This window comes from Streptomyces sp. NPDC018019, from assembly GCF_044327805.1.
Lineage (GTDB): Bacteria > Actinomycetota > Actinomycetes > Streptomycetales > Streptomycetaceae > Streptomyces.
Map to the genome: position 1 here is coordinate 1 of NZ_JBIRGD010000022.1, position 114,721 is coordinate 114,721.

A 114,721-nucleotide genomic window follows, 5' to 3' on the forward strand; every position below is an offset into this window, starting at 1 on the left:
GGAGACCCGCGACGACATCCACGAGGCATTCCTGAAACTCGCCTGCTCACTCATCTGCTGGCGACGCCTGCGCCCCACGTTGCGTTAGGAGCTCTTAGGCACCCACGCAGCCCCGCCGGAGTTCCGGCGGGGCTGCGTGGGTGCGGTGGTCCGGCGCGCCGTTGACGACGGGGGGCGCGCCGGAGACCGGCGTCGGGTGCCGCTTATTTCACGTTGATCGCGGTCCAGGCGGCCGCGACCGTCTTGTACTCGGTGCTGTTGGCGCCGTACAGGTCGGCGGCGGCCTTCAGCGTGCCGGTGCGGGCGCCCGCGTACTTCGTGGTGGAGGTGAAGTACGTGGTCAGCGCGCGGTACCAGATCTTCTCGGCCTTGCCGCGGCCGATGCCGGTGACCTTCGAGTTGTCGTAGGTCGGGCTGTTGTAGGTCACGCCGTTGATCGTCTTGGTGCCGCTGCCCTCGGACAGCAGGTAGAACCAGTGGTTGGCCGGGCCCGAGGAGTAGTGCACGTCGACGCCGCCCAGCGAGGAGGACCAGTAGTCCTTGGACGCGCCGTCCTTGGAGGGCTTGTCCATGTAGCGCAGCGGCGTGCCGTCACCGTTGATGTCGATCTTCTCGCCGATGAGGTAGTCGCCCTTGTCGGCCGCGTTGTTGGCGTAGAACTCGGCCGCCGTGCCGAAGATGTCGGACGTCGCCTCGTTCAGACCGCCGGACTCGCCGCTGTAGTTGAGCTTGGCGGTGGCCGCGGTCACACCGTGGCTCATCTCGTGGGCGGCCACGTCCAGCGAGGTCAGCGGGTTGCTGTTGTTCTCGCCGTCGCCGTACGTCATGCAGAAGCAGGAGTCCTGCCAGAACGCGTTGACGTAGCTGTTGCCGTAGTGGACGCGGGAGTAGGCGCCCTTGCCGTCGTTGCGGATGCCGTTGCGGCCGAGCACGTTCTTGTAGTAGTCCCAGGTCACCGCCGCGCCGTAGTGCGCGTCGACGGCCGCGGTCTGCCGGCCGCCGCCCCACTTGTCGTCGGCGTCGGTGAAGAGCGTGCCGGTGCCGGACGTGCCCTGGCGCAGGTCGTAGGTCTTGTGGCCGCCGCGGGCGCCGTCGGTGAGGTTGTAGGTGCTGCCGCTCTTGGTGGTGGTGAGCGGGACGGTGCCGCTGTACGTGCTGGTGCCCGTACCGGTCTCGATCGTCTCGTCCTGGAAGAGCTTGGCCCCGGTCTTCGCGTCGGTGACGACGTGCAGCTCGCTCGGCGTGCCGTCCTTCTGGACGCCGGTGACCACGGTCTCGTACGCCAGCACCGGCTTGCCGGAGGCGGCCCAGATCACCTTGCGCGGCGCGGCCTTGGCTTCGGCCTTGGTGTTCTTCTCGGCGGCGGAGGCGGACAGCGCGCTCTTCTTGGCGGCCGTCGCCGGCTGCGCGGCGTCCGTGGTGGGCACGGCTATCTCGGCCTGGGTCGCCTTGTCGACCGTGCGGGCGCCGCTCTTCTTCTCGTGGACGACCAGGTCCCCGCCGAGGACCGGCAGGCCCTCGTACGTGCGCTCGTAGCGCGTGTGCACCGTGCCGTCCGCGTCCTTGATGACATCGCGGGCGATCAGCTTCTCCTGGCCGCCGAGGCCGATCTTCCGCGCGGTGTCGGCGGCTTCCGCCTGGGCGCTCTTGATCGCGGTCACCCGCTGCTGGGCGGAGAGCGCGACGGCGGTGGCGCCGGTCGCGGCGTCCGGCTGGGCGGTCGCGGATCCGGTCTGGACGGCGACCGCGACCATGGCGGCGGAGGCGACCAGGGCGGCGGCACGGAGGGAGTGCTTGCGGGGGGTGGAGGTCATGCGTCTCAACTCAGTCTCCTAGCGCGGGCCGTGTGGGTGCGGCCCGGATGAGGGGGAGGGCGGACCCTGTCGGGCCGCCCGGTGGTGCAGGAGTGAATCGAGAGGAGAGTGCCATTACCCGACCGTTCTTGTCAGGTCTTCAACAAGGATTTCACATGGGGTTTGACGAAATGCGGTTGTTTGTCACCTATTTATGGCCGGTGTGCGACCAGTTTTGTGAACAGCCTTGTGAACGAGGGGCGGACGCCAGGGGGCGGGCGACGCCCGAGACGCCGACCGGCCGGTCCGGAGCGCGGACCGCATGCCGGAGGCCCGGCACCGCGAACGGGTGCCGGGCCTCCGAGCCCGTACGGTCGGCTGCCTCAGGCAGCGGGCAGCTTCGCGGACCAAGCGGTCACGGACAGCGTGCCGTTGTCCACCTCCTGATCGAACGGGACGACATTGTGCGCGTTGCTGCCCGTTGGGGAGATCTGGAGGAACTTGGCGGGCGCGGTGTCCGCGCCGGTGTGCGTCCACACCAGGTCGGCGTAGGCGCTCCGGCCCGGCTTCAGAGTCACCCGGTGCACGCCCGGGTCCTTGGCGAAGTACGTATCACCGTGCCGCACCTCGGTCTTCAGCGCCGTGTGCCCGGCCCCCTCCAGCGCCAGACCCGGGTAACCGGATATCGCGCAGGTGGTCCCGCCGGTGTTCTGCACCCGCAGGTACGTGCCCGCGTGGTTCATCCCGGCCTGGCTCCCGCCCGCGTCGGTGGTGGTGGCTTTCAGCGTCCCCGGCTGGCACTCCCCGGCACCCGCGGGCCCGGCGCCGGCGGCGGAGGCGACGCCCGCCCCCGCCCCGGCGGTGAGCGCGACGGCGGCGGCGACAGCGGCAGCGGTACGCAGACCACGCATGGTCGATCAACTCCTCTCTCCCCGGTGTCCGGGGAGACCGATCTGTGATGCACCCACCCGCCTGCCCCCTCCGCGCGGCTCGATACGTACCGGATCGGGGCATCGGCCACATCCGGCCGGAACCGTGCGTCAGCGGACGGGAGCGTGCATCCCGTACTTCCTTGCTCGCGCCCCACTCTGGGCGGCGGCACTGTTGATCGGCTAACGGGCCGCTAACGGCCCGGCAGGGCGCCGCGTACCCGGTACGTCACAGCGCTTCCGGGCACACCCCGCGGACGGTGTCGAGGAACGCGGCGAGCTCGCCGCGCTGCGCCGCGTGCGCCACTTCCGCACCGTCGTGCTCGTGGCGCACAGCGCGGGCGGCGGACCCGCGTCGCTGGCGGCCGAGCGCGCTCCCTAACTCGTGGACCGGAACGTCTACCTCTCCGCGTTCGTGCCCGCCGGCCGCCCGCGCTTCGCCGCCTTCATCGCGGCGCCCGAGAACGCCACTGCGCTCGGCCGCGGCCTGCCGCTCGGCGACCCGGACGCGCTGGGCGCCAACCGTATCAACCCGCTCTCCGCCGACCCGGAATACGTCGGGGAACTGCGGCAGACCCACTACCAGGACACCTCCGCGGACCGGTTCGCCCGCTGGCGCCTGGCGCTGAGCCCGGACCTGCCCCTGGCGATCCTTGCGGACCCGGTCGAGGTGACCGCCGAGCGGTGGGGCCGGATACCGCGGGTGTTCCTGCGCTGCGCCGACGACCGGGCCCTGCCGCCCGCCACCCAGGACCTGATGATCGCTGAAGCGGACCGTGCCGTGCCCGGCCGTCCCTTCACCGTCCGCACCCTGCCCGGCAGTCACACCCCGTTCGCCGCCCGGCCGCGTGAGCTGGCGGCGGCGCGGGCCGCGAGCCGGTAGAAGCGCGGGCGCGCCCCGGCACCGGGGCGCGCCCGCGTCCACCGCGCCGGATCAGCTCATGGTCGACCCGATGGGCGCGCCGGTCGTCAGGAAGGTGGTCACCGGGAGCGAGCCGTCCGCCCGGCGCGGGCCGTACGCGGTCCGGGCGTCCGTGGACCGGAACGCGGGCGTGGTCACCCCGCGGTCCCAGGTGTTCCCGGCCGACACGGCGGCGGAGCCCACCTTCGCCGGCCGGTCACCGTTGGCGACGGCCAGGTTCTTCGCCAGGCGGGCCTTGCCCGTGGCGAAGTAGAAGCCCGCCTCCTTGTTGGCGTACGCGGTGTTGCGTTGCAGCACGGTGGCGCCGGGGTTGCTGTTCTCGGTGAAGCCGTGGAGCGTGTTGTCCCAGGCCGCGTTGTCGTTCACGACGTGCGCGGCGACGGTACCGCCGCCGCCCAGCTTGAAGCCGTTCCCGTTGCCCTCGAACGCCGGATCGTTCCAGCGGTTCTTGCCGTTGCCGTACGCCCAGGTGTGCTCGATGGTGACCGGACCGGCGAACTTCCACAGGTCCAGCCCGTCGTCCGCGTTGTTGAACAGCCGGGCCCCGGTGATCCGGTTGCCCTTGCCCGAACCGAACTTGACAGCGATGCCGTCGGCGTTCTGACCGTGCGTGGCGGGGTCGAAATTGCCGTGACTGTCCAGGTTCTGCACGAGGTTGTCGTTGGTGCCGTCGCCGCGCAGCGTGAAACCGGAGTTGCCGTTGTCGGCGGTGACCAGGTTCTTGAAGACACCGCCGGTGGAGGAGGTGGCGACGAAACCGTGCGCGGGCGACTTCTGGAAGGTGAGGTTCTGGACGGTCCAGTAATCACCGGATATTCCGGCCAGCCAGGACCCGGCGGGCAGCTTCGACCCGTCGATCCGCACCTTCTCGTTGCCGTACGCGGCCAGGGTGACGCGTGCCGTCGGCGTGCCGTCCGCGGCGCTCTTGAGGCTGCTGGTCGGGTAGTACGTACCGCCGCGCACCTGGATGGTGGTGCCGGCCTTGGCGTGCGCGACGGCGTCCTGCAGGGCCGCGGCGGTCGACACGACCACGGTCTGCGAGGCCGCGCCGGCCGTGCCCGGGGCCAGACCCAGCCAGGCGCCGCCCGCACCGGCGGCCACGGCGACGGCGGCGGCGAGGGTCAGGGTGCGGTTCCGGCGGTGACGACCGGTGCTGCTCACGGCAGTTGTTCCTTTCGTGGGGGACGAAGCGGTGCGGTCCCGGGCCGGAGCCCGCGGACCGCGCACCCCCTTGTGGTCACCGGAGGCGGGAAGGTTGCCCCGGGGATGGATACTGATCTTCATGCGTATCGACTTCGATCCTGAACAGTTCGACCGGCAAGGCTTCTACCGGCTGCTCACGGCGTCCGTGGTCCCGCGGCCCATCGCCTGGGTGTCCACCATCTCCGCCGAGGGCGTGGCCAATCTCGCTCCGCATTCGTTCTTCAACATCGCCTGTGTCGCGCCGCCCGTCCTGCAGTTCTCGGCCGTCGGGCGGAAGGACTCCCTCCGCAACATCGAGGAGACCGGGCAGTTCGTGGTGAATTTCGCGCCGGAACAGCTCGCCGAGCAGATCAACGAGACGGCGACCGACTTCCCGCGCGGGGTCAGCGAGTTCGACGAGGTGGGGGTGACCGCCGAGCCGAGCCTGCGGGTGAAGCCGCCGCGGGTCGCGGACTCGCCGGTGGCGTTCGAGTGCGAGCTGCACAGCACGGTGCGGTTCGGCGACTCCACCGTCGTCTTCGGCCGGGTCGTGCACGCGGTCGTCTCCGAGGAGGTCATGACCGACGGCCACCCGGAGATCACCGCCCTGCGACCGCTGTCCCGCCTGGGCAAGGACGAGTGGGGCACGCTCGGCGGCGTACGGGAGATCTCCCGTATCCGGTACGCGGACTGGCAAGGACCGGCCGCGGGCGCCTGACCGGAGCGCGGTGCGACGAGGGAGCCGGAGTACGGGACGTCCGGCTCCCGTGGACCGGGCCGGGCCGCGGTCCGGTACCGGATGCCGCGCGAACGGGAGGGGGGAAGGGCGGGCAGCGCGTTTCGTCCCCCTCTCCCTGCCGTCCACTTCCGCATCACCCTCGTCTCCGAGACTCTGCAATGACCCGGCCCGCAGGCGTAGCGGGCCACCGGCCACTGGAGATGCGATGACGAGATCGACGGGCTCCGCCGCCGCGCCGGACCTCCCGCTGGACGCGCCACCGGCCCCGGCGGGGAGACGGGCTCCGGGCGCACCGGCGGCCACGGGCGCCGCCCGCGCCTCCGTGAGCCCCTTCAGCCGCCGTACCGCGCTGCGGGTGGTCGCGGCGACGGCCGTCGGCACGCCTGCCCTGGCGTACGGCGGCGGCGCCGCGCACGCCGCCCAGGGCGACCGGCGGCTGCGCACCATGACGTTCAACCTCCGGTACGCGTCGAACGAGCGCCCCAACTCATGGCCCGAACGCCGCCCGGTCATGCGCGCACTGCTGGAGCGGGCAGCGCCGCACCTGCTCGGTACGCAGGAGGGCCTCTACCACCAGCTCCAGGACATCGCGGAGGACCTCGGCGACGACTACGCCTGGCTCGGCACCGGGCGTGCCGGCGGCAGCCGCGACGAGTTCGCCGCGATCTTCTACGACGTCCACCGGCTGGTCCCGGTCGAGTACGACCACTTCTGGCTGTCCGACACTCCGTATCTGATCGGTTCGGCGACGTGGGGCAACACCATCGTCCGCATGGCGACCTGGGCGCGCTTCCGGGACCGGCGGACCGGTGGTGAGTTCTACGCCCTCAACACCCACCTCGACCACCTGAACCAGTACTCGCGAGAGCGCTCCGCGACCCTGATCACCGACCGGCTGCGCCCGCTGGACCCGGCGCTGCCGCGCGTCGTCACCGGCGACTTCAACGTCCCCGCGCACCGGAACCCCGTCTACGACACCATGCTCGGCCGCGGCCCCCTCGTGGACACCTGGGACACCGCCGAGTCGCGCAGCACCCTGTACGCCACGTACCACGGCTACAAACCCCTGGTACGGGACGGCGAACGGATCGACTGGATCCTCACCTCGCCGTCGGTACGCACCCACCGCGCCGTGATCGACACGTTCTCCCAGGACGGGCAGTTCCCCAGCGACCACCTGCCGGTACGGGCCGTGCTGGAGCTGCCCGAAGCGCGCGGGAAGTGAGCCCGCGGAGCCAGAGGGGACGGCGGAACCGCCAGGATCAGCCGGTCTGAGCGCTTCGGTTCTCCCGGCTCCCGTCACCGGCGGCTGCGGCGCCGCTCCTGCCGCGTACCCGGAGCCCGGCCAGCAGGTCGTGCGTCGCGGCCGCCACCGCGTCCACGGCCTGCTCGAACACCTCCCGGTTGTGCGCGGCCGGCGCCCGGAAGCCGGAGATCTTGCGTACGTACTGGAGGGCCGCCGCCCGGATGTCGTCCTCGGTCACCTCGGGGGTGGCAGGCGGTCGGAGCGTCTTGATGCTGCGGCACATACCTCCAGTGTGCCTCGCGGGCGCCCGGCCGGGCCGGACGGCCGGAAACCGGTGCCCCGCCGCCGGCCCCTCTGGTGGAATGGCGCGATGGATGATCTTCGCCCACAGGAGCCCCGGCGCCGCCGGCCGCCGCAGGACCTCGAACCCGCCGTCCGGGCCCGCCTGGCCACCGAGCGGATCGCCTGGCTGTGCACCCTGCGGCCGGACGGCTCGCCGCACGTCACACCGGTCTGGTTCGTCTTCGTACGCGGCACCTGGTGGATCGGCGCGGACGGCGCCTCCGTCAAGGCGCGCAACGCCGGGAAGGACCCGCGGGTCTCGCTGGCCCTGGAGGGCGGGGAGGCGCCGGTCGTGGCGGAGGGGCGCGCCCGGGTGTGGCACGCGCCCATGGAAGGCGGCACCCCGTCCGCCGCCGGTTCCGAGCCGCCCTTCCCGCCCGATGTGGTGGCCGCCTTCCTGGCGAAGTACGACTGGGACGTGACCGTTCCGGAGCGGCCGGGCGCGGACCGGGTGCTCTTCGAGGTCCCGGTCGGCCGGTGGCTGCTGGCGGGCACGGCACAGTAGCGGCGGGCCGCCCGCGTACCCCGGAAGGACCGTCACTCCAGACCGGTGACCCGCAGCGTGATGTTGAGGCGTCCGCTCGTCAGCCCCGTCGCCGGGTCACCGGTCCCCGGCAGCACCTTGGTCACCCCGTGGTACGCGAACCGCGACGGCCCGCCGAAGACGAACAGGTCGCCGGAGGCCAGCTCGATGTCGGTGTGGGGCCGGCCGCGGGACTCGGTGTTGCCGAAGCGGAAGATGCAGGTGTCGCCGATGCTGAGCGACACGACCGGGGCGCTGGACCGTTCGTCCTTGTCCTGGTGCATGCCCATCGTGGCCTGGCCGTCGTAGAAATTGACCAGAGCGGTGTCCGGTGTGTAGCCGTCGCCCGCCGTGGGGTCCTCGTACGCGTCCGCCAGGGCCGCCCGCCCCAGCTCGACCAGCCAGTCGGGGAACTCCGCCACCCGGGCGCCGTTGACGTCGTCGGCGGTGCGCCGGTACGTGTACGGCTGCCAGTGCCAGCCGAGGCACACCGTCTGTACGGACATGACACCACCGCGCGGCAGCCGGGTGTGCCGGATCGGCACCGGCCCCCGTGCCCAGCCGCGGCAGGCGGCCACCAGCTCCCGCTGCCGCTCCAGGGGCAGCCAGCCGGGTACGTGCACGGCGCCCGGCGCGGGCCGGGACCGTACGGGCTCCGGACCGCCGAAGCCGGGCAGGGGCATGTTCACGGCGATCTCACTCCCGGTCCGGTGCCCGTGGGCGGCACCGCGTACGGTCCTTCCCGCCCATTCTCCTCCAGCACCTGCCCGGCCCGCCTGCCGCCCCTGGGAGGGCGGCCCGCGCTACGCGCCCGGCTCCGCGATCAGCGCGGTGGCGACGCGCCGGAACCCGAGCCGTTCGTAGATGCGCGCGACGTCGTCGCTGCCGGCCGACAGGAACACGGTACGGACACCCCGCGCACGGGCGTCGGCCACCAGGGCGGCGGTGACCGCGAGCCCCAGGCCGCGGCGGCGGGCGCTCGGCAGCGTGCCCACGCCGACGACCTCGCTGACCTCGCCGACCGGCTGGTGCTGCCCGGCACAGAGCGCCGCGCCGTCCTCCTCGGCCACCGCCACGGCGGTGAAACCGTTCCGTATGCGCTCCGCCACGCCGGCCACCGAGCCGTCCTCGACGAGCAGCCGGGCCGTCTCCGCCAGTTCCCGGGCGCCTGCCACACCGACCCGGGTGTCCGGCTGTCCGAAGGCGACATGGGGAACGGCGACGGCGTGCGCCAACGCGGGATCACCGTCCGCCAGCACGCGGACGCACACCTGCGCTCCGCCTCCGGGACCGCTCCCGCTTCCGTCGTCCCCGTCGTCCCCCTGCTCCGCATCCGGCTCCGTCTCCAGCTCCAGCGCCAGCAACGGGTGCGGCTGCACCACCAGCCCCGATTCCTCCACCGCGGCGCGCAGCTCCGGCGCGTTCTCCGCGACCCATTCGAAGCTCTCGGGCACGCCCAGCTCCCGCTGCCGGGCCCGGACCCGCGTCACGTCGGCGGCGCTCGCCGGGTCACCCGGCCAGTCCAGCGTCGGCCGCGCGTAGTACGGCCAGCCCCGGCCGTCGCGTACGAAGAGCGTCAGCGCCCCGAAGTCCTCTGCCCGGGCGGCGCTGCGCGGGACCGCGTCGTAATACGCCTCGATACGGCTGAGCAACTGCTTCAGCAGGTCGTCGGCGCAAGCGTTCTCGTCAATTCCGGCAGTACTCACGGCCGCATACAAGCAGCAGGACGACGCCCACCGCCAACGGTTTACCAGCACCGCCCACGGTCCCGACCGCCGCCTCCACCGCGCCTCCGGAGCGGATTCCACCCGTCTCCGCCGCGGCTTCGGTCACCGGCTCGACCGGCCGGCTCAGACGGCCTCGGCGACGGTCCGCTGCACCGCGTGCGTCCAGATCTCCAGCAGCCGCGCGTACTCCGTACGGTCCTCGGCCGTCCACGACCGGCCGCGGCGGGCGCGCACGAACTGCCGGATCGCCTCGTTCGCGTCGGCGGCGGTCAGCGGCGCACCCATGCAGGGGGAAGGAGTTGGGGGCATGCCGTCCATGCTAGGGGCGGGCACTGACAACGCCCCCTCGCCGAACGCCCCTCGGCGGTGGTACGGCTCCCCGGCGCCGTCGTGCGCACCGTGCGCACGCGGCTGACCTGCCCTGACCGGTACGTGTCCGGTGCAGGGGATTCTCCATATGTGTCCAGCCCCACACCCTCTGTCCCCGCGGGACCACTTCCCCGTCATCACGGCAGCCCCGACAGCTTCGGCAGTCCCGGCTTCCACCGTCGCCCGCCCTCTGCCCTCCCGACTTTCCCCGCCGCACGCCCACCGGCTCCATAGGCCAACCGGGTATATCGGGAGAAAAGTAGCGTTTCTCCTTTCATATGACCGGGCGCCGGAGGTTGAATCGGCACTGTCAGTCACTCTCAGCACGCCTCAAAGGAGGATGTTGGTATGCGTTCTGTCATGCGTCCGCTCTTCGTCGGCCTCGCGGTGGTGGGCCTGTCCGCCGCCGGTGTCGTCGCGGCCCAGGCCCACGGCCACGACGACGACGAGGTGAACATCAGCAAGTACACCAATGCGCCGAGTCACGCCTCGCACAACTGGGGCAGCGGCAACTGGAACTCGGCCGCCCGTTTCGGGGACCTGGAGCAGGACTGATTGCCCCAGCGCCTTGATGGTGGGCACATCCGGCACCCACCGGGTGTGCCTGCCGGCACGCGAACGGACCGGGCGGGGCGCCTCTCCCGCCTCGCCCGTCGGTCCGCGGCCGAGGGCGCCGGCACCGTCGGATCCGCGCTCGGGTACGCGGCGGGCAAGGCGGGCGGCGGGGCCGAACCCGGCCCGCCCGCCGCCGAATTCGCCCGGTGATTTCTTCCGTACGCCCTTTCAACGGCTCCGAATCGGGTATCACACAGAAAACCTCCCCCCTTCACGTGTGTGCCCGGAGCCGCATATGCAGCATGCCCTGCCCATGCCCGGAGACATAGGTCTCACCCAAATCAGCGGCAATGTCGGTCGCTTGATCCGCATCGGACAATGGCTGAACGGAAATGGCTTCGGTGATTACCAGCATGCCTTCCTCGTGCTCCCGGACGGCATGCTCGTCGAAGCCGAACCCGGCGGCGCGACGGTCCGCACCCTGGCGGCGTACGACGGTGCGAACGTCCTGTACGTGTGCCCCGAAGGGCTCACGGACCGGCAACGCGACGCGATATGCGCCGCCGGCCGCCGCTACGAGGGCGTCCCGTACAGCTTCCTCGACTTCCTGGCGATCGCCGTCCACCGCCTCCGCCTGCCCTTCCCCGGCCTGCGCCGCTACGTCGCCGCCACCGGCCACATGATCTGCTCCCAACTGGTCGACCAGAGCTACCGCGACGCCGGAGTCCACCTCTTCGCCGACGGCCGCTGGCCGGGTTATGTGACGCCCATGGCCTTGTACGACCGCTTGGCCGATCGAGTCCCGGCAGCCCGTCCCCGATCGCACCGCTCCCCGCGCCGCCCTCACGGCGCGAAGTAGGCCCTCGGCGGCACCCCCACCACGCGTCGGAACGCCGCGACGAACGCGCTCGGTGACGCGTAGCCGACCCGGGCGGCCACCGCCGCCACCGGCGATCCCGCGGCCAGCAGCGGCATCGCGGCCTGGAGGCGTACTCGGGTGCGCCACTGCCCGAACGGCATCCCCGTCTCCGCGGCGAACGCGCGGGCCAGCGTCCGCGCGCTCGCGCCCACCTCCGCGCCCCACGCCGCCAGGGTCCGGTCGTCCGCCGGACGCGCCCGCAGGGCACGGGCGACGTGGCGCGCCCGCGCGTCGCGGGGCAGCGGCGCCAGCACCGTCGTGACCGACACCGGCACCAACTGATCGAGCGCGACCGCTTCCGCCCGCTCCCTGGCGTCCGCGGCCAGCCCGTCGTCCGCCAGGTACATGATCAGCTCGCGCAGCAGCGGCGGGACACCCACGACGGTGGGCACGGTCCAGTCCACCGGACAGCGGTCGGGGCGGCACCACAGGCTCCGGCCCAGCACCGGGCCGGACGCGCCCGTCGCGTGCTCGATGCCCGCCGGTATCCAGAGCGCCATCGTGGGCGGCAGCACCCAGGTGTTCCCCTGGGCGCGTACGGCGATGACGCCGCGCTCCGCCCAGGCCAGTTGATGGGTGGTGTGCCAGTGCCGCCCGTACCACTGGCCGTCGCCGACCGCGAAGCTGCCGACGACGACGGCGGCTTCCGGATACCCGCCACGAGGGGCCAGCTGTCCGTATCGCGACAAGACGTGTCCCCCTACCTCGTGGTGGACACCGTCCTCGCTTCCTAGCATCGCCACATGGCCTCCATGAATCGCTTGCACCAGTGGATATGCAGCTCCGACAAGTGGGCCCGGGGAGTCGAGCAGAACCTGCTCCCCTGGGCCCTCGAAGGAGTGCGACTCGGCGCCGACACCCTGGAGATCGGTCCCGGTTACGGCGCCACCACACGCGTGCTGGAACGGCGCGCGCCGGGCAGACTCAGTGTCCTGGAAGTCGACGCGGAGTTCGCCGAGGACCTCCGGAAGACGTACGGGGACCGGGTCGAGGTGGTGCACGGCGACGGGACGGCGATGCCGTTCCCCGACGGCGGCTTCGACGCCGTCGTCTGCTTCACGATGCTGCACCACGTGCCCTCCCCGGAACAGCAGGACCGCCTCTTCGCGGAGGCCAGGCGCGTACTGCGCCCCGGCGGCGTGTTCGCCGGCTGCGACGGCTGCGCGAGTCCCGGCTTCCGCCTGCTGCACCTGGGCGACACGTATGTGCCCGTACCGCCGGAGACCTTGCCGCAGCGCCTGCGCGGCGCCGGCTTCGGCCCGGCCGACGTCACCCGCGCGAAGGGAAGGTTCCGCTTCCGGGCCGTGCGGGCTTGAGAGAGGGCTGACCCGTCACAGCGGCACACCCCCGCCTCGTACGCGCAGCCGGGACGCCGCCCGCAACTTCGTGGCTTCTGCCAGTACGACGGGCTGCTGCGGCCCAGGAAGACTGCCCGCCAGTGGCTGCGGCGTATCCCCTGGACGGGGAGAGCCGAGCCGAAGGCGTGGAGCAGCCAAGGAAAGGAGCCTGCGGTGAGCGTGCAGCAGTATGACGAGATCGGTGAGGCGTTCGAGGGTTTCAAGGGGTTGACGCTGGCGCACTACGCGGAGGTGCCCGGCTTCCTGGCCCTGGTCGGGGACGTACGCGGGAAGTCGGTCCTCGACCTGGCCTCCGGTACCGGCTTCTACAGCAGGGAATTCAAGCGGCGCGGCGCCACGGAGGTGCTCGGCGTCGACATCTCCGGTGAAATGGTCGCCGCGGCGCGGAAGTTCGAGGACGGTGCTCCGCTGGGCGTGCGCTACGAGGTGGGCGACGTGGCCGAGCTGGCGCCCCTCGGACGGCGTTTCGACATCGCCACGGGGGTCCAGCTGCTCAACTACGCGGAAGACATCGCCACCATGGAGCGGATGTGCCGCAACGTGCACCGGAACCTGGTGCCCGGCGCCGGGTTCTTCCTGCTCAACCAGTCACCCGACTACCGCTTCGACGGACCGTCCCTGGGCAAGTACGGCTTTCTCAGCGAGCCGACCGGGGAGGAGGCCGAGGTCGGGCCGCGAGTCCGGACCACGGCGCTGCTCGACCCGCCGATCTCGTTCGTCTCCACCCGCCCGCGCCGCGAGGTCTACGAACACTGTCTGCGGGCGGCCGGCTTCGGGGAGCTGACCTGGGTACCGCTGAAGGTGTCCGACGCCGGCATGCGCGAGTTCGGTGCCGACTTCTGGGCGGACTTCAACGCCAACCCGCCACTGGAAATGCTGCGTTGCCGCGCCTGACGACCGAACGCACCGGTCGGCGGCCGGCCTTCCGGAACGCGCGCCGAAGCCGCGTGGGCGACCGGCGGTCCGGGTTACGGCCGGCCGGTGCCGGGGCCGCCGTTGAGGTGCAGGCGGTAGGCGAGGACCTCGCGCGCGGCCTGGAGCAGCGAGATGTTGTGGCTGAAGGCGTGGGCGCGCAGCAGGAGCAGGGTGTGGCTGGGGGGAAGGCCGAGCTGGGAGGTGAGCATGCCGGCGGCCTGGTGGACTTCGGCGAAGCGCAGGCCGTCGGCGAGGAGGGCGGGGCCAGGCCCGGCCAGCGGTCGCCGCTCTCGCTGCTCAGGTCCGGGACCAGGACGGGGTGGCCGGTGCGGGCGGTGTCCCAGGTGGGGCCGTGGCCCTGGACCAGTTGCAGGTCTTCGATGGCCTCGGCGTGCGGGCCGAAGCTCTGCAACAGCTCGGGGCTGTGGCCGCCGGGCGCCAGGACCAGGGCCTCCAGGGCCGGACCCTGGCCCAGCGTGTACTGCATGTCGTCCAGACGGGCACCGGTCTCGGTACTCCACCACACCGTCACCGGCCACGGGCGCCCACGGCTCTCCGCCCGGCTTCGGGCGGCCGGCCGCTCACTGCTGCCGGGACCCCCAAGTGGTCCGTGGCAGGGAGGCGAGGTGGCGGAACATGGCCAGGAGGGCGTTTGTGACGGAGTCCTCGGAGAGAGCGGGCGGGCCCCCGGGGATGGTGCCGAGTGAGGTGGGGAAGGGATCGAAACCGTTGAAGGAGGCCATGAGGCCGGTCAGGTGCCGGAACACGCTCGGCGGGTGGCCGGTGCCGGCGGCGGCGCAGACGCTGGAGACGATGGCGTCGAACGTTTGCGGTGCGACCAGATGCGGTTTGAGCAGGGAGAGGTCCAGGGCGGGCAGGTCGCGGTCCGCACGCACCCGGGCGGCGGCGATCTCGTACCCCAGGTCGATGATCCGCCGCATCGGCAGCGCCGCGGGACCCGCCGTCAGCCAGTAGTCACCGCGGGCCTCCTCGTCGCGCGCGAGGGCGGCCAGCGCTGCGGCGACCACGTCCACCGGGACGATGTCGACACGGGTTCCCGTTTCGCACGGCAGGAAGGGGAGCTGGCCCCACATCGCCATGCCCACCACGTGGTGGAACGCCTGCAGCCGGGCGATTTCACCGGTGCGGGTGTCCCCGATGACCGCGGAGATCCGCGCGACGGCGGCCGGCAGGCCCGACGCGCGGACCAGGGTTTCCCCCGCCGCCTTCGAGTCGGCGTACGAGGCCAGGGCGGTGTCCGGCCCGTTGCGAGCGACGAAGGCGGTGGAACTGTGCACCAGCCGGGCGCCGGCGTCCTCGACGAACCGCAGGACGTGGCCGACACCGCGCACATTGACGTGGTGCAGGCTGTGGGCCGCCGCGCCGAAGCTCACCCGGGCCGCGCAGTGGAGCACCACGTCGACCGTGGCGGCCAGTTCGCGGTAGTCGGCCGGCGGCAGCCCCAGCCAGGGCCGGGTGATGTCCCCGCCGACGGTGGTGCCTGCGGCCGGCTTGTGGTGGGTGAGGGCGATCACCGGTGTGCCTTCGCGGCTCAGCGTCCGCAGGAGCGCGGAGCCGACCACGCCCGACGCTCCGGTCAGCAGGACCACCGGTGCCGTCATGGCCGCTCCGTTCGAGACCGGTGCCGGGAGCCGTCGGGGCGGTCACGTACCCGGACGGCCGTACCGTCCGCGGTCACCTCCAGCGCGTGGCGGGTGCCCGGCACGTCCACCAGCCAGGCGGTGAGCAGTTCCCCGTCGGCGGCGACGCGGCTCGGATGGGCCGCTGTCCTGCGCGCGACGTGCTCTTTCACGGCGATCAGCGGCGCACTGTCCCGTACCCGCGCGCCCGGGGGCAGGCCGTAGACCGCGGCCACCGTCCCCGGGACGTGGTCGAGCCGGGCCACTGCCGAGCGGCGCAGCACGGTGACCTCGCCGTCCCGGTCCGACAGCAGCAACTCCGGCACGTACCGGCGGTCCCTGATGAAGGCGCGGCGCAACCGCCCTGACACCTTCAGCAAGCCGCCCGCCGGGACGAGGACGAGGACGAGGCGCATGGCGACGAGGACCCGTTCTCCCTCGCACAGTTGGAGATCGACGGCGGGAAGGCGCGGGGAGTCCGGCAGCGGTGGGGCGCTGGAGCCGAACCCGGCGAAGCGCGCCTCGACGTCGATCAGTCCGGTGTCGGGCAACGGCGCGTAGCGGACGAGTGAGGCGATGCGGTGGGGGAAGGTCACGCTGTCCCGGTCGATGTCCGCCGACCACTGCCCCAGGCAGGTGTGCGGGATGACGTGCGTCGCCGCGTCGAGCAGTCCGTGGTGGAGGAGGCCGGGCGGGACCCGGCCCCGGGCGGCGTCCAGCACGCCCGAGGCGCCGCCGCTGCCGATGCGTGCCGAGCGGAGGTACTGGAAGCTGGGGCCGTGGAAGCACGCGCCGGATTCATATGGATCGGGGACCGCGCGCGTACGCGGGAGCGGGGCGAACCGGAGCGGTGGCGACTGGGGTGTGAACAGGGCGGTGCCCGTGGCCACCGGCGCGAAGCGCGCAAGAGCGGGATCGCCGTTTCCGGCCTCCAGCCAGGTGAACAGCGTCAAGGCCGGTTGACCGGGCGGCCCATCGCAGGTGATGCGGACCCTGGTGGGGCCGGGGAGGGGCAGCCAGCGCCGCACCTGTACGTCGCGGAGCGCCGAGACGGTGCGGCCGTCGAGGTCCGTGGCCACCTGCGCGCACAGATCCGCCATGGACATCAGCGGCAAGGCCGGCACGGTCCAGGTGGGGCAATGGTCGGCCAGCCAGCTGTCGACGGCCGGATCGAGCACGAACTCCACCGGAGCACGCCGGTCCTTGGCGGGAGGCCGCCGGTCCTCGACAGGGCGCGGAGGCGGCGGACCCGCGGGCAGCGAGCGGGGCGTTCTCCCGGGGCCGGACAGGTATGCGTCGACCGAGCCCTGCAACCGAAGGAACTGTCGGTGCAGCGCAGTCGCCCGGCCGTGCTGCTCGGCGACGAGTGCGAGCACGTCGGAAGACCTGGCGGCATGCGGCCTGCGGATTCCCTGCGCGCGGTGGTACGGGCTCGCCGGGGCGTCCTCCGCCGGGCCGCCCGTCCCGTACCGCGGCGGCCGGGGCATCACTTCCTCGGCCGGTTCGGCGTCAGGCGGTACGGGCGGTGTGGGCCGCATGGGAAGCCTCCCCGAAGAGCACCTCGGCCGGCCCGGCAGAGATGATCACCTGTGGTTGTGGTGCGCTGATGGCGAGTTCGGCGGCGAAGGCACGGGCCCCGTCCTCCATGGACAGCAGAGGAACGCCGCCCAGCCGGAAGAGGCCGGCCAGTCGGGGCGTGACCATGCCGCCTTGCCACGGGCCCCAGGCCAGGGAGCGGAGCAACGCCTCGGGGCGGCCGGTCCGTTCCGCGGCGAGCACATGGTTCAGGGTCTCGTTGGCCATCGCGTAGTCGCACTGGCCGGCGTTGCCGAAGGACGCGACGACCGAGGAGAACACGCACAGCAGGCGCAGCGGATCCGCCGCCGTCTCCTGGAGCAGTGCCGCCAGCCCTTCGGCCTTCACGCCGAACACCTCGTCGAAGTCCGCGGCCGTCTTGTCCTTGATACGCCGGTCGGCCAGGACACCGGCCGCGTGCACCAGCCCGGTGACCGGCCCCCACTCGGCCCGGATGCCGGCGAGCACGGTGTGCAGGCGCTCGCGGTCACGGACGTCCGCCCTCACGTACCGGGCCTGGGAACCGGCCTCCCGCAGCGCGGTCAGCGCCGCGCGGATCCGGTTCGCCTGCGGACCGTCCGGCTTCGTGCGGCCGATCAGGACGAACCTGGCCGGGCGGGTCCGCGCCAGTTCGGTCAGCGCCCTGGCGGTGACACCGCCGGTGCCGCCCGTGGCGACGATGACGGGGAGCGGACCGAGGGCGGGCGCAGGCTGCGCGTCCCCCGGGACCTCCTCGTCGCGCACGGCCCAGGTCCGCCGTACACCGTCGGCCGGGAGACCGACGTTGAGCGACGGGCCTCCGGCCAGCAGTTCCCCGACGACCGCCGCGGCGACCTCGCCGTCGGTGCGGGCCCCGCGGGCACAGTCGATGGCCTTGACCGACGCCCGCGGCCATTCGGCTCCCGCGGTACGGGCGAGAGCGGCGAGGCCGCCGAGCCACGCCCGGCGCGGTCCACCGGAGCGCAGCCCGAACCACCCGCCCGTGTCCTGCACGGTGACGAAGACGCCACCGTGCCGCTCCATCCGCGGTGCGACGGCGCGGGCCGCCCGGAACGCTTCCCGCTGACGTGCGAGGGCGTCGGTCACCGACGCCGGTTCGGCCATGCCGCCGAGGAAGACGACACCGTCCGCGCCGGCCGGGGCGGCCGTGTGGCGCTCGGCGGCGACGCCGTGCGTTCCGAGCAGGCGGACCACCTCGTCGGCGAGGCCGGAGCCGCCCCCGACCACGGCCAAGGGGCCCTCGCCCAGTCCCGGCAGCGGTGTGCCGGCGGCGGGCTCGGCCACCATCGTCGGGATCTGCCGGTGCACCCGGCCCTCCGGCGGGGCGGATTCGGCCGCGGGGAGGGCGGCGGCCGGGTGCGGTGCCGCCGTCTCCGCGGGTGAGGCACCGTCGGCGGGCGCTCTCGCCGCGACCAGTTCGCGCAGCGCACCGGCCACTTCCCCTACGGTCCGCAAGGCCGCCAGCTGTGCGACATCCGCGCGGTCGACGGCCTCCAGGTGCGGAAACGCCGCGCGCAACGCTGCCAGCACCTGCACCCGGGTGATCGAATCGAGGCCCAGGTCGGCTTCGAGTTCCATGTGCGGGGCCAGGACGTCGACGGGATAGCCGGTCTCCTCCGCCACCGTCCTCAGCACCAGGGCCTCCATGCCGGCGATGTCCGGGGCCGGTGACGGCAGCGCCTCCTGGGGCGAGGACCGGTCCGTCTCAGTGGTGGCCGGGGCCGGGAGTCCGCCCGCGTCGGCTCGGACAGCAGGGGTGGAGAGCACTGCGGGATCAGCCCGGTCACCGCTCCAGCCGCTCCAGTCCCTCCACCCGATCCCGGCCGAGTCGGTCCCCTCCGGCTCCTGCCCGGTGCTCCCCTCGCTCCCGGCCCCGACGAGGGCCTCGACTGCCTTGGCCGCCAGACCGAGATAGGTGGCGTGGGCTTCCGCGGTCTGCCGCTGCACCTCCAGGAGGGCTCGTACGACCTCGGTGTCGGCCTGGTGCGTCGCCGGGGTGGGAAGAGGGGCCGGGGCGGTTGCAGGAGCCACGGGCCCGGGGCCCACCTGCGCCTCACCCGCCTGCGGCGGGTAACGCCGCCCGTGGTTACCGCCGTTGATCGACATGCGTACCTGGGACGTGGGGCGCGGCTCCGGTGCGGACCGGGCGGTCGCGTGGTGTTCCCACAGCCCGGCAGGCAGCAGAGGAACGCCCAGGGCGGCCAGCCGCGCCAGGGCGCTGTGGAAGCCGGTCACCCCATGGGTTCCGGACGGGGCGGTGGGGATGGCGTGATGGGGGAGGCCGTGGAGGATCTCACCGATCAGACCGGTGAGTACGCTGCCCGGCCCCACCTCCACGAAGGTCCGTACGCCGTCGCGGTACATGGCTTTGATCATGTCGACGAACCGGACGGGTGCGGCCAGATGCCCGGCAACCACCTGCCGCACCAGGCCGGGTTGTACGGGATACACGGCCGCGTCCGTATTGCCGTACACGTCCAGCAGCGGGGCCCGGATCGTCTGTGCGGCGAGGAACTCCGTCCACGGCTCCGTGGCGCGAGCCACCAGCGGGCTGTGGAAGGCCGTGGCCACGTCCAGGCGGCGGGTGGTGAGGCCGGCTGCGGCACAGCGTTCCGCTGCCTGCGCCACTCCCGTCTGTGTGCCCGCCAGCACCACTTGGGCGGGCGCGTTGTCGTTGACGAGCCAGATGTCCTCGGAAAGGCCGTCGGCGACGAGGCCGGTGACGCGCTCGGCGCAGGCGTCGACGGCGAGCATGGCACCGCCGTCGGGGCCGGAACCGGTGTCCCGCAGGAGTTCGCCGCGCCTGCGGGCCAGCCGCAGCAGGGTGTCCGCGTCGAACGCCCGGGCGGCGTGCAGCGCGGTCAGTTCGCCGAAGCTGTGGCCCGCGACGCAATCCGGCCGTACTCCGGTCGCGTCCAGCAGCGCGAGCAGGGCGAGAGCGTGCGCGGCGAGGGCCGGCTGTGCCCACTCGGTACGCGTCAGACCGGCCCGGTGGCGCCTCCGCTCGTCCTCGGTGGTCCCGGGCCGGGGGAACACCACGTCGGTCAGCGGCTGTTCGCCGAGGTCCAGTTCGGCCGCGTGCTGCCACACCGCCAGCGCGCGAGGGAAATGCAGGGCCAGGTCCGTACCCATGTGGGGGTGCTGGGCGCCCTGCCCGGGGAAGACGAAAGCGATCCGGCCGACGCCCATGTCACCGGTGCCGTAGTGCAGCCCGGCAGGCCCCGGGAAAGCCTCACCCGGGCGCCGTTCGATCACCGTGGCGGCCTGCTTCAGCTTGGCGGCCAGTTCCGTCGGGCCGTCCGCGACGAGCGCCAGACGGAATTCCGCGTCGGCATCGAAGGCGTCCTGCGCCCGCCGGGCGGTCTCGGGCAGACGATCGCGCTCGTCGAGCCTCTCCACGAGGTCGCGGCACCGGGTGAGCAGCCCCTCGGAGGTCGCGGCGGACAGCGGCACCAACTCCGTCGGCCGGGACGCGCACGACGGCGCCGGGCGGCGCGGGCCAGGGCCCCCGGCCACCGGAACGTACTCCTCCAGCGCCACGTGGAAGTTGGAGCCGCCGAACCCGAAACTCGACACCGATGCCCGCCGCGGATGGTCCGCGAGATGCACCCACGGCCTGGCCGAGGTGTTGAGGTAGAACGGGCTGCGGTCGAGTTCCAGCGCCGGGTTGGGCGGCTCGGCCTTGATCGTCGGGGGGAGCACCTTGTGGTGCAGCGCCAGCACGGCCTTCAGCAGGCCGGCGGCACCGGCGGCGGCCTTGGCGTGACCGATCTGGGACTTCACCGAGCCCAGTGCGCACCACGGACGCCCGGGGCGGCCGGGCCCCTCGAACACCGCACGCAGCGCGGTCACTTCCGTGGTGTCGCCCGCGACGGTCCCGGTACCGTGCGCCTCCACCAGACCGACCGTGCCGGGACCGTGACCCGCTGCCGCGTAGGCCCGGCGCATGGCCCGGACCTGCCCGGCCGCCAGCGGCGCGTAGATGGACGTACCGCTGCCGTCCGATGCCGATCCGATGCCGCGCACCACGGCGAAGATCCGGTCACCGTCCCGCTCGGCGTCCGCGAGCCGCTTGAGCGCGAACAGGGCGACACCTTCGCCCAGCACGGTGCCGTCCGCGGTCTCCGCGAACGGCCGGCAGTCACCGGTGGGGGAGAGGGCCGGCGTCTTGCTGAAGCAGGTGAACGTCATCGGATCGTTGAGGGTGTCCACGCCGCCGGTGACGACGAGATCCGCCCGGCCCAGTACGAGATCGTCGACGGCGACGGACAGCGCGGCCAGGGAACTCGCACACGCCGCGTCCACGGTGAAGTTCGTCCCGTGCAGATCGAAGGTGTTGGCGATCCGCCCGGCGACGACGTTGCTCAACAGGCCGGGGAAGGTGGCCGTCTGCCACGGTGCGCAGTGCTCGGCGATCCGGTCGCAGATCGCCTCCGCCCGCTCCCGCGTGATCCCTTCTTCCCGTAGGGCCTTGTGCCAGACAGGGCGCCCCGTGCGTGCGCTCATCTCGCCCATCAGTTGCAGCGCAGCACAACCCACGTACACACCGACCCGATCGCCGGGCACAGCCCCTGGCCCCGGGCCCAGGTCCGCCAGCAGCCGGCCGGCCACGATCAGGGCGAGCAGCTGGGCCGTGTCGGTGGCGGCGACGGTCCGGGGCGACAGGCCGAAGGCCATCGGCTCGAATTCCACCGTCGGCAGGAAGGAACCGCGTGTGCAGTACGTCTTGTCCGGGGCCTGTGGGTCGGGGTCGTAATGGTCCGCCGCCAGCCACCGGTCGGCCGGCACTTCGGTCACCAGGTCCCGGCCCTCGACGACGGCCCGCCAGAAGGCGTCGAGCTCCGGGGCGCCCGGCATGATCGCATCCATCCCCACGACGGCGATCGGCCCCGGTACGGTCGGCCCCGGTACGGTCGGCAGGCTGTCGGGCATGAGGCTGCTCCCCTCGGAAGACACGTGGAAAACGCGGCGGGCGACATGTGCGGAACACGGCGGGCAGCGGCCGGCCGCCGCCGTCAGCGCAGCAGGCGCGGCCGGAAGCGGAACGCCCGTGGCGGCAGGGCGACCCCAGAGGTCCGCAGCTGATGGGCCCGCGTCACCACGGCGGCTCCCTGCAACAGGTTCAACGCGATCTGCACGACCGTCCGGCGCCCCGGTACCGCCAGGAAGGAACCCGCGCTCCACCGGTTGAACGCCCCGGCCGCCGGGCCGCACCACAGCTGGTAGTCGGCCCGCCGCCGCGGGTCCCCGGTGACGGCCCACCGGTTCGACCGGCTGAGGTACCACCGGAACACCAGCGCCATCCGGTGCTTCGGGTCCGCCTCGGCCCGTGCCAGCTCCGCCGGGTCGCGCCGCGTCCAGTAGTCGTACGTCCAGGTCCACACGGCATCGATCGAAGCGCCCAGCACGTCCCGCTCCAGCGACCGCCGCTCGGCCGCGGGCACCGCGTCCAGCGACGGATACTGCCGGTAGACGCGCTCCAGCCGCGCCGCCCGCCCGGCGAAGAGCGTGCCCCGTCGCAACACCTGCACCTGCGCCCCCATCTCGAACATGTCCGCGGCGGGAGCCATGGCCGTATCGGCGACACCGGCCTCGGCGAGCATCGCCTTGGCCTCGGCGCAGACCCCGGCCTCGACGGACATCTGGTTCACCGACCCGGTGACGACGTACGCCGCACCCAGCGCGAACGCGGCGGCGACCGCCGCCGGCTCCCCGAGGCCGCCGGCCGCCCCCACGCGCACCGGGCGGGCGAGGCGGTGCCGGGCCGCCAGTTCGTCCCGCAGCGCGACGACGCCGGGCAGCAGCGCGGCCAGGGGACGGCGGTCGGTGTGGCCGCCGCTGTCCGCCTCGACGGTGATGTCCTCGGCCACCGGTACGTGCGCGGCCAGCCCCGCCTCGTACTCGGTGAGCCGGCCGTGTGCCACCAGATGGCGCAGCAGCGCGCCGGGCGCGGGCAGCATGAACGCCCGCGCCAGCTCCGGACGGCTGACCTTGGCGAACACCGCCACCGGACGGATGATCCGGCCCGCTCGGTCCTGCCGCAGCCCCACGGCGGCGCACCGTACCACCGCAGGTGTCAGCTCCATGAAGGCCGACGCCGAGACGCACGGGACGGCCGCGCCCACCAGCCGGTCGGCGACCTGCTCCTCCCAGGACGCGTCGGCCGGCGTGTGGATCAGGTTCACACCCCAGTTCCGGCGGTCCGCCAGCCCGGTACGGAGCTCGTGCGCCGCCCGCTCCACCTCGACCGGAGGCAGGCCCCCGGCGCCGAAGAAGGCCAGCATGTCGGCGCGTGCCATGGCGGCCACCAGCGATGTGGTCGAGATGCCGCGGGCCATCTCGCCCGCGACGTAAGGGAAGCGGACACCGTGGGCCCGGCCGAACGCCCGCTCACCCAGCCACTCCGGATACAGCGCGGGCAGCGTCCCGACCGGGACCAGGCCGTGGCCGAGGCCGTGGACCGCCGACCGGCCGTCCGCCAGCCCCAGCTGCCCGTCGGAAACCCGGGCGACCAGATGCACCGGCGCCGTCACACGCTGGGCCAGTTCCGTCATGCCGTCGCCGTCGAACACGGCGCCGCGCGCGTCCCCGCCCCCGGGCCCGGCCGGCAGGAGTTCGCCCCTCGCAACCCCGCCCATCAGAAATGACCGAATACCCAGTTCCCGGATGCCTGCGGGTCCTCACTCACCACGTACTCCGTGAAGGCTTTGAGGCAGGTCGCATAGGTCAGGTGGCCCTGACCCGTCGCATCGAATCTCTCCCAGGTCGTTGTCGCTTCCTCCTCGGAGATGCCGAGGAAGCGCACTGCCAGGGGAATCGTGTCGTCCTTGCGGATCCTGCCGTCGCCGTCCCGGTCCAGCATCCCGAACAGGACGTTGGTCAGCGAGCCGATCAGGCGGATCACCTTGTCGGGGTCCCGCACCAGATCGATGGCGATCTCCTGCGCGAAGCGCTCCTGGTCGAGCTGGCGTACTCCGGTGGCGTCCGGGGACGGATCGTACTCCCGCCAGATTTCCCGGGCGGTGGCCGCGAGCTGGTCCTGGCGCCGCGCGTCGGCCCCGCTTCCGGCCGCCTCGGCGAAGGCCCGCCCCAGACGCAGCGACCCCTCTTCGGTGATGAGGCCGGCGTGGTCGGAGTCGAGAACCTCGAACATCCGGTTCAGTTTGCGACGGCGGATATCTGACATCGGTGCGGGGGCGGTGGCTTCGAAGAGGGGCATGCCGCTGAACACCTCCGGGAGGTGGGGGATCGGTCGGCCCGCATGACGGCGGGCCGGGTTCCGCTCCGGCGCGTGGAAGAGGCCCGGCCGGGCGCGGAACCCGCGCGCCTGGCCGGCATCAGGGCGCCGGCCAGGGCAGTCGTAGCGAAGTGGGGGACGGACGGCGTACGTCATGTGCTCCCCGGAGCATCTGTGCCGTCTCCTGAAGAGAGCATCGGCCGATGTCGGCACCCTCAACCCGGGTGCCCGCCCGCTTCGCTCGACTTGGGGACGTACCGAACAAGGTGGCGTGCTCGGGCGCGTCGGTGGCGGGCTGGGCAGCGCCCACGGGCACGTTCCCGTCGTCGGGCTATCTGGCTGTGCCGGTGAACGCCATGGTCAGCGTGAACGCGTAACCGGGCAGGCACCAGTTCTTCTCGCGCGGCTTCTTCTTGTGCCTGCCGTGGCGCCGCTTGCGTGGCACGAGAGAGGGTTGGCGCAGCCCGTCATCGGCTCGATCCAGGGAATGTACAACCCTGTGCATTCGCGGAGGCCGGCGGTGAGCCCGGCCGGCCTCCGCGAATGCGCTAACCGCTCAGGAAGCTGGGCGTGCGGAGGCCGGCTCCTGGCGGGCGAGGAGTCCGCTGGCGGTCACCTCTACCGTGTGGCGTACCAGGTCGGTGAAGTCCATCCGCAGGGCGGCCAGTGCCGGGTCGGAGTCGTAGGCGGCCCGCAGTGCCTCCGAGGGGTGGCTGCACGGCCAGGCTGCCATGGCCGTGAGCACGGTCGTCTCCGCCAGCCTGGACGCGCCCTCGGCGCCGAGTTCGGGAAGGTGCCGCCGGACCAGCTCGATCAGGGCCTGCGTGTTCTGCCAGGCCGCGTGCTTGTGCCGGACGGCGACCTCGGTGGAGATGTTGTGTTCCAGTACCGCGGACTGCGCGGCGAGCAGGTCACAGAGCACCGGTCGCCCGGCCAGGGAGGCGGCCAGGGTCTCTGCCAGCCCGTCCCCGCGTTCTCGCGGGGTGCCCGCGGCTCCTCCGGTCGCGTGCTCCAGTTCGGCGACCCAGTCGTGCATCTCGGCCTGCAAAAGCTCCAGCAGGACCGCTTCGCGTGACTCGAAATAGCGCAGCACATTGGATTTGGCCAGCCCTATTCGGCGGCTCAGCTCGTTGAGGCTGAGCTTGGCGACCGGCATCTCGGTCAGCATCGCGGCCGCGGTCGCCAGGACCTGCCGGCGCCGTTCGAGTCGCTGCTCATCGCTGCGTGCGCGCTGGAACTCCACCCGCCCATCGTAGCTACCGCCGGTCTCTTAATAAAAGACCGGTGGTCTGTTACGGTGGAAGATGTTAAGAGACCAGTAGTCTTTTAGGAGGCGGTCGTGTACCAGGTCCCTGATCAGCGCGGAAAACTCGCCGTTGTGACCGGCGCGAACAGCGGCACCGGCAAAGAGGCCGCCAAGCGCCTGGCCGCAGCCGGAGCGCACGTGGTGCTCGCCGTGCGCACCCCGGCCAAAGGCGAGCAAGCACAAGCGGAGATCCGCGCCGCACACCCCGCCGCCCAGGTCGAGGTCCGCCGGCTCGACCTGGCCGACCTGACTTCGGTCCGCGAATTCACCGACGCTCTGATCGCCGAGGGCAGGCCGCTGGACCTGCTGCTCAACAACGCCGGAGTGGCGAACGTGCCCACCCGGCACGAGACGGCGGACGGATTCGAGCTGCAACTGGGCAGCAACTTCCTGGGCCCGTTCGCGCTCACCGTCAGACTGCTGCCGCTGCTGTTGTCGGCCCCCGCGCCACGCGTGGCCACGATGAGCAGCCTCGGCGCCGCCACCGGCCGGATCGACTTCGACGACCTCCAGTCCACCGGCCACTACAGCCCCGCCAAGGCGTACGCCCAGTCCAAACTGGCCGATCTGATGATGACCCTGCACCTGGCGGACCTCGCAGCCCGGCACCAGTGGCCGCTGTCGTCGGTCGGCGCGCACCCCGGCACCACCCGCACCAACCTGATGGTCTCGGGGCCGACCCTGGGCGGTGGCCGGCCCGGCCGGTTCACCTCGCTGGCCGCCAAAATCGTGCCCTCCCAAGGCCCGGAACAAGGCGCGGAACCGTTGCTGTACGCGGCAACCAGCCCCGACGCCGCGCCCGGTGGCTACTTCGGCCCCCGGTGGGTCATGACCGGCCCCCCGAAACCTGTCCGCCCGCCGCGCCGCGCACAGGACAAGACCGTCGCGGCACGCCTGTGGGCCCAAGCCGAACACCTCACCGGCGTCACCGTCGCCGCCCAGCTCTGATCAACCGCCCAGGCCGGCGCCTTGGGCACCCCGAGCGCATCCACATCGGGCTCGGCCCGCCCGGTGGCCTGCGCATCGATGCTGGGGAGGTACCGGCCCTCGCGTCCCGTCCAGGGGCCGTACGGCAAAACGCCCAGTCGGCGTCGGGTGGTGCATCGCCCCACGCTCAGCGCGGGGCAGGCGGCTCGCCCCACGGGCCCTCCAGTGCCGTGCGCAGGGCATCGGCCTTCTCCCGGCCGATCCGCTCGGCGAGCTGCTCTTCCAGCCGTTCGAGGATGAGCTCGGCCTGCCGGTGTGCACGTTCCCCTTCCTCGGTGCGTCGGATCAGCCGCTGCCGGGCTGAGGTGGGGTCCGGGGATTGTTCGAGCAGTCCGGCGGCGACCAGGCCGTGCACGGCCTGGTGCGCGGTCTGGCGGGTGACGCCCATGCGCCGGGCGAGCTCCGAGATGGTGGTGCCCTGGTCGTCCAGCGCGGCGAAGAGCTGTACCTGTGTCGGGGACACGGGGGTGGCTCCGCCTGCTTCCAGGGCTGCCAGCAGCCCTTCTTCGAACCAGCGCCGGGCGTCGCCGAGCAGCTGGGGGAGATTGCGGCGGGTGGATTGCATCTGTTCCTCACGATGGCGGAAAGCGGGGCCGGGTCATCTGCGCGGCTTGCCTGTCCGAACCCTTTCATGTCAGGCTACCTGACAGTCCCACGGGGGAGATCCGTAGAGGAGAAGACATGACCATCGAGTACGCCACGCGGTACCGGCAGGCTTCACGCATACCCGCGGAGCCGGGCAAGCCGTACTTCATCGAGAAGGGCGAGGGGGACCGCGCCCACCTGTTCGGCGACCTGATCACCATCTACGCCGGCGGCGAGCAGACCGAGAACACCTTCAACTTCTTCACCGTCGAAGGTCCCAAGGGCGACATCATCCCGGCCCACGTGCACACCGACACCCACGAGGTCTTCTACATCACCGCCGGCGCCGTCCGGCTGTTCGTCGAGGACACCGAGGGCAACCAGCAGGAGAAGCTGCTCACCCCGGGCGACTTCGGCTTCGTACCCAAGAACTGCCGGCACGCCTACCGCATGGAGCGCCACCACAGCCAGGTCGTCGGCGTCGCCGCCGGCCCCGGCGGCACCTTCGAGCGGTTCTTCGAGAACTTCGGCGCCCCCGCCGAGCAGCTCGGCCTGCCCGCCGAGCCGGTCATCCCGGAACCGCACAAGTTCGCCAGTGTTCCCGAGCAGTACGACGTGCGCTTCCTGCCCGACCACCAGTGGCGGACCCGGTGACGGCGGCCGACCCTCCGGTGCGGGAACTGATCGCCGCGCCGCACCCCGACCGTGCCGCCCTGCCACCCGCCGATCCAAGGGAGCCCGGCGTCCGACTGCTGCGCGGCGTGCCCTACCACGTGGTGGAGGGCAGCCGCCCACTGGAACTGGATCTGTGGTTGCCCACAGACGACCAGGCAGAGCCCGTTCCGCTGGTGCTGTTCGTCCACGGCGGTTCCTGGCGCCGGGGGCGGCGCGATGACATGGGCCTGCGCACCCGCACCTGGGAACCAGGGCCATTCGCGCGCATCGCGGCCACGGGCTGCGCCGTCGCCTGCGTCGACTACCGGCTCAGCGGCGAGGCCACCTTCCCCGCCCCGCTCGACGACCTGAACGCCGCACTGCGCTGGCTCACCCTGCGCTCCGCGGAACTCGGCATCGACACCCGGCGGACGGTGGTGTGGGGAGAATCCGCCGGCGGACACCTCGCCGCGCTCCTCGCCCTCACCTCCACCACCCCGCCCCTGGCCGGCGCCGTGCTCTGGTACGCACCCAGCGACCTGACCACCGCACGCGGCTGCTTCACCCCCGAGGACCCCACCACCCCCGAAGCCCTCCTGCTCGGCGCGGCCCCCGCCACCGTCCCCGAGCACGCCCACGCAGCCAGCCCCCTCGCCCGAGCCCACCCCGGCGCACCGCCGTTCCTCCTCGTCCACGGAAACGAGGACACCCTGGTGAGCTGCTCACACAGCCAGTCCCTCGCCGCCGCGCTGGAGAAGGCCGGGGCGCCGGTCGAACTGTGGACGGTGGCGGGCGCCGACCACGGCTGGCACCGGCTGTCCGACGCCCAGGTCGAGGAGATCTTCACCCACTCCCTGGCCTTCGCCCGTCGCCTCCACCGGCGGTCTTGATGCGATCGCCGAGTCGCTGCCGGCGGATGGCCGGTACGCGGATTGCGGTGGTAGACGGCGATCTCATCGACGGGCACGGCCGGGGCCGCGAGCGCGTCTGTGCCGGGACAGGGGTGTTCCCGCCGCGATGAAACGGGCCACGACCACGGTGGCGCGCATCCTGCTCCGAGCGCCGGTTCTCCGAGCGCCTGGAGCCCCCCGGCATCGCTGCTGAAACCGAACGCTGGACTCGGGTTCCGCATGCCGCCCCATCCACCTGCGCGAAGTGACCCGCGAAGGCGTCTCACCACCGGCTCCTGGGATGAGGATGCGCGAGGGCAGCTACCGGCCCTGCTCCGCTCGGCCGGTCTGCCCGGCCCCAGCGCGCTGATCGGGTTCCGCCCAGTGGAGGCCGTCCGCGGTGGCGACCAGGCCGCCAGGGAACTGCGGGGCCGTCTCCGCGAAGCTGTCGCCGACGGCTCCTTGCTCGGCGAGCAGGTCGCTCTGCGCGAAGGTCTCGCCGAGCATCGGGCTCTCGTCCCACGGATCGCCGGCCGGGTCCGCCTGGTAGCAGTGGACGGACTCGTCCAACACCCGTGCGGCGGTCCCGAGGCGGCCGGTGATCTGTCCGGCGTCGGTGAGCGCCCGGTCGCCGGAGGCCAGCCCGCCCACCAGGTTGACGAAAGAAGCCACCGCGCTCGCCTGCCCGCCGGCCACCTTGCGGGCCTGCCAGAAGTACGTGTCCTTCGATGCCTGCATGGCGTAGAAGGCGGCGAGGAAGTCGTGGAAGACCGTGTATTCGCGGCGGTAACGGGCTTCGAACTCGTCGAAGGCCCGCCGCTCCGCCAGCCCGGTGCTCAGTACGCTGTTGACCGAGCGGGCGGCGAGCATGGCGGAGTACGTCGCCAGATGTACGCCGGAGGAGAAGACGGGGTCGATGAAGCACGCGGCGTCGCCGACCAGTGCCACGCCCGGCGCCCAGAACCGGGTGTTGCAGTAGGAGTAGTCCTTGCGGACCCGCACGGCGCCGTACGTCCCCTCGGTGACGCGCCGGGCGTCGGCCAGGTAGTCCCGTACGAGGGCGCACTGGCCGATCAGCTTGGACAGCGCCTTCTCGGGGTCTCCCTGTACCTGGTCGGCGTGGTCGCGATGGACGACGGCGCCGACGCTGGTGAGACGGTCGCTGAGCGGGATGTACCAGAACCAGCCGGCGTCGAAGGCGGCACACAGGATGTTGCCCTGGTTCGGCGCGGGCAGTCGGTGTCCGTTCTCGAAGTATCCGAAGACGGCGATGTTGCGGAAGAACGGGGAGTACACCCGCTCCCCGCCGGCCGCGGTGTGGAGGCGGCCGGTGTTGCCGGAGGCGTCCATGACATAGCGGGCGCGGACCTCGGCCTCCGAGCCGTCCGGTGTGCGGTAGATCAGGCCGTGGACGCGGCCGTCCGCGCGAAGGATGCGCCGCACCGTGCACCCTTCGCGTACGCGGGCCCCGACCTGCCGGGCGTGGTCCAGCAGCAGCGCGTCGAACCGCGTCCGCTCCACCTGGTACGCGTACCCCATGGATTCGCCGAGGCCGGGCGAGTCGGCGAAGGAGAACGTCCACGGTTCGGGGGCCGTACCCCAGCGGAAGGTACCGCCGCGCTTGCGCATGAAACCGGCCTCGCGCAGGGCGCCGTCCACGCCCAGGAGGCGGCCGATGCCGTGGACGGTCGAGGGGAGGAGGGACTCCCCGATCTGGTAGCGCGGGAAGTGCTCTCGTTCCAGCAGCAGGACGCGGTGTCCGGCCATGGCGACCAGGGCGGCGGCGGTGGAACCGCCGGGCCCGCCGCCGACCACGACGACGTCGAACTCACCGGGGCTCGCGGTATCCGACATGAGGTGCCTTCCTTCCTGTTGCGGTGGTGCGTGGGGACCGCTACGGGGCGGTCACCAGGTCACCTGAAGGGTGAGCGGTGACCGGACCGGCGAGTGGTCCTCCCACGTGGGGGGCTGCCCCGTCAGGCGGAGCCGGGGAAAGTGGTCGAGAAGGGCTTCCAGGCCCACGCTCAGCTGGGTACGGGCCAGGTGGGCGCCGATGCAGTTGTGCGGGCCCCGCCCGAATGCCAGGTGGGGGTTGGCCTGCCGGTCCAGCACCAGCCGGTCGGCCTCCGGGAACGCCCGCTCGTCGCGGTTGGCCGCGGCCACCACGGGCAGTACGGCCTCGCCGGCGCGGATGGTCCGCCCGTGCACGGTGACGTCCTGCCGGGCCTGGAGGACGATGACGCCGTTCTGCACGGGGAGAAAACGCAGGAGTTCTTCGACCGCGGTGGGCACCAGCGCGCGGTCACCCACCAGCCGGTCGTACCGGTCCGGCTCGGTCAGCAGGGCCAGCGCGGCATTGGCCAGGAACATGGTGGTGGTGCGGTATCCGGCCACGAGCATCGACAGGCCGAAGGCATGCACGCTCTCCTCGTCCACCGCACCGCGGTCGCAGTCCTCGACCAGCGAGCTGAGAAGGTCCCCGCCCGGCGCGCGACGGCGGCGTTCCAGCAGCGAGGCCGTGTAGGAACGCAACAGGCGGGTGGCCGCACGGCCCTCCTCCAAGGTGACCAGCGCGCCGAGCGCGGTGTCCGCCGCGGCAAGGAAGGTCGCGCGTTCGGCGTAGGGAATGCCCACCAGTTCGCACATCACCAGCAGGGGAAAAGGCTCGAAGAAGCCGCTCACGAGGTCGCGGGGAGGCCCGTTGGCGGCGATCTGCGCCAGCAGGCGGTCGGCCGTGGCGCGAAGGGCCGGCCGCCGTCGTCGCGTAGCGCGGATACTGAACGGTTTCGCCAGCGCCTGGCGCAGGGCCGCGTGCCGCGGCCCGTCGAGTTCCATCATGGTGACCAGGCCGGGGCCGCGGGCGGCGGCGTCCGCATCGAGCGGCCAGTCGTTGATGGTCGGCCGGATGAACCGGTCGTCGGCGAGCAGCTTCCGTACGTCGTCGTAGCGGGTGACGTACCAGGCCGGAGCGCCGAAAGGGGTGGTGACCCTGGCGAGGGGGCAACTGCGGCGCAGCAGCGCATACTGCGGCGGTGGCCCCACGCCGCCTAGTGCGGGCATCGGGAACGGACGGGGCTCTTCTTCTCCCGGTTCGAGGGGTGGCGTGTCAGGTGGATGCGGCATGGGTTCACCGCCTTGCGCAGGACGGCCGCGATGGTCGGGTCCGGAATCGGTGGCGGTGGGGCGGCTCCTGGCGGAGCAGGCGATCGCCGCGCCCCACCGTCCGTCGTCCACGGGCGGGGTGGCGGTCGCGAAGAGTGGCAGCCGCGATCCGGCGCCCTCTCGGCCCTTCGGGCACCAGCGCTCCGCCGGCTCTGGAACGATGCCCGGCCCCTGACGGCGGAACCGCCGGCACGGGACAAACCACCGGCGGCGGTGAGCGTGACGTGCGCAGGCAGGAGGCATGCGCCGGTCCCCGCCCCGTAACGTGCTACGGCGCAGAATGCGGGACCGCACCGTGGTCCTGCTGCTTCGACTCTGGGCTGCACGCGTGCTTCGGCCGGGACGCCGGTTGCGGCGGCGTGGGCCGGCAGGGCGAGCCGGCCGCGTACGTCACCCGCTTGGCGCCTCACCACGTGCTCGGCTCCGGGGCCGCGGCTTAATGTCGGGGCCAGCGAGAAAGTGCGGGGCTTCGATGTCCGTCTTGACCACTCCGGCGGCCGGTGACTGGCCACTGCGGCTCTTCCGGCGGGCGTCGGTGTCCGTACCGGCGTACGCGGACTTCCTGCGCAGCCGCGGCTGCGACCCGGCTCTGGTGGTGGAGGCTGCCGATTTCGGCCGTGTCCCGGTCATGACCAAGGAGAACTACCTGCGGTCGGCTTCGCTGGCCGATCTGATGTGGGACGGCAGCCTCGGCGGTGCCCGCCTGGTGTCGTCCAGTTCCGGATCGAGCGGCACCCCGTTCTACTGGCCCCAGGACGAGGAGAGCCTGCGGGAAGCCGTCCACCTCAACGCGCCACTGTTCGATGCCTTCGGCTGCCGTGCCCGGTCCACTCTGTGCGTGATCTCGTTCTTCATGGGGGTGCACGTGGCAGGCACCCACCAGTTGGAGGCGGCCCTGCGTCTGGCACAGCGGGGCTACCGGCTCACGGCGATCTGCCCGGGCATCGACGTCGAGGAGAACGTGCGGGTCCTGCGGGACATCGCTCCCGGTTTCGAACAGACCGTCGTCATGGGCTACCCGGCCCTCATCAAGGATGTCCTGGTCGCTGCCTCCGCCGTCGGCGTGCCTCTGGAGCCGCTCGGCCTCCGCCTCGTGTTCTCGGGTGAGAACTTCTCCGAAAGCTGGCGCGACAGCGTCCATCGGGTGGCGCGGGCCACCGATCCTCTCGGCAGCTCCCTGGGAATCTACGGCTCGGCGGACACCGGGATCATCGGCGTCGAGTCCTCGCTGACCGTGTACGCCCGTCGCGCCGCGGCACAGGATCCGCAGCTGTGCGAGGCACTGTTCCCCGGCGCAGGCGCACTGCCCGCGCTCGTGGAGTTCGACCCGCGGTATCGCCACATCGAGGAGGTCGACGGAAATCTCGTCCTCAGCGCACGCAGTGGTCTGCCGTTGATCCGCTACCGCATCGGCGACGCGGGCCGGGTCATGTCGATGGCGACGCTGGCCGAGGCGATGGCCCAGTGCGGTCACGACCTGCCCCCGCATCTTGCCGGGCGCTCGACAGGGCACTTCGTCGCACTGTACGGACGCATGGACGTCGTATGCACCTTCTACGCGGTCAACATCTACCCGGACAACCTCAAAGGGGCGCTGGAACGGCCCGACCTGGTGTCCAGGACAACCGGCAGGTTCGTCCTCGGCAAGGAGGCCGCGGAGAGCGGCGAGCAGTTCCTGCGCCTGCGGGTGGAGCTGGCGCCGGGCACCGCGCCGAGCCCGCCGCTACAGCAGCACATCGAACGGGCGGTCGGCGAAGCGCTGCGGACGACCAACGCGGAATACCGGAAGCTGGAGGAGTCGATGCCTGACCGGTGCCTCCTGGAGGTGATCCTGCTCCCGCACGGCGATCCGGTCTTCGCGCGCGCAGGCAAGGGCCGACGGGTCGCCCCGTGACACACCGCTGCACGCGCCCGTCGACCGGCGTCCGTCTGTACGACATGTCGCACCGCCAGGACGTCGCGGCCTTCGAGGAACTGCGGACCTGCGGGGAACCGGTGCACGAGGTGGACGCCCTCGCCTGCATCGTCGAGGAGCTCTTCCGCACCGAGTTCCCCTTCCTCGCCGTCGACTCCCCGTACTACCAGGTCACCTACCGGCGCTACCTGGCCTCCAGGTGGCACGGCGGCGACCTGCGCCGGGCCGGCGTGTGGGCCTACTTCCCGTGGCGGCGCACGGCCGTGCACCTGCCGGACGAGACGACGTTCCTGCGCCTGCGCACGGCACGCAACCGCGACCTGATCACCCATCAGGAACAGCAGCGCTATCACGCCGCCCGGGTGGGGGTGGCCGGACTGAGCGTGGGCATGTCCGCGGTCATGACACTGGTCGGTACGGGAGGCGCGGGCCGGCTGCGCATCGCCGACCCGGACACCCTCGCGCTGACGAACCTCAACCGGGTGACGGCCTCGGTATGCCACCTCGGCCTGCCCAAGGCCGCGGTCTGTGCCGAGCGCGTATGGGAACTCAACCCCTTCCAGCACATCGAGACGTTCGACGGCCTGTCGGAACGGACCGCCGAGGACTTCTTCGGCCGCGGGGCCGACGGTCTCGACCTGCTCATCGAGGAGACGGACGACCTGCGGGTGAAAGCCTTCGCCCGCTTCGCCGCACGCTCCCGGAAGGTGCCGGTGGTCATGGCGACCGACAACGGGGACAACGTTCTCGTGGACGTGGAGCGCTATGACCTGGAACCGCGACGGCCGCTGTTCCACGGCGCGGTGGACCAGGCCCGGCTGCGCCGGCTGCCCGAGCGCCTCACGGACGCCGAACGCGTCACTCTGGCCGATGCGCTGGTGGGACCGGACGTGACCGCACGGATGAAGCTGTCACTGCTGCAAGTGGGCACGCGCCTCGTCAGCTGGCCGCAACTCGGCACGGCAGCCGGGCTCGCCGGTGCCGCGCTGGCCTACACGGCCCGGCGGATCCTCACCGGCCAGCCCATGCCGTCCGGCCGGTACGCGGTCGATCTGGACGCGGCTCTGGACGTCGGCCACCACGCCCCGCAAGCGGTGGCCGAGCGCGAACGCGTCGACGCCGAGTACACCGCGAGTCTGCGGACGCTGTTCGGGGACGCACCGTGACCAAGGAGCCGGGCCGGTATCCCGCAGGCGGGAGCCTCCGCGACAACGTACGCTTCCTGGCGCAGGTCGCGGGCCGCGCCCCTTCCGCCCACAACGCGCAGCCGTGGGCCTGCAAACTCACCGGCGACGAACTGCACATCGGCCGCCATGACGCGTACGCGCTGGACGCCGGCGACCCGACCCGGCGTCAGACGGCGCTCTCCCTCGCCATGTACCTTGAGGCTTTCGTCGTGGCGGCCCACCGCTGGGGCATCCACGCCCGCATGACGCGCACGGCGCAGGTTCCCGGCGACGACACCCTGGCGGTGCTGCATCTGACCGAGTGCCACCCGGCCGGGGCCTCCCCCCTCTACCGGGCCATCTGGCAACGGCACACCGACCGGGGGCCCTACGCGCCGCTGACGAAGCCCTCATGGCTGGACGCCATCACTCTGCCGGACACCGGAGCCGATACCCGGCTCTTCCCGATCACCGACCGGGAAGCCGTGGAGAGGATCGGCACGCTCGCGGCCACCGGACTCGCCACCGCCCTGTCCCTGCCCGCCCTGCGCCGCGAACTCGCCGGACTGGTGCACTGGCACGGGGAACCCGTCCTCCGGGGGATGGCGGTGGAAGCGCTCCTCCCCGGCACCGAACGGTACGCCGTGCAGGCCTCCCAGTGGTTCCTGGAACACGTGGACCCCCAGCGGGCGGCCGAGACCGTGCGCACCGTCTACGCGACAGCGCCGGGGCTGGTCATGGTTGTGGCGACAAGGGCCGACGATCCGATGGCCTGGTGCGACGCGGGCCGCACCGCATATCGCGTCCTGCTGCGCGCGGCGGCCGAGGGGCTGGCACACGACATCCAGGCCGGGCCAGTGGAAGTACCCGCCTTGGCGACGCGGCTCGCGGCCGAGCTGGAACCCGGTTGGCGGCCACAGCTCCTCCTGCGGATCGGACACCCGCTCACCCCACAGCACCTCGGCTCCGTCCGCAGGACCGTCACACTGGATTCCTGAGCGCATCACGTGAGGCGGTCGTACGCTGACCGGCCGCGCATCCGCCGTCGGATGACGCCGGGAAGACAAAGCCCCGGGCGTTCAGCCCCAGTTGAGCCAGGCCCACAGGACGAACGCCACGACGAAACCGGCGGACAGCTGTACCGTCAGCCTCTTGTTCGCCGGGGCCGCTTTGCTGGCCGATGTGCCCAGCGGGTCCTCACCCTGTTTCACCGCTATTCGCATGTCCGCGCGGCGCCCTATGACCCCGAGAATGAACGCGAGGGCCACCGTGGAATAGATGGAGAGAAGTTCTTTGAGATCGTGCCCGCGCAGCTTCCCGAGCACCGACAGGAAAACTATTCCGACGAGGGGGATGAGAGCGACCTGGTTCCTGGACCGGGACGTCGGCATCATGGGCAGCCAGACGGCGAGGAAGAGGACCGTCGTGACGACGGCGATGATCCACCAGACATTTTCGGAGATGTGAGGGGCGTGCAACATACTCTCCCTTACCACTGTGGGGCCCGCTCGCGGGCCCCACAGCTCAGCTATACACGGAGGTCGGTCAGCCGAACAGGCCGGTGATGCCCGAATAAACCGAACCGGCGGCGTCGCCGAAGACCTCCTTGGCCTTCGTGTATCCCGACTTTACTAGACCGCCACCCTTCGAAACGGCTTCCTTGAACTTGCCGCCGATGAAACCGACGCTGGTGCCGAGCGCGGACCCCCAGAATTCACCGCTGGTGAATCCATAGGCGACACCGGTGAAGATGGTGCTGCCGACGCCCGAGACGAGGGACACGCCTCCCAGGAACGCGCTGACGCCCTGTGCGACGCCCGGGACCGGGATCAGGTTCGAGCCCGCCGCGGCCCAGCCGGTCCAGGTGCTGACATTGCTCAGGAAATCGGCGCCGTCACACCAGCCGCCCTTCCCTGCCGGGCAACCGCCGCTGCTGCCGCCCTTGTCGCCGCTACCGCTGTCGGGCAGCTCGGCCTTGTCGTTCTTGGTGTCGTCCTCGGGCCGCTGGTTCTTCTTCGCGGCCTCCTCGGCCTTCTTGCGTGCGGCCTCCGCGGCCGCGCGCTGCTCGGCCTCGTGCTTCTGCAGGGCGATCTGCTTGGCCTGGGCGGCCGCCGTACGCGCGGCCGCCGCGTCCTTGCCGGCCTCGATGGCGGCCGCCTTGGCGCGACCGGCCGATGCCTGGGCACTGGCCGCGGAGGCCACCGCCTGGCGCGCGGACTGGGTGGCCTGGGTGGCCGAGTAGTTGGCCTGGCGGGAGGCGACCCGGGCCTTGGCCGCCGCGGCCTTGGCCTTCTTGGCGGAGGCCGCCGCGGAGGCCGCCGACTTGTCGGCCTGGGCGGCGTACTCCTGCGCCCGGTTGGCGTGGCCCTGGGCTTCCTTCGCCTTGGCCTTGGCCTGGGCGGCGTACTTCTTGGCCTCGTCGGCCTTGCCCTGGGCGCGGGCCGCGGCCTCGAAGGCCGTCTGGGCGTTCTCGTACGCCAGCGAGGTGGCCTTCGCCGCGATGCTGAGCTGGGCCTGGACCGCCGCGACGTGGGCCTCCGCGTCCTGGTCCGCCTGGGCGGCACGGTACTGGGCGCGCTCGACGAAGACGCGACGCATGGTGTCCGTCCCCTCAAGGGCGACCTGCGCGGCGGCCTTCATGGTCGGGCCGCCCTGCTCCAGCTGCCGCAGCACCTGGAAGCGGTCGTCCTCGGCCTGTGCCTTGGTGTAGCCCTCGGCGAGGAAGTCGTGCAACGCCTCGGTGGAGCCGTCGTCGAGCGCCTTGGTCGCGGCGTCCTTCACGGCCTTGCCCGCGTCGTTGACGACCTTGAGGATCTGGAAGCGGTACTCCTCCTTCTGCCCCTCGAAGGCCCCCTTGGTCAGGAACTCCTGCACCGCGTCGGGCCCCTTGGCGAGCGCGGTCTCGGCGGCCGCCGCTGTCTTGGGCGTGCCGATCCGGCTGAAGAAGACGGCCTTCTCCCGGTCGTCCTGGTGCTCGGCGTCGACCCGGTCCTGCTTGAGCCACGCCGCCAGGTCCTCGTCGGAGCCCGACAGGGCCTCCTCGGCCGCCGCGCGGGTCCAGGTGCCCTGGCTCGACAGGAGGTTGACGGCCGCCTGACGGGCCGCCTTCATGGCAGCCTGGTCGTCCTTGCCCAGCTTCTCGCCGGCCTCGGAGAGCAGCTGCTTGGTCTCCTTGTCCGTCTGGGCGGCCTGCGTCTCCTGCTTGGCGAGGACCGGCTTGAGGTCGTCCTCGAGGTGCTTGGCGTCGCGCGCCTGCTCCAGCGACGCGGCGAGGTCCGCCTCCAGCATCTTCTTCTCGGCGGCCCGGGCCACGTTGAAGACCTCGGTGGCCTGCTCGGTGGCCTCACCCGCCGTCTTGGCGGCCTGGAGCGCGGCTTCCGCGTGGGCCTTGGACTTGTTGGCCGCGTCCTGGGCCTTGCCGGCCTCGTCCGCCGCCTTGTCGGCGGCCTTGGCCGCCGCGTCCGCGTGCGCGGCCGCGTTGTTGGCCGCGGTGCGGGTCTGGCGGGCGGCCTTGGCCGCCTGGTCGGCCAGGGAGACCGCGCTGTTGGCTGCGGTGGTCGCGCGGCCGGCCTCGGCGCGGGCCGTGGCCGCCGCCCGCCTGGCGTGGGCCGCTTCGGCCTGTGCGACGCCCGCGCTGGCGCTCGACTGCGCGGCGGCCTCGGCGGCAGCGGCCGCGTTGCGGGCGGCGCTGGCCGCCGCGGCACCGGACCTGCCGGCCGCCGTGGCGGCGTTGGCCGCCTGGTCGGCCGCGGACGCGGCGGTACGGGCACCCGCTGCCGCGTTCCGGGCCTGCTCGGCGGCCTGACGGGCCGCCTTGGCCTGACCGGCGTCCGACACGGCCGCGTTCGCCGCGCGGTAGGCGCGGGACGCGGCCTGGCTCGCGGCGGCAGCGGCGGAGGCGGCGTTGGAGGCGGCACGCGCCGCCGTACGGGCCGCGGCCACCGCGTTGTTGGAGGCGCGGATGGCGGTGCGGGCCGCTTCCGCGGCCCCCTCCGCGGCCTGCGCGGCCTTGGTGGCGAAACGGCCGGCCTTGTCCGCGTCCGACTTGGCCGCCGCGGTCTGCCGCGCCGCCTCTTCGGCGGCCTTCTTGGCGTTCGCCGCGGCCTTGTCCGCCACCTCGGCGGCGTCCAGCGCTTCGTCGGTCTGGGCCTTGGCCTTCTTGCCGGCCTCGGTGGCGACGTGGGCCAGCTGCGCGACGGTCATCGTCTCCTGGTCGCGCGCCCGGGCCAGTTCCTGGCCCCGGTCCAGGAACTCGGCGATGTCCTCCGCGTCCCCGTTCAGGGCGCGTTCGGCGGCCTGCTTCACGGCCGGCCCGCCGGAGTTCATCACCTGGAGCACTTCGAAGCGGTTGTCCTCGTCGGTGGCCTTTTCCAGGCCCTCCTGGAGGAACTTGTCCAAGGTCGCGGGCGTGCCGTCGTCGAGGGCCCGCTGGCCCTCGCGGTTGACGGCCTTGCCGCCCGCGTTCATGGCGCGCAGGACCGCGAAGCGCCGGTCGTCCTGGAGCGGCTTCTCGTACCCGTCCTTGACGAAGGCGAGCACCTCGTCGTCGGAGCCGGACAGCGCCTTGTCCGCCGCGGCGGACACCCCCTTGCCCGCGCTCGCCATCGTCTTGAGGATGGCGAACCGGGCGTCTTCCACCTCGGCCCGGCGCAGCGCACCGCCGAGGAACTCGTTCATGTCGGCGGCCGAGCCGGTCAGTGCCTTGGCGGCCTCGCGCTTGGTCGCCGCGCCGCCCACCTTCCACGCCTGGACGGCCTGGGCGCGGGCGTTCTCGGCGGGCGCCGCCTCACCGGGCTGCGCCGGGAGCGCGTTCGCCGCGGTGGTGCCGAATATCACCGCTGCCGTGGCCGCCGCGGCCACGGTGGTGAATCTGCCGCGCCTGTGCCGCGCTCGGCGCGACACGTTTGACGGTTTCATGTCAGGTGCTTCCTCATCCGGAATCTCTTGGTTGACGTCGAGAAGCGCGGCCACGCGTCCGGAAGCATGATCACACACAGAAAATCTTGACAAGTCGGACGTATTGCTGATGGCGATCGCCGGGGATGCGGGGAAGCCGGTCGATGCGGCTCGCCAACTTTCGTGCATAAGTGGCGAGTTGACGAACCGACGCACCCTGACATCAGGGGATACAGGAAGGGATAGGCGGACGAGTGACGCTTTGGTAACGAACCATCAGGGTTTGATGATGTGTGACGCCGAGTGATAATCCTTCCGCTGGGGGCGGTTTGCTCCCTTCACCCGTCACCAACCGAAACGTGAGTCATCGATGCGGATACCCCTGCGCCCGCTGGCCGTTGGTCTGGCCGGCAGCGCGTTCGTCGCCGGCGCCGTCCTGCTGACCGGGGCGGCCAGCGCCGCCGATCAGTCCTCGGGCACCCGCGCGGACCGGATCTCGGCCGCCGCCGGATCGTCCGAGCAGCCCCCGCTCGCCATCGAGGACTTCTCCTACCCCGGTGCGGACCGCATCCTCAAGGAGAAGAACCTCAAGCTCAAGCACGGTGACGGGCACATCGTCCTCGCCGAATGCGACAGCAGCCCGAACCTGCTGAGGTTCATCGCCCGCGACCGGTCGGACTTCTGCTTCAAGGTCTCCGGGGACAGCGGATACCTCGCGCTGGAGGTTCCCGCGGTCGGTGGCGTGCAGAGCCACGACTACAAGGCCAAGGTCAACATGACCGTCGGCACCGAGAAGAAGTCCTTCGACATCCCGAAGAACTCCTGGAAGGGCATCGGCGAGAACGCCGACCCCGCGGGCCGGGAGCACACGCTGCTCGAAATCATCGCGAGCAAGTAACTCCCCGGGGACCCATTCCCCGTAAGGCGCTGCCGTGCCGGCCGCCGCAAGCACCCCGCGCCACCCCTGATCCCTTTCCCTCCCAAGAATTGAGGAAGCAAGAGTGTTTGGCAGACGTCCGCGCGCCGCATGGCTCACCGGACTGACCGCGACCGCTGTCGCGGCCGGCCTCCTGACCGGTACCCCGGCGAGCGCCGTTGTGGGTGACGCCGCCAAGGACGGGGCGTACCCGTTCACGGCGAAGCTCGACATCGGCAGCGGCAAGCGCGCCTGCACCGGCGCCCTGGTCGACTCCCAGTGGCTGCTCACGGCCGCCAGCTGCTTCGCCGCCAACCCCGGCCAGGACCAGGTCGCCGCCGGAAAGCCGAAGCTGGCGGCCACGGCCACCATCGGCCGCACCGACCTGACCGGCAAGGGCGGGCAGGTGCGCACCATCACCGAACTCGCGCCGCGTACGGACCGGGACCTGGTGATGGCGAAGCTGTCCGCACCGGTCGACGACATCACCCCGGTCGCCGTCGGGTCCGCGGCCCCCGCCAAGGACGAGACCCTGCGGGTGGCCGGCTACGGCCGCACCAAGGACGAATGGGTCCCCGGCCGCCTGCACAGCGGCGGCTTCTCCGTGGACGCGGTGGACACGACCACGCTCGCCATCACCGGCAAGGACGGCGCGAGCGTCTGCATGGGCGACACCGGCGGCCCGGCCCTGCGCGAGACGAAGAACGGTCTGGAACTGGTCGCGGTCAACCACGCCTCGTGGCAGGGCGGCTGCTTCGGCTCCGAGGAGACCCGTACCGGCGCCGTCGAGACCCGCGTCGACGACCTGCACAGCTGGGTCCAGCAGATCCGGCTGACGGCCATGTACGACCATGTCACCGACGTCGTCACCGCCGCCGACTTCAACGGCGACGGCCGCCCTGACGTCGCGGCCGTCCTCGACGACCACAACCTGCACGTCTTCTACACCGGTCCGAACGGCACCCTCGAATACGGCCGCGAGCTGTGGAACCACGACGGTTCCTGGGGCCGCAAGCGCGCGATGACCGCCGGCGACTTCGACGGTGACGGACTGACCGACATCGCCGCCCTCAACGTCGACGGTTACCTCGACCTGTACCCGGGCACGAAGAGCGGCAAGCTGGGCTCGCCCCGCTCGATGGCCAAGGACGGCGCGTGGAAGACCGTCTCCAAGTTCGCCCGCTACAAGGCCGACGACTCCGGCCGTGACGGCCTCGTGGCCATCTGGAACGACGGCTCGCTGTACGCGTACACCACCACCGCGGACGGCCGGCTCTCCGGCTTCAAGCGCCAGGTCTGGCACGACAAGACCTGGTCCAAGAAGCACCTCACCACCGCCGACTTCAACGGCGACCGCCGCGACGACATCGCCGCCGTCTCCCAGACCGGTGGCCTGGGCCTGTACACGGGCAACGCCAAGGGCACGTTCGACTACGACAAGGCGATGTGGCCCGACGAGACCTGGGGCGGCTTCCGCGCCGTCCTGGGCGGCGACTTCAACGGCGACGGCAAGGCCGACATCGCCGCCATCAACAGCTCCGGCGGCCTGTACCTCTACCCCGGCAACGGCAAGGGCACCCTCGGCTCGCGCACGGCCATGTGGCCCAGCGCGTCCTGACACCCGTGTGACCGCATGACGGGAGGGGCATCCGGCCACACGGATCGGGTGCCCCTCTCCGCTGTCGTGTCATCGGTGATGTGAATCAGCGGTGAGGTGGCTTCCGGTGGCGACGCCCTGAGCAAGAGAAGCCGGCCCGGGTGTCACTTGCGCTTTCCGAGTGCGGGCAGTCCACCGGAAAGAGTACGGACGCTGCTGTTGGGTGCCCGGTCGTCGTAACGCAGACTGGAACGTTCCGGCTTGCGCGCCTATAACTGCCGTCATGTCCGACGCGACACGGAAGCAAGTCGCGCCGCCACCGAAACGCACCTGGCGTTACGCCCATGACAGGTAGGCGGCCAGCCGACGCTCGGCCCTGCTGCGCCACCGCGCATACACGCCCCGCGCCGGGACCCCGTGCTCCCGCGCCCGGACGAGGACCGGCGTCCGGCCCAACCGGGACGTTGCGATCAACTCGGCCTCGGCGGGAGCGAGCACCGCGGCGCCCACCGCCAGGGCCAGCACCAGCTCTGGGCGCCCCCACCCCGACCCGGGGGCGCCGGGTTATCCCGCCGCTACCCAGGCAGCCACCCGGGCCAGAACCAGCAACACCATCCCCGTACACGCCGCCGTCCAACACCCGCCCTCGGCCCGGGTCCGGACCACCAGATGCGTCCACACGGCATCGTGCACTGCTCCGGGGCACTCCGGAGAGCCCCTCGACAGCCAAGGAACAGCCCGCGTGCCGTACCGCTCAGGTGCGAACGGTACGAGCCTGGAAACCCCTGTGTGGGGAGCGTGGTTCATTCGACGACGGCTTCGAACAGCGCGACGGAGCCGTGCGTCGTGAGGTGGAATGCGGGGTAGCGCGCGGCGAGTTGGTCGCGCAGGTCGTCGAGGGAGTCGGCGGCGTTGTGGAAGATGCCGCGTCGGTTGAAGAGCGCCATCAGCCGGCGGCCCGCCGGGGTCACGGGTACGCCGTGGGCCAGCACGGTGCTGCCGAACAGTCTGCCGCCGGGGTAGAGGCAGGCCGCCGCGTGATCCAGTGCCGCGGCCTTCGCGGAGAGCGGGCCGGGCAGGCAGTGCAGCAGGAAGTTGAGGCCCACGGAGCCGAAGGAGGCGCGGGGCAGCGGCAGGGGCTTCAGGGCGTCGGCCCGGTGGCAGGTCACCTGGTACCCCGTCAGTTGGGCGGCCGTGTGCCGCAGTGCATGGGGGTTGAGGTCGGCCAGGGCGATGCGGCGGCGGGCGGAGGGGGAGCAGCGGGTGAGCAGGTAGCCGGTCCCGACGCCGATGTCGAGGTGTTCGTCGGTGATGTTGCGTTCGTACAGGTCGACCACCCGCTGGGGCGAACACCGCCAAAAGGCACGGTAATTGATGCCGAAGACCACGGCGTTGTATCCGTGCAGGAGCAGCGCGCCGTACACGGCCTGGCCCTCGTGGACGGCGCGCGCTTCGCTGCCGCTGGAGAGGGTCACCGCTGCGGTCCGGTGGTACGGGGGTGGGCGGAGGGCACCGGTACGGCACGGCTGCCGTTTCCGCCGGCCGAGGGCCCGGTCCCGCCTCCCGTTCCGGCCCTGCTCCCAGCTCCCGTTCCGGCTCCGTCTCCGGTTCCGCCCCCGGTACTCGCCATGGCCGCGTCCGTGGCCGGATGGCCGATCCTGACGAGGACTCGGTGCGCCAGGGTGGAGATGTCGCCCGCGTTGGTGATCTCCAGCGTGGAGAAGTCGCAGCCGATCCGCCGGCGGATGGCCTGCGCCACTTCGGTGGCCATCAGCGAGTCCACTCCGAACTGCTCCAGCGGCCGGTCGTGTCCCAGGCTCTGCGGGGTGCGGTGCAGCACCTTGGCCAGGGCCTCGGTCAGCGCCTCGGCGGCCAGCGCACGTGCGGGCCCGGGGTCGGCCTGCAGCAGGCGCCGTCGTAGGTCGTCGGGGGAGTCTCCCGGCAGTCCGTCGTGGCCGTCGGGCGTCACGGCGGCGAACCGGGGGGTCTCCACCGCCGGCAGGATCTGCCCGACCCGGCGCCAGTCGGAGCGGTCGATGAAGACCACGTCGGTGCCCCGGGCGAGGTGTTCGTCGAAGGCATCGAGGGCCTCGTCGGTGGTGATGGGCAGCCATCCCCGTGCCGTCATCGCGTCGGTCAGATGTTCCCGCGCCACGTAGCCCGCGTCGCTGACCGGTCCGTAGGCCAGGGCGAGCGAGGGCTCGCCCGCGCTGCGTCGGCAGCGGGTCAGCGCTTCCAGGTAGAGGTTGGCGGCACCGTAGTTGGCCTGCTGGAGGTTGCCGACGGTGGCGGCTCCCGAGGAATAGACGGCGAAGAAGTCCAGCGCACGGCCGCGGGTCGCGGAGTCCAGCAGGAGACCGCCGAGCAGCTTGGGCGCCACCACGTCGCGCAGTTGGCCGTCCGAGAGGCCGGCCAGCGTGCCGTCGTCCAGCACCATGGCGCCGTGCAGGACGCCGCGCAGTGGGTGGCCGCTCGCGTCGACGGACTTCAGCAGGCCGGCCACGGCGTCCGGGTCGGTGACGTCCACCGCGTGGACGTCCGTACGCGCGCCGAGCGCTTCGAGGGCCGCCGTCAGTTCGGGGGCCCCCGGTGTGCGCAGGCCGCGGCGGCCCACCAGGACCAGGTGCCGGGCGCCGCGCCGGGCCAGGTGGAGCGCGGTGGCCGCACCCAGGCCGCCGAGCCCGCCGGTGATCAGGTAGGTACCGTCGGCGTCCGGGCGCGGCGTCGCCGCAGGCCGGTCGAGCGGGGGCACGGAGTCGAAGGACACCACGACCTTGCCCAGGTGCCGGGAGCGGCGCATGGCCTGGAACGCCTCGTCGACCTGGGTGGCCGGCCACACCTGGTGGGGCAGCGGCCGGTAGTGGCCTGCGGTGATACGCCGGGCCATGTCCGCGAACGTCGAGCGGACCGATCCGAGCCGGTGGGTGAGCAGTTGGTGCGCGTCGACACCGAAGTACGCCAGATTGTTGCGGAACGGACGCAGCGACAATGGGGTCCCGGCGTAGATGTCCCGCTTGCCCAACTCGACGAACCGGCCTCCGGGCCGAAGCTGTTCGAGGCTGCGGGGGATCGCCTCGCCCGCTATGGAGTTGAGGACGACGTCGACCCCTTCGCCGTCGGTCAGCTCCGCGATCCGGTCGGCGAAATGCAGGTTCCGGGAGTCCAGGACATGGTGGGCTCCCATCAGGCGCAGCAGGTTCCGCTTGGCGGGCGTGCCGGCGGTGGCGATGACCCTGCTTCCCTGGCGGCGCGCGTACTGCAGGGCGGCCAGGCCGACGCCTCCCGCGGCTCCATGGATGAGGACGGTCTCCCCGTCGGCGAGCCGTGCCAGGTGTTCCAGGCTGTGCTGGACGGTGAGGAAGACCACCGGGAGCGTGGCCGCCTCGGTGAAGGTCATGTCCTGGGGGATCGCGCCGGTCCGGTCGGCGCGGGCCACCACATGGGTGCCCAGGCAGTGGTCGGCGATGGCGTAGACCCGGTCGCCCGGTGCGAACCCGGTGTCGTCCGAGCCGACTTCGGTCACCACGCCCGCGCACTCCAGCCCGAGGGCGATGCCGTCGGGCGTGACGGCCTCGCCGCCGGGAGGGTAGATGCCGATGGCCATCATCACGTCGCGGTAGTTCAGCGCGGCCGCCTCCACGGTGATGGCGACCTCGCCCGGGCCCGGCCGCCGGGGCGGTGCGGGGTGCCAGGAGAGCCGGTGCCGGCGGCCGGGCACGTCCACCCGCAGGACGCGCGGTACCGGATTCCCCTCGTCGCCGGGCGCGCCCGGAGGGGGGTTCACCAGGCGGGCGGCGAACCGTCCGTTGGGCGTGAGCAGGAGCTCGTCCTCGTCGTCGGGGCCGAGCAACTCGTGCGCCAGGCGCAGGGCGTCCTGCGCGGGGTCGTCGCCGCGGTGCAGGGAGATCCGCCGGACGGTGAGCCGCGGCTGTTCGTTGGCCAGGGTCCGGGCCGCGCCCCAGGCGACCGCGTCCCCAGGGGCCTCGGGGACTTCGGGGGCCGGGAAGGTCCCACTGGGGCGGGTGACCAGGAACAGCGCCGGACGTGCCTGTTCGGGCAGCGACGCGCAGGCCGCGGCGATGTCGCGCAAGGCGTCGAGGCGCCTCAGGGCCTGGTCCAGGACGGCCTCGGGTTCGGCCGCCGGCGGAGTGTCCTGGTCCAGCAGCAGGACGAGCCGGGGTTCGTGGGCGTGGTCCGGCGCGATGCTGGACAGGTGTGCGGACACCTCCCCGGGTGTGATCACCGGCACGGAGCCGTCGGTGGTTGCGGCCAGCAGATCGGCCAGCCGCTGCACGAGGGCCGCCTCCGGCCGCTCGGCGACCAGCAGCCAGTGGCCGTCGGCCGCGTGGGGCGGCGGTCCGGTCACCGGGGCCGCGCGCTCGGGGCGGCGGGCCAGCAGCAGGGAGTGGTTGCCGGCCGCCGAGGAGTCCTCCTCGTCCGCGTCCTCGTTGAGGCGCGCGACATCGGTGAAGCCGCTGTCGCGGAGCAGCGGTGGCCACGCCCGGGCGGGCAGCAGTGGAGAGCCGGTGCGTAGTCCGCCGTCGGTATAGGTCCAGAAACTGTCCAGGAGCCCGAAGCACAGGGCCAGCGATTCGGCGTCGTGGATCTCCACGGCCATCAGCTGGCCGCCGTCGGCCAGCAGCCCGCTGATCCGGGTCAGGGTTGCGGGCAGGTCGGTGGTGGCGTGCAGCACGTTCGTGGCGATCACGAGGTCGAATCCGGCGTCCTCGAATCCCTGGTCGGCCGGGTCGCGGTCCAGGTCCAGGCTCCGGTACGTGAGGAAGTCGTAGGCCGCGAAGCGGTCCTGGGCGCGGGCGAAGAACGCGGGGGAGACGTCGCTGAAGACGTACTGGGTGCGTTCGGCGGGCAGCAGCGGCAGCAACCGCGCGGTCGTCGCGCCGGTACCGGCCCCCACCTCCAGTACGCGCAGCGGACGGTCGGCGGGCCACCGGGCGACCAGGGCCCGCACGACGGCGGCCGCACGCCGGTGGTCGGTGCGCAGGGCCGGATAGTGGCTGTAGAAGTGCTCGACGAGATGCTGGTCGGCTTCGTGGAAGAGCAGCTCGACCGCGTCCGTCTCGCCGCGCAGGACCTCAGGTGCGTGCATGCCGCACCGGGCGAAGAGCGCCACGGACATCACCTGTCCGGGGAAGCGGTCCACGGCCGCCTGCAGCAGCGCCTCGGGTTGGGGGACTCCGGTCAACTGCCACCGGGGCCGGCCGTCGTCGCTCTCCTCGCGTCCGGCCAGCTGCCACCGGGAGGCGAGGCTCAGCAACAGCTCACACAGCGGGGTGTGTTTCGCCCGCACGCCCGCGGCGATCAGGTCGTCGGTGGTGAACGGGGTGTCCCGCGTGACGAAGCAGGCCAGGGCGCGGGCCGCGAAGTGCGCGCTGAGTTCCTCGAAGCACGCCGTGAACCCGTCCTCGCCACGCTGTACGGCCGGGCCGGCGGACGGCGGCCCGTATCCGGCGTGTGTCCCGGACGCGGTGGCCTCCCGCAGCTCGGCCGGCGTGGGCAACGGGCTGGTCCCGGTCTGCGTGTGCGGGCGTGGCAGGGCCCGCAGGCCCGGCACCAGATGCCGGGGGTGCCGCCTGGCGCCGCCCGCGTAACGGCGCAGTCGGCAGCCGGTCATCTCCATCGCCACGGTGCCGTCGGGATCGGTCACGGTGATGTCCCAGCAGGCTTCGTGGGCCCCGAGTTCGCGGCCGCGGACATGGACGAAGCCGTCCGCCCGTGGCCGGTTCCACAGCCGTACCCGGTCGATTCCCACCGGCAGGAAGGGACCCGAGCCGTTGTCCAGGTCGGCCAGAAGGGGCGCGCCGGCCTGCAGCGCTCCGTCCAGCAGGGCGGGGTGCACCCGGTACCCGTCGGCGGGCAGCTCGCAGTGGTAGGCGGCGAGCGCCTCGTGCGGACCGTGGTCCAGCCGGCTCAGCACCTGGAAGGCCGGGCCGTACGGCAGGCCGTTGCGGGCGGCGCGTGTGTAGTGTTCCTGCGCGGTCCAGTGCGCACCGGCGCGCCGGAGCACCTCGGCGGTGTCGACCGGACGCGGGGTGCGGGCCAGCAGAGCGCGGACGCGGCCGCGGGCGTGCGTCAGCCACGGCGCCCGGGGGGTGGCACGGCTCGCGATCCGTACGGCGTGCCCCTCCTCGCCCAGGGAGGTCTGCATCCGTACGCAGCCGCCGTCCGCGTCGTCGGGGAGGACGAGCGCGCGGGAGATGTCCAACGAGGTGATCTCCACCGGCGCGTCGAACTGCCGGTGCGCGACCGCCAGTGCGATGTCGACGTAGGCGGCGGCGGGCAGCACCGCCTCACCATCTACCCGGTGATCGGCCAGCCACGGCAGGCGGGCCGGTTCCAGCAGCCCGGACCACACGGGGTCGATGTCGGTCAGCCGGGCTCCCAGCAGCGGGTGTGTGTCGTCCACCGGCATGTCGTTGCCCGCGTGGGTCCCGTTCCACCAGTGGCTCTCGCCCCGCCAGCACTCCTCGCGCTGCCAGGGGTACGGCGGGAGGTCCGCCACCGCTCCGCGGTACGGGAAGAAGGCGTCCCACCGCGGGCGGGCCCCGGCGGCCAGGACCCGGGCCGCCGCCGTCCGCAGCGCTTCCGGGCCGTCGCTCCCTTGCGCGCAGGTGGGGACGACGGCCACCGGGGCCGTGGAGTCGGCCGTGAGCCTGCGCAGGTAACCGGTGAGGACCGGGTGCGGGCCGATCTCCACGAACACGTCACCGCCTTCGGCCCGCAGCGTCTGCACCGCCCTGCCGAACAGGACGGGTCGGCGGACGTTGCGCCACCAGTACTCTGCGTCCAACTCCCGCCCCTGGAGCGGCGATCCGGTGACACTGGACGCCATGGAGAGGGCCACGGGGGACGGGCGCAGGGCGGCGAGGGCGGCGCGCAGGGGCTTCTCCACCTGGTCCATGGACCGGCTGTGGAAGGCGTGATCGATGTCCAGGGGGCGGAAGAACCGTTGTTCGGCGGCGAGTTCCTCTCCCAGCCGCCGTAACGCGTCCGCGTCCCCGCTCACCGTCACGTCACGGTCGCTGTTGACTCCGGCGATCTCCAACGCGCCGTCGTAGGGGGCCAGGGCCGCCCGCGCCTCCTGCTCGGACAACCCGATGGCCGCCATCCGGCCCCGCCCCGCCGTCGCCGCCTGGGCCTGGCTGCGGGCCAGGACCACTTCGGCCGCCTGCCGCAGGTCCAGCGCCCCGGCCGTGCACGCGGCCGCGGTCTCTCCCACGCTGTGCCCCGCGACCGCGTCGGGCCGGATGCCGTAGACCCGCTCCAGCACCGCGACCTGGCCCATCTGGACGGCGAACAGCAGCGGTTGGGCGACCTCTGTCGACCGCAGCCGCCACTGGGAGGGCGGCGCGGACAGCTCTTCGCGCACCGACCAGCCCAGCCGGGGTGCGAGCACCTCGTCCACTTCGTCCACCGCCCGCGCGAAGGCCGGCTCGGTGGCGAGGAGGTCCGCTCCCATCCCGGCCCACTGTGTTCCGTTGCCGCTGAAGGCGAAGACGACGCGGCCGTGTGGCGTTTGTTCCGACACCGCGCTGCCGGGCAGTGGCTGTTCGCCTCGGGCGATGGTCCGAAGGGCGGTCGCGGCCCGGTCGGTGTCGGTGGCCAGGACGACGGCACGGTGCCGGTGGTGGCTCCTGCGGCGGCAGGTCGTGTAGGCCACGTCGTACAGCAAGCGGCCGCGGCGCGCGTGCTCGCCGTCGTCCTCCTCGCCGGGCGGGGCCTCCGCCAGATGGGCGGCCAGCCGTTCCGCCGCGGCGCTCAGGGCCGCGGGACCGGCGCCCGAGACGATGACGGGGTGCGCCGACGGGCGGTGCGCGGCGGGCGGTGCGAGCGCGCCGGACGCGGGCGAGGACGGCCGCGCCTGCGGCGGTGCGCCCAGGACCAGGTGGGCGTTGGCACCGCCGAAGCCGAAGGAGTTCACGCCCACGACGGAGTTCGGGGACACCTCCAGGGAATGGGGCAGCGCCGTCGGCCGGAGGTTGAGTGCGTCGAAGTCGATGGCGTCGCTGAACGGTTCGCAGTGCAACGTCGCCGGGGCGGTCCGCTCGCGCAGGACGAGCAGGGCCTTGAACAGGCCGGCCATACCCGAAGCCGCCTCAAGGTGTCCCATGTTCGTCTTGACCGATCCGATGGGCAGCGCGCCGTTGCGCCGCCGGGAACTGAGCGCCCGGCCGATGGCCCTGCACTCCACCGGGTCGCCGACGGGGGTGCCCGTACCGTGCGCCTCCAGGTAGACCAGGTCGTCGGGGGATATCCCGGCCCCTTCGTAGACCTCCCGCAGCAGCGACTCCTGAGCGTGTGCGTTGGGCACCGCGAGCCCTGGGGTGACACCATCGTTGTTGATGCCGTCGGCCCGGATGACCGCGTGCACCCGGTCACCGTCGGCCAGTGCGCTGGAGAGACGTTTCAACATCACCAGGCCGCCGCCTTCGGCCCGTACGTATCCGTCGGCCTGCGCGGAGAAGGTCCGGCACCGGCCGGTGGGGGAGAGCATCGAAGCCGCCGCGAACCCTGCGTACACATAGGGACTGATCAAGACGTTGATGCCGCCCGCCAGGACCGCGTGGCTGCCCCCGGAGCGCAGTTGTTCGCAGCCGGCGTGCACGGCGGTCAGCGCCGAGGAACACGCGGTGTCGAGGGCCAGGCTGGGGCCGTGCAGGTCGAAGAGGTGCGATATGCGGTTGGCGGTGTTCGCCGCGGCGCTGCCCGCGATGGCGTACGGGCTGTTGTCTTGCGGCAGGCAGGTCTGCAGGTCGATGTAGTCGTGGCTGGACACCCCGACGTACACCGCGGTGTCCGACCCGGCGAGGGAGGCGGCGTCGGTTCCCGAGTCGTCGAGTGCCTCGACGGCCATCTCCAGCAGGATGCGCTGCTGCGGGTCCAGCCACTGCGCCTCGCGCGGGGAGATGTGGGAGAAGAAGGAACCGTCGAAGCCCTTGATGTCGTCGAGGAAGCCGCCCGCTGCCGTGTAGCTCTTGCCGGGGTGCCGGCCGTCGGCGACGAACCGCGCCGCATCGAAACGGTCCTCGGGGACCTCGGTGATCAGGTCCCGTCCCGCGGAAAGTGCCCTCCACAGGGCGTCCGGTGTGGCGATGGCGCCGGGAAAGCGGCAGGCCATTCCGACGATGGCGATGGGTTCCGGACGGGGTGCACGGGAGTCGGCAGGCACGGGGGCTCCTCACTGGGCGAGTGCGTCATGCATATGACAAACTCGTGCGGTACGTGGCGGGGTCCGGCCGTTCCTGACCGTCGGGCGGACATGACGAGGTCAGGGCACCGGCGTCGGACGCCCGGGATGCTGTGGGGCGTCAGGGGAGTGTTTTCTGTGATCGACCTGTGGTGGGTACGCGCATTGACCGGCCATTAGCCGGAACGGTGCGGCGGAAACCAGCCCGCTGAAGAAAGCAAAGCCTTGATCTGTATAACACGAAACTTGTGGGACGAGGCTGTGGGAATCAGCCAACGGGATTCTCCTCCTGATGCGGGTTCCGTTGCGGGCGACGGCGCTGCGTACCGGTGCCCGTAAGGCAGACTTTGGCCCCTTCTTCCTATTTGTGGGGTAGCTTCGCGGATGCTGCCTTTCCAGATGAGATCCATGCGGATGCGTCGGCTCGTGCTGCGTGAACAACGGGCCCGGGCCGCCTTGTTGACAGTTCGTATCCCTGCCTGCACAGTGGCGAAGGCCGGCCTTGGCGGCCACGTGCCGTGCACCGTCGGCCGGTCCTGTGCCGGTCCGCGGCTCGCGAGGACGGGCCTTCGAGAGCGCGACGTACCGCCTTCAAGAAGGTGACGCCATGCGAAATTCCGTCCCGGAGGCGAGATGGGTGACCGCCGGCGGCGCCTTACCTCTGCTCGGACACTCCGGCAGATTACTGCGAGAACCTTTTGCTTTCCTGAGCGAATGCCGTCGCAATGGCGACCTGGTGAAGATCCGGGTCGGCCCCAGGCCCGCCGTATTGGTATGCCGTGCGGATCTCGCACACGAGGTGCTCATCGACCAGGCGCACCACTTCGAAAAAGGCGGTGTGATTTTCGAGCACCTCCGTCCGATCTCCGGAAACGGTCTGTTCACCGTGGAGAGACCGGCCCACCTGCGCGACCGCCGCCGTATGCAACCGGCCTTCACCCGTCCGGCCATCGACGGCTACGCGCCCATCATGAGCGAGGAGGCGCAGCGGCTGAGCGACGCGCTGCGCGGCACGGGCACGGCCGACATCAAGGCCCAGGCCCGCCGGGCCACCATCCGCATCCTCATCCGCTCCATCTTCCCCACCGCGCGGACCACGCAGGTCGAGCGGTTCCTGACGCTGCTCGACACCGTCTTCGCCGGCGTCTACGCACGCATCGCGGTACCGATCGGCGCCGCGCACCGCCTTCCCCTCCCGCACAACCGCCGGTTCCAGCGGGCCCTGGCACTGGCCTGGGAGACCGCCGAGGACATCGTCAAACAGGCGCGCGAACACAGCGGCACGGCCACGGACGCCCACGGCTTCCTCCCCGCCTTCATGCGCTCGGGCGGACGCGAGGGCGAACCGGGCTTCACCGACGCCCAGTTGCGGGACCAGGTGATGTCCCTGCTCCTGGCCGGGTCGGAGAACGCGGCGACCGTCGTCGGGCTGGCCTGCCACCACCTCGCCCACGCGCCCCGGGCCGAACGCCGGGTGCACGCCGAGGTGGACGACGTACTGGCAGACCGCGCCATCGTCGCCGGCGACATCCCCAGGCTGCCCCACACGATGCGCACCGTCACGGAGATCCTGCGCATGTACCCGCCCGTGTGGGCCCTGGACCGCCGGGCGCAGCGGCCGGTCGACCTGGGCGGGCGGCGCCTCCGCCCCGGTACGGACCTGGTGATCAGCCCGTACCTGTTCCACCACGACCCCGTGCTCTTCCCCGACCCGGAGCGCTTCGCCCCGGACCGCTGGGAACCGGGCGCCCTCAAACAGGAGGCCCGGGACGCCTTCATCCCCTTCGGAGCCGGCAGCCGCAAATGCCTCGGTGACAACTTCGGCATGGCGGAGGCCGTCATCCTGCTCGCCGCACTCGCCCGTGACTGGCGGCTGCGGCCGGCACCGGCGACGCGTGTGCGGATCGCCGCACACGCTCCGTTGACCGTGAAGGGCCTGTGGATGACGGCCACACCACGCCACCCGGCCACCGGCGCGCCCCCACCGCCGCGGAGCGGCACGGTACCGCGCCCGCCCAATGGGCCGAAGGAGGAGCAACGGCCATGACGGGCTGGGGACTCGGAGACATTCCCGACCAGTCGGGACGCTCGGCGGTCGTGACCGGCGCCAACAGCGGCATCGGATACGTCACCGCACGCGAACTCGCCCGCCGGGGCGCGCATGTCGTACTGGCCTGCCGCAACGCGGCGCGCGGCGGTCAGGCGCTCGGTCGGCTGCGCGCCGAGGTGCCCACCGCACGCGCCGAGGTCCGGTTGCTGGATCTGGCCGACCAGAAGTCGGTGCGCGCCTTCGCGTCCGGTCTGTGCGAAGACGGCCGGCGCCCCTTGGACCTGCTCATCAACAACGCCGGCGTCATGGCGCTCCCGCGCCGCCGTACCCCGGACGGCTTCGAGACACAGTTCGCCACCAACCACCTCGGTCACTTCGCGCTGACCGGCCTGCTCCTGCCGACCCTCCTCGCCGCCCCGGGGGCACGTGTCGTCACCGTCTCCAGCGCCTTCCACCTGCTGGCCGACGTGGATCTGGGTGACCTCAACAGCGAGCGCCGGTACCGCCCCTGGGTCTCCTACGCTCGCTCGAAGAGCGCCAACCTGCTGTTCACCCACGAACTGTCCCGCCGCCTGACGCGGGCCGGCTCCCAGGTGACCGCCGTGGCCGCGCACGCCGGCTACGCGGCGACCAACCTCCAGACCGCGGGTGCGCGGATGGACGGACGCAGGGCCGCCGAGCGGTTGATGACGTTCTCCAACCGCCTCTTCGCCCAGTCCGCGTACTGCGGGGCCCTTCCCACGCTGTACGCGGCCACTGCACCCGACATGGCACCGGACTCCTACATCGGCCCCCGGGCAGGGCTGTGGGGCGCCCCCGCACCCTCCTTCCGCGCCCGTCGTACAAGCAACGACACGACTGCCGGACTCTTGTGGACGGCGTCGGAAGACCTCACCGGGGTTCACTACGACTTCACCTCACCGTGAACTGAACACCGTTCGAACGGCCGCGCGGGCCTGAACCGGCTGCGGCGGGTCCACTCCGGCCTCTTCGCCCAGTCCTCCCAGGCGGTACCCCAGCGCGGCAGTGCCTGATCGGCGCCGAACTCCCTGACGCACACCGAACCCGCCCTACGGCGACATTGACGTCACACCGCCGGCCACCCACCCCATCACGGCGAGGCCCGGGCCGCACATCCCTGACAGCCGGCTCCCGCCCGGCCCCGCTGCCTTGACGGTCCCCGCCCTCCCCGGGCAGGGGAGTGCGCGGGGCCGCGGTGGCTTGTTCCCGCCGTTTCGGGGCCGCTCGGCCTCACCGGTGGCGGTCTTGGCCGGGCGGCGCGGCCTCCTCAGCCAGACCCCGCGCCCCCTTTTTCCGGCCTGTGCACGGTTCAGCGCACCACCGTGGGAGGTGCCCGACCAGCCCTCGGACAGGCGATCGCGGGAGCATACGGGGCGGCGACGTGTGCGGGCAGCGGCCTTGAGGTGGGAGCGGGCGGGTCGTCACCGGCGTCTGGCCACCACCAGCAACACCTATGTCACGCCACCGACATCCGGCCCGGTCGTGTCCGAGGTCGACGAGGGCTGCACGTTGTTCGGGCGGCCTTGCTTCGCTCCTCTGTCGGGGGCGTTCCTCTGGCCGTGTATCGGAAGTGAATCTTGCACATAGGGTGTCGGCATGTCACTGAGCCACATAGCCCTCTCGTCTGGACGTTCGATCGAACTCACCGAGCTGCGAATGTCTTCGACCTACGGAGGGATGCTGGAGGGCTACCCGGTGCAAGCCCGTCAATGACATGAAGGTCAGGAGTCTCCAGCGGCAGGCTGAACGTGCGTTCCCCTCCACGCCGGTCCATGCGGTTCCCCCCTCCCACGAGTAACCGGACCAGGCTGCCGGCGCCTTCGGCCCCGTTGAGGTGCTGCCTTCCGTGGCCTGCATCGGCGCCTTCCGCTCGACAGCGGTCGCCCCTGAACTCGACCCGGTCCTGCACCGTTCCGCTCTTGGCCTAGGGCGGCCCACGCATCGCACAAGGCCTGGGCCGAGATCGTTATGGATTACTTGTCTCGAATGAGGCCACCACTCGCTCATGAGTCCGTGCGAGTACTCCGCAGGTGCGCCGGCACGGCCCACCACTGGTCCGGGCGGTCCACGACCGGGGCGTCGGGGCCGCTCTTGCCGTACCGGGCGAGGCGCAGAAGGTAGGCCGCGATGCCTGCCGCGCCCTGCATCCACGTCGTCTGGGGCGGCAGCAGCGGCGGGTCATCGCGATGTTCCAGAAAGCGCCAACGGGCGCCCGCATCACCCCTGATGACCCGGTCGACCAGCGCATCGCCCATCCGGTGCGCGGCCCGCAGCAGGGTCTGCCTCCGCTGCGGCGCCCGGCAGTCCTGGGCGGCGTCCAGCAGGACGTCTCCGACGCCTGCCGTTCCGCAGCAGCGGCCGTCGTTGTCCCAGAAGCCGGGACGGAGGCGTTGCGGCAGGCCCGAGGTAAGGATCGAGGTCATACAGCGGTGCCGCAGTTCGTCGACGTCATGGCCCGCCACCTCGGCGACCCCTGCGTGCGCCAGTGCGGTGAACAGGTGCGAGGTGCCCGCCGGGCCGTGGCACCACGTGTACGTCACCGGTTCCACCTCCCGTTTCGACGGCGGGATCGTGTGCGGGACGACGAAACCGGCGTCCTCCAAGGACCCCACCGAGAGGACGTGCCGGGCGCCTTCCACCGCGGCCTCGATGAAGTCCTGACGGTCCAGGGCGGTGCCCGCGACCGCCAGTGCGGCCGCGATGCCGGCGGTTCCGTGCGAGTAGTTCGGTGCCCTCGACGGCCTCCCCGGCGTCATGCCCCAGTCGAGGCCCGCTTCCGTACGGTCCGCCGCCCGCAGCAGCGCCTCGCCTCCCGTCGTCGCGATCGCCTCTGCGAACTCGCTCTTCGCCCAGACCGCCGTCATCACGACGCCCGCGGTCCCCATGACGACGTCGGTGAGGGGCGCGTCGGAGCCCGGTTCGAAATCGAGGGTGGTCTTCCATCCGTCGCCGGTCGCCAGGGTGGCCAGCCGCCGCAGTGCCACCGCTTCCTCGCCCGGGGCGAGCAGTCTGAGCGCCGTCGCGTCGCCTGCGAGGCCGTCGTACAGCGAGGGTTCCGTTCGCTGCCCGGCCTGTGCCGACAGCCTGGTCACGATGCCGGTCGCCAGTGCCGCTTCCCGCGCGCTCAGCTCGCGGTACTGCGCGATCTCGGCCAGCACCGGGGCCAAGCCGGCGATCCCCGCGTACAGCGAATCGCGGTCCTGTGGCGGCGACACGGTTTCCGGACCGCCCTCCACCACCGCCTGCACGAGCCATGGGCCCTCGGCCTCGCGCACGTTGTCCAGCACCCACGACCAGGCGGCCTCGCCCACGTCCCGATATACCTCGCTCCTCATCTGGTCACGCTACAACCCCCCGGATGAGCAGCCCGTTCGGCGGGATGTCGCCGGTCTGTCGGTTCCGGCGGTCCTGGGTACCGGCTTCCGCGGCCGCCTTCAGGTCACGCAGCCCTGCTTCGAGGCCGTCGCTCGACGGGTGCCGATCACAGCCACTCGTTGATAGCAGCGATCAGGACGGTCGCCTCGTAGCGGACCGCCAGCTTGTCGTAGCGCGTGGCGACGGCGCGGTGCCTCTTGAGGCGGTTGATCCCGCACTCGACCGCGTGGCGCCTGCGGTAGTCGGCCGGGTCGAAACGTGGTGGTCGGCCGCCGCGGGAGCCGGGCTTCTGGCGGTTGCGTGCCTGGTCGGCCTTGTCGGGGATGGTGCAGCGGATTCCGCGGCGCCGCAGGTAAGCGCGGTTTCTGCGGGAGGCGTACGCCTTGTCGGCGCGGACCCGACGGGGACGGACACGTGGCCGGCCCGGCCCTATGCGGGGCACGCGGACTTTCTCCAGTACGGGTTCGAACTGCGGCGAGTCCCCGCGTTGCCCGGCCGTGATCACGATCGACATGGGCTTTTGGCCCTGTTCGACGGCGAGATGCAGCTTGGTGGTGAACCCGCCGCGTGAGCGTCCCAGTCCGTGGTCTCCGGGCTCGGCGAAGACACCGCCCGGTGGTTCCTTCTGCAGGCCACCCTGCCTTCGGGCTCCGGCCGCGTGCTGGTGGGCGCGGCAGACCGTGGAGTCGACGCTCAGGTCCCACGTGATCGCACCCTTCGCGTCGGCCAGGGACTGGAGCCGGGTAAGGATCTGCTGCCAGGTTCCGCTCCGCTGCCACCTGCGGAAAAGGTCGTAGACCCGGCCCCACGGTCCGTACTCTACGGGGACGTCCCGCCACGGAACCCCGGTCCGAACTCGGAAGCGTATGCCGTCGATCAACTGCCGCCGGGACCAGACGGGCGGCTGCCCCGCCCTCATACCCTTCGGTAGCAACGGCTCCAACACCGCCCACTGCTCGTCCGTGAGATCACCCCGCCCCATGAACTGTGATCATTCACAGACCAAGATCCACTTTCGATACACGGCCTAGCCGGAGCCCATTGTTCGGCCCCGGCCCCCTTGGAACAGTGCCTGCGCCTCGTAGCGCACCTGGCAAGCACACTCTGGACTTCGCAGGTTGGCAGATCGAGGCGGTCTGTCGGTCGTCGCCTGTGTGAGGTTGGCGGTGGCAGTCGGCGTGCATGCAGATGCGGACACATCGGTGCGCTGCCGGCGCTTGTTGCTCGTCCGAGGGTATTGCCAGGTCAGGTGGCCCGCCAGGGTGTGGATGGGGGGTACGGGAAGGGGCAGTATCCCGGTCGGTGCTCGCCGTTCGGTTCCCCGCTCTCGCAGGTCGTCCGGTAGAAGGCCGGCGCTGGCCGGGGGGGGGCGGGCCATGGCGGAAAATAGTTTAAGGTTAAACGGGATTGAGGCATCCTGGGTAGGGAGCCGGCAGCCGCCTGGCCGCCGGCCTGATGCCCGTCTCATCAGAGGAGATGATCCGGCATGAGCCAAGCCCTCCCTCTTCGCCTCCACCACCACGCGTGGCTGACCGACGACCAGGAAGCCAACCGGCGCTTCTACGAGGATGTGCTCGGCCTGCCCTTGGTGGCCACATGGACCGAGAGCGCCGTGATATCCGGTGCCGAGCGCGCCTACTGCCACACCTTCTACGGACTGGCCGACGGCGGCGCCCTGGCCTTCTTCCAGTTCGCCGACCCCGACGACCAGAAGAAATTCAAGACCGACGTCACCTTCACCCCCTTTCGTCACATCGCCTTCAAGGTCGGGCAGGAGACCCAAAGGGCCATGCGGGAACGCATCGGCGAGGCCGGCTACGCGGAGCCGGACACCTTCGTGACGGACCACGGATTCTGTGTCTCGCTGTACATCACGGACCCCAACGGGCTGATGCTCGAGTTCACCGTCGATCACCCCGACGCGGAGAAGATCGACACCGAGCGGCGCGCGACGGCGCACGCCGATCTCGCCCGCTGGCTCGGCGGAGACCACACCAGCAACAACCACTGGCGCTGACACTGACGCGGACAGTCGCGCCAACCCGCTTCGAGCCGCCGCAGACGTACGAGGAGATCCGGCGATGCCTGTAACCCCCGCTCCTGTTCTGGTGTCCGGCGGCACGGGGCACCAGGGCGGCGCGACCGTCCGGGCCCTGCTCGCCGCCCGGAGGCCCGTCCGGGCACTGGTCCGTGACCCGCGCGGGGACGCAGCGCAAGCCATCCAGGCCCTGGGGGCCGAACTGGTCACCGGTGATCTGACCGACCCGGGCTCGCTGGACCGTGCCGTTCAGGGGGTCCGTGCGGTGTTCTCGGTGCAGAGGCCGCCGTCCACGGGCGAAGGCTTCGACTTCGCCGCGGAGCTCGCGCAGGCCACCAACCTGATCGAGGCGGCCCGGCGGGCGGGCGTGGGCCAGTTCGTGCAGTCCTCCACCAGCGGGGTCGGCGCACACACGACGGCTCCCGGCTGGGCCGAAGGCCGCTGGACGTCCATGCAGCCGTACTTCGAGACGAAGCAGGCGATCCTGGACACGGTACGCCGTGCGGGCTTCCCGCGCTGGACCGTGATCAAGCCCGCGTTCTTCATGGAGAACCTCCACGCACTCACGCCCCACGGGCCCGGAGGCGGTCTGGCGACCATCGTGAAGCCGGACACGGAGCTGGCCCTGGTCGCGGGCGAAGACATCGGCGCGTCAGCCGCCCACGCCATCGAAAATCCGGACCGCTTCCACGAGGTCGAGCTGGAACTGGCGGGCGACCGGCTCACCATGCAGCAGATCGCGCAGGTCCTCACGGAGGTGTGGGGTGTTGCGGTGGCCGCCCCGACGATGAACCTTGAGCAAGCACTCGCGGCGGGCATGCCGGGCTGGGGAGCCGGACACGAGTGGAACAACCTCGTCGGCCAGCCGGCCCGCCCCGAGTACGCCCGGGCGTTGGGCATCCCGCTGACCCCGTTCACCGACTGGGCGCGCGCACACCTCACGGCGGCATAGGCGGTCCGATGAACAGCGCGGCCGCCTGCTCACAGGTCCGGGCCGCACCGCGGAGCGTCAGCGTGCGAAGGTGTGCAAGCCGATGGGGACGAAGGACAAGCAGTCCCAGGCCCGGCGGATCGCCGAGGCGGCGATCCGCAAGGAGGCCGCGTCGAAGAACCGGCCCGAAGGCCGCCCACGACACCGTCGCTGAAATCCTCACCGCACCTCTGCGGGAGGACGCCTACATCGCCACTCGCGCCCTGTCCGACTACTCCCGTCAGTCCCCCCCCGTTCCCCAGCCCGGCCGCCGGGCCCCGGCCGCCGACCAGGTCTTCTACACCGCCGGCTTCGCCGGACCCGATCGCTGGTGGATCGCGGGCGCCAACGGCGCTCTGAGCAGTGCGAGCGGCTACACGCGATGCCCAGCGCGGGCGAGCTCCTGACGGACCTCATGGTCCAAAGCGGAGCGGACCTCAGCGGCAGCTTCTTCGCCGCCTGATACATCTCCTTGGCTGGCACGGCCCCGCTGAAGGGCTTCCGGACGCTCCGACCGCCGGCCACCATCCCCAGGCGCAGCACGCTGGACGCCAGATGCGCCGCCCCGGTCGCCGCGTACCCGATCTCCGACTCCAGGACGCACTCGACTTCGGTGGCGGTTCGGGCAAAGCGCATGTGCAGCGCCGTCGCCCAGCCGACTCCGCGTACGAGGCTGCCGGCGGTCTCATACCCGCGAAGGGCTTCGTCGACGGAGTGCTGATACCTGGGAACACCCGGGGACCCTACCGGGACAGGCCCAGGAGCAGTCTGCGGATCGACGTCGCCGACCATGCCTTGACCACACCGGACGACGCGGCCGCCCGGACCCGTGACCCAGCGCGGAGCGAAACCCCGATACGCGGCCAGCAGTGACGCGGCCCGGCAGTCCCTCGCTCGCCAGGGCAGCGTGCTGCCAGGCGAGCCGGGAGGCGGTAGGCGGCGCTCCCGCGGTGACCCTTGGAGACCGCATTGGGCGTGAACGATTTCTTGGCCTGCTTGTCGCTGCCCGCGTCGGACGCTGCCGTCGAGGGACGGCATCGCGAAGGGACCCGGGACGGGCTGGTTTCAGCCCGCCGGTCTGGTCGTTCACACCAGCTCTACCCGGACCTACCGCCAGGTGCCCCGCTACCGAGGGGGCTCTCCGCATAGGCCGGGATGGGACGGGGGCAGGTGGGGCGCGGCCCGGTGCGGCCGCTTGTCGGCGGCTTGCTCGCTGTCGGCCGTCGGCCCGGTTGTCGCCGGTGACTGCTTTGTGCCTGTGTGCGGGCAAGCCCTCGGGCCGAAGTACCGTGAACGCGCCGAAGGGCGGGACGGCTTACGTGGATACGGAGAGCGGGGAGCAGATGGGCGACGGGCGTTTCGGGTGCCGACGTGGTGCCTCATGAGCACGGCGGGGAGCCTGACGGGGAGCCCGGGGCCGGAGGGCTCGTGGCTGGGGAGGCTGCGGCCCGAGGACGAGACGGTGATCGGCTCGGCCGTCTCCGATCCCATACTGGTCGCCGAGGCGGTCGCCCGGGTCGGCCGGGCCGCGGCGGGCTGGGCGGTAGAGGCAGGCCGGGCCATGACCGCCCGACGGAACAACGGCGGCCTCTCCGACGTCCGTTACATCCACTTTCGCCCGCAACGCTTTTACGAGGCCCTGGCGTTGTCGGCCGTCGTCTCCCTGACGGGCGACCACACCCTGCCCACCGCCCTGCGCGGTGAGATCTCCGTTCTGGTCAAGGAGGCCGTGCCGAGGGGGGTGTCGGTGGACGTGGGACTGCAGGGCGTCCAACTCTTCCACGCGGACTTCCTCGGGAGACTCTTCGACTGGTGCCGAGCCGAGCTGCCCGCGGAGAGCCAGGCCGAGGGCATGCGGCGCATGTCCGCGGACCTGTTCGAGGGGATGGCCGCGCTCAGCGCCCTGATGGCGCAGGAGTTCACGGTCGTGCGGGACCGCTGGCTCGCCGGCGCCGCGGCGGCCCGGCAGGAAATGGTGCGGGACATCCTCGCGGGCAAAGACGTGGGCCGGGACCGCGCCGTGTCCCGGTTGTCCTACGACCTCACCGTGCACCACCTCGCGCTCATCGCCTGGTCCGACGCCGATTCGACCGACGACGCCGATCCGGCCAACGGAGCCGACGATCTCGCCGACGCCGCGACACGGCTGCTGAAGTCCGCCGGATGCTCCTCCATCCTGCTGATACCGACCGGCACGGCCAAGTTGTGGGCATGGGGCGGCCGGGTCGGTGGGTTGCCCGAGCCGGACTCCGACAGGGATTCCCCATCCCGGAACTGGCGCCTCCCGCCTCACCTGCGGATCGCACTGGGCCGCCCGGGGACAGCTCTCGCGGGCTTTCGCCGCTCCCACCAACAGGCGCTGGCGGCTGAACGGGCCGGAAGAGCCGGGCATTCTCCTGGGCCCCTATACGACTACGCGCGACTGGAGCTGCCGATACTCCTGAACGCTCGTCCGGACGCGGCCGGGGAGTTCGTCACCCGGGTGCTGGGACCGCTCGCGGCCGACGAACCGGCGATGGCGGAGCTACGGACCACACTGAGGGTCTATCTCGATGAGGACCGTGCCGTCTCCGCTGTCGCCGAGCGGCTGCACATCGCCAAGAACACCGTGCTGTACCGGGTCAAGAAGGCCGAGCAGCTGCGCCGGCGCTCGGTGAAGGAGGACCGGCTGGCCGTGCACGCGGCCCTCACCTTCGTCGAGGTGTTCGGAACGCCGGCACCGAGGCCGGACTGACTCCTGCTCACCGCCACGAAGGCCGGGCTGAGCTCTGAGCGCCATCACAAAGGCCGCACTGATCTCTGGTCGCGGTCACAAGAGGGGCACCGCGCCGCTCGGCTTGACTCGCTTCTTCCACCGGGGCGCGGCCCCGGACCCGGACACCGAGGAAGCGAGCATGACGATGACGACTGCTACCCACCACGAGTACGGCACGGTCCCCACACGCGAGGAGCTGGTGGAACGCGCCGCCGCGCTCGTACCGCTGCTCAGGAAGCACGCCGCCGAGACCGAGGAACGGCGGAGCCTGAGCGAGGCGAGCCTCGCCGCGATCACCGAGGCGGGGCTCGCGCGGCTGTGCGTGCCGGTCGAATACGGCGGCTACGGCCACGGCATCGGGACCCTCACCGCGGTGGCGGCCGAACTGGGCCGCGGATGCGCCTCCTCCGCGTGGGTGGTGGGAGTCAGCGGACAGATAGCGGTCTCCCCGAAGAGCCCCGCCATCAACGCCGCCCTGTACGGCGCGGGCCCGGACGCATGGCTGTGCGGTTCGCTGAATCCCACCGCCGGCCAGGTGGAGCCGGTCGACGGCGGGGTCCGGCTGACCGGCCGGTGGGGGTACGCCTCGGGCTGCGCACACAGCCGATGGGCAATGGTGCTGGCCACGGGCACCGCCACGGACGGCGGCCGGACCGTTCATGGCCTCACCGTTCCGATGAGTGACCTGACCATCGACGAGGACTGGTGGGTCGCCGGCATGGGGGGCAGCGGCAGCCACACCATCGTGGCCTCGGACGTCTTCGTCCCGGCCGAACGGGTCATGACCCCCACGGGCGAAAGGACCGCGCAGCAGACGATCCTGAGCGGGATCGGCGGATCGGTCATGATGGCGGGCCCGCTGCTCGGTGCCGCGCACGGGGCGCTGGACCTGGTCCACGAGACGCTGGCGGCGAAGAAGAAGGTCGTCTACAGCCGGTACCCGTCCGCCCCGGAGGCGGTGGTGACGCAGCTCTGGCTGGCCGAGGCGACCCAGCACCTGGACACGGCCCGGCTGCACACTCGGCGTGCGACCGACGCGATCGACGCCGCGGTCGCGTCGGGCACCGCGATGAGCCTGGTGGAGCGGGCCCGCGCCCGTATGGACGTCACCACGGCGGTGGAGAACTGCCGCCAGGCGATGGCCCGGCTGCTCGACATTCACGGCGCGAGCGGTTTCGCTCAGGCCAATCCGCTGCAGCGCGCCTGGCGCGACCTGGAGACGGCGAGCCGACACGGCTTCCTCAACACGCAACTGGCCCGCGAGGCATACGGGCGTGCGCTGATCGGAATCGACGAGCCCATCGCCACGAACATCTGACACGTCCGATCAGCCTGACACATCTGGCACAGATGACCCAGACGACGCCGCGCATCGAACAAGCGGCACACCAACCGGTCGCGAAACCTGACGCGTCGGAACACGAACGAGCAGGACAGGAGCGGAAATCGAAGATGACGACGAGCACAGCGGGCCGAGCCGAATTCCGGGACGCCATGGCGCGTGTGGCGGCGGCGGTCAGCATCCTCACGACCGACGGGCCGGGCGGCCGCTGCGGGATCACACTGAGCGCCGTCTGCTCGGTCACGGACACCCCGCCGACGGTCCTGGCGTGCGTCAACCGGAGCAGCGCCATGCACGATGTCTTCGTACGCAACGGCCGGGTCGCGCTGAACGTCCTCGGCGGCGACCAGACGGAGCTGGCGCGGCACTTCTCCGGAGCCACGAAGGTGACGATGGAGGAACGCTTCACCTGGGACATCTGGACGCCGACCGCACAGGTACCCGTGCTGCGCGACGCGCCGGTGACGATGACCGGCGTACTGCGTCAGCAAACGCCGATGGGTTCCCACAGCGTCCTCTTCATCGGTGTCGAAAAGATCCACGTACGAGGCAACGGCAGCGGCGACGGGCTCGTCTACCACAACCGCGACTTCCACCGGTTGGGCGCGTAGGCGTGTAGGCGCCTGGAGCGGCGGCGCGGGTGGCCGGCTGGTCCCAGCCTCCCGCGCACGGACGCCCCCGATGGCGGGGCGTGGCCCTGGTCCCCGCTCAGTTTCCTCCCTCCTCCACTCACCCCGCCTCGACAAGACCCCACCGAGGACCCAGCCGCCCATGGTCGACCTGGTCCTCCACCTCCTCGACACCCGCCGACTCCGCGGCATCGGACGTCCCTCCGAAGCGGGACGATGCGCGGCCCTGCTCGACATCGGCACAACAATTTCTCCAAGCGTTCTCCAGCACCCGCTCGTGATCAGCCCTTCAGCTGCCGAGCGCTGGTCGGCCGAGGCCGTCAGGACCGCCTACGCAACTGAGACGGCCAAACGATCACAGTTTTCGCCTGCTCTCATACGCCTCGAGTTCCTCGGACGTGCCGTTGAACGCGGGACCGCAGTTGGCCGGCAGACGCTCAACGACCATTGCGACGGCCTCCTGCGCTGTATCAGCTTTACCGATCTTCTGAGTCCGCGAAGGTCCCTCGACGTAGTACGGTCCGGCGTGGCCCGGGCCAGCCGCCGTCGGGCCGATGTAGGGCACGTCCCACGTCCAACGCAGCTCAGTACAGCGACTGAAGTGCAGCTCCCACATACCGATCCAGGGGAAGAGCTGCCGTAGCTGTGGCTCGGCGTGCGCCTCCGCGACCAACTCAGCGCTCACCTGGTCGGAGGCGAACAGCTTCTGCCATGCCGCTTCCACCTTGTCTGCGCCCGAGGCGTTCGTCGTCATGTTCGGATTCTCTCCTGCGGCCCGGCCGAGCGGCTGTGGTGAGGGCAAAAACTCCCTTCCGCGCGACCGCAGCGTAAGCGTGGCGGAGCAGTGCGCCACATCGAGGCCCGCCGGGCCCCGGGAGGGCGCAGCCCAGTGAGAAGCAGGCGGTCGAAGAAGACCAGCTTCGGCTTGGGCCCGGCACCCTCTGCCCGCTTGCGCTCTCCGCCGCGCGCGGCCCTCAGCGCGGACTGCCGGGTCACTTCCCACGGTCCGGCGAGCTCGGCGAACAACTCGCCGAAGTGTGCACGAGAGACACCGGACAGGGCAGGATGGGAACAGGCCGCACGGGCCCAGGTCAGCTTCGCAACTCACCCAACCCGTGCGGCCCGCCTCATGTCACGGCCGACCAAATCGCCGTGGACCACCTTCGACTCAACATGGATGTGCGGATCGTTCCCGCCCATGCGCCCTCCTCGCCCCGGCGACCGGGCTGACCGGGAGCGTTCCCAGCCAGCCGCGGACTACAGGAAAGTCTCCCATGTCACGGCCCGGCCAGGACGATCACTAATTCCCCCAAGCCCGTAAGCGCGCCGGCCCGGTGGACCGCGGCGAGTCCGGCGACGACGTGTTCGAGTTCCAAGTGGCGGCCCAGCAGCACCTAGATCAGAGCTCTGGTGCCGGCCGCCTCGCCGTGGGCGGCACGGGTCGCGGTCCACCAGGCTTCATGGACGGGCATGAACTTGCCTGCTGCTTTCGCCTGTTCGAAGGGCGGTCGCTCCAGAAAGGCACCCGGCTTGCGCAGGGTAGCTTCCAGGAAGTGGTCCAGGACCAGGCGGGACTCACCCCGGCCGCTGAGCCGTTCGTGGTGGGCGACCACGCTGCGGCCGTCATAGACGGCCAGGTCGTTGGCGTGCAGCAGCACCCGCAGCTGTCGGCCGATGAAACGGACCGGTACCGAGTAGGAGTTGCAGCGGACGGTGACCTGGCCGAAGCGGTTGACCCGCGGAGTGAACCACCGACCGGTCTCGAACACTTCGTGGGGCAGTGGCCGCAGCAGTGGCTGTTCCTGGGCGAAGGACTCGCCGATCGTGCGGGTCTTCGCCCGCAGGCGGCGGACCTCGTTTCCAGGTCCCACTGATCGGCCATGGCGTTCAGCTCGGTCGGCGAGCCCCGCCTCATCGCCCGCCGCACCCGCGGCCCGCTGTTCCTGACCGACCGCAAGGCCCCGGCCGGAATGCCGACGCTCGACGTGTGCCCGGAGACCGGTCGTGCCCGGCTTTCCTACCGCCGGGGCGAAGAGATCTTCGAGGAGAACACCCGGCTGCTGGCCAACCCGCTCGCCTCCCGAGGACATCGAGGACCTGGCGTGGACCCGGTCGCCCGGCACGTCGCCTCCCAGATCCGGCCGCCCGGCGTCGGGGCTGAGCCGCAACGCCGGGCGGCGCACGGTCGACGCTCTGGCCCCACACCGGGCACGCGAGCCCGCAGGTCACGTGCTCGTAGCTGCGGGACCGGCCGACGCGGATGAGCGGCTGGGGCCTGCCGGTGTCCGCTGGCAACGCCGTGCGCGGGCGCGGGCCGCGTTCTCACACATGATTCGTTTCTGACAGTGGAGGGGCTGACCTTCTGCCGGCCGGACCGACAGGGGCGAGCCCACCATCTGCTTTGCATCGAAAGCCCGGGATGTCGTAGCGTGGATGAGTTCCTGCGCCGAGGTTCGGTGGCAGCGACCGGATTTCCTGTTTCTTCTGTATCGATCTTGAGGTGTTGACCTATTAACCAGGCCGTGTAGTCGTCCGCATTCCCCGCGTGCTGTTGTGTCGCACGTGTCCGGGGGTGGACGTCGCGCTGGCCTGAGTTGCGTCACCCTTCCCGCAGTTTTCTTTCCCGGGTGCAGCTCTGCCGTCTGCCCCGGGTTTCGTGGTTTCCGGTCCCGGTGCGGCTGTCGGCAGGGCTCCCCGATCTCTTTGGATCAGGAGTTTTCCGTCGTGTCTTCCTCCGCGCTCGACAACGAGCCGAAGCACACCACCACCCAGCCCCCGACCCAGCCCACACCGGGGCTTTCGAAGATGGGCCTGGCGGCCTGGATCGCCCTCTTGGTGCTGCTGGGCGCCGAGCTGATGGACATGATCGACCAGTCGGTCGTCCTGACCGCCCTGCCCGCGATCCAGGAGTCGACCGGCGCCGGACCGGACACGGTGCAGTGGCTGACCACCGGCTATTCCCTGCCCGTCGCCGTCGGTCTGATCACCGGCGGACGCCTCGGCGACCTCTACGGCCGGCGCAGGATCCTGCTCATCGGCACCGTCGTGTTCACCACGGCCTCACTGCTGTGCGGCCTCGCTGCCGGGCCGGGCGTGCTGATCGCCGCCCGCGCGCTCCAGGGCGTGGGAGTGGCCGTGATGATCCCGCAGATCCTGGCCACCCTCCACGTCACCTTCGAGGGGCAGAACCGCAGCAAGGTGTTCGGCCTGTACGGGGCCGTCATGTCGCTCGCCAATGTTCTCGGCCCGGTGATGGGCGGTCTGCTGACCGAGTCGGACCTGCTCGGTCTGTCCTGGCGGCCGATCTTCCTGGTCAACGTGCCCGTCGGCCTCGCCGTGATCCTCCTGGGGCGCAGGTTCATCCCCGAGTCGACCGCGGGGAAGGCCGACCGGCTCGACCTGACCGGCATGCTCCTGTCCGCGCTGGCCATCGTCCTGATCGTCTTCCCCCTCACCGAGGGGCACCTGCATCACTGGCCGCTGTGGTGCTTCGCCCTGCTCGCCGCGGGCCTGCTCGTCCTCGGCGTCTTCCTGCGCCACCAGAAGCGCAAGCAGAACAACGCCCCGCTCGTGGCCTTGTCCCTCTTCCGGAGCCGGCAGTTCTCCGGCGGCATGGCCGCGCAGCTGATGCACGGCCTGCTGTGCGGGCTGTTCTTCATGACCTGGACGCTCTACCTCCAGCACGGACTGGGCATGAGCCCCTTCCACGCGGCCCTGGCCTTCGTGCTGCTCTCCGTCGGAGAGCTGGGCGGTGCGACGGTCGTGGCGAGGAGCGGCGGGCGTTTCGCCCGCCGCTTGCCGCAGGCCGGAGCTCTCGTCACGCTCGCCTCGATGGCCGCCTACGGGCTCCAGATCGAAGCAGGCCAGGCGGACCTGAGCCTGCTGGCGATGACCGCTCCGGTGGTACTGATCGGGTTCGGCCTCGGCATGGTCGGCGGCCCGCTCGCCGACCTGTCGCTGGCCAAGGTCCCGCACGAGGACGCCGGATCGGCCTCGGGCCTGTTCAACACCGTCATGCACCTGGGCATCGCCCTCGGTACCGCGCTGACCGCGCTGGTGTTCTTCGCGACCACCGGCGGCTCACCCGAGGCCGCGCTCAACCGCGACGCGTTCATCACCGTCCTGTGGTGGGTCGGCAGCCTCCTCGCCCTGCTGTGGGCGCTGCTGTTCTGCCTGCCCAAGCAGGCCGACAACCAGGCTGGGTAGACGAGTTCCCCACGGCGGCGGCACCCGGCCCGGTGCCGCTGCCTCATCCTTTTCCCGTAGCACCTCATGCAGCCACGCCTGGCCTCCGGGCGGCGCGTCCGAGCCGACTGCCGCGGGTGGCATCACAGCGTGGCGGCGGGACGCGCCTGGCATCGCCGGTGAGTGCACGTGGGCGGAGATGCCGTGGTCTCCTGCTCGTGCGGTGAGCGGTGCATGCGGTGGGGCGGTACGCCCGTCGCCTCAACGTCATGTTCGCGGCTCGCGTGTGCTCTCCGGCGAGCAGGTTGGTGACCTTCACGTCTCTGAGGTATGCCCCTGACCGGTGGCCGAGCGGTGGAGCCGTTCGGCCGTCCGGCGCAGGTAGGCGGTGACCTGGGGGTCGGCGTCGAGGGTGTAGTCGGCGTCGAGGGCGGCGAGGGTCTGGGCGATGCCGGGCAGGTAGTTGCCGGAGCAATCGACGGTGCAGGAGTTTTCGTCGAGGGGCTTGACGCGGTCGGGCAGGGCCCCGGTACGGCGGCGGACGGTCTCGGCGGGCGCGTGGACGGTGGCGACGGCGCGGTACCGGGCGGGTGCGGTGGCGATCTTGGTAGCGACGTAGGCGGCCGGGTCGTCGCCGGGGACGGTGCGGGGTGTGAAGTGGTGGCGGGTGGGGGCGGGGTGGGTGATCCGGTCGAGGCGGTAGATGCGCCAGTCGTCTTTGCCGGTGTCGTGGGCGAGGAGGTACCAGGCGCCGCCGGAGGAGACGAGGTGGTGGGGTTCGACGCGTCGGGGGGCCGCGGTGGTGGCGCCGCGGGTGATGTAGTCGAAGGTGACGGTTTCGTGGTCGCGGCAGGCGGTCGCGAGGGTGGCGAGCAGTCCGGGGTCGATGCGCGGGCCGCGGCTTTCCCAGTCGATGGCGGCGGTGGTCTGCTGCAGGGCGGCGACCTGGGTGCGCAGCCGGGCGGGCAGGACTTGTTCGAGTTTGGCCAGGGCGCGCAGTGCGGTTTCTTCCATGCCGGTGAGGTGGCCGGCGGCGGTGCGCAGGGCCACGGCGGTGGCGGTGGCTTCGTCGTCGTCGAGGAGGAGGGGCGGCATGGCCGTGCCGGACGCGAGCCGGTAGCCGCCGGCGTGGCCGGTGGTGCCCTCGACGGGGTAGCCCAGCTCGCGCAGGCGGTCGATGTCGCGGCGGACGGTGCGGCCGGTGACACCGAGCCGGTCGGCGAGTTCGGTGCCCGACCACTCGCGGCGGGTCTGCAGCAGGGACAGCAGCCGGAGCATCCGGGCGGGAAGGTCACTCGTCATGCATCCAGAATGCCCGCCTTTACGGACATAGTTTGTCCTAAAAGGCCTCTAACGTGAAGGGCATGTCTCAGAACAAAACCCCCCAGAACGCCTTGAATGGGGCTGATCCACGCCGGTGGGCGGCGTTGGCCGTGGTGCTGATCGCCTCGTTCATGGACGCGGTCGACGTCACCGTCGTGAACATGGCCCTGCCCAGCATCGAAGGCGAGGTCGGCGCCTCGACGTCCCAGCTTCAGTGGATCACCGGCGGCTTCGCGCTGGCGTTCGCGCTCGGACTGATCACCGGCGGACGGCTGGGAGACCTGTTCGGCCGCAAGCGCATCTTTCTGCTCGGCGTGGCGGGCTTCACGCTCACCTCGCTGGTCTGCGGCATCTCCCACAGCCCCGAGCTGCTGCTCGGCGGGCGCATCGCGCAGGGCGCGATGGCCGCGCTGATGGTGCCGCAGGTGCTGTCCATCATCCACGTCACCTTCCCCGAGCGGGAGCGCGGCAAGGTCTTCGGCATCTACGGCGCAGTCATGGCGCTGGGCACCGTAACCGGCCCGCTGATCGGCGCGCTGATCGTCGAAGGCGACATGATGGGCTGGGGCTGGCGACCGATCTTCCTGGTCAACATCCCCCTGGGCGTCGCCGGACTGATCGCCGGCGCGCTGGTGATCAGCGAGTCGAAGGCCGAGCGCGCCGCGCGCCTCGACATCGTCGGGGTGGTCCTGGCGGCGGCGGGTCTGCTGGCGCTGGTGCTGCCGCTCACGCAGGGGCGTGAGCTGGGCTGGCCCACCTGGACGTACGTGTCGATGGCCGCCTCGGTGCCGCTGCTGGCCGTCTTCGTCGCCTGGGAGCGGCGTCTGACACGGCGCGGCGGCTCGCCGCTGGTGGTGCTCGCGCTGTTCTCCCGGCGCAGTTTCGCCGGCGGCCAGGGTGTGCAGCTGATGTTCGGCCTGGCCGCCGGGGTGTTCTTCCTGGCCTGGACCCTCTACCTCCAGCTCGGGCTGGGCTGGTCGCCGCTGAAGGCCGGCCTCTCAGGGCTGCCGCTGTCGGCGGCGATGATGGCCGGGGCCGGGCTGTCGATGCAGGTGCTGGTGCCCCGCTTCGGCCGCGCCGTCCTCCAGGCCGGCGCGTTGCTGGCCACCGCCGGCATGATCCTGTTCCTGTACTGGGCCCGGCACTACGGCGCGGACATCGCGCAGTGGCAGGCCATCGTGCCGCTGATCCCCATGGGCCTGGGCATGGGCCTGATCGTCGCCCCGCTCACGGACCTGATCCTCTCCGAGGTGCCCCACGAGCACGCCGGCTCGGCGTCGGGGCTGACCAACACCACCACCCAGCTGGGCCAGGCCGTCGGCGTCGCCCTGTCCTCGGTGGTCTTCTTCGACCGCCTCGGCCACGGCACCCCCGCCGACCAGGCACAGCGCATGCCGAACGCCTTCGCCGGCTCCCTGTGGTACGTCGCCGGCGTGTTCGCCGCGGCCTTCGTGCTCCTGTTCGCCGTGCCCCGCCTCGCGGGCAAGAAGCCGGCCGCCGCCGGTACGCAGCAGCAGGCGGAGGAGCGGCAGGAGCCGGTCCCCGCTGCCTGACGCAGGCGTATCACCCGAGTGGCCCTGTCGCGGGGCCGGGCCACCGGGGGCCCGCCAGGCTCGAAGCACACCGACGGCCCCGCACACCCTCCACCTCTCGCCAGGGGGAGTGAGGAAAGGACTGATTTCTGATGAGTTTGCTGTCGCCCGGCCAGGCCGTCTGGTTCGAGATCGGCACCACCGACCCCGAAACGGTCACCGGCTTCTACGGCCCGCTGCTGGGCTGGAGCTTCGAAGTCGACCCCGACTCCTCCGTCGACGGCCGCACCTACACCCGCATTCTCGCCCCCGGCGCACCCTGGCCGATGGGCGCGATCCAGCAGGGCGACACCGACGACGAGGTGATCAACCTCTCCATCCTGTCCGCCGACGTCCCCGCGGACGTGGACAAGCTCACTGCGCTCGGCGCCACGGTCGTGGTGCCGGCCACCCAGGTGGCGGACGTGACCGTCTTCGCCCGCCTGGCGGATCCGCGCGGCAACCTGTTCTCCCTGTTCTCCCAGTCCACCTCGCAGCGGTTCGAGGAGCGGATCGCCGGCACGGAGGAGTACATGGCGCAGGCCGCCTTCACCCCGCCGCCGGGGGCGATGGCCGGTTTCGAGATCGGCACCACCGACCCGAAGACCACCACCGCCTTCTACACCGACGGCTTCGGCTGGCGCTTCGAGGAAGCCGGGACGATCGGCGGTGTGCCCTGCCAGACCGTCTACGGGCCCGGCGCCGAGCACCCCTCCGGCCTGCTGTGGGACTACAGCGGCCAGTTCGGCGCGGCCGAGCACATGATGCCCGCCTTCCTGGTCACCGACGCGGCCACCGCCGCCCACGCGGCACGCGAGAAAGGCGCGACGGTGGAGCAGCCACCGTCCTCCGTGCCGGGTGCCCCGGTACGCGCCCGCATCCGCGACCCCCACGGACGACGCTTCGGGCTGTTCTCCCCGCCCGCCGGCGCCTGACCCTCCGGGCGGACTGGGCAAGCGCCCCGCGCCGCCCTGCCCGACTGGTGCCACCTGCACGATCCGCGGCCCCGACATGCCGGGCCGCCGGGACAAGGAAAGGAATCCCCTCCGCCATGAGCACCACCCATTCCGCCGAGACGCTCAACGGTTCGGTGATCTCGTACGCGATCTGGGCCGATGACGGGCGCCGGCTCGCCGAGTTCTACGCCGCAGCGCTGGGCAGCGACGTCGGACAGCCCTACCCCGACGAGCACGGCAACGATGTCGCCTACCCCGTCACCGTCGGCAACACGGCCTACATCTTCTCCACCTCCGCCTCCTTCACCGCGCCCGACTGGCCGGGGCAGGACCTGCCCTTCCACATGGACCTGGCGTTCCCCGACGTGGCCGCCGCCGAGAAGCGGCTGCTGGAACTCGGGGCGAACAAACCCGACTTCCAGCCCGGCGGGGAGCACTGGACGGTCCTGCTGGACCCCTCCGGCCAGCCGGTGTGCATCAGCCAGGCCCAGCCCTCCTGAACGCAACCAACGACAACTTCTCCCGGCCCGCGCCTGCGGGCTTGACCACCTCGCTGTCATCCGAAAGGGACTACTGATGAAGATCGCGCTGTTGGGGACCGGTTTCGGACAGGCGCACGCCGCCGTCTACGCCGCCCGTGGCGACGTGGACGTGGTGATGTTCGGCCGCGACGCGGAGAATACCGCCAAGGTGGCGGGCCGGTTCGGCTTCGCCTCCTCAACCGACATGGACGCCGCCTTCGAGGACGACTCCTTCGACCTGGTGGACATCTGCCTGCCGAGCCGGCTCCACGCCCAGTACGTCCTGCGCGCGCTGGAGGCGGGCAAGCACACGCTGGTCGAACTCCCGCTGGCCGACAACCTGGAGGATGCGAAGCGGGTCGCCGAGGCCGCCGCGCGCAGCCAGAAGCATGTGTTCGTGGACATGTTCGAGCGGTTCATCCCCGCGAACCAGGCCCTGTTCGACGCGGTACGCGAGAACATCTACGGGCGGCTGGAGCAGCTGACCTTGTGGAACCTGACCGCGCACCTGTGGCCGGGCGCCTCGCTCGGCCTGAAGGTGCTGCCGCTGGAGGCGCTGCACAGCGACATGGACATCATCACCCGTACCCTCGGCCTGCCGAAGGACCTCACCGTATCCACTGTGGCGCGCGACGAGGACTCGGGCGCGATCGACGCGACCTTCCGCTTCGACGGCGCGGCGGCCCGCAGCTCCATCTCCTCCCTGATGCCCAAGGCGTGGGGAGCTCGCGGCGGATTCACCGCCGCCTTCGAACAGGGCGTGCTGGACGCCTCGTCCGCGATGGGCTTCGACGGCAAGCCGACCGGCACGCTCACTGCCTACACCGCCGACGGCGCCCGCGAACTCGACCTGCCGCCCGCCGACCAGTACACCGCCATGATCAGCCACGTCATGGACGTCCTTGCAGGCAAGGCCGAGAACCGGATCGCCCCGGACAGCGTGCTCGACGCTCTGAAGCTCACCCTCGACCTCGACCAGAAGGTCAACGGCGCCCGCTGAACCACCGCTAGCCGGGCCGGGGGAGGACCGCTGCGGCAGTCCCCCCGGCCCCGGGGACCGGGCTCGTACGGCCTACCCGATGCACCACCGAGTTCTGGAAGCCGCCTGTTCGATGGAAACCCCCGCGATCCCCACGACCACGCTGCCGGGCAGGACGTGCATGCCTCTACCGGGGTCCGGCACCTGGCAGCTCAAGGGCGAGGACGCCTACCGCGCCGTCCTCCACGCGCTGGAGGCCGGCCACCGGCACCTGGACACCGCCCCAGCTCTACGGCAACGAGGAGACTGTCGGGCGGGCCCTGACCGACAGCGGCATCGGCCGCCGCGAGGTGTTCGTGACAACGAAGTTCGCCCAGCACCACCCGGGCAAGGGACACGCCGTCGTCGCCCGCAGCCTGGATCGGCTCGGCACCGAGCGGGCCGCCCACTACGGCCCCCCATCTGCCGGCCGCCCACCGTGAAGGGCCACAGCCCGCTGCGCAAGCCCGGCCTGGACCACCCGGTCCCGGCCGAGATCGCCGAGGCCCACGACGCGACTCCGGCGCAGGCCGTCATCGCCTGGCACCTGGCCCACGACATCGCCGTGATCCCGAGATCCGCCGACCCCGACCGCATCAACAGCAACCCGCACGCCGCCGGACTGCACCTCACCCACGATGACATCACCCGCATCGACCACCTGAGCACACCATCCCGCCCCCGCGGAAGAAGGAGTTCCCAATGAAGATCGCTGTTCTGGGCACCGGCGCCGGCGCCCGCTGCCACACCGCCCGCCTGACCGAACTCGGCCACCACGTCATCGTCGGCACCCGTAATCCCGAGGCCACCCTGGCCCGCACCGAGCCGGACATGATGGGCACCCCGCCCTACCGCGACTTCCACGCCGCCCACCCCGGCATCGAGCTGCACACCTTCTCCGAAGCGGCCGACGCCGCGGAGCTGGTCATCAGCGGCATCGACGGCGCCCACGCCGTCCAGGCCCTGAGCGCCCTCCCACGCCAGGCGCTGGCCGGCAAGACCCTCGTCGACTACGCCGTCCCCTACGTCTACCAGCAGCCCGACCAGGTCGAACGCCCCTGGCCCACCCCTTGGGGTGTGATGCCGCGCCTGGACCCGGTGGACACCGACAGCCTGGCCGAGCAGATCCAGCGCGCCCTGCCGGAGACCAAGGTCGTCAAAGCCTTCGTCACCCAGGAACAGGAGACCGTCACCCACCCCGAGGAATTCGCGGGCGGCGACCACACCATGCTGGTGGCCGGCGACGACGCCGACGCCAAAGCCGCGGCCGGTGAGCTGCTGCGCGCCTACGGCTGGCGCGACATCGTCGATCTCGGCCCGCTGGCCGCCGCCCGCGGCATGGAGATGTACGCGCACCTCCACACCGCCATCGGTCTCGCCCTCGGCACCCGCTTCGGCGTCAAGATCGTCCGCTGACATCACAGCAGAACACCTAGGCCATCCCCATGATGAAGGGCCGACATGCCGTCCCCGCTCTCCTCGGTGTGCCGCCTCGGTGGCGCCCTGAACAAGCTGCTCAGCCATCCGAACGCCGGCGTCGCCCTGGAGGCGGGCAACCTCCTGGTCCGTGCACCTGCTGACGGGGCCTCATGAACGCCGGGCACCCGCCAGCGGGTGGCCTGGCAGATCACCGGTGTCCTGGGCCACCCCTTGGAGATCCGCCTTGTCACCGACGGTGCGGCGGCAGCCGTACCGAGGCGGTGCCGGCCACCGGGATCGACCCCACGGGCCTTGCGGTGAGCGTCACGGACCCGGATCTGCCGCCAGGCACCTACCGCGTGCTGATCACCTCAGCTGATCCACTCGACGCCTACAGCCCGCCTCTCACCCTCACCCCGGCCTGATTCGGCGGTCGGCGGCGGATCGCACGGCCGGGCGCATACCGCCCGGCCGTGCCCGCGAACCCCGGCCCCGTGGACAGCGTCGCATGTGCCAGCGCACACCCCGACCGGTCACACCAGGGAGAGCTGTTGGGGTGGCCGGTGGGGCGGGTGGGCGCGGAGGCAGTCTTGCCGGGTCGGCAGCCCGTTCTGGGCGGCGCGGGCGTGGATGTGGGCGGTGACGCGGCGGACATAGCCGGCGGGCATGCCGCGACGGTTTCCGTAGCTGGCGGCCAGCCGCTGGTGCAGATGGCGCGGCAGCGTGTCGGCGGCCTGTGCCAGGAACCATGGGCGGATCGCCGGGCTGAGGCGCATGATGTCCGACCAGACGGTGACCGCCCCCGTTATCTTCTTCGCGGTTCCGCAATGGGACCGCGAAGAAGATAACGGGGGCTGGCCCGTGGCGTGGCTGTGCAGGGCCAGGGCGATGCCGCTGGCGCCGTTGAGCAGGCCCGCAGGGTAGGAAGGCGGGTTTTGGCGTCCCGGGTGCTCTTGGAGGACAGGTGGGTGCGGGAGGCGGGTGAGGGCGGCGAGCAGGCCGTCAGCCAGGGCGGGCAGGTGGCGTGCCAGGAGGGGGTCGTGGCTGTCGTGGGCGAGGCGGGTGGTGGTGTGCAGCAGGTTGGCCAGGCCGTGGCACAGGCCCAGGCCGTCCGGGGGCTGAGGGTGGGGGCGGGACTGGGCGAGAGTGTGCTGCAGGGCGGTGACAGCGGTGTCCCGCCAGGCGTTGTGGTCCAGGGCCGTGCCGGCCAGGTACAGGGCGCGGGCGACGCCGGGGGTGCCGTAGCACCAGTGGCTGCGCGCCGGGCCCTTGGCGCGGCTGCGGGAGTTCTCCTTGCGGGCCTCGTAGATCATCCACTGGCCGTTCTCGAACAGCGGCACAGGGCACCGTCGGTCCCGCCTTCGAAAGAGCCGGTGAAGGGAAACTCGTCGCACGAGTCGTGAGGAACCGTTGCAGGCATGAGCACGAACGGGTCGCTGCTCTTGTCACCGCAGGTGCGTGCCCGGTTGGCAGTGTTGAGGCCGTCTGCTCGGCTCACCTTCGCCCAGTTGCACAGTTTTCCCTGGGCGAAGGCATAGGTCGCAGCCGCTGCACCGTGCTTCGGGTCGGACGGTGAGTACTCCAAGGTGGCACGCCGCTCGGGAATGACACACCCGGCCGTGGCGAACATGGCATCGCAACGGAGCTTCGCCTCGGGCGGGCTCTGTCAGTCGAGGTTCGGCCGGGTAGGAATGCCGCCCACCTTCGCGCCTGGACCTGCTGTCAGGCCCCGCCCGCATCCCTGGGCTGTACGTACCGGGCTGTACGATCCGGACTTCGCCCCCGGCGGCGTCCAGGCGCTGCATCCCCGCAACGCCCGGGTGCCGGCGACCGTGAACGGGACCTCGCCAAAGACGTCGTGCTCCCCGTCCCCCGCCGAACGTACGTACACGTGGTGGGGGACAAGAGCTCCTTCGTCCAGCGACCGGCTTCTTCCATTGCTCGTCGGAGGCGCTATGGCCGGCGAGATCAGTGGCGCCGTCGGCACGGATGCCCTGCCAGGAGATGAGGCGTCCATCGGTGACCAGGCCCGCTACCGTGAACCGTCGCTGCACCCGCTCGTTGACGACGGGACCGTACAGGCGTTCCGTGTGGTGACCGTCTTTCGCGTTTCCGAGGAGGCGTCCGTGCCGCCCTTGAGTAAGTGGCGGGGAAAGATGCTGGTGGTGATGCCCTGGTCGGTCAGGTAGGCGAGACAGCGCGTAGGGGCCCTGCGCAGGTGGGGCGGTCGTGCAGGGGCAGGAGAGGACATCTGTCGCCGGTGGTGGTCTCAGAGAGTGATCTGACCCCGGAACAGGACACGCGTACCACCCGCGCCGATCGCGGTGCGGCCGTGCAGCGTTCGCTGGTTGTCGATGACGAGCAGGTCGCCCACCGTCCATCGGTGCTGGTACGTGAAGCGCGGCCCGCGCAGGTAGGCGTCGAGCTCGGCGAGGAACCGGTCGGACTCGTGCGGCGCCAAACCGGGAACGCGCACCCGCCAGCCGCGCGGCTCGGTGCCAACGGGAAAGTTCATCGCCAGGTTGAGAGAGCGCACCCGGCCGTAGTCACGCACCGAGGCGATCGGGTACCAGTCCTGGGGAACGTCGGGAAAGTAGCCACGCTCCTCGACGAGGTACTCCAGTGTCCCGGTGCGGTCGAGTGTCTCGCGCAGCTCGGCCGGCATCTCGTCCCAGGCCGTCAGCTGGTCGCAGACGAACGTTTCGCCCGAACCCGGCGCGTCCGCGAAGTCGGCGGCGTACAGGATGATCAGGTCGGTGCGCTCGCCGACGAGCAGTCCGTCGGTGTGCAGCGGCAGCGGGCCCCGGCCGGTCACCACTTTGCCCGCGTCGTGGGACGCGTTGAGCTTGAGCAGGTCGGCCTGCCCCTCGCCGAACTTGTGGTCGACGGTCTGCCCCATGGCGTGCACGAGGCTCTGGAACCGGGTTTCGTCGAGGTCGAGCCCCTTGAGCAGTACGCATCCGTGCTGCAGTGCGGCAGCACGGATGTCCCCGCCCAAGCGGGTGAGATCCGTCTCTGCGGCGGGGGCGATGACCGAGCCCATGCCGGATTCGGTGAGCGGGCCGGGTGTCACGGTGGTCATGCGGTTCGGTACTCCTTGAATCGGTCTGCCGGCGCGTGCGGCCGACAAGTGCAGGTGGCTGCGAGTGCCGGGGCGGTCAGTGCGCTTGGACCCGGCGTACGGCGCGCTCGAAGAGGGTCCAGGGATCTGCGGGCTCCAGCTCACCTTCCGCGGCGCGGTCCAGGAGCTCGGCGAAGGTGGCCAAGTACAGGAGATGCCGGTCCTGTGTGCCGGTTTCCTTCTCCAGGCGGCGCATCACGCCCTGTTGCAGACCTCCTCCGTGGTGAACGGCGATCTTCTTGCGCCAGGCGATCGGCTCGGGGAGCCGCTTGCCCATCGCAGTGCGCAGGTGGAACTTCTCCCGCCCTTCCCGGACCTTGCACTCGGGCGCGGTCTCCAATGCGACGCGCATCACGGGCCATGACCAGAAGGGGTGGTGGGTCGTGGCTCCGTACGCCAAAGCCATGCGGTTGGAGAGTTCATTGCTGCGACGCGTGCGGTCAACGGCTGACAGACACTGTTCGATCAGGTCGTCCCGGTGGTCGTAGGGGCGGTAGAGCCCCGCGTTGATGAGGTCGCTGCCGTATCCCGTCAGCAGCACCTTGTCTGCGGGAATGGCTCCCAGCCGCTGCACCGAGGTGGCGGTGAGGGCGACTTCTACGACTTCGGGTTCGGTGACGCCGAGCCACCGTACAGCCTCCGGGATGGACGCGATGATCTGGTCCTCCGTCAGGTGAACCGGCTCAAGGGCGATCCCGAGCTCCGCGCAGAGTTCGGAGGCGTCGGCCAGTTCGTCGCCCCACGGTGTTCCCACGCTGTACGGGGTGACGGAAAGACCGGTCGTGGCCGCCAGGTAGGTCACCGTCCCGGAGTCGATTCCGCCCGACAACAGGGTGGCGTAGCCGGTTCCCGTGGGCGTGGACGTGTCGATGCGCTCGATCTCCGCGGTCAGAGCCTCCAGTTGGGCTTCTCCCGCAGCCAGCGGGTCGTGGCGGTGCGGAGCCCGGAAGTCGCCGAGCGGGTCATGGCCGTCGCAGGTGTCCGTGAGCCAGTTTCCGCCACTGCGGCGCGTCCGCGAGACCGTGCCGTAGGGCACCCGGTCCACGCCGAGCAGGAGGGTACCTCGTTCATGGGCGGGCGACGCGGAGGCGAGCTCGACGGGCATTCCGAGCGCGGGCAGAACGAGTGGGGCCAGCATCAGATCGGTGAAGTAGGCGAACAGGCCGCGCATGCGGTTGACCGCGTAGTAGACCGGATCCTCGTTGAGCGATGAGACACGGACGCTCACGGCATCCGCATCGATGCGGATCACGGAAGCCCTCGTGAGCTCTTGGCCTTCCGGGGCGGACGTCAGGGTGCGTACGTCCAGGATGAACGGTGGGTTGTCCGGAAGGGCGGCGCCTTCGGGGCCGCGGTAGTACACCCGCACATCACCGAGGTCGGCGAGCTGCGCCAGGTGGTTCAAGCCGTGGACCGGTGTATTGGCCAGCACGCACCATTTGCTGAGGGGAGCCATGATTCAGTCCTTTCCGATGACGCGTCGCATGCGCTGCTGTGCTTCGCCGGCGGAGAAGGCGGTGCGGTGGGACCTCTTGCCTTCTTCACGTATCCGCCGCAGCCCTTGGACGAAGGGGCCGTTGACGCGCGATCGGGTGGATCGCACGGCTGCGGCCGTGTAGGCCGCGATACGCCGGCCGTGTTCGAGCGCGCGCTCCAGCAGGGCTTCGCCGGGCGCCACTTCGTGCAGGAGGCGGTCCGCCAGCGCCCGGTCGGCGGGCCACTCGGCGCAGGTGTAGAGCATTTCCTGCATGACGCTGCGCCCGACCACCGTCTCCAGCATGTAGCCGCCGAAGTTGCACGCGATACCCACCCGGAACTCCGGCATCACGAGCTTTGACGCACGACTGCCGATGCGTACATCGCAACAGAGCGCGATCTGCAGGCCGACGCCGATCGCGTAGCCGTCGATGGCGGCCACCACGGGTTTGGATATTCCGGCGATGGCACTGTAGAGGTCCGTGATGTCGTCGATCCATGCGTCGACCTCGTCGCCGCCGGAGAACTCCGACACCTCGTGGAAGTCGCCACCGGCACCGAACGACCTGCCCGGCCCGCCGTACAGGACGACGCACCCGACCTCGTCGTTGCCGTCCAGGTCGAACATCAACTGGGCCAACTCGCGCATCCGCGCTCTGCTGAACGGATTCTGCTTGTGCGCCTGCGAGAACTCCACGAGAGCCACTCCCCCCGACAGGACCTCGCACTCCATGCTCGCCGTCGCGGTATTGCCCGCCGACATGCAGCCTCCCCGATGTGATGCGTCTCCGCATGGTGATCGTGTGCGCCTCAGGTGTGCGCACACTGCATAGCAACAGACGATGGGGCAGAACGTCAGGAAGCCGTCGGAACGTCCAAATGCCGGACTGTCCAGCGCTGTTGCGCGCTTCATGATCCATTGATCGCCACCCGGATGCAACTATGTATGCACTGACATGCATTGCCATGCATAATGTGTCCGGAGGTCCCCGCAAGCGCGGGGGCCGCTGGCTGCCAGGAAGGTGCGTTGACCATGCAGGAAAATCCACTGTGCCCACGGGGCTTTCGCAGCGTTTCGACGAACATGGGCCTCAAGGACGTCGAGGACGACTTCGTGGCCGTCGTCTCCGAGGTGCCCGCGCGCTCCGCCGCGGTGTTCACCCAGTCCCGTTTCGCCGGCCCGAGTGTGGTACTCAGCCGTGAGGCGGCGGCACGGCAGCAGTGCCGCGGCATGGTCGTGCTTTCCCGCAACGCGAACGTCGCCACCGGCCGCGCCGGTGCCCAACACGCCGAGGAGGTGCGCCGAAAGGTCGCCGCGACCGTGGGTATCCCGCCGGAGGAACTGATCATCGGCTCCACCGGTGTGATCGGCCGGCCTTACCCGATGGAGAGCATTCGGGCCGGGCTCGACGCCCTCACGTGGCCGTTCCCCGAGGCGGACTACGCCGCCGCGGCCGGGGCGATGATGACGACGGACACCCGGCCCAAGTTCTTCTCGGTACGGTGCGGGGACGCCGTGCTCACGGGCATCGCCAAGGGCGTGGGCATGATCGAACCGAACATGGCCACCCTTCTGACCTTCTTCTTCACCGATGCGGACGTTCCGGCCGCCGAGTTGGACGCGCTCTTCAGGCGCGTGATGGACAAGACGTTCAACGCGCTGAGCATCGACACGGACACCTCGACCAGCGACACCGCCGCCGTGTTCGCCAACGGCCTCGCGGGCCCGGTCGATCTGGCCTCCTTCGAGCAGGCGCTGTACGAATGCGCCCTGCACCTGGTGCGGGACATCGCCTCGGACGGTGAAGGCGCGAGCAAGCTCATCGAGGTTCAGGTCACGGGTGCCCGCGATGACGCGCAGGCCAAGCTGGTCGGCAAGAGTGTGGTCAACTCCCCGCTGGTCAAGGCCGCGGTACACGGCAGCGACCCGAACTGGGGCCGGGTGGCGATGGCCATCGGAAAGCTCCACGAGGAGACGGACATCGAGCCCGCCCGCGTCCGCATCCGCTTCGGGGACCTGGTGATGCACCCGGAGGAGCCGAGCGACGAACTCCTCGGACAGGCCGCCGCCTACCTCGCGGCTGACGAGGTGATCATCCGGGTCGATCTGGGCATCGCCCGGGGAGCCTTCACCGTCTACGGCTGTGATCTCACCGAGGGATACGTGAAGATCAACGCTGACTACACGACCTGACCCGGGCACGTGCACATGACCCCGAGGACAGCCCGGCCGCCCGGCGGTGTGCATGCCGTGGAGCGCGCCGCCGACCTGCCCCGTCAGGCGTGGGACGCACTGACCCGTCCCAGCGATGTCTTTCTCTCCACCCACTGGCTCGACGTGGTGGAAAGCACCGCGGGCGTCGCGATGACCTACCTGTGGGTTGAACGGGCGGGAGTTCCCGTCGCGGGCCTGGCCACCGCGTTGGCCACCGCATCGGTGCCCTGGGCCCTCGGCAGGCCCGATGTCGTCCTGCGCAACAGCGCGGATGCGGACCTGACCGGAGCGGCCGACTATCTGGCCGGCCTGCCGGCGGAGCCGGTCTCCTCTCTCATGCCGTCCTTGGTGGCGGGCGGGCGGCACCTCGGCAACACGCGCGTCCTGTACGGGCCGCAGGCCACGGCCGGGGACCTCGACACCCTCGTGGCGGCCGCGGAGAGCCGGGCACGAGATGCCGGCGCCGCCAGCATCGCCTTCCTGTACCTGGACGAGAACGACCGTCTGCTGGCGTCCGTCCTGGCCACGCGCAGATACGCGAGTTACACCTCCGGCCGGTACAGCTCGCTGCACATACCGTCGGACGGGTTCGACGGCTGCCTTGCGTCCCTGCCGCGCAAACGACGCGTGTCCATCCGCGCCGAACGGCGCAAGCTCCGCGATGCCGACACCTCCGTCGCTGTCGAATCGCTCGACCGTGCCGATCTGCCCCGCTTCGCCGAGCTTGAGGCTGAGCTGCTGCGCAAGTACGGCATCGACTGGCGCCCCGACCAGTCGCTGCCGCAGCTGCGGCAGGTCCGCGACCGCTTCGGCGAAGATGCCTTCGCCATCGTGGCCCGCGGCGACGGGCAGATCCGCGGCTTCGGGCTGGTCCTGCGTCACAAGGGCCACTGGTACGCGCGCCAGACGGGCTACGACTACGCCTACCAGCGGAAGTCCGGGCTTCCGCTGTACTTCGAGCTCCTCTACTACCGGCTCGTGGAGGAGGCTGCCGCCGCCGGTGTCACCACCGTCCATTACGGGCTGGGCAGCGAGGAGACCAAGCGCTCCCGCGGATGTGCCGTGACCGACCAGCGTTGCCACCTGCTGCGGCTGTGAGACCGGCGCTCCGCGTCGGCGAAAGTCCACCCATCATCGAAAGGAGCGGCGTGTCGCACCGGACCCGCACGTCGGGAGTGTTCGTCGTCGTCGAGAGCGGCCTGGGAGCGTTCGGCCTCACACCGCTGCAGGCGGCACGCGCCCAGGGGTTCCATACCGCGTTCGTCACCGGCAGCGTGTCCCGCTATGTTCCGGACTCCCACGCCCGGGAAGCGTTCGCGGCATGCGTCGACGAGGTCGTCGAGGCGGACACACATGACAGCGCCGCGGTACTCGCTGCCTTGAAGTCCACCTACGACGAGGGGGAGTTGCGGGGAATCTACTCGACCACCGACTACAGCACCGCCGTCGTGGCCGAGACCGCGCGCGCACTGGGCCTGCCGGGTCTCTCACCGGATGCGGCGCACACCGCCCGGAACAAACTGCGCACACGGCAGGCCGCCGAGGCGGCACAGGTGCCCACGCCTGCCTGGGCGTGGGCACGGTCCGAGAGCGAGGCCGTTGCCGCGGCGGAGCGCATCGGGCTGCCCTGCGTCGTGAAGCCCATGACCGAGGCCGGGAGCGTCGGTGTCAGGCTGTGCCGCACCACGGAGGAAGTAGCAGCCCACTACCACTCCATCGCCTCGGTCCCCACCGACTACCGCGGCGGCCGGCGCACCCCGGGCGTACTGGTCGAGGAGTACCTCGTCGGATTCGAGGTGAGTGTCGAATCGGTCACCGTCGAGGGGGTACGAACCGTACTCGGCGTGACCGACAAGGCGCTCGGCCCGCATCCGCACTTCGTCGAGCTCGGCGAAACGTTTCCCTCGATTCTTCCCGACAGTGTCCAGAAGCAGTGCACCGCCACGGCGGCCGCCGCGCTCGACGCGGTCGGGCACGACTTCGGAGCGGCCCATGTCGAGATCAAGATGACGGCGACGGGCCCCAAGCTCATCGAGGTCAATGCCCGTATGCCCGGCGCCCAGATCACACGTCTCATCCACGAGAGCACGGGGCTGCATCTGCAGCGCGAGATGGTACGTCTGCACACCGGACGGGAACCGGACCTCACCCTGAGTCCCCGGGGCGCCGCGGCCTCGCGCTACCTCACGGCTTCCCGGGACGGCGTGGTGCGCGCGGTCTTCGGGGCGGACCTGGTTCATCGCAGTCCCGGGGTGGTGCTGATGGATCTGCACGTCGCTCCCGGCGACCGGATACGTGTCGCGGAGAACAACGTCGACGTGCTCGGCGGCGTGGTGGCCGTCGGGCAGGACAGCGGCGAAGCCGTTCGCCGGGCCGACGCGGCCATGGGCCAACTCGGAATCGAGGTCGGCTGATGTCCGGTACGACGCCTGTGTCCACCACGTTCGGCCCGTTTCCCTGGTCCGGACGGACGCTTCCCGACCTCTGGGCCGAGGCCGTCCTTCGGTCCCCGGACCGGAACGCCCTGGAATGCGACGGCTCGTCGATGAGCATGGCGGAGATCGACCGGTGCAGTGGCCGGGTCGCGGCCGGGCTGGCCGCAGCCGGCATCGGCCGTGGCGATGTCGTCGCTGTCGTGGTCGGCCGAAGCGTGTTCCTTCCCGCCGCTCTGCTGGGGGTGCTGCGCTGCGGCGCCGCTTTCGTCCCGGTCGACCCGGCCTACCCGGACGAACGCCGTACCTACATGCTGCGGGACTCGCGAGCGCGGGCGATGGTCACGCTGAGCCACCTCGCGCAGAGCATGGAGGAGACCCAGCCGACCGTCCTCCTGGACGCGCCGGGCACCAGCCACGTGGACGGGGTCCAGTGGACGGCCGCTCCGGGCGACCTGGCGTACGTCATGTACACCTCCGGTTCGACGGGCAGGCCGAAAGGCGTCGAGATCAGCCACCAGGCCCTCTCGAAGGGAGTGCTGGCGATGAGCTCCGTCGTACGTCCGTTCCCCGGCGACACCTGGCTCTCCGTCACCTCACCCTCCTTCGACCCGAGCCTGGTGGACCTGTTCCTCCCGCTCCTGACCGGAGGCCGTCTGGTCATCGCCACCGATGACCAGGTCGTCGCCGGAGACGCCTTGCACGCACTGCTGATGAGCAGCGCCGCGACGGTCCTGCAGGCCACTCCGCTGACGTGGCGGATGCTGCTGGCCGACGGGTGGCGGGGCCGGCTCCGCACCGCCTTGTGCGGCGGAGAGGCCATGCACGTGGACCTGGCGGCGGCCCTGGGGGAGCGATGCGAGGAGGTGTGGAACATCTACGGTCCGACGGAGACCACGATCTGGTCGACGGCGCACCGCGTCACCTCCGCCGACACCGCGACCGTGCCTGTCGGCCGTCCCCTGCCCGACACCGAAGTCCTCGTCCTGGACGAAAACCTGGCCCGTGCGCAGCCGGGCGCCGTGGGAGAGATCTGGATCGGCGGTACCGGGGTCGGCCTCGGCTACCGAGGGCAGGATGAGCTGACCGCCGACCGTTTCCCGCCCCATCCTCTCGGACCTCCGGGAGAGCGGATATACCGCACGGGCGACCTGGGACGCCGGCGTGCGGACGGAACCCTCGAACTGCTCGGCCGGGCCGACAGTCAAGTCAAGATCAGGGGACACCGTGTCGAGCCCGGCGAGGTGGAGCACCGCCTGTTGGAGCACGGCGATGTGGAGAGCGCGGCCGTGATCGCCCACAGCCCGCCCGATCAGACGGATGCCCGTCTGGTCGCGTACGTACGGCTCGTGGCGCCTGGCACCGTCACCCCGGCGCAGTTGCTGGACTTTCTGCGCGCACGGCTCCCCGGCCATCTGGTGCCGTCCTCGGTGACCGAGGTGGAGCAGTGGCCGCGTACACCCAGCGGGAAGATCGACCGCAACGCATTGCCCCGACCGGACGCGGCCACCGCCTCCGCGGATGCCGGCTGCACGCCCTCCTCCGGTGCACCACCGCGAACCGCGACGGAACGCGCCCTGGCCCGCATATGGGAAGAGATACTCGGCCACGGGCCCGTCGCGCGGACCGACGACTTCTTCGCCCTGGGCGGGCACTCTCTGCTCTCGATGCGGCTGATCGCCCGCATACGGGAGGAGTTGGGCGCGCAGATCGCCGTACGCGACCTGATCGCCACCCCGATCCTGTCGGGGCTGGCGGACCGGGTCGCCCAGGCCCCGTCCACCGCATCACCCAGGGTGCCCGCCGGGCCGCCCGGGCCTGCGGGGCTCCTTCCGGTCTCCCCGGAGCAGGCGTTCCGGCTGGCCCGGGAACGCTGGCGCGCTCAGCAGAATCTCGGCCCAGGGACGCACAACGTCTCGGCCGCCTGCCGGGTCGACGGCCGACTGTGGCTGGACGCCCTGGAGCAGGCGCTGACCGATGTGGTCACACGTCACGAAGCCCTGCGGACCCGCTTTCTGGTCGACAACCGCGGCACCGAACGGCAGGAGATCACCCCGGTCCGGCCGGTGCGGCTGCTCCACCGGACCGTATCCGGGGACGAAGGCCTGCCGACCACAGCCGTCGCCGAGCTCGCGAACGCCCCCTTCGATCTCACCTCCGGCATGCTGTTCCGCGCGGCCTTCTGGGACTGCGGCGACGACACAGGCGTCCTGCTGATCACCTGCGACCACGTGGTCTCCGACCAGGTCTCCATGGCCGTTCTCCTCGGCGATCTGCAGCGCGCCTACGCGGCACGCCGCACCGGCACGCCTGTGGTCTGGGACGGGCCGGAGCCGAACTACCGCGCCTACCTGCGGGACGAAGCAGCATGGCTGGCCTCGCCGGAAGCCGATGCCGTCATCGAGGAATGGCGCAAGGAGCTGGACGGCACCCCTCCGTACTGGCCCATGACCGACCTGATCCGGCCCGCTCCTCCCGTGGAGCGCCGCTTCCTCGCCGGTGAGGAACCCGTCGCCCACCTGTCGCGTGAGACCACCGACGCTCTGACCAGCATGGCCAAGGAATGCAGAGCGTCCCTCTTCCACTGTCTGCTGGCCCTGGTCGCCGTCGCCCTGTCCGACATCACCGGACAGGAGCGGACAGGCGTACTCACTCCTATGGCCAACCGCGAGGCCGCGGGCTCGGGCGGGCTGGTCGCCTACACCGCGAACAGCCTGCCCGTGATCCTGGAAACGGTCTCCTGCACTTCGTTCGCCGACCAGATCGAGCAGGCACGCGACCGGGCGGTGAGCGTCCTGGCCCGCCAGCGGCTGCCTCTCGCCGAGGTCGTACGCAGACTGGACCCCGAGGCGTTCGGACGGCCGTCGCCCGCGCCGTACATCCTGGTCAACTACATCGAGACGAACCTTCAGCACCGGTCCACGACCCTCGTGCTCAAGGGAACGACCACCACACCGCTGGCCCTGAGCACCGCACTGGCGCCGGCGCCCGTCATCCTCGCGTTCCTCCAATCTCCGCAGCAGCTGACCGTACATCTCTCCTACGACCGTGACCTCATCACGGCCGCCACCGCACGCCGTCTCCTCGACACCGTCATCAGCCTCGCGCGGCAAGCCGCAGACACACCCGGTGCCCAGGTCGCCGATCTGCTCGCCTCGACGGGACGAATCCGATGACAACCACCGATGTCAAGGACCCGGAGGAGCGAGCTTCGGCGTTCCCCAGAGGGCCCGGGGTCATCTGGTTCGGTGCGGCCGGATGCGTCAACGCCCTGGGCACAGGGTTCTTCTATCCGTTCTCCCTGCTGTTTTTCACACAGCTGTCGGGGCTCTCGCTCAGTACGGTGGGCTTGGTCCTGACATTCACCACGCTCACCGCCCTGCCCGGGCTGCTTGCCATCGGGCGGCTGGTGGACCGGTTCGGGCCCCGGGCCGTGATCATCGCCTCGACGGCGCTCCGCGCCGGATGCTTCGTCGGCTTCGTCTGCCTGCACGGCATCGTCCCCCTGGCCCTCTTCAGCGTGGCACTCGCCCTGGGCAACCGTGCCGAGCAGGCAGCCGGCCCCCTCCTCGCGGTCGCCTTGGCGCCCAAAGGGCAGAGCAGCCGGTGGCTCGCGCTGTCACGGGTCGTCTTCAACGCCGGAATGGGGGCGGGTGCCCTCTTCGCCGGCCTGCTGGTCGTCGACACGACGTCGGGCTTCATCTTTCTCGGCATCGTGAACGCTGCCAGCTTCCTGCTGGCCGGCGCGCTCTACATGCGTGTACCAGGCACGGCCCCCGCCCTGCGGCACACGAGACCCGGCCTCTCCGGAAGCGCACGCATCCGCCCGTGGCAGAACATTCCGTATCTGCGCGTGGCCGGAGCCAACGCCCTGCTGTGGACAGCCGCGCTCACGGTGGAGAGCGCACTGCCCGTCTTCGTCCTACGGGATCTGGAGCTGCCGTCATGGGCCGTGGGCGCGCTGTTCGCGGTCAACACGGTATTGCTCACCGTCCTGCAGCTGCCAGTGAGCCGCGTACTGGACCGCTTCCGGCCCACCGCTGTCCTCGCGCTCGGTGGTCTCTCGTACCTCGTGCTGTACGCGGCATCAGTCCTGGTCTCCTCCGCTTCCCAACACGTCCGGCTCGCCGTCCTGGCAGCGGCGATGGCGGTGTACACGGTGGGGGAGATGGCCGTTTCCCAGGGCGCCATGGTGTTGCTCACCAGCCTTCCGCCCGATGCGGAACAAGGCCGCTACATGGCGTTCAACCAGGTCTTCGTCGGCACGGCCACGGCGCTCGCGCCGCTTCTGGCAACGAGCATGCTCGACTACTGGCCGACCGGCCTGTGGTGGACCCTCGCGGCGATCAGTGTGGTCGCCGCTCTGCTCGCCGGCCGGGGCGCCACGCTCGGCAAGCAGTAAGCGGGGCTTCGTCAGGTCTTCCTGTGCTCGCTGGTCGGGGACATGTTTGAAATGTGGGCAGGAGGCACGTCGCGGGTCTCCGTGTCCCGTTGGCGGAATCCGTGGCATAGGTGTTCACGTCGGTTCCAGGGAGAGACCAGCGTGCACAGGTGAATGTTTTTTGTGGGGGCTGGTGACGAAGGCTGTCATCGCTGCGGCGTCCGGTGGGTGGGACGCGGCGGCCTCCTGGAACCCCGTCAGCGGGCCTTCCGGCAGGGACCGGGTCAGCGGGCTCTGTCGGCCATTCTGCTCGTAACCGTTCTCGTTGAGGTCTCGGCACTCGTCACAACCCGAGTGCGCTGCGCCGTCTTTCCCGTTGAACCGCCTATGCGGCAGCGCTACGGGTGTGCCTGCTGCTGGCTATCACGAAGGGTGGCCGCCTGGGGGTGGCTCAGCGGTACGACGCTGGCGCTCTTCCTGGGCGCCGCGCTCCTGCTGGCCGGTCCCGGAGTGCTGGAACTGCGGCGCGCAGGTCCCCTGGTGGATCTGCGGGCAGCCGTGCGTCGTCCGGTCCTCCTGGCCAACACCGCCGCGCTCGGCATCGGAATCGCTTATTTACACCGTGTCCCTGGCGGCCCCGCAACTGCTCCAGCTTCCTATGGACACCGGCCATGGGCTGGGCCTGTCGATGGTCGGTGCGGGAGTGTGGTAGCAGACCTCCTCACGGAAGGCGTCTGAAAGTCTTACGTCAGCTTCATGACGTAAGGGGGGTGGACTCGTCTCTGATGCCGTGAGATGGCTAACGCGCGTCGCGCAGCGGCGGTACGGCGGGCACATCCGGGGCGTCGCGGATGTTCTCGGCGGTCAGCTTGAAGCCGTCGGGGTAGGCGGCGCGGGACGTGCGGCGTGCCGGTTCGCTGGTGCGCCAGCAGTACAGGCACTGCTCGCACTGGAGGACGTCCCACACCCCGGGGACGGGGGAGGTGAACAGTCGCGCGATCGCGGGGTGGGCGCAGCGGGGGCAAACGGTCTTCTCGGGCGTCTTCTCGGACATGAGGCTCCTTGTGCGGTCGGGGCCGGGACGGCCGGAGTGGCCGGCGGTCCCGGGTCAGCGGTGGGCGGCGAGTCGCTGGAGGCGGTCCAGCCAGGCGGCGGCCTCGGGCAGGTCGCGGACCGGGTTGCCGTAGTTGCCGCGGTGGTCGGGGGCGACGGGGGTGGTGGCGTCGATGACGAGCTTGTCGGTGATGCCGGGGTGCTGTGCCTGCGGCGCGAGTTCGAGGACCGAGAGGTTGGGGATGCGGATCAGGTCCCCGGAGGGGTTCATCTTGGTCGACAGCGCCCACATGACCTGGGGCAGGTTGAAGGGGTCGACGTCCTCGTCGACGACGATGACGGTGGTGGCGTAGCCGAGGCCGTGGGGCGTGGTCAGGACGCGGAGGCCGACGGCCTTGGCGAAGCCGCCGTAGCGTTTGGCGGTGGAGACGATGACGACGAGGCCGTGGGTGTACATGGCGTTGACCGCCCGCACCTCGGGGAACTCCTCCTTGAGCTGCTGGTACAGCGGTACGCAGGTGTTGGCGGCTATCAGGTAGTCGACCTCGGTCCAGGGCATGCCGAGGTAGAGGTGCTCGAAAACCGGCCGGGTGCGGTAGGAGATCTTGTCGACGCGGATGACGGGCATGTTGCGGCCGCCGGAGTAGTGGCCGGTGAACTCCCCGAAGGGCCCCTCGATCTCGCGCTTGCGGCCCTCGATGACGCCCTCGATCACCACTTCGGCGCCCCACGGGACGGGCAGCCCCGTCAGGGGGGCCGGCGCGACGGGGGCGGGGGCACCGCGCAGGGCGCCGGCGAGTTCGTACTCGTTCTCGTCGTACTTCATCGGGGTGGACGCCACGATGGAGATCACCGGGTCGTTGCCCAGGGTGATGGCGACGGGCAGGTCCTCCCCGGCCCGCTCCGCCTTGTGCAGGTGCTGGGCGATGTCGTGCATGGGCACGGGCTGGAGGGCCAGCTCGCGGCTGCCCTTGACCTCGATGCGGTAGATGCCGACGTTCTGCTTGCCGCTGTGCTCCGGGTCCTCGGGATCCTTGGAGACGACCGCGGCCTTGTCGATGTAGAAGCCGCCGTCACCGTCGTTGAGGCGGAACAAGGGCAGCACCCGGAAGATGTCGACTTCGTCGCCGTCCATGGTGTCCTCGGCCCACGGCGGGTCCTCGCGCCACTCGGGGGCGACGGGGAAGTCGTTCCAGCGGCGGATGAACTCCTCCACCTGCCGCTTGACGGGGGTGTCCTTGGGCAGGCCCAGGGCCAGGGCGTGGTTGGCCCAGGAACCGTGGACGTTCAGGGCGATACGGGCGTCGGTGAAGCCGGTGACGTTGTCGAAGTACAGCGCCGGGGCCGCGTCGCCCAGGCGGGGGGCGGCGTTGGCGGCCGCGGCCAGGTCGGGCTCGGGCATCACCTCGTCGGTGACGCGCAGCAACTGGCCTTCCCGCTCCAGGGCGTCGAGGAAACTGCGCAGGTCGTCATAGGCCATGAAAAGGCTCCTTCGGGTTGCTGTCGAACGCGTGGGGGTCCTAGGCGGCGGGCCGTTCCCGGCGGGCCTCGCGCATGCCCTGCCAGCGCCGGGCGGCGGGCGCCGGGAGGCCGAACTGGTCCAGGACCCGGGCGGTGATGTGGTCGACGATGTCGTCGACGCTCTCGGGATGGTTGTAGAAGGCGGGCATGGGCGGGACGATCTGGACGCCCATCCGGGCCAGCGCCAGCATGTTCTCCAGGTGGATCTCGCTCAGCGGCGTCTCCCGCGGCACCAGCACCAGTCGGCGCCGTTCCTTGAGCACCACGTCGGCGGCCCGGGCCACCAGGCCGTCGGCGTAACCGGTACGGATCCCGGCCAGCGTCTTCATCGAGCACGGCACGATGACCATGCCGTCGACGCGGAACGACCCCGAGGCGATCGGCGCGCCCTGGTCCTCAGGCGCGTGGACGTGGTCGGCCAGGGCGGCGACCTCCCGCGCCGAGCGTCCGGTCTCCAGCTCGATGGTCGACCGGGCCCAGCGGGAGCAGACCAGATGCGTCTCGACCTCCGGCAGCTGCTGGAGGTTCTCCAGCAGCCGGACGCCGAACACCGCGCCGGTCGCTCCCGTCATCCCGATGATCAGCCGCACGGCAGCCCTCCTCCACACGGACCGGACCACCGGCCCTCACTGATGCTTTTCGGTCGCCGAGCGGCAACGGGTCCGGGAGCGCCGCTTCTCCGGCAGCTCGCTGTTCCGGCGTCTCATCGCCACCTGCTCGCACCCCAACGCTAAGGCGGCGGCAGAAGGGCCATCCCCTACACTTGGGACACGCCATGAAGAAAAACGGACACGCAGGGGAGAGCGGAGCGGCCGACGGCATCACGGCCGTCCCCTACCGCCCCACTCCCGGCTCACCGCCCGGCGTGGAGGTGCTGGACTTCCCCCGCCTCGCCGCACGGGCGCGCGGCCACGGCTTCGACCCCTACCGGCCCCGTCGCCCGGCCTTCCACGAGCTGCTGACCGTCACCACCGGAGCCCTGCGCTGCTCCGTCGACTTCAGCACCCTCGACGTCACCCCCGGCAGCTGGCTATGGGTACGGCCCGGACAGGTTCTGCAGTTCCTCACGCCCCTGTCCGAGGCCGAGGGCACCGCGATCCTCTTCCCGTCCGGTTTCCTCAGCCCCGCCACGGTCTCCGTCACCGGCGCGGACGACCACACCCGCCGCTGCCTGCTGCGGCCCCCCGCCCGCCGGGCACCCGCCCTCGGCCACGTCCGCAGGGCGCTCGAAGAGGGCTACGGCGATGTGGCCATGCTGCCGCTGGAGGCCCACATCGAAGCCATGCGCAGCCTCCTGTCCGCCCTGCTGCTCCACCTCGCCCACCCGGACGGCTCCCCACCGCCCGACGGCTGCGGCGACGAGCCATTCCGCCGATTCCGGCAGGCCGTCGAGGAGAACTTCCCCCACACCCACCGCGCCGAGGACTACGCCGCCCGGCTCGGCTACAGCGTGCGCACCCTGACCCGCGCCACCCGGGCGGCCGTCGGCTGCGGAGCCAAGCGCTTCATCGACGACCGTGTCCTGCTGGAGGCCAAACGTCTCCTCGCCCACACCGCCCTGCCCCCCGCCGTCATCGGAGAACGCGTCGGCTTCCACCACGCCACCGCATTCAGCGCCTTCTTCCGCCGCCGTACCGGCACCACGCCCACCGCCTTCCGCGCCCGGGCCACCGGCACCGCACCCGCCTCCCGCCACTCCGCATGCCACCCGACGGCACCACCGTCTCGAACCTCGCCCGCCGGATGAACGTCGCCCGGCGAAGCGCCCACCAGACCGTCCACGCCCTCCTCGGCATGGGCCTGCTGGAACAGATCCCAAACCCCGCCTCCGCCCGCGGCCGCATCATCGTCATGACTGCCGAAGGCCGGCGCGTGCACCGCCTCGCCCGCACGGTCGCGGCGATGTTCAAGGGATGGGCGCCGGAGCTCGTCGCCCTGGTCGCCGACAGCGACATCCCGCCGATCTTCCGCCCCTTGTACGGGCTGCCGATCGGACACCGCTGGGACCATATACCCGGGGTCACGCTCATCGGAGACGCCGCCCACCTGGCACCGCCGGACGGCGAAGGAGCGAACTGGGCGCTCTTCGACGCAGGCCGGCTCGGCAACGCCATCGCCGAACAGCCCGAGAACATCGATGCGGCCATCCGCGCCTACGAAACCGCGCTCTTCCCACGGAACATCGACACCGCGACCGCCGCCGCGGCCTACTACCCCGAATTCACACCCCACTGAACTGACCACAGCACCTGGACAAGCCGGAGAATTCACCGCAGGCGCTGGACGCGGTCGGTCGGCGAGGAGTATGTCCGGCCGACGCCGGGAGCGGCCGGCGACGCCGGCCACAGCCGAGACCTTCTCCAACTGCGGCAGCAACTGTATGACGCCGTTGCGGTTTCCGCCGGTCAGCGACACCGCGAGCGGGACGCCCTGAGCGTCGGTGATGACGAGGTGCTTGCTGCCCGGCCGTGCACAGTCGACCGGGCTCGGCCCGCTTTTGCCGCCGCGCCGAGCGACCCGCACATACGAGGAGTCGGTCACCGCCCGCGACCAGTCCCGCTTCTTCGCCGACCGCGACTTCTTCAACAGCAACAGGTGGGGCCGTCCCGGGCCGGGTCGGGGCCCCGTATCGCGTCCATCACGGCGGTGAACTGGGTGCAGTCGCCTGTGTTCCCGCCGGTGACGGTGAAGGCGAGCGGGCGGCCCGGGGCGTCGTAGGCCAGGTGGATCTTGCTGGTCAGACCGCCCCGGACCGGCCGAGACCCGGGGCGGAGCCTCCTTTTCGGGCCCCGGCAACATGCTGTGGGCACGGACCACGGTGGAGTCGATCGACACGAGCCAGCCGATGACGCCGGCCGCGTCCGCCTTCGCCTGGGCGGCCTGGAGCATCCGCTCGAACGTGCCGTCCAGGGCCCACCGGCGAAACCGGGTGTGCAGGGCCGCCCATGGGCCATACCGCTCGGGCACGCCCCGCCAAGCCGCCCCGCCAAGCCGCCCCGCCAAGCCGTCCCGCCAAGCCGTCCCGGTACTTAACTTCCACACGATCCCGCTGAGCACGGTGCGGTCGTCCAGCCGCTTCCTGCCCCGCAACGACGCGGGCAGCAACGGCCGGACGAACTCCCACTCGGCATCCGGGAGCTCATGTCGACGCAGCACCCGACCATGATCCACCACGCAAGATCATTTGAAGACGCCACCTAGGGCGAGGACCAGTTCGGTCGGCAGGCCGGGTACGCAATAGGCAACCAGGGCGACGGCGGCTGCGGCGATGCCGTACAGCCGGGTGCTGTGCGTGGGGGAGATCCGTGGGGAACAGGTTGTGCTTGCGGTTGAAGCCGGCGACGGCTTGTTCGGCCAGCTGCCAGCAGTTCATCCGCTCGACACTCGACAGCAGCCCGAGCAGGTAGGCGCGGGCGGTCGCCCGGGGCTCCGCCCGCCCGAACCGTCCCGCGATCCGGGCCATGCACCGATCGGACATCGCCCGCCAACCGGCAGGGCCTGCGCTGTAGCCTGCGGCCACCGCACGATCTTCAGGAGTCCACACAACCCCCGATGATCACGCGGTGGCCGTACCCGTTCCCCGCCGGGTCCGCGGCAAGAACGCGAAACCTAACCGAGGTATCAGGAGTGATCGAACAGAGCGACTACGCTCTGCGGTGCTTCCCGGCCGAAAAAGATCTCCAGGTTCTGCGCCGAGCGGCCGGCGGCGTCGCTACTACGCAGGAACAGCCGCTCTTCGTAGGCGCTGAGCGCGACCTCGATGTCGGGTTGCTCAACCAGCTCGTTCGCCAGGTCCGCGCCGTCGTACATGGCGAGGTTCGCGCCCTCCCCGGCAAAGGGCGACATCAAATGCGCAGCGTCACCGACGAGCGTCACTCCGGGCACCCTGTCCCATTCAAGCCCGACGGGAAGGGCGTAGATGGGCCGGAGCCACGGTTCCACGTCGCTCTCTGTCACGAAGGCGGTGAGCAGCGGCGACCAGCCGTCGAACTCGTCGGCAAGTTGACGGAGGCCCGCGGACGGGTCGCCGAAGTCGATCGACTTCATCCACTCCTCGGGCTTGTCCAGCGCCACGCATCCGCGCACGTGCCCGTCGGCGTAGCGATGGACGATGATGCCTTTGCCCGGCGCGACCGCCATCAGCGTGCCGTTGCTGATCGCAGCCACGCTCGTCAGGCAGTTCTGGGCGCCCGAGGTGAGGGCGATCTCGATGAAGCAGGTTCCGCTGAAGACAGGCTCGGCGGGGGTGAGCAGCGGACGCACCTTCGACCAGGCACCGTCCGCGCCGATGACGATGTCGGCGCGCGTGGCGGAACCTTCCGCGAAGGTGAGGACGTAGCCGCCCTCCGGACGGTGCCGGACCGAGGCGAGTTTGTGACCCCACCTGATCGTCCCGGGCGCCAGCGAGTCGATGAGCAGGTGCCGCAGTTCGCCACGATCCACCTCTGGACGGGCCGAACCGGGGTCCGCAGGCATGTCCAACAGGATCGTGCCGTGGCGGTCGACCACGCGCTTGGCGTCCTCGCCCGGGCGGACCAGACGGAGGAACTCGTCGTACAGACCAGCTGCGCGAAGCGCGACCTGGCCGGTGTCTTCGTGGATGTCCAGCAGGCCGCCCTGTGCGCGGGTCGTCGCCGAAGCCTCACCCTCGTAGATCGTCGCGGCGACGCCGTGGGCCTGAAGCACCCGGGCGAGCGTCAGCCCGCCCAGTCCCGCTCCGACAATGGCGATGGTCTTCTGCATGCTGCGCTCCTCTGTAGCGCCGACACGCGTCGGCGATGGTCAGCGCCGTGAGCGGACAGGATGTCCGGTCCCGGCAGGAGACGCTCACCGATCAGAACCATCTGCATCGATGTATGCGCGACGCCCGGCGGGCGGACCCGCGAGACATCGTTTTTCGCGACCCGGTGACTATAACCCGGCAGCTGGGAGCGGAATGGGAGTCGACCAAGGAAAATGCCCGCGTGGAGGTGCCGGAACCTGCCGGTTTCTGCGTGTTGGTGCTAGCCGGAACGCGCAGCTCCCGGGGCCCGGAACCGTTCCCTCAGCCCGCCGATTCGCCCGCGTGCGGGCTCAGTACGCCTGCGCCCACCAGCGCGAACAGGGCCACGCCGAGCAGGATGCGGTAGATGACGAAGGGCATGAAGCTTTTGGTGGTGATGAATCGCATGAACCATGCGATGACCGCGTAGCCGACGACGAAGGCGATGAGGGTGGCGAGGACGGTCGGGCCCCAGGAGACGTGGCTCGCGGTGGCTTCGCTGCCGAAGGCGTCCTTGAGTTCGTAGACGCCGGAGGCCAGTACGGCGGGGATGGCGAGGAGGAAGGAGTAGCGGGCCGCGGACTCGCGGGTGTAGCCCATCAGGAGGCCGCCGCTGATGGTGGCGCCGGAGCGGGAGACGCCCGGGATCAGGGCCATGGCCTGGCAGACGCCGTAGAGCAGGCCGTCCTTCACGTTCAGGTCGGTGAGGTCCTTGCGCTGCTTGACGGCGCGGTGGCGCCCGCCGCACTCGTCGCGGGCGGCCAGCCGGTCCGCGATGCCCAGGACGACGCCCATGACGATGAGGGTGGTCGCGATCAGGCGCAGGTCTCGGAAGGGGCCTTCGATGGCGTCCTTGAGGGTGACGCCCAGGACGCCGATCGGGATCGATCCGACGATGACCAGCCACCCCATCTGGGCGTCGTGGTCGTGCCGCAGCTCGCGGTTGAAGAGGGAGCGCGCCCAGGTGCCGACGATCCGTGCGATGTCCTTGCGGAAGTAGATCAGGACGGCGGCCTCGGTGCCGATCTGTGTGATCGCGGTGAAGGCCGCACCGGGATCCTGCCAGCCCGCGAACGCCGCGGTCAGCCGCAGGTGCGCGCTGGAGGAGATGGGCAGGAACTCGGTCAACCCTTGGACCAGGCCGAGGATGAAGGATTCAAACCAGTGCATCGAAACTACGCTATCCAGAGGGTGATCAAGCGCTTACCCGGCGCGGACGCGGGTCGGGCGGCACGAGGACGGAAGGGACAGGAGTGCGTGCGGATGGTCGGCGGGTGCGGCGACCGGCTGTGGGGCAGCGTAGCGCCCGGAAGTGTCCGAGTGGTCAAAGGGCTCTTTCCGGGCGCCCGCCGGTCAACGCCCCCGGAGTGACGCCCGCTTGCGCCAGGCCACGGCCACCGCGGCCAGTCCGGAGAGCACGATGAAGCCCGTGGAGATCAGGAAGGCGGGCGAGGTGGGCGACGAGGCGCGGGCGCCGGCGATGACGTACGCGGCGGTGTTGGGCACGCTGCCGAGCGTGGTGGCCAGCAGGAAGGCGCCCCAGCCCATGCGGGAGACGGCGGCGCAGTAGTTGGTGGCGCAGAACGGCAGGCCGGGGAAGAGGCGGATCGCCATCATCGAGCGGAAGCCGTGCTCGCTGAGCTGCCGGTCGGCGGCGGTCAGCCAGCGGGCCCGCAGCAGGGGCCGCAGGGCGTCCTGGCCGAGCAGCCGGCCGAGCCCGAAGGCGAGCCCCGCGCCGAGGACCGTTCCGGCCAGGGCGGAGAGGAAGCCGGGCAGACTGCCGAAGATCGCACCGGCGGCTAGGTTCAGGACCGGGCGGGGGACGAAGGCGGTGGTGCACACTCCGTACGCGAGTCCGAAGATCACCACGGCGCCGCCGCCGGCCCACGCCGGCGGCCATCCGTGGGCGAGCAGCCGCTGCGGCTGCCAGACGATCATCGCGATCGCGGCCCCGGCGAGCAGTACGAGGAGTACGGCGAGCCGGGCCCAGGGGGAGAAGAGCACACGCGTGCAGCGCGCGGCGAGGCCGTCGGGCGTTGCGGCGGGTTCGAGCATCCCGGGAGCGTAACCGACAAGGGTGGCGGGGAGATGGATTCACGGTCGCCCGGGACCGAACCGGGAGGGGCGGACCCCCTCGCAACGTATCGGCCACTCCCGTGACGCACCGGCCGCCCTTCCCGAATAAATCGTTCGACGCGAGCCCTCCCCGCACGAGATCCTTGCGCCATGTTCCGGCAGTCGTATCTCGCGCTCACGTCCGCAGTCGCGGACGCGCCGAGGGCTGCCGTCGACTCGATCGCGGCGCTCATCGCCGCCCTCAGGGCCGAGGCCGACGCCGTGCAGTTCCCCGGCGTCGCCCTGGCCGCGGACACCGTCGCAGCAGGCACCGCTCCCGCCGCGGCCGCGGCCGGTGCGGCCGTCCCCGCGATCGACGGCGCGCGAAGCTGACCCTCTCCGGATCGACCGGCGAACCCCGCAGGGGGAGGGTCGGCGGGGTTCAGGGGTTCCCACGGCGGCGCATCGGACCGCCGTACTCACCGCTTCTCCGCGAGGAACGACAGCCATGCCCAAGACGGCATACGTGCGCACCAAGCCCCACCTGAACATCGGCACCATGGGCCACGTCGACCACGGCAAGACCACCCTGACCGCCGCGATCACCAAGGTGCTCAGCGAGCGCGGCAGCGGCACCTTCGTGCCCTTCGACCGGATCGACCGGGCTCCGGAGGAGGCCGCGCGCGGCATCACCATCAACATCTCGCACGTCGAGTACGAGACCGACACCCGGCACTACGCCCACGTCGACATGCCGGGCCACGCCGACTTCATCAAGAACATGGTCACCGGCGCGGCGCAGCTGGACGGTGCGATCCTCGTCGTCTCCGCGCTCGACGGGATCATGCCGCAGACCGCCGAGCACGTCCTGCTCGCCAAGCAGGTCGGCGTCCGGTACGTCGTCGTCGCGCTGAACAAGGCCGACGCGGGCGACCCCGAACTGACCGACCTGGTGGAGCTGGAGGTCCGCGAGCTGCTGTCGGCACACGGTTACGACGGGGACCACGTACCCGTCGTACGGGTCTCCGGGCTGCGCGCCCTGGAGGGGGACCCGCGGTGGAGCCAGGCCATCGAGGCGCTGCTCGACGCGGTGGACACCTACGTGCCGACGCCGGAGCGCTACCTCGACGCACCGTTCCTGCTGCCGGTCGAGAACGTGCTGACCATCACCGGTCGCGGCACGGTCGTCACCGGCGCCGTGGAGCGCGGCACGGTACGCGTCGGCGACCGGGTGGCGGTGCTCGGCGCGGACACGGAGACCACCGTGACCGGCGTGGAGACCTTCGGGAAGCCGATGGAGTCGGCCCAGGCCGGGGACAACGTCGCACTGCTGCTGCGGGGTCTGCACCGGGACCAGGTGCGCCGGGGGCACGTCGTCGCGGCGCCGGACAGTGTGACGCCGCGGCGGCGGTTCACCGCCGAGGTGTACGTGCTGTCCACGGAGGAGGGCGGGCGCCGCACGCCGCTGTCCACGGGGTACCGCCCGCAGTTCTATATCCGTACGGCGGACGTGGTCGGCGACGTCGACCTCGGCGGGCGCGCCGTCGCCCGGCCCGGTGAGACGGTGACGATGACCGTCGAGCTGGGACGCGATGTCCCGCTGGAGCCCGGCCTCGGCTTCGCGATCCGCGAGGGCGGCAGGACGGTCGGGGCGGGGACGGTCCGCACGGTGGAGGGATAGCCGGGGGAGCGGGGGCCGGGGCGGGGGCGGAGCCGTAGCGGCACCGCGCCTGCTCCGGCCCCGCGGGCCGGTCCCGATCCGCCCTCCCCCGGTCCGTCCGGCCCGCTCCACGCGGTTCGTACGGCGCGCCGGGTACCGGAACGGTACGGCTGCCACACTGCGAACGAACCGCGTACGAGACCGTGTACGAGATCACGTACGGGATCACGTACGAGACCGCCGTACCGGGATGCCCCGGTCGCGACCGGAGAGGGGACCACGATGACGGGAACCGCGCTGGTGCTGGGTGGCGGGGGGTACACGGGCATCGGGTGGGAGACCGGCATGCTGGCCGGTCTCGTCGAGGCCGGTGTCGATCTCGGTACGGCCGATGTCGTCATCGGCACCTCGGCCGGTTCGATCGTGGGCGCCCAGCTCACGTCCGGCCGGCTCACCCCGGACGAGCTGTACGCGCGTCAGCTGGCGCCGGTCACGGGGGAGACCGCGGCGCGCATGGGGACGCCGGCGCTGGCCCGCTTCGCGTACCTGGCGCTGCGTTCGCGCGACGCCGTGGACTTCGGCGTACGGATGGGGCGCCTCGCGCTGGCCGCCCGGTCGGCTTCGGGGCCGAGCCGGCGCGACGCCATCGCGCGGCGCCTGGTGTCTCACGACTGGCCGGCGCGGCGGCTGATGATCACGGCGGTGGACGCGGCGACCGGGCGGCGCACCGCCTTCGACGACACCAGCGGCGCCGGCCTGGTGGACGCGGTGAGCGCGAGCTGCGCGGTGCCCGGCGTCTGGCCGCCGGTGAGCATCGGCGGAAAGCAGTGGATCGACGGGGGCGTGCACTCCAGCGCCAACGCGGACCTCGCCGCCGGGTACGGCCGGGTGGTCGTCCTGGCGCCGGTGGCGGCGGGCGGCGGGCCGATCGCCACCGCGCGGGCGCAGGGAGCGGCCCTGGCTCGGCGCGGCGCGCGGGTGTGCGTGCTGGTGCCCGACCGCGCGTCCCGCGCCGCCTTCGGCCGCAATGTCCTGGACCCGGCCAAGCGCGCCGCCGCGGCCCGCGCCGGCCGCCGTCAGGCCATGGAGCACGCCGAGGGGGTCAGGGCGGTGTGGGAGGAGTGAGGGGAGAGGGCGGGCAGCGACCGGTTCGACGGGGGTCGGACGGCACCCTCGTACCGGCACAATAGGACGGTGGACGAAGCAGCCGAGCAGATACCGGGCATGCGGGCCGAGGGCGGGACAGCCGGGTCGGCGCCCGGCGTGGGCGGGCTCGGCTCGCCCGAGAGGGCCCGGCCGCCGCAGCAGCAGCCCTCCGGCCACACCGAAGACCCCGAGCCGCTCCCCGTCACCCGTACCGTCGACTGCGGCACGGCCAAGCTGATGCCGGACGTGGACCGTGCGCGCGCCTGGCTGCTGACCGTGGACGGTGCCCCGCAGTCGTACGTCGATCTCGATGCGCCGACCGACCTGGAGTTCGAGTACGCGCGCCGGCTCGCGGCCGTCCTGGACGCGGCCGCCGCTCCCGCCGCGCCGCTCGACGTGCTGCACCTCGGTGGCGGCGCGCTGACCCTGCCGCGCTACCTCGCCGCGACCCGTCCGGGCTCCCGCCAGGACGTCGTCGAGGCCGACCGCGGGCTGCTCGCCCTGGTCGCCGAGCACCTGCCGCTGCCCCCGGAAAGTGGTATCTCGGTGCGGGCCGAGGACGCCCGTACAGCCCTGGAAGCGGTGCCGGAGCGCAGCGCGGACGTGATCGTGGCGGATGTCTTCGGGGGCTCGCGGGTGCCCGCGCACCTGGCCTCGGTGGAGTACGCGCGTGCTGCCGCCCGGGTCCTGCGCCCGCACGGGATCTACGCGGCGAACCTCGCCGACAGCGCGCCGTTCGGTTTCCTGCGCGCCCAGCTGGCCAATCTGGCCACCGTGTTCGGCCATCTCTGTGTGATCGCCGAACCCGCGGTGCTGCGCGGCCGCCGCTTCGGCAACATCGTGCTGGCCGCGTCCCGCGCCGATCTGCCCCTCACGCAGCTGGCCCGGCGCACGGCCGCCGACGTGTTCCCCGCGCGGGTCGAGCACGGCGCCGCGCTCCAGCGGCTGATCGGCGACGCCGTACCCGTGCACGACGCCCAGGCCGTACCGTCACCCCGTCCGCCCGACGGCGCCTTCAGCATCGGCTGAGGCCGCGCAGGGCGGCTGCCCGGAGGCCGGGACGGCCGTGGCGGACTCCGCCGGAGCCGTGGCGGACGCGCCGCGGGGAGTGGGGACCCCGGCGGGCCGGCGGGTCAGCCGGCGGACGTCCGGTACGCACAGCACGGCCGCCGTCAGCAGCGCGATCAGCGCGGAACAGCCCCACAGCGCGGCGGTCCGCCCGACCAGGTCCTGCACAGGTCCGGCCAGCGCGGTGGCCAGGGGAGTGATCGCCAGCGAGCCGAACCAGTCGTACGAGGAGACCCGGGAGAACTTCTCCTCCGGTATCTCCTGGTGCAGCGCCACCATCCACAGCACGCCGAACACCTCCAGCGCGATGCCGGTACCGAACATCACCAGCAGGAGGACGGTGACCGGCACCGGTACGGCGAGCGCGGCCGAGGGGAGGGCGAGCGGGAACACGCACAGGACGCCGGTGAGCAGGATGCGGCGGGGCTTGGCGCGCATCATGAGCAGCGCGCCGCAGACCGTGCCCGCGCCGAAGGCGGCCAGCGCCAGGCCCCACGGCCGGGGACCGCCCAGGTGTTCCTCGGCGACCATCGGCCCGTACACCGCCTCGGCCGCCACCACGACGGCGTTGACGACCGCGAACTGCCCGATCACGGCCCACAGCCAGGGCCGGGAGACGACCTCGCGCCAGCCGTCGCGCAGTTCCCTGAAGATCCCGGCCCCGGCGGCGCGCTCAGGGATGTGGCCGACGTCGAGGAAAGCGCGCAGGGCGCCCGCGACGGCGAAGGCGGCGGCGTCGACGGCCAGCACCCAGCCGGGGCCGACGGCGGCGACCAGCGCGCCGCCGAGCGCGGCGCCGCCGATGTTGGCGCCGTTCATGCTCATGCGGAAGAAGGCGAAGGCCCGGCCGGAGTCCGCGCCGGAGACGCTGGAGAGGACCATCCCCTCGGAGGCCGGGGCGAAGAACGCCTGCCCGGTGCCGCCGAGGGCGGCCAGCACCGCCATCTGCCACAGCCGCGCCTCCCCGGTCAGCACGAGCAGGGCGAAGACGCCCTGGGAGACGCAGTTGAGCGCATTCGCGGCGACCATCACGCGGTGGCGCGGCAGCCGGTCGGCGACCGCGCCGCCGATCAGGAGGAAGACGACGAGCGGCACCGTACGGGCCGTGGCGACCAGGCCGACGTCGGTGGCCGAGCCGCCGGCGCCGAGCACCGCGAACGCCGCCGCGATCAGCGAGCCGGCGCTGCCGAGGCCCGTGACCACGGCGGCGCCGGTCAGCAGGGTGTAGTTGCGTCCGGCCCAGGCGGGGCGGCGGCGGGCCCGGCAGGCACCGTCGCGGTCGGTGGTCAGCACGGCCCCACCGGGAGCCGCCACGGGTCCGCGCGCCGCGCGGGGTACGGGTTCTGCTCGCCTCCGGGCGGCTGCTGACCTGGCCACATGGGTCACCACGATAAGCGCCCCGGATTGCCGGGCGGAACGCCGGCAGGGGCTTCCCCCGGGAAGCTACTCGTAGGTAACATGCCGCCATGTCCACCGAGACCCAGCCGTCGATCGGCGCAATGATGGCGGCCACCGTGCCGATGGCCCGTACGCTCAACCTCGACTTCACCGAGACCACCGCCGAGCGGGCCGTGGTCCGGCTGCCCGATCAGGCGGAGTACCACAACCACGTCGGCGGGCCGCACGCCGGCGCGATGTTCACCCTCGCCGAGTCGGCCAGCGGCGCGATCGTGCTCGCGGCCTTCGGCGACCAGCTCTCGCGGGCCGTACCGCTCGCCGTACGGGCCGAGATCGGCTACAAGAAGCTCGCCATGGGCCCGGTCACCGCGACCGCCGAACTCGGCCGTCCGGTCGCCGACGTGCTCGCCGAGCTGGACGCCGGCGAGCGGCCGGAGTTCCCGGTGCACGTCGCCATCACCAGGGAGGACGGCGCGGTCACCGGGGAGATGACCATCGTGTGGACGCTGCGCCCGAACGACCCCGCGCAGTAGCGCCGTCCTCGCTTCCGGTGCCGGGCCGCCCGCTGCGGCCCGGCACCCGGCGCGCACAAATTCATCCGGGGCCGAGGCAACTCCACGCCGCCGGGTCGCGTCTCGTACGGCGGTACGGAGAAGTGGCCCGGTCAGCGGCCCGCCGCCAGGCGTTCACCGGCCCGTCGCGCACCGCGCGGCGGGCCGTACCCCTGACGCCGGGCAGCGGGGCGGCCGAAGTGGATCGAGTAGGCTGCCCGGGCGCGTCGCGGCATGCGGACGCGCGGGGGAGTGCACGGTTTTCGACGGCGTCGCGGACGCCGGGCAGCGGCCCACGGGGGCCCGACACCTAGTGGAGGAAGCGGCCTTGCAGATGGAGTGGCTGGAGACGATTCCGGCCGTGAGCGTATACCTCCTGGTGGGGGTGGTCATCGGCCTGGAGAGCCTCGGCATTCCGCTGCCCGGTGAGATCGTCCTGGTCAGCTCGGCGCTGCTCGCCGCGACGCAGGACCACATCGATCCGCTGATGCTGGGCGTCTGCGCGTCCGCCGGCGCGATCATCGGAGACTCCATCGGGTACCTGATCGGCCGCAAGGGCGGGCAGCCGCTGGTCAACTGGGCCGGGCGGAAGTTCCCCAAGCACTTCGGGCCCGACCAGGTGGCGATGGCCGAGGAGAAGTTCGACAAGTGGGGCATGTGGGCGGTCTTCTTCGGCCGCTTCATCGCCCTGCTGCGCATCTTCGCCGGGCCGCTCTCGGGCGTGCTGCGGATGCCGTACTGGAAGTTCCTCATCGCCAACGTGCTCGGCGGCGTCGTCTGGGCCGGTGGCACGACCGCGCTGATCTACTACGTCGGTGTCGTCGCCGAGTCCTGGCTCAAGCGCTTCTCCTGGCTGGGGCTGGTGGCCGCGGTGCTGTTCGGCGTCGGCTCGTTCGTCTTCATGAAGCGGCGGGCGGCGAAGGCGGCGGCCCGGCGCGAGGCGTCGGTCGCCAAGCCCGCCGACGCGATGGCCGAGTGACGCGGCGGCGTTCCGTCAGGTGAGACCGTGCCCGCAGCGGGGCCCCGGAAGGGGACCGCTGCGGGTTCCGTTTTGCGGGACGGGGACGGGACCGGTGTACGCACCCGCTGCTGTGCCGGCCCCGGTCATGCTGCTCAAGGGGCCGGGGAGGGCGGCGCCCGCTGGCCCGGGCGCCGCCAGGGCGATGGCCAGCAGGACCTGGCTGTACGCGGGCCCGGGGCCGTACCAGGAGTCCTGCCAGGTGTGCTCGGCCGCCCGGCGCAGCCAGGCCACGGCGGTGCCGGTGTCCGCGCAGCCGAGGGCCAGGACACCGCGGGCGTGCGCGACGCGGGCCAGCGTGTCCGCGTCGGCGTGCCGGGCGGCGGCGCGCGCGGCACGGTCGAGCAGCGGCTCGGCGGTGCGGTGGGCACGGTCCTGCGCGGCGAGCCAGCCCGCCAGCCACAGGGCGCGGGCCCGTACGGCGGTGTCGTCGCCGGACTGCCGCAGCAGCCGGCCGAGGTGGGCGCGGCCCTCCCGCCGACGGCCGCAGACGGCCCACCAGAACCAGAGGGAGACCGCGGTGTCCAGGGCGGTGCGGGCGTCGGCCGCGTCCTGCGGGGGCCGGGTCAGCGCTGCGCGCAGATTGTGCCGTTCGGTCTCCACCAGGTGTACGGCGATCCGGCGGTCCGGGCCCTGCCAGGCGACCTGCGCCTCGGCGGCGAGCGCGGCACAGGCCATCCGGAACGCGCGCAGCGCCACGGCTTCCTCGCCCACCGCCCGCAGGTGCGCCAGCCCGGCTGCGCGGGCAGGGGCGGGGAGGCGGTAGCGGGGTGGGGGAGGCGGCGGGACGGCTCCGGTGCCGACGCCGGTCCCGGCTCCCGTTTCGGACGCTGGAACCGTGGCCGCCGCGTCGCGTACGCGGGCCAGTACGGACGCCCTCTGGAGGCGTTCGAGAGCGGCCTCGACCTGCTGCGCAGAAACGTCACTGCGGCTACCGACGCACCCCGCCAGCCAGGCGTCGAAGTCCCCGGGCAACACGGACAGCCGCGCCCATACGAGCCGGTCGAGGGGGGAGCAGGGGGCGGGGGCGGACGGACCGTACGCCTCGGCCGCCCCCGCCTCCTCGGTGCGACCGCCTTCGGCCGCCCCCGCCTCCTCCGCCTCGCCGCCCCCGGCCGACGCGCGCAGCACGACGACCCGCTCGACCCCCACCCCCAGCGGCTGTCGCGCCGTGGCCACGATCCGCAGACCAGTCCGCAGACCGGTCCGCAGACCCGTCTGCGGACCGCTTCGCGCGGCCCCCACCGGACCGGCAGCACTCGCCGCGCCCGTACGCCCCGACCCCGCCCGCAGCAGCTGCCGCACCAGCCACGCACACGCGCCGGCCACCGGATCGCAGTCGTCGAGCAGGACGGTCAGGCCGTGCCGGACGCAGTGGGCGGCCAGGGCCTCCGGCGTCGTGCCGGACGGCAGGCCCGCCGCCCGGCTGAGGGCGGCGGCGACGTCGTCCCCGGCCACGTCCGACCGGCAGCCGACCCGGACGAAGGGCTCGCCGGGGCGGCCGTCGTGCCGTGCGGCCTCCTCCAGGACGGCGCGGACGAGTGTGCTCTTCCCCACATCCGCGGGGCCGGTCACGGTGACCAGCGGGGTCCGGGCGAGCAGTCCGCGCAGTGCGCCGTGCGCCGCGGCGCGGCCCGAACTTCCGGGCGGCGGCGGGTCTTCGGCCCCTGCGCTCATCGGTCATCCCCGTCCGCGGCACCGCATCGTGCCGCGCTGTCGCCAGTCGGAAAAACACGATGCCCGGAGCCCGCGGCGCGAATCAACCGCATCCCGACATACCGATCGAGGGAACCTGAACCCGCCTGTTCGACATCCATATGCCTGGAAGTGCACAACAGGGTGCGCGGCCGTGTGTGGTGTGAGCGGTCGGACGGTGACCCCGGGGGAGCCTCAGCCGGTCGGTCGGCTGATCTTATTCTGGTGTCTTTCGCCTGACGGGGCGGGAGGCGGTGCCCGCTGTCCCCGCCCGGACATGAGTTTGCAAGGAGTTCGTCCCGATGAAGCGCCTGCGTACCAGTACCGCGGCTGTCGCCGCGGTGAGCCTGATGGCGATGGGGCTCGCGGCCGGCTGCGGAACCAAGGACCGGGACGAGGTCGACGCCTCTCATGTGCCGCAGCTGCGCTCCCAGGCGCGCGAGGCGAGCAGCGGGACCGCCAAGGTCGTACAGCCCACCGGGCCGCGTTCGACCTTCGTGACGGAGCGCACCACCGGCGACGACGGCACGAAAATAGTCAAGACCCGCTGGCACGGGAAGAAATCCGGGATCACCGGCGACATATGGTCCTGGGTGCCGCCGCAGTACAACCAGCCCCAGTACGCGAAGAGCGGTTTCCCGGTCCTCATCGCGCTGCCCGGCTCCTACGGCTATCCGAAGAACTACTGGATCGGCGGCGACTTCAAGCTGGAGGAGAAGATCGCCGAATGGTCGCAGTCCGGCAAGACGCTGCCGTTCATCCTGGTCATGCCGGTCCTGAACCCGAAGAAGAAGTACTACGACGGCAGTGACATCCCCGGTCAGCCGAAGATGGGCACCTGGCTGACGGAGGACGTCCCGGCTTTCGCCCGCGCCAATTACCGTACGTACGACAGCCGTGACGGATGGGCGTTCATGGGCTCCTCCTCGGGCGGTTTCGCGGGGCTGAAGGCCGTACTGAAGAACCCGAAGCAGTTCAAGGCGGTCATCGCGAACGGTCCGGACACCGTGCCGGATTCCCCGATGTGGAACGGCCACCCCAAGGAAAAGCGCGCGAACGACCCGCGCTGGCTGGCCGAGCAGCTGAAGGCCAAGGGGGGCCCCGACGTCTACCTCGCCTTCGAGCTGGGTTCGAAGGAGGTGGCCGTGCCGTACGTGAAGAAGTTCATCAACGAACACACCGGCGGCCCGATCCACCACACGCTGTTCGAGATCCCCGACGGGCGGCACAGCGGGCACACGTACATCCAGCGGATGCCGGAGTCGCTGCACTGGATCAGCGAGCAGATGCTGGGACCGGTACCGACGAACGCCCGCTCCGACTCCTGACCTGCCACTCCGCGGCCCGGCCCCGGCCCCTACCGGCCGCCCGCCCCCGTCACCGGGTGCCACGTCGCTTAGCCTGCCACCAGGCGCGGACCCGACCGACCCGGCGACGAGGAGTACGGCCATGGAACAGCGAGCACTGATAGCGGGCGTGGGCGGGAAAGAGCCGGCCGTCGATCCGGCGGCCTTCACCGCGCCGACCTCCGTCGTGATCGGGGACGTCTCGCTCGCGCCGGGTGCGAGCGTCTGGTACCAGGCGGTGCTGCGCGCCGACTGCGGGCCGATCGTGCTGGGCGCGGACAGCAACATCCAGGACAACTGCACGGTGCACGTCGACCCCGGATTCCCCGTGACGGTCGGCGAGCGGGTCTCGGTGGGGCACAACGCGGTCCTGCACGGCTGCACGGTCGAGGACGACGTGCTGATCGGGATGGGCGCCACCGTGCTGAACGGTGCGCATATCGGCGCCGGGTCGCTCGTCGCGGCGCAGGCGCTGGTGCCGCAGGGGATGCGGGTGCCGCCGGGGTCGCTGGTCGCCGGGGTGCCCGCCAAGGTCCGGCGGGAGCTGACCGAGGAGGAGCGGGACGGCATCCGGCTCAACGCCACGGTGTACGTCGAGCTGGCGAAGAGCCACCGGGAGGCGGCGGAGGAAGGGTAGCGCCGCGGGCGGCCGGGTGACCGGCGTGGACGGCCCGGGGCCACGGGCGGGGCCCGCTCCGCCTGCACGTCGCGAGCGACGGCAGCACCATCGAAGGCATGGTCCCCTCCGGCGCACTGCCCACGCTCAGTCCCATGCTCGCCACCCCCGGCCCGCTGCCCGCGGCCGGGGAGGAGCACCAGTGGGCGTTCGAGGCCAAGTGGGACGGGGCGCGGTGTCTCGGCCGGGTGCCGGGTGACGGGACGCTGCGGCTGGTCACCCGGGCCGGCAACGACGCGACGGTGACCTACCCCGAGCTGGCGCCGCTCGGCGAACGGCTGCGGGGCCGGTCCGCGGTCCTCGACGGCGAGGTGGTGGTCCTGGACGCGGCCGGACGGCCGGACTTCGGGCTGCTGCAACGCCGGATGGGCGTCACGGGCCGGCGCCGCGCGGCGAGCCTGGCCGCCGACCAGCCGGTGCACTTCGTCCTGTTCGACGTGCTGCACCTCGACGGCCGGGCGCTGCTGGAACTCCCGTACGTGGAGCGCCGTGCCGTCCTGTCGGGTCTGGGGCTCGACGACGGGCCGCACTGGTCGGTCCCGGCGTATGTGACCGGCCATGCGCGGCAGACGTGGCGGGCGACCCTGGACGCCGGCTTCGAGGGAGTCGTCGCCAAACGGCTGACCTCCCACTACACCCCGGGCGCCCGGTCGGCCGAGTGGCGCAAGACGAAGCACCTGGTGACCCTCGACGTGGTCATCGGCGGCTGGACGGAGGGCCGCGGCGGACTGTCCGGGCTGCCCGGCGCCGTACTGGCGGGGTTGGACGAACCGGACGGGCTGCACTACGTCGGCTCGGTCGGATCGGGGCTCTCCGGCCGCGAACGGCGGGAACTCGCCGGGTATTTGGCGGTCGTACGGCGGGACACCCCGCCCTTCGTGAACCCGGTCGACCTGCCGGGGGCACACTGGGCCGAGCCACGGCTCGTCGCCGAGGTCACGTTCAGCGGCTGGACCTCCGCCGGCCGCCTCCGGCAGCCGACCTGGCACCGGCTGCGGCCCGATCTCACCCGACTGGGCTGAGAGCCGGTGTCCGGGCCCCGGCTGGTCGCCGCTTCGTGGGCGGGGCCGCGACACCTGGCGGTCTGCACGGTGGACGCCGCCGCGCAACTCGGCGGACCGGCTTTCCGGAAGCCGCGATGACCGGTCGGTTCGGAAACGCGCGCCGCCGACCAGCCACTTCTGCGCGCAGCGGGTGCCGGAGCCGGGAAACGGAAAAGTCCCGGCGCGCACGGCCGGTGGAGTGGCCGGGCTCGGCCGGTGGTTTGCCGTTCCGCCGCAGGGTGACCCGTGAAGCGACGTAAAGCTCCAGCCAGCGTGTACGACCGGCAAGGAAGGGAGCGGCCATGCCCTTGCTCGCCGCCCTCTGGCCTTTGGCGATGCTCGCGCTCGTGATTGCCCTGGGCCGGTACGAAGAAGCCCTCCTCCGCCCCCGCCGCCCCCAGCGGCCCCCGTCGGCCGAGCCGCAGGCCGCGGTCGCCCGTGGCCGGCAGTACCGCAGGCCCGGCCCGTACGGACGGGCCGCCTCCATCGACCGCTACCGGCACTCCGCGCCCGTCAACCGGCTGCCCGCGCACCCGTTGGTCTTCAAGGCGGGCGCCCCGCAGCGGCTTCCGCGGCGTCACGAACACCGGCCCCCCTCCTGACGCGACACGGTTCGACCGGGACTCGACAGTGACCCGGCAGAGGTCCGACCGGGATCCGACCGGGACTCGATCAGGACTCGGTAAAGAGGAGCGGCGCCGGCGGCTGTGTTCTCAACCGGTCCGGCGCCTGCCTTCCGGCGGCCGCTGACGGAAGGCTGGGGGACGGGTAACTCGTCACACCAGTCGGTAAACACCCCATTCGTGTGACGCCCGGACCGTCCTGCCGGGCGTTCCCGCGTCCGCTACGCCGCGAGGGCGTCCGCCAGCGAGCTGTGCACCGGGATGGTGCGGTGCACACCGGTCAGACGGAACGCCTTGCGGACCATGGGCCGGTCCGTGGCCACGCTCAGCGTCACGCCGCGTTCCCGCGCGGTCCGCTGGCAGCGCAGCAGGGTTTGCAGCCCGGCCACCGTGATGATGGGCGCGCGCAGGTCGATGACGACCCCGTCGGCCGCGGGCGCGCGCAGCAGGCCCTGGAGGCCGGCGGCCATCTGGTGGTTGTTGGCGATGTCGATGATCTCGGGCACCTCGATCACGAGGCGGTCGGCGATGTGGTAGTTCGGCAGGTTCATGATGACTCCGGCACGCGGCGCTCACGCCCGGTGCGGCTTGACGACGGATGGCTTGACGACGGGGGGTGGGAGGGGCGGGGGCCGGGCCCGGGGCGGGTGATCGTGGAGCGGTCGGGCGGCGACGGCCTCGGGAGCCGTACACCGCGGCCGTACCGTCGCCGTACGGGGACGGCACGGCGTCAGTCGGCCGCCACCCGTTCGGGCGGCGGGCGGTGCGGCACGCGGGGCGCCGCACCGCCGCCGGGTCTGGTGCGGGCCGCCGAAGTGCCGTGGCGCAGTACGGCGCCCGGCCACCAGTCGTGACTGCCGTGCTCCAGATGGCGCAGCAGGACGCCCTCGCGCAGCGCCCACGGGCAGATGGTGACCCGGTCGATGCCCATCGCCTTCATCGCCTGATGGGCGACGACGGCCCCGGCCGGCGCCTGGCGGCTTCGGGCGGCCGAGATGCCCGGCAGCGCCGACCGCTCGTCCGCGGGCAGCGCCGACAGCTGCCGGACCGCCCGCTTGAGGTCCTTGCGGGCCAGATGGCGGGCCACGAACGGGCCGTCGCGGCCGGGCGCGGCCCCGCACAACCGGGCCAGCTGCTGGAACGTGCGGGACGTGGCCACCACCGTGTGCGGCTCCTCCCATCGCACCCGCGCCGCCACGTCCTTGAGCGAGGCGCGCACGTGGTGGCGCAGCTCCCGCAGTGCCTCGCGGTCGGGCCGGTCCCTGCCGGGCAGGAACTCCCGCGCCAGCCGCCCCGCGCCCAGGGGGAGGGAGAACGCGAAGTCGGGCCGGGCGCCGCGGCCGAACGCGACCTCCAGCGAGCCCCCGCCGATGTCCAGCAGCGCCATCGGACCGGCCTGGAGACCGGCCCAGCGCCGCGCCGCCCCGAAGGTCAGCTCCGCCTCCACCTCGCCGGGCAGCACCGCCAGGCGCATCCCGCTCTCCGCCCGGACCGTCTCCAGCACCTCGTCCCGGTTGGCGGCGTCCCGGACCACCGCCGTGGCGTACGCGAACAGCCGGTCGCACCGCCACCGGTCCGCCTGCTCGCGGGCCTGCGCCACCGCCCGGGCCAGCCGCCGCGCCGCCTCCGGGGGCACCGTCCCGTCCCGGGTGACGTGCTCGGCCAGGTGGACCCGGTCCTTCAGGGAGTGGGCCGGCAACGGCACGCCGCCGACCACTTCGCTGATGAGCAGGTGTACGGAATTCGATCCGGCGTCCAGGACGGCTAGGCGCATGTTTGTGCGGGTACCCCTTCCGGCGCGATTCAGTGCTCGTGCCCCAGTCCGGTCGGGCGGTGGCCCGGGACGGAGGCGTTCCGTGCGCCGGGCGGGGCCGCGGACCGCGGGAGTTGCCGACCGCCGGGGCCACGGACCGTCGGGTCCACGGCCTGCCGTGCCCGCGGACCGCCGTGCCCGTGGTCCCCGGAGCCCGTCCGGCGGCCGGTGTGATCCGGCCGCCCTGCGCCCCGGTGCACACCCGCGCCCCTGCCGGGCGCTTGCCGGGGCGGTTCCGGGATACCCGGGACCGGCACATCCGGCCCAGCACCGGTGGCCGGTACGGGCCGCCGAGGGGAGAACCTGCCATGTCACCGTCCGACCGGGAAGAACTTCTGATCACCGCCCTGCTCGAACTCGCCGACCCGGGCGGACGGGAGGCGGCCGACCCGGTGGAACGGCTGGCCGCCTACGGGCGGCGGCTGCCGGGGGTGGAGGCGGGCGGCGTACTGCTCGCCGGCGACGGCGGGTCGCTCGTGCGGACGACGGGCCGCGACGACGCGGGCGACGCTCTGGAGCGGACCCAGACCGACCTGGACGAGGGCCCGTGCCGGGACACCTGCCGTACGGGGAAGCCCCTCACCGACGTACCGCTGCGCCATCCGGACTCCCGCGCCCGCTGGCCGTACTTCACCGCCCGGGCCCTGGACGAGGGCTTCAGCGCCACCACGTCCCTTCCCGTGCGCTACCGCGACCGGTGCCTGGGCGCCCTCAACCTCTTCCACCAGCACGGCGCGCTGACCCGCAGGGCGGTCACGCTCGGGCAGGCGCTGGCCGACGCCGTCGGCATCGGGCTGGCGTGCCGGCAGGATCTGCAGGGCCTCCGGAAGCGGACCGGGCAGCTCCAGACCGCCCTGGACAGCCGTGTCGTCATCGAACAGGCCAAAGGCATGCTCGCCGAGCGGCTGAACCGCACACCCGACGAGGCGTTCACGCTGATGCGCCACTACGCCCGCGCGCACCAGCGCAGGCTCACCGAGGTCGCCCGCCGGATCATCAGCGGACCCGCCGACACCGGCCCGTTCGCACGGCCCGGCCGCAGCTGACCGGCCGCCGGCGACGGGCCGGCGCGGTGCCCCGTTCGCTCTCGGCTTCCGGCTGTTTCGCGAAATGGGCAACGGGCACTCCGTAACGCATGGCACGGGAGGGTCCGGACGTGCGGGGCGGGGACGAGAAAAAGCAGTGAGTCCTGGAGGCAGAAAAGCAATGGATCACGGTACGAACAAGACCGGCCCGGCCCGGGACGACATGATGAAGAAACAGCTTCAGGGAGAATTGAAGGCCGACCGTGCGCTGCGCGCGGAAGAGGACCACGAAATGGAGCCCGCGGGCGAGGACCAGCCCGCGGTGGACCGGACCGCCGGTGCCCCCGCACCGGGCAGCACCCCGGACGGGCTGACGCCCGAGGCCGTCGCGATCCGTACGGAACTCGCCCAGCACCTGGGGCGCAGTGTGTATCCGGCCGACCGCGACACCATCATCGGCACGCTCCGGCAGAACCACGCCCCGGACCGGCTGGTCGAACTGGCCGAACGCCTTCCGGACGACGAGCGGTACGAGAACGCACAGCGCATCGTGGAATCGCTGGGGCTCGGCAGGTGAACAGCAACCGCGGCCGGGAATTCCCCGGCCGACCGTCACCGATGTCGCCGGACTCTGTCCCGGCGGGCGGCCCGCGACGACGACGGGCCCGCCGCGGACCGGAACCGGCACCGCCCTGGAAAGAGAGCTGCCATGTCCGATGAAGCGATGGGCGACGAGGTCTACCAGCCGACCGCGTCCGACAAGCAGGGAACGTCCGACGAGCTCGATATGGAAGACGCTCTCGACGAACCGGACTACGACGACATGCTGGACCAGGGGTATTCGCCCCCCGAAAAGCCGCTGGCCGTGAATCAGACGGGCACCACCGCGAACGAACAGCGCGCGGGCGAGAGCCTCGACGAACGGCTCGCCGAGGAGGAGCCGGACGTCGAACCGCCGGCTGGCGACGGCATCGGCGACCAGCCGGACGCGGACGGCGAGCCCGTGGACGGCCAGGCCGGCGACCAGCGCGCCGGGCGGCTGACCGGCACCGACGAGGGCGACGCGCTGCGGCTGCGCAACGACGAGGTCGGCCGCGACGTCGGTATCGACGGTGGGGCCGCGGGCGCGGAGGAGGCCGCGGTGCACATCGTCGACGATCCCGACCTCTCGCGCTGAACGCCGCCGGGCCACCTTCGGGCCCGCTGTCCCGGTCGGCGCA

At 71.5% G+C, this 114,721-nt stretch carries 95 protein-coding genes and 3 pseudogenes; 56 read left to right on the forward strand and 42 right to left on the reverse strand.

All coding sequences use genetic code 11. The features are described from left to right. Positions 1-203 precede the first annotated feature (203 nt). Both ACH4FX_RS30240 and ACH4FX_RS30245 read right to left on the reverse strand, forming a co-directional pair. Positions 204-1,814 (reverse strand): M4 family metallopeptidase, encoded by a 1,611-nt coding sequence (locus ACH4FX_RS30240; RefSeq protein ID WP_398484256.1) that lies wholly within the window; start codon positions 1,812-1,814, stop codon positions 204-206. A gap of 362 nt (positions 1,815-2,176) precedes the next feature. After that, positions 2,177-2,704 carry a DUF4232 domain-containing protein gene (locus ACH4FX_RS30245; protein ID WP_398484258.1) on the reverse strand — a complete coding sequence of 176 codons (528 nt, stop codon included), beginning with the start codon at positions 2,702-2,704 and terminating at the stop codon, positions 2,177-2,179. 298 nt (positions 2,705-3,002) lie between these two features. Between ACH4FX_RS30245 and ACH4FX_RS30250 the strand changes: the two are divergent. After that, a pseudogene (locus tag ACH4FX_RS30250) lies at positions 3,003-3,605 on the forward strand (alpha/beta fold hydrolase); the annotation flags it as partial. 51 nt (positions 3,606-3,656) lie between these two features. On the opposite strand, the gene ACH4FX_RS30255 reads toward ACH4FX_RS30250, so the two are convergent. Next, complete coding sequence (locus tag ACH4FX_RS30255) at positions 3,657-4,805, reverse strand: right-handed parallel beta-helix repeat-containing protein (protein ID WP_398484260.1); 1,149 nt, start codon at positions 4,803-4,805, stop codon at positions 3,657-3,659. A 121-nt stretch (positions 4,806-4,926) separates the two neighbouring features. On the opposite strand from ACH4FX_RS30255, the gene ACH4FX_RS30260 reads away from it, so the two are divergent. Next, on the forward strand, positions 4,927-5,544 hold the full coding sequence (locus ACH4FX_RS30260; protein ID WP_398484262.1) for a flavin reductase family protein: 618 nt from the start codon (positions 4,927-4,929) through the stop codon (positions 5,542-5,544). A gap of 226 nt (positions 5,545-5,770) precedes the next feature. Further along, positions 5,771-6,790, forward strand: coding sequence for an endonuclease/exonuclease/phosphatase family protein (locus ACH4FX_RS30265; RefSeq protein WP_398484264.1), 1,020 nt, complete (start codon positions 5,771-5,773; stop codon positions 6,788-6,790). A gap of 37 nt (positions 6,791-6,827) precedes the next feature. Here ACH4FX_RS30265 and ACH4FX_RS30270 read toward each other — a convergent pair whose 3' ends face one another. Next, positions 6,828-7,094, reverse strand: coding sequence for a DUF2277 domain-containing protein (locus ACH4FX_RS30270; protein WP_398484266.1), 267 nt, complete (start codon positions 7,092-7,094; stop codon positions 6,828-6,830). An 87-nt stretch (positions 7,095-7,181) separates the two neighbouring features. Between ACH4FX_RS30270 and ACH4FX_RS30275 the strand changes: the two genes are divergently transcribed. Continuing rightward, the gene (locus tag ACH4FX_RS30275; RefSeq protein WP_398484267.1) at positions 7,182-7,658 is read left to right on the forward strand and encodes a pyridoxamine 5'-phosphate oxidase family protein; all 477 of its coding nucleotides are present in this window, start codon (positions 7,182-7,184) and stop codon (positions 7,656-7,658) included. Positions 7,659-7,690: 32 nt separating this feature from the next. Here ACH4FX_RS30275 and ACH4FX_RS30280 read toward each other — a convergent pair whose 3' ends face one another. The 3 genes from ACH4FX_RS30280 to ACH4FX_RS30290 all read right to left on the reverse strand — a co-directional run bounded on the left by ACH4FX_RS30280 (position 7,691) and on the right by ACH4FX_RS30290 (position 9,712). Continuing rightward, positions 7,691-8,359: an alpha-ketoglutarate-dependent dioxygenase AlkB family protein gene (locus ACH4FX_RS30280; protein WP_398484524.1), complete on the reverse strand. Its 669-nt coding sequence runs from the start codon at positions 8,357-8,359 to the stop codon at positions 7,691-7,693. Positions 8,360-8,479: 120 nt separating this feature from the next. Then, positions 8,480-9,382, reverse strand: coding sequence for a GNAT family N-acetyltransferase (locus ACH4FX_RS30285; protein WP_398484269.1), 903 nt, complete (start codon positions 9,380-9,382; stop codon positions 8,480-8,482). Positions 9,383-9,526: 144 nt separating this feature from the next. Next, positions 9,527-9,712: a hypothetical protein gene (locus ACH4FX_RS30290; protein WP_398484271.1), complete on the reverse strand. Its 186-nt coding sequence runs from the start codon at positions 9,710-9,712 to the stop codon at positions 9,527-9,529. 408 nt (positions 9,713-10,120) lie between these two features. Between ACH4FX_RS30290 and ACH4FX_RS30295 the strand changes: the two genes are divergently transcribed. From ACH4FX_RS30295 to ACH4FX_RS30305, 3 genes are all read left to right on the forward strand, one after another. Beyond that, on the forward strand, positions 10,121-10,327 hold the full coding sequence (locus tag ACH4FX_RS30295; protein WP_159058142.1) for a hypothetical protein: 207 nt from the start codon (positions 10,121-10,123) through the stop codon (positions 10,325-10,327). A gap of 45 nt (positions 10,328-10,372) precedes the next feature. Then, positions 10,373-10,537, forward strand: coding sequence for a hypothetical protein (locus ACH4FX_RS30300; RefSeq protein WP_398484273.1), 165 nt, complete (start codon positions 10,373-10,375; stop codon positions 10,535-10,537). An 85-nt stretch (positions 10,538-10,622) separates the two neighbouring features. Then, a complete protein-coding gene (locus tag ACH4FX_RS30305; protein ID WP_398484275.1) occupies positions 10,623-11,186 on the forward strand; it encodes a hypothetical protein in 564 nt (187 codons plus the stop codon). On the opposite strand, the gene ACH4FX_RS30310 is transcribed toward ACH4FX_RS30305, so the two are convergent. Next, complete coding sequence (locus ACH4FX_RS30310) at positions 11,171-11,935, reverse strand: helix-turn-helix domain-containing protein (protein WP_398484277.1); 765 nt, start codon at positions 11,933-11,935, stop codon at positions 11,171-11,173. The two genes, ACH4FX_RS30305 and ACH4FX_RS30310, sit on opposite strands and share 16 nt — an antisense overlap. 54 nt (positions 11,936-11,989) lie before the next feature. Here ACH4FX_RS30310 and ACH4FX_RS30315 point away from each other — a divergent pair, with 54 nt between their 5' ends. Both ACH4FX_RS30315 and ACH4FX_RS30320 read left to right on the forward strand, forming a co-directional pair. After that, positions 11,990-12,562, forward strand: a complete 573-nt coding sequence (locus tag ACH4FX_RS30315) for a class I SAM-dependent methyltransferase (RefSeq protein ID WP_398484279.1) — start codon at positions 11,990-11,992, stop codon at positions 12,560-12,562. Positions 12,563-12,757: 195 nt separating this feature from the next. Next, complete coding sequence (locus ACH4FX_RS30320) at positions 12,758-13,498, forward strand: class I SAM-dependent methyltransferase (protein ID WP_398484281.1); 741 nt, start codon at positions 12,758-12,760, stop codon at positions 13,496-13,498. Between the two features lie 74 nt (positions 13,499-13,572). Here the strand turns inward: ACH4FX_RS30320 and ACH4FX_RS30325 are convergent, their stop codons facing one another. From ACH4FX_RS30325 to ACH4FX_RS30355, 7 genes are all read right to left on the reverse strand, one after another. Beyond that, on the reverse strand, positions 13,573-13,728 hold the full coding sequence (locus ACH4FX_RS30325; RefSeq protein ID WP_398484283.1) for a hypothetical protein: 156 nt from the start codon (positions 13,726-13,728) through the stop codon (positions 13,573-13,575). Positions 13,729-14,100: 372 nt separating this feature from the next. Then, positions 14,101-15,141 (reverse strand): SDR family oxidoreductase, encoded by a 1,041-nt coding sequence (locus tag ACH4FX_RS30330; RefSeq protein ID WP_398484285.1) that lies wholly within the window; start codon positions 15,139-15,141, stop codon positions 14,101-14,103. After that, a complete protein-coding gene (locus tag ACH4FX_RS30335) occupies positions 15,138-16,697 on the reverse strand; it encodes a hypothetical protein (protein ID WP_398484287.1) in 1,560 nt (519 codons plus the stop codon). The genes ACH4FX_RS30330 and ACH4FX_RS30335 overlap by 4 nt, the downstream gene beginning before the upstream one ends. Next, the gene (locus ACH4FX_RS30340) at positions 16,669-21,666 is read right to left on the reverse strand and encodes a type I polyketide synthase (protein ID WP_398484289.1); all 4,998 of its coding nucleotides are present in this window, start codon (positions 21,664-21,666) and stop codon (positions 16,669-16,671) included. Before ACH4FX_RS30340 ends, ACH4FX_RS30335 begins: the two co-directional genes overlap by 29 nt. Positions 21,667-21,749: 83 nt before the next feature. Continuing rightward, the gene (locus ACH4FX_RS30345) at positions 21,750-23,372 is read right to left on the reverse strand and encodes a PfaD family polyunsaturated fatty acid/polyketide biosynthesis protein (protein WP_398484291.1); all 1,623 of its coding nucleotides are present in this window, start codon (positions 23,370-23,372) and stop codon (positions 21,750-21,752) included. Then, on the reverse strand, positions 23,372-23,965 hold the full coding sequence (locus ACH4FX_RS30350) for an EF-hand domain-containing protein (protein ID WP_398484293.1): 594 nt from the start codon (positions 23,963-23,965) through the stop codon (positions 23,372-23,374). The genes ACH4FX_RS30345 and ACH4FX_RS30350 overlap by 1 nt, the downstream gene beginning before the upstream one ends. Before the next feature lie 562 nt (positions 23,966-24,527). Beyond that, entirely contained in the window at positions 24,528-25,214 is a 687-nt protein-coding gene (locus tag ACH4FX_RS30355) for a TetR/AcrR family transcriptional regulator (RefSeq protein WP_398484294.1), read from the reverse strand. A gap of 96 nt (positions 25,215-25,310) precedes the next feature. On the opposite strand from ACH4FX_RS30355, the gene ACH4FX_RS30360 reads away from it, so the two are divergent. Then, a complete protein-coding gene (locus ACH4FX_RS30360; protein ID WP_398484296.1) occupies positions 25,311-26,225 on the forward strand; it encodes an SDR family oxidoreductase in 915 nt (304 codons plus the stop codon). 166 nt (positions 26,226-26,391) lie between these two features. On the opposite strand, the gene ACH4FX_RS30365 is transcribed toward ACH4FX_RS30360, so the two are convergent. Beyond that, positions 26,392-26,829, reverse strand: a complete 438-nt coding sequence (locus tag ACH4FX_RS30365; protein WP_398484298.1) for a MarR family winged helix-turn-helix transcriptional regulator — start codon at positions 26,827-26,829, stop codon at positions 26,392-26,394. Between the two features lie 116 nt (positions 26,830-26,945). Here ACH4FX_RS30365 and ACH4FX_RS30370 point away from each other — a divergent pair, with 116 nt between their 5' ends. Both ACH4FX_RS30370 and ACH4FX_RS30375 read left to right on the forward strand, forming a co-directional pair. Next, the gene (locus ACH4FX_RS30370) at positions 26,946-27,503 is read left to right on the forward strand and encodes a quercetin 2,3-dioxygenase (protein WP_398484300.1); all 558 of its coding nucleotides are present in this window, start codon (positions 26,946-26,948) and stop codon (positions 27,501-27,503) included. Continuing rightward, positions 27,500-28,393 (forward strand): alpha/beta hydrolase fold domain-containing protein, encoded by an 894-nt coding sequence (locus ACH4FX_RS30375; protein WP_398484302.1) that lies wholly within the window; start codon positions 27,500-27,502, stop codon positions 28,391-28,393. Before ACH4FX_RS30370 ends, ACH4FX_RS30375 begins: the two co-directional genes overlap by 4 nt. Before the next feature lie 321 nt (positions 28,394-28,714). Here ACH4FX_RS30375 and ACH4FX_RS30380 read toward each other — a convergent pair whose 3' ends face one another. Both ACH4FX_RS30380 and ACH4FX_RS30385 read right to left on the reverse strand, forming a co-directional pair. Next, the gene (locus ACH4FX_RS30380; RefSeq protein WP_398484304.1) at positions 28,715-30,247 is read right to left on the reverse strand and encodes a tryptophan 7-halogenase; all 1,533 of its coding nucleotides are present in this window, start codon (positions 30,245-30,247) and stop codon (positions 28,715-28,717) included. Between the two features lie 51 nt (positions 30,248-30,298). Then, the gene (locus ACH4FX_RS30385; RefSeq protein WP_398484306.1) at positions 30,299-31,435 is read right to left on the reverse strand and encodes a cytochrome P450; all 1,137 of its coding nucleotides are present in this window, start codon (positions 31,433-31,435) and stop codon (positions 30,299-30,301) included. Between the two features lie 601 nt (positions 31,436-32,036). Between ACH4FX_RS30385 and ACH4FX_RS30390 the strand changes: the two genes are divergently transcribed. The 3 genes from ACH4FX_RS30390 to ACH4FX_RS30400 are packed head-to-tail and all read left to right on the forward strand — an operon-like array spanning position 32,037 to position 35,634. After that, the gene (locus ACH4FX_RS30390) at positions 32,037-33,449 is read left to right on the forward strand and encodes a phenylacetate--CoA ligase family protein (protein WP_398484308.1); all 1,413 of its coding nucleotides are present in this window, start codon (positions 32,037-32,039) and stop codon (positions 33,447-33,449) included. A 44-nt stretch (positions 33,450-33,493) separates the two neighbouring features. Continuing rightward, complete coding sequence (locus ACH4FX_RS30395) at positions 33,494-34,636, forward strand: ThiF family adenylyltransferase (RefSeq protein WP_398484310.1); 1,143 nt, start codon at positions 33,494-33,496, stop codon at positions 34,634-34,636. Then, positions 34,633-35,634, forward strand: coding sequence for a hypothetical protein (locus ACH4FX_RS30400; protein ID WP_398484312.1), 1,002 nt, complete (start codon positions 34,633-34,635; stop codon positions 35,632-35,634). The genes ACH4FX_RS30395 and ACH4FX_RS30400 overlap by 4 nt, the downstream gene beginning before the upstream one ends. 81 nt (positions 35,635-35,715) lie before the next feature. Here ACH4FX_RS30400 and ACH4FX_RS30405 read toward each other — a convergent pair whose 3' ends face one another. Then, positions 35,716-36,117 carry a hypothetical protein gene (locus tag ACH4FX_RS30405; RefSeq protein ID WP_398484313.1) on the reverse strand — a complete coding sequence of 134 codons (402 nt, stop codon included), beginning with the start codon at positions 36,115-36,117 and terminating at the stop codon, positions 35,716-35,718. A 64-nt stretch (positions 36,118-36,181) separates the two neighbouring features. Continuing rightward, a complete protein-coding gene (locus ACH4FX_RS30410) occupies positions 36,182-39,496 on the reverse strand; it encodes an ALF repeat-containing protein (RefSeq protein ID WP_398484315.1) in 3,315 nt (1,104 codons plus the stop codon). A 406-nt stretch (positions 39,497-39,902) separates the two neighbouring features. Here ACH4FX_RS30410 and ACH4FX_RS30415 point away from each other — a divergent pair, with 406 nt between their 5' ends. Both ACH4FX_RS30415 and ACH4FX_RS30420 read left to right on the forward strand, forming a co-directional pair. Further along, on the forward strand, positions 39,903-40,430 hold the full coding sequence (locus tag ACH4FX_RS30415) for a hypothetical protein (protein ID WP_398484317.1): 528 nt from the start codon (positions 39,903-39,905) through the stop codon (positions 40,428-40,430). Positions 40,431-40,533: 103 nt separating this feature from the next. After that, on the forward strand, positions 40,534-42,066 hold the full coding sequence (locus tag ACH4FX_RS30420; protein WP_398484319.1) for an FG-GAP-like repeat-containing protein: 1,533 nt from the start codon (positions 40,534-40,536) through the stop codon (positions 42,064-42,066). A gap of 782 nt (positions 42,067-42,848) precedes the next feature. Here ACH4FX_RS30420 and ACH4FX_RS30425 read toward each other — a convergent pair. Further along, a complete protein-coding gene (locus tag ACH4FX_RS30425) occupies positions 42,849-43,520 on the reverse strand; it encodes a class I SAM-dependent methyltransferase (protein ID WP_398484320.1) in 672 nt (223 codons plus the stop codon). Beyond that, positions 43,517-51,232, reverse strand: coding sequence for an SDR family NAD(P)-dependent oxidoreductase (locus tag ACH4FX_RS30430; protein ID WP_398484322.1), 7,716 nt, complete (start codon positions 51,230-51,232; stop codon positions 43,517-43,519). Before ACH4FX_RS30430 ends, ACH4FX_RS30425 begins: the two co-directional genes overlap by 4 nt. Positions 51,233-51,857: 625 nt before the next feature. Here ACH4FX_RS30430 and ACH4FX_RS30435 point away from each other — a divergent pair. From ACH4FX_RS30435 to ACH4FX_RS30445, 3 genes and pseudogenes are all read left to right on the forward strand, one after another. Continuing rightward, positions 51,858-53,297, forward strand: coding sequence for a cytochrome P450 (locus ACH4FX_RS30435; RefSeq protein ID WP_398484324.1), 1,440 nt, complete (start codon positions 51,858-51,860; stop codon positions 53,295-53,297). After that, a complete protein-coding gene (locus ACH4FX_RS30440) occupies positions 53,294-54,226 on the forward strand; it encodes an oxidoreductase (RefSeq protein ID WP_398484326.1) in 933 nt (310 codons plus the stop codon). Before ACH4FX_RS30435 ends, ACH4FX_RS30440 begins: the two co-directional genes overlap by 4 nt. A gap of 691 nt (positions 54,227-54,917) precedes the next feature. After that, positions 54,918-55,311, forward strand: a pseudogene (locus ACH4FX_RS30445) (hypothetical protein). A 13-nt stretch (positions 55,312-55,324) separates the two neighbouring features. Here ACH4FX_RS30445 and ACH4FX_RS30450 read toward each other — a convergent pair. After that, positions 55,325-56,656 carry a lanthionine synthetase LanC family protein gene (locus ACH4FX_RS30450; protein ID WP_398484328.1) on the reverse strand — a complete coding sequence of 444 codons (1,332 nt, stop codon included), beginning with the start codon at positions 56,654-56,656 and terminating at the stop codon, positions 55,325-55,327. Between the two features lie 146 nt (positions 56,657-56,802). Next, entirely contained in the window at positions 56,803-57,678 is an 876-nt protein-coding gene (locus tag ACH4FX_RS30455; protein ID WP_398484330.1) for an IS5 family transposase, read from the reverse strand. A gap of 504 nt (positions 57,679-58,182) precedes the next feature. Between ACH4FX_RS30455 and ACH4FX_RS30460 the strand changes: the two genes are divergently transcribed. The 5 genes from ACH4FX_RS30460 (at position 58,183) to ACH4FX_RS30480 (ending at position 64,412) form a co-directional block, all read left to right on the forward strand. Further along, entirely contained in the window at positions 58,183-58,713 is a 531-nt protein-coding gene (locus ACH4FX_RS30460; protein ID WP_398484332.1) for a VOC family protein, read from the forward strand. A 64-nt stretch (positions 58,714-58,777) separates the two neighbouring features. Further along, on the forward strand, positions 58,778-59,686 hold the full coding sequence (locus tag ACH4FX_RS30465; protein WP_398484334.1) for an NmrA family NAD(P)-binding protein: 909 nt from the start codon (positions 58,778-58,780) through the stop codon (positions 59,684-59,686). A 1,399-nt stretch (positions 59,687-61,085) separates the two neighbouring features. Then, complete coding sequence (locus tag ACH4FX_RS30470; protein WP_398484336.1) at positions 61,086-62,438, forward strand: PucR family transcriptional regulator; 1,353 nt, start codon at positions 61,086-61,088, stop codon at positions 62,436-62,438. A gap of 160 nt (positions 62,439-62,598) precedes the next feature. Further along, the gene (locus ACH4FX_RS30475) at positions 62,599-63,777 is read left to right on the forward strand and encodes an acyl-CoA dehydrogenase family protein (RefSeq protein ID WP_398484338.1); all 1,179 of its coding nucleotides are present in this window, start codon (positions 62,599-62,601) and stop codon (positions 63,775-63,777) included. Between the two features lie 134 nt (positions 63,778-63,911). Continuing rightward, positions 63,912-64,412, forward strand: coding sequence for a flavin reductase (locus ACH4FX_RS30480; RefSeq protein WP_398484340.1), 501 nt, complete (start codon positions 63,912-63,914; stop codon positions 64,410-64,412). Positions 64,413-64,785: 373 nt separating this feature from the next. Here the strand turns inward: ACH4FX_RS30480 and ACH4FX_RS30485 are convergent, their stop codons facing one another. Both ACH4FX_RS30485 and ACH4FX_RS30490 read right to left on the reverse strand, forming a co-directional pair. Further along, the gene (locus tag ACH4FX_RS30485) at positions 64,786-65,184 is read right to left on the reverse strand and encodes a DUF6193 family natural product biosynthesis protein (RefSeq protein WP_398484342.1); all 399 of its coding nucleotides are present in this window, start codon (positions 65,182-65,184) and stop codon (positions 64,786-64,788) included. 640 nt (positions 65,185-65,824) lie between these two features. After that, positions 65,825-66,301: a Mu transposase domain-containing protein gene (locus tag ACH4FX_RS30490; RefSeq protein ID WP_398484344.1), complete on the reverse strand. Its 477-nt coding sequence runs from the start codon at positions 66,299-66,301 to the stop codon at positions 65,825-65,827. Between the two features lie 9 nt (positions 66,302-66,310). On the opposite strand from ACH4FX_RS30490, the gene ACH4FX_RS30495 reads away from it, so the two are divergent. Both ACH4FX_RS30495 and ACH4FX_RS30500 read left to right on the forward strand, forming a co-directional pair. Further along, complete coding sequence (locus ACH4FX_RS30495; RefSeq protein WP_398484346.1) at positions 66,311-66,694, forward strand: hypothetical protein; 384 nt, start codon at positions 66,311-66,313, stop codon at positions 66,692-66,694. A 460-nt stretch (positions 66,695-67,154) separates the two neighbouring features. Beyond that, entirely contained in the window at positions 67,155-68,636 is a 1,482-nt protein-coding gene (locus ACH4FX_RS30500) for an MFS transporter (protein ID WP_398484348.1), read from the forward strand. A 294-nt stretch (positions 68,637-68,930) separates the two neighbouring features. Here ACH4FX_RS30500 and ACH4FX_RS30505 read toward each other — a convergent pair whose 3' ends face one another. Then, on the reverse strand, positions 68,931-69,917 hold the full coding sequence (locus ACH4FX_RS30505; RefSeq protein ID WP_398484350.1) for a helix-turn-helix transcriptional regulator: 987 nt from the start codon (positions 69,915-69,917) through the stop codon (positions 68,931-68,933). A gap of 62 nt (positions 69,918-69,979) precedes the next feature. Here ACH4FX_RS30505 and ACH4FX_RS30510 point away from each other — a divergent pair, with 62 nt between their 5' ends. The 8 genes from ACH4FX_RS30510 (at position 69,980) to ACH4FX_RS30545 (ending at position 75,597) form a co-directional block, all read left to right on the forward strand. Further along, positions 69,980-71,491 (forward strand): MFS transporter, encoded by a 1,512-nt coding sequence (locus ACH4FX_RS30510; protein ID WP_398484352.1) that lies wholly within the window; start codon positions 69,980-69,982, stop codon positions 71,489-71,491. 131 nt (positions 71,492-71,622) lie between these two features. After that, positions 71,623-72,444, forward strand: coding sequence for a VOC family protein (locus ACH4FX_RS30515; protein ID WP_398484354.1), 822 nt, complete (start codon positions 71,623-71,625; stop codon positions 72,442-72,444). A gap of 116 nt (positions 72,445-72,560) precedes the next feature. Continuing rightward, on the forward strand, positions 72,561-72,965 hold the full coding sequence (locus ACH4FX_RS30520) for a VOC family protein (protein ID WP_398484356.1): 405 nt from the start codon (positions 72,561-72,563) through the stop codon (positions 72,963-72,965). A 76-nt stretch (positions 72,966-73,041) separates the two neighbouring features. Continuing rightward, positions 73,042-73,986, forward strand: a complete 945-nt coding sequence (locus ACH4FX_RS30525; RefSeq protein ID WP_398484358.1) for a Gfo/Idh/MocA family protein — start codon at positions 73,042-73,044, stop codon at positions 73,984-73,986. Between the two features lie 335 nt (positions 73,987-74,321). Then, positions 74,322-74,447, forward strand: a complete 126-nt coding sequence (locus ACH4FX_RS30530; RefSeq protein WP_398484359.1) for a hypothetical protein — start codon at positions 74,322-74,324, stop codon at positions 74,445-74,447. Then, positions 74,444-74,710, forward strand: a complete 267-nt coding sequence (locus tag ACH4FX_RS30535; protein WP_398484361.1) for an aldo/keto reductase — start codon at positions 74,444-74,446, stop codon at positions 74,708-74,710. The genes ACH4FX_RS30530 and ACH4FX_RS30535 overlap by 4 nt, the downstream gene beginning before the upstream one ends. Next, on the forward strand, positions 74,707-75,420 hold the full coding sequence (locus ACH4FX_RS30540; RefSeq protein ID WP_398484363.1) for an NADPH-dependent F420 reductase: 714 nt from the start codon (positions 74,707-74,709) through the stop codon (positions 75,418-75,420). The genes ACH4FX_RS30535 and ACH4FX_RS30540 overlap by 4 nt, the downstream gene beginning before the upstream one ends. Before the next feature lie 45 nt (positions 75,421-75,465). Beyond that, entirely contained in the window at positions 75,466-75,597 is a 132-nt protein-coding gene (locus ACH4FX_RS30545) for a hypothetical protein (RefSeq protein WP_398484365.1), read from the forward strand. Between the two features lie 359 nt (positions 75,598-75,956). Here the strand turns inward: ACH4FX_RS30545 and ACH4FX_RS30550 are convergent, their stop codons facing one another. Continuing rightward, positions 75,957-76,763 (reverse strand): lanthionine synthetase LanC family protein, encoded by an 807-nt coding sequence (locus tag ACH4FX_RS30550; protein ID WP_398484367.1) that lies wholly within the window; start codon positions 76,761-76,763, stop codon positions 75,957-75,959. Between the two features lie 615 nt (positions 76,764-77,378). Here ACH4FX_RS30550 and ACH4FX_RS30555 point away from each other — a divergent pair. Next, a complete protein-coding gene (locus ACH4FX_RS30555; protein WP_398484368.1) occupies positions 77,379-77,612 on the forward strand; it encodes a hypothetical protein in 234 nt (77 codons plus the stop codon). Positions 77,613-77,692: 80 nt separating this feature from the next. On the opposite strand, the gene ACH4FX_RS30560 is transcribed toward ACH4FX_RS30555, so the two are convergent. The 3 genes from ACH4FX_RS30560 to ACH4FX_RS30570 all read right to left on the reverse strand — a co-directional run bounded on the left by ACH4FX_RS30560 (position 77,693) and on the right by ACH4FX_RS30570 (position 80,783). Continuing rightward, positions 77,693-78,505 carry a TauD/TfdA family dioxygenase gene (locus tag ACH4FX_RS30560; RefSeq protein WP_398484370.1) on the reverse strand — a complete coding sequence of 271 codons (813 nt, stop codon included), beginning with the start codon at positions 78,503-78,505 and terminating at the stop codon, positions 77,693-77,695. Between the two features lie 76 nt (positions 78,506-78,581). Next, positions 78,582-80,000 carry an asparagine synthase C-terminal domain-containing protein gene (locus ACH4FX_RS30565; RefSeq protein WP_398484372.1) on the reverse strand — a complete coding sequence of 473 codons (1,419 nt, stop codon included), beginning with the start codon at positions 79,998-80,000 and terminating at the stop codon, positions 78,582-78,584. Between the two features lie 3 nt (positions 80,001-80,003). Then, positions 80,004-80,783 (reverse strand): enoyl-CoA hydratase/isomerase family protein, encoded by a 780-nt coding sequence (locus tag ACH4FX_RS30570; protein ID WP_398484374.1) that lies wholly within the window; start codon positions 80,781-80,783, stop codon positions 80,004-80,006. Between the two features lie 270 nt (positions 80,784-81,053). Between ACH4FX_RS30570 and argJ the strand changes: the two genes are divergently transcribed. Genes argJ through ACH4FX_RS30595 form a run of 5 tightly spaced genes read left to right on the forward strand, consistent with a single transcriptional unit; the run spans position 81,054 to position 89,069 of the window. Then, positions 81,054-82,214, forward strand: a complete 1,161-nt coding sequence (gene argJ, locus ACH4FX_RS30575) for a bifunctional glutamate N-acetyltransferase/amino-acid acetyltransferase ArgJ (RefSeq protein ID WP_398484376.1) — start codon at positions 81,054-81,056, stop codon at positions 82,212-82,214. 15 nt (positions 82,215-82,229) lie between these two features. Then, complete coding sequence (locus tag ACH4FX_RS30580; RefSeq protein ID WP_398484378.1) at positions 82,230-83,333, forward strand: GNAT family N-acetyltransferase; 1,104 nt, start codon at positions 82,230-82,232, stop codon at positions 83,331-83,333. A gap of 50 nt (positions 83,334-83,383) precedes the next feature. Then, complete coding sequence (locus ACH4FX_RS30585; protein ID WP_398484379.1) at positions 83,384-84,649, forward strand: ATP-grasp domain-containing protein; 1,266 nt, start codon at positions 83,384-83,386, stop codon at positions 84,647-84,649. Then, entirely contained in the window at positions 84,649-87,843 is a 3,195-nt protein-coding gene (locus tag ACH4FX_RS30590) for an amino acid adenylation domain-containing protein (RefSeq protein ID WP_398484381.1), read from the forward strand. Before ACH4FX_RS30585 ends, ACH4FX_RS30590 begins: the two co-directional genes overlap by 1 nt. Beyond that, positions 87,840-89,069, forward strand: a complete 1,230-nt coding sequence (locus tag ACH4FX_RS30595; RefSeq protein WP_398484383.1) for an MFS transporter — start codon at positions 87,840-87,842, stop codon at positions 89,067-89,069. The genes ACH4FX_RS30590 and ACH4FX_RS30595 overlap by 4 nt, the downstream gene beginning before the upstream one ends. Before the next feature lie 778 nt (positions 89,070-89,847). Here ACH4FX_RS30595 and ACH4FX_RS30600 read toward each other — a convergent pair. Genes ACH4FX_RS30600 through ACH4FX_RS30610 form a run of 3 tightly spaced genes read right to left on the reverse strand, consistent with a single transcriptional unit; the run spans position 89,848 to position 92,212 of the window. Continuing rightward, entirely contained in the window at positions 89,848-90,102 is a 255-nt protein-coding gene (locus ACH4FX_RS30600) for a non-oxidative hydroxyarylic acid decarboxylases subunit D (RefSeq protein WP_398484385.1), read from the reverse strand. Between the two features lie 54 nt (positions 90,103-90,156). Then, the gene (locus ACH4FX_RS30605; protein ID WP_398484387.1) at positions 90,157-91,581 is read right to left on the reverse strand and encodes a non-oxidative hydroxyarylic acid decarboxylases subunit C; all 1,425 of its coding nucleotides are present in this window, start codon (positions 91,579-91,581) and stop codon (positions 90,157-90,159) included. Positions 91,582-91,621: 40 nt separating this feature from the next. Further along, positions 91,622-92,212: a non-oxidative hydroxyarylic acid decarboxylases subunit B gene (locus ACH4FX_RS30610; RefSeq protein ID WP_398484389.1), complete on the reverse strand. Its 591-nt coding sequence runs from the start codon at positions 92,210-92,212 to the stop codon at positions 91,622-91,624. Between the two features lie 185 nt (positions 92,213-92,397). On the opposite strand from ACH4FX_RS30610, the gene ACH4FX_RS30615 reads away from it, so the two are divergent. Then, positions 92,398-93,369: an AraC family transcriptional regulator gene (locus tag ACH4FX_RS30615; protein ID WP_398484391.1), complete on the forward strand. Its 972-nt coding sequence runs from the start codon at positions 92,398-92,400 to the stop codon at positions 93,367-93,369. Beyond that, positions 93,324-93,857 carry a hypothetical protein gene (locus ACH4FX_RS30620; protein ID WP_398484535.1) on the forward strand — a complete coding sequence of 178 codons (534 nt, stop codon included), beginning with the start codon at positions 93,324-93,326 and terminating at the stop codon, positions 93,855-93,857. The genes ACH4FX_RS30615 and ACH4FX_RS30620 overlap by 46 nt, the downstream gene beginning before the upstream one ends. A 663-nt stretch (positions 93,858-94,520) precedes the next feature. Here ACH4FX_RS30620 and ACH4FX_RS30625 read toward each other — a convergent pair. The 4 genes and pseudogenes from ACH4FX_RS30625 to ACH4FX_RS30640 all read right to left on the reverse strand — a co-directional run. Beyond that, positions 94,521-94,796, reverse strand: a pseudogene (locus ACH4FX_RS30625) (transposase); the annotation flags it as partial. 447 nt (positions 94,797-95,243) lie between these two features. Next, positions 95,244-96,365, reverse strand: a complete 1,122-nt coding sequence (locus tag ACH4FX_RS30630) for an FAD-dependent oxidoreductase (RefSeq protein ID WP_398484393.1) — start codon at positions 96,363-96,365, stop codon at positions 95,244-95,246. Positions 96,366-96,666: 301 nt separating this feature from the next. Beyond that, positions 96,667-97,554: an undecaprenyl-diphosphate phosphatase gene (locus tag ACH4FX_RS30635; RefSeq protein WP_398484395.1), complete on the reverse strand. Its 888-nt coding sequence runs from the start codon at positions 97,552-97,554 to the stop codon at positions 96,667-96,669. 183 nt (positions 97,555-97,737) lie between these two features. Further along, positions 97,738-98,439 (reverse strand): TVP38/TMEM64 family protein, encoded by a 702-nt coding sequence (locus ACH4FX_RS30640; RefSeq protein ID WP_398484396.1) that lies wholly within the window; start codon positions 98,437-98,439, stop codon positions 97,738-97,740. A 171-nt stretch (positions 98,440-98,610) separates the two neighbouring features. On the opposite strand from ACH4FX_RS30640, the gene ACH4FX_RS30645 reads away from it, so the two are divergent. The 4 genes from ACH4FX_RS30645 (at position 98,611) to ACH4FX_RS30660 (ending at position 102,274) form a co-directional block, all read left to right on the forward strand. Then, positions 98,611-98,832 (forward strand): hypothetical protein, encoded by a 222-nt coding sequence (locus ACH4FX_RS30645; RefSeq protein WP_398484398.1) that lies wholly within the window; start codon positions 98,611-98,613, stop codon positions 98,830-98,832. Between the two features lie 115 nt (positions 98,833-98,947). Then, on the forward strand, positions 98,948-100,120 hold the full coding sequence (gene tuf / locus ACH4FX_RS30650; protein ID WP_398484400.1) for an elongation factor Tu: 1,173 nt from the start codon (positions 98,948-98,950) through the stop codon (positions 100,118-100,120). Positions 100,121-100,381: 261 nt separating this feature from the next. Further along, positions 100,382-101,224 carry a patatin-like phospholipase family protein gene (locus ACH4FX_RS30655; protein WP_398484402.1) on the forward strand — a complete coding sequence of 281 codons (843 nt, stop codon included), beginning with the start codon at positions 100,382-100,384 and terminating at the stop codon, positions 101,222-101,224. A gap of 258 nt (positions 101,225-101,482) precedes the next feature. Further along, the gene (locus ACH4FX_RS30660) at positions 101,483-102,274 is read left to right on the forward strand and encodes a spermidine synthase (RefSeq protein ID WP_398484526.1); all 792 of its coding nucleotides are present in this window, start codon (positions 101,483-101,485) and stop codon (positions 102,272-102,274) included. Here the strand turns inward: ACH4FX_RS30660 and ACH4FX_RS30665 are convergent. After that, positions 102,236-103,606 (reverse strand): MFS transporter, encoded by a 1,371-nt coding sequence (locus ACH4FX_RS30665; RefSeq protein WP_398484403.1) that lies wholly within the window; start codon positions 103,604-103,606, stop codon positions 102,236-102,238. The genes ACH4FX_RS30660 and ACH4FX_RS30665 overlap by 39 nt on opposite strands. Before the next feature lie 173 nt (positions 103,607-103,779). On the opposite strand from ACH4FX_RS30665, the gene ACH4FX_RS30670 reads away from it, so the two are divergent. Beyond that, positions 103,780-104,244 carry a DUF4442 domain-containing protein gene (locus ACH4FX_RS30670; protein ID WP_398484405.1) on the forward strand — a complete coding sequence of 155 codons (465 nt, stop codon included), beginning with the start codon at positions 103,780-103,782 and terminating at the stop codon, positions 104,242-104,244. Between the two features lie 352 nt (positions 104,245-104,596). Next, positions 104,597-105,241, forward strand: coding sequence for a DedA family protein (locus ACH4FX_RS30675; RefSeq protein WP_398484528.1), 645 nt, complete (start codon positions 104,597-104,599; stop codon positions 105,239-105,241). 15 nt (positions 105,242-105,256) lie between these two features. On the opposite strand, the gene ACH4FX_RS30680 is transcribed toward ACH4FX_RS30675, so the two are convergent. After that, entirely contained in the window at positions 105,257-106,957 is a 1,701-nt protein-coding gene (locus tag ACH4FX_RS30680; RefSeq protein ID WP_398484407.1) for a LuxR family transcriptional regulator, read from the reverse strand. Between the two features lie 320 nt (positions 106,958-107,277). Here ACH4FX_RS30680 and ACH4FX_RS30685 point away from each other — a divergent pair, with 320 nt between their 5' ends. From ACH4FX_RS30685 to ACH4FX_RS30700, 4 genes are all read left to right on the forward strand, one after another. After that, the gene (locus ACH4FX_RS30685) at positions 107,278-108,303 is read left to right on the forward strand and encodes an alpha/beta hydrolase (RefSeq protein WP_398484409.1); all 1,026 of its coding nucleotides are present in this window, start codon (positions 107,278-107,280) and stop codon (positions 108,301-108,303) included. Positions 108,304-108,424: 121 nt separating this feature from the next. Continuing rightward, positions 108,425-108,958, forward strand: coding sequence for a gamma carbonic anhydrase family protein (locus ACH4FX_RS30690; RefSeq protein ID WP_398484410.1), 534 nt, complete (start codon positions 108,425-108,427; stop codon positions 108,956-108,958). A gap of 98 nt (positions 108,959-109,056) precedes the next feature. Beyond that, positions 109,057-110,019: a non-homologous end-joining DNA ligase gene (gene ligD, locus ACH4FX_RS30695; protein WP_398484412.1), complete on the forward strand. Its 963-nt coding sequence runs from the start codon at positions 109,057-109,059 to the stop codon at positions 110,017-110,019. A gap of 323 nt (positions 110,020-110,342) precedes the next feature. Further along, on the forward strand, positions 110,343-110,642 hold the full coding sequence (locus ACH4FX_RS30700; protein WP_398484414.1) for a hypothetical protein: 300 nt from the start codon (positions 110,343-110,345) through the stop codon (positions 110,640-110,642). Between the two features lie 242 nt (positions 110,643-110,884). On the opposite strand, the gene ACH4FX_RS30705 is transcribed toward ACH4FX_RS30700, so the two are convergent. Together ACH4FX_RS30705 and ACH4FX_RS30710 are read right to left on the reverse strand one after the other, a co-directional pair. Further along, complete coding sequence (locus ACH4FX_RS30705) at positions 110,885-111,214, reverse strand: STAS domain-containing protein (protein WP_398484416.1); 330 nt, start codon at positions 111,212-111,214, stop codon at positions 110,885-110,887. Between the two features lie 179 nt (positions 111,215-111,393). Beyond that, positions 111,394-112,437 (reverse strand): Ppx/GppA family phosphatase, encoded by a 1,044-nt coding sequence (locus ACH4FX_RS30710; RefSeq protein ID WP_398484417.1) that lies wholly within the window; start codon positions 112,435-112,437, stop codon positions 111,394-111,396. A 347-nt stretch (positions 112,438-112,784) separates the two neighbouring features. On the opposite strand from ACH4FX_RS30710, the gene ACH4FX_RS30715 reads away from it, so the two are divergent. The 3 genes from ACH4FX_RS30715 (at position 112,785) to ACH4FX_RS30725 (ending at position 114,678) form a co-directional block, all read left to right on the forward strand. Next, entirely contained in the window at positions 112,785-113,522 is a 738-nt protein-coding gene (locus ACH4FX_RS30715) for an ANTAR domain-containing protein (RefSeq protein WP_398484419.1), read from the forward strand. A gap of 160 nt (positions 113,523-113,682) precedes the next feature. Further along, positions 113,683-114,078, forward strand: a complete 396-nt coding sequence (locus ACH4FX_RS30720) for a DUF2795 domain-containing protein (RefSeq protein ID WP_398484421.1) — start codon at positions 113,683-113,685, stop codon at positions 114,076-114,078. A gap of 132 nt (positions 114,079-114,210) precedes the next feature. After that, positions 114,211-114,678 carry a DUF5709 domain-containing protein gene (locus ACH4FX_RS30725; RefSeq protein ID WP_398484423.1) on the forward strand — a complete coding sequence of 156 codons (468 nt, stop codon included), beginning with the start codon at positions 114,211-114,213 and terminating at the stop codon, positions 114,676-114,678. Positions 114,679-114,721 lie beyond the last annotated feature (43 nt).

Coding starts and splice junctions, on each gene's coding strand:
- ACH4FX_RS30690 (WP_398484410.1), top strand. CDS start 108,425: ATGGAACAGCGAGCACTGATAGCGGGCGTGGGCGGGAAAGAGCCGGCC.
- ACH4FX_RS30615 (WP_398484391.1), top strand. CDS start 92,398: ATGAAGAAAAACGGACACGCAGGGGAGAGCGGAGCGGCCGACGGCATC.
- ACH4FX_RS30465 (WP_398484334.1), top strand. CDS start 58,778: ATGCCTGTAACCCCCGCTCCTGTTCTGGTGTCCGGCGGCACGGGGCAC.
- ACH4FX_RS30245 (WP_398484258.1), bottom strand. CDS start 2,704: ATGCGTGGTCTGCGTACCGCTGCCGCTGTCGCCGCCGCCGTCGCGCTC.
- ACH4FX_RS30565 (WP_398484372.1), bottom strand. CDS start 80,000: ATGGCTCCCCTCAGCAAATGGTGCGTGCTGGCCAATACACCGGTCCAC.
- ACH4FX_RS30495 (WP_398484346.1), top strand. CDS start 66,311: ATGGCGTTCAGCTCGGTCGGCGAGCCCCGCCTCATCGCCCGCCGCACC.
- ACH4FX_RS30595 (WP_398484383.1), top strand. CDS start 87,840: ATGACAACCACCGATGTCAAGGACCCGGAGGAGCGAGCTTCGGCGTTC.
- ACH4FX_RS30475 (WP_398484338.1), top strand. CDS start 62,599: ATGACGATGACGACTGCTACCCACCACGAGTACGGCACGGTCCCCACA.
- ACH4FX_RS30295 (WP_159058142.1), top strand. CDS start 10,121: ATGCGTTCTGTCATGCGTCCGCTCTTCGTCGGCCTCGCGGTGGTGGGC.
- ACH4FX_RS30705 (WP_398484416.1), bottom strand. CDS start 111,214: ATGAACCTGCCGAACTACCACATCGCCGACCGCCTCGTGATCGAGGTG.
- ACH4FX_RS30240 (WP_398484256.1), bottom strand. CDS start 1,814: ATGACCTCCACCCCCCGCAAGCACTCCCTCCGTGCCGCCGCCCTGGTC.
- ACH4FX_RS30635 (WP_398484395.1), bottom strand. CDS start 97,554: ATGCACTGGTTTGAATCCTTCATCCTCGGCCTGGTCCAAGGGTTGACC.
- ACH4FX_RS30520 (WP_398484356.1), top strand. CDS start 72,561: ATGAGCACCACCCATTCCGCCGAGACGCTCAACGGTTCGGTGATCTCG.
- ACH4FX_RS30480 (WP_398484340.1), top strand. CDS start 63,912: ATGACGACGAGCACAGCGGGCCGAGCCGAATTCCGGGACGCCATGGCG.
- ACH4FX_RS30555 (WP_398484368.1), top strand. CDS start 77,379: ATGGCCGGCGAGATCAGTGGCGCCGTCGGCACGGATGCCCTGCCAGGA.
- ACH4FX_RS30605 (WP_398484387.1), bottom strand. CDS start 91,581: ATGGCCTATGACGACCTGCGCAGTTTCCTCGACGCCCTGGAGCGGGAA.
- ACH4FX_RS30275 (WP_398484267.1), top strand. CDS start 7,182: ATGGATGATCTTCGCCCACAGGAGCCCCGGCGCCGCCGGCCGCCGCAG.
- ACH4FX_RS30370 (WP_398484300.1), top strand. CDS start 26,946: ATGACCATCGAGTACGCCACGCGGTACCGGCAGGCTTCACGCATACCC.
- ACH4FX_RS30670 (WP_398484405.1), top strand. CDS start 103,780: ATGTCCACCGAGACCCAGCCGTCGATCGGCGCAATGATGGCGGCCACC.
- ACH4FX_RS30290 (WP_398484271.1), bottom strand. CDS start 9,712: ATGCCCCCAACTCCTTCCCCCTGCATGGGTGCGCCGCTGACCGCCGCC.
- ACH4FX_RS30580 (WP_398484378.1), top strand. CDS start 82,230: ATGACCCCGAGGACAGCCCGGCCGCCCGGCGGTGTGCATGCCGTGGAG.
- ACH4FX_RS30260 (WP_398484262.1), top strand. CDS start 4,927: ATGCGTATCGACTTCGATCCTGAACAGTTCGACCGGCAAGGCTTCTAC.
- ACH4FX_RS30510 (WP_398484352.1), top strand. CDS start 69,980: ATGTCTCAGAACAAAACCCCCCAGAACGCCTTGAATGGGGCTGATCCA.
- ACH4FX_RS30380 (WP_398484304.1), bottom strand. CDS start 30,247: ATGTCGGATACCGCGAGCCCCGGTGAGTTCGACGTCGTCGTGGTCGGC.
- ACH4FX_RS30675 (WP_398484528.1), top strand. CDS start 104,597: ATGGAGTGGCTGGAGACGATTCCGGCCGTGAGCGTATACCTCCTGGTG.
- ACH4FX_RS30405 (WP_398484313.1), bottom strand. CDS start 36,117: ATGTTGCACGCCCCTCACATCTCCGAAAATGTCTGGTGGATCATCGCC.
- argJ (WP_398484376.1), top strand. CDS start 81,054: ATGCAGGAAAATCCACTGTGCCCACGGGGCTTTCGCAGCGTTTCGACG.
- ACH4FX_RS30440 (WP_398484326.1), top strand. CDS start 53,294: ATGACGGGCTGGGGACTCGGAGACATTCCCGACCAGTCGGGACGCTCG.
- ACH4FX_RS30660 (WP_398484526.1), top strand. CDS start 101,483: ATGCCGGACGTGGACCGTGCGCGCGCCTGGCTGCTGACCGTGGACGGT.
- ACH4FX_RS30280 (WP_398484524.1), bottom strand. CDS start 8,359: ATGCCCCTGCCCGGCTTCGGCGGTCCGGAGCCCGTACGGTCCCGGCCC.
- ACH4FX_RS30415 (WP_398484317.1), top strand. CDS start 39,903: ATGCGGATACCCCTGCGCCCGCTGGCCGTTGGTCTGGCCGGCAGCGCG.
- ACH4FX_RS30325 (WP_398484283.1), bottom strand. CDS start 13,728: ATGCTCACCTCCCAGCTCGGCCTTCCCCCCAGCCACACCCTGCTCCTG.
- ACH4FX_RS30315 (WP_398484279.1), top strand. CDS start 11,990: ATGGCCTCCATGAATCGCTTGCACCAGTGGATATGCAGCTCCGACAAG.
- ACH4FX_RS30470 (WP_398484336.1), top strand. CDS start 61,086: ATGAGCACGGCGGGGAGCCTGACGGGGAGCCCGGGGCCGGAGGGCTCG.
- ACH4FX_RS30435 (WP_398484324.1), top strand. CDS start 51,858: ATGCGAAATTCCGTCCCGGAGGCGAGATGGGTGACCGCCGGCGGCGCC.
- ACH4FX_RS30590 (WP_398484381.1), top strand. CDS start 84,649: ATGTCCGGTACGACGCCTGTGTCCACCACGTTCGGCCCGTTTCCCTGG.
- ACH4FX_RS30680 (WP_398484407.1), bottom strand. CDS start 106,957: ATGAGCGCAGGGGCCGAAGACCCGCCGCCGCCCGGAAGTTCGGGCCGC.
- ACH4FX_RS30720 (WP_398484421.1), top strand. CDS start 113,683: ATGGATCACGGTACGAACAAGACCGGCCCGGCCCGGGACGACATGATG.
- ACH4FX_RS30525 (WP_398484358.1), top strand. CDS start 73,042: ATGAAGATCGCGCTGTTGGGGACCGGTTTCGGACAGGCGCACGCCGCC.
- ACH4FX_RS30330 (WP_398484285.1), bottom strand. CDS start 15,141: ATGACGGCACCGGTGGTCCTGCTGACCGGAGCGTCGGGCGTGGTCGGC.
- ACH4FX_RS30685 (WP_398484409.1), top strand. CDS start 107,278: ATGAAGCGCCTGCGTACCAGTACCGCGGCTGTCGCCGCGGTGAGCCTG.
- ACH4FX_RS30340 (WP_398484289.1), bottom strand. CDS start 21,666: ATGCCCGACAGCCTGCCGACCGTACCGGGGCCGACCGTACCGGGGCCG.
- ACH4FX_RS30265 (WP_398484264.1), top strand. CDS start 5,771: ATGACGAGATCGACGGGCTCCGCCGCCGCGCCGGACCTCCCGCTGGAC.
- ligD (WP_398484412.1), top strand. CDS start 109,057: ATGGTCCCCTCCGGCGCACTGCCCACGCTCAGTCCCATGCTCGCCACC.
- ACH4FX_RS30540 (WP_398484363.1), top strand. CDS start 74,707: ATGAAGATCGCTGTTCTGGGCACCGGCGCCGGCGCCCGCTGCCACACC.
- ACH4FX_RS30645 (WP_398484398.1), top strand. CDS start 98,611: ATGTTCCGGCAGTCGTATCTCGCGCTCACGTCCGCAGTCGCGGACGCG.
- ACH4FX_RS30570 (WP_398484374.1), bottom strand. CDS start 80,783: ATGTCGGCGGGCAATACCGCGACGGCGAGCATGGAGTGCGAGGTCCTG.
- ACH4FX_RS30455 (WP_398484330.1), bottom strand. CDS start 57,678: ATGGGGCGGGGTGATCTCACGGACGAGCAGTGGGCGGTGTTGGAGCCG.
- ACH4FX_RS30545 (WP_398484365.1), top strand. CDS start 75,466: ATGCCGTCCCCGCTCTCCTCGGTGTGCCGCCTCGGTGGCGCCCTGAAC.
- tuf (WP_398484400.1), top strand. CDS start 98,948: ATGCCCAAGACGGCATACGTGCGCACCAAGCCCCACCTGAACATCGGC.
- ACH4FX_RS30505 (WP_398484350.1), bottom strand. CDS start 69,917: ATGACGAGTGACCTTCCCGCCCGGATGCTCCGGCTGCTGTCCCTGCTG.
- ACH4FX_RS30630 (WP_398484393.1), bottom strand. CDS start 96,365: ATGCAGAAGACCATCGCCATTGTCGGAGCGGGACTGGGCGGGCTGACG.
- ACH4FX_RS30710 (WP_398484417.1), bottom strand. CDS start 112,437: ATGCGCCTAGCCGTCCTGGACGCCGGATCGAATTCCGTACACCTGCTC.
- ACH4FX_RS30335 (WP_398484287.1), bottom strand. CDS start 16,697: ATGCGGCCCACACCGCCCGTACCGCCTGACGCCGAACCGGCCGAGGAA.
- ACH4FX_RS30460 (WP_398484332.1), top strand. CDS start 58,183: ATGAGCCAAGCCCTCCCTCTTCGCCTCCACCACCACGCGTGGCTGACC.
- ACH4FX_RS30305 (WP_398484275.1), top strand. CDS start 10,623: ATGCAGCATGCCCTGCCCATGCCCGGAGACATAGGTCTCACCCAAATC.
- ACH4FX_RS30725 (WP_398484423.1), top strand. CDS start 114,211: ATGTCCGATGAAGCGATGGGCGACGAGGTCTACCAGCCGACCGCGTCC.
- ACH4FX_RS30395 (WP_398484310.1), top strand. CDS start 33,494: ATGTCGCACCGCCAGGACGTCGCGGCCTTCGAGGAACTGCGGACCTGC.
- ACH4FX_RS30365 (WP_398484298.1), bottom strand. CDS start 26,829: ATGCAATCCACCCGCCGCAATCTCCCCCAGCTGCTCGGCGACGCCCGG.
- ACH4FX_RS30600 (WP_398484385.1), bottom strand. CDS start 90,102: ATGTCCGAGAAGACGCCCGAGAAGACCGTTTGCCCCCGCTGCGCCCAC.
- ACH4FX_RS30270 (WP_398484266.1), bottom strand. CDS start 7,094: ATGTGCCGCAGCATCAAGACGCTCCGACCGCCTGCCACCCCCGAGGTG.
- ACH4FX_RS30640 (WP_398484396.1), bottom strand. CDS start 98,439: ATGCTCGAACCCGCCGCAACGCCCGACGGCCTCGCCGCGCGCTGCACG.
- ACH4FX_RS30515 (WP_398484354.1), top strand. CDS start 71,623: ATGAGTTTGCTGTCGCCCGGCCAGGCCGTCTGGTTCGAGATCGGCACC.
- ACH4FX_RS30450 (WP_398484328.1), bottom strand. CDS start 56,656: ATGAGGAGCGAGGTATATCGGGACGTGGGCGAGGCCGCCTGGTCGTGG.
- ACH4FX_RS30715 (WP_398484419.1), top strand. CDS start 112,785: ATGTCACCGTCCGACCGGGAAGAACTTCTGATCACCGCCCTGCTCGAA.
- ACH4FX_RS30345 (WP_398484291.1), bottom strand. CDS start 23,372: ATGGGCGGGGTTGCGAGGGGCGAACTCCTGCCGGCCGGGCCCGGGGGC.
- ACH4FX_RS30655 (WP_398484402.1), top strand. CDS start 100,382: ATGACGGGAACCGCGCTGGTGCTGGGTGGCGGGGGGTACACGGGCATC.
- ACH4FX_RS30620 (WP_398484535.1), top strand. CDS start 93,324: ATGCCACCCGACGGCACCACCGTCTCGAACCTCGCCCGCCGGATGAAC.
- ACH4FX_RS30700 (WP_398484414.1), top strand. CDS start 110,343: ATGCCCTTGCTCGCCGCCCTCTGGCCTTTGGCGATGCTCGCGCTCGTG.
- ACH4FX_RS30560 (WP_398484370.1), bottom strand. CDS start 78,505: ATGACCACCGTGACACCCGGCCCGCTCACCGAATCCGGCATGGGCTCG.
- ACH4FX_RS30485 (WP_398484342.1), bottom strand. CDS start 65,184: ATGACGACGAACGCCTCGGGCGCAGACAAGGTGGAAGCGGCATGGCAG.